General features: G+C 43.9%; 98 protein-coding genes, 1 tRNA gene, 1 pseudogene and 1 other annotated feature (2 of these 101 running past the window's edge). Of the genes and pseudogenes, 74 read left to right on the forward strand and 26 right to left on the reverse strand.

The genetic code is table 11. From position 1 onward, the window contains the following. Together MHB56_RS23940 and MHB56_RS23945 are read left to right on the forward strand one after the other, a co-directional pair. A protein-coding gene (locus MHB56_RS23940) for a rhamnogalacturonan lyase family protein (RefSeq protein WP_341144082.1) crosses the window boundary here: on the forward strand, window positions 1-1,578 show its 3' end. Its footprint begins 4,611 nt before the window's first position; 1,578 of the gene's 6,189 nt are visible here — the last part of the coding sequence; the start codon falls outside the window, past its left edge; the stop codon is at window positions 1,576-1,578. Between the two features lie 149 nt (window positions 1,579-1,727). Further along, window positions 1,728-2,192 carry a DUF2269 family protein gene (locus MHB56_RS23945; RefSeq protein ID WP_248549305.1) on the forward strand — a complete coding sequence of 155 codons (465 nt, stop codon included), beginning with the start codon at window positions 1,728-1,730 and terminating at the stop codon, window positions 2,190-2,192. Here the strand turns inward: MHB56_RS23945 and MHB56_RS23950 are convergent. From MHB56_RS23950 to MHB56_RS23970, 5 genes are all read right to left on the reverse strand, one after another. Continuing rightward, the gene (locus tag MHB56_RS23950) at window positions 2,164-3,324 is read right to left on the reverse strand and encodes a glycosyltransferase family 4 protein (RefSeq protein ID WP_339281898.1); all 1,161 of its coding nucleotides are present in this window, start codon (window positions 3,322-3,324) and stop codon (window positions 2,164-2,166) included. The genes MHB56_RS23945 and MHB56_RS23950 overlap by 29 nt on opposite strands. Before the next feature lie 152 nt (window positions 3,325-3,476). Beyond that, window positions 3,477-4,319: a sugar phosphate isomerase/epimerase family protein gene (locus MHB56_RS23955; RefSeq protein WP_339281899.1), complete on the reverse strand. Its 843-nt coding sequence runs from the start codon at window positions 4,317-4,319 to the stop codon at window positions 3,477-3,479. Between the two features lie 17 nt (window positions 4,320-4,336). Next, the gene (locus MHB56_RS23960) at window positions 4,337-5,440 is read right to left on the reverse strand and encodes a mandelate racemase/muconate lactonizing enzyme family protein (protein WP_339281900.1); all 1,104 of its coding nucleotides are present in this window, start codon (window positions 5,438-5,440) and stop codon (window positions 4,337-4,339) included. Between the two features lie 10 nt (window positions 5,441-5,450). Further along, entirely contained in the window at window positions 5,451-6,905 is a 1,455-nt protein-coding gene (locus tag MHB56_RS23965; protein ID WP_339281901.1) for a GDSL-type esterase/lipase family protein, read from the reverse strand. Window positions 6,906-7,015: 110 nt separating this feature from the next. After that, a complete protein-coding gene (locus MHB56_RS23970; protein ID WP_076278595.1) occupies window positions 7,016-9,361 on the reverse strand; it encodes a helix-turn-helix domain-containing protein in 2,346 nt (781 codons plus the stop codon). Window positions 9,362-9,541: 180 nt separating this feature from the next. Here MHB56_RS23970 and MHB56_RS23975 point away from each other — a divergent pair, with 180 nt between their 5' ends. The 8 genes from MHB56_RS23975 (at window position 9,542) to MHB56_RS24010 (ending at window position 19,607) form a co-directional block, all read left to right on the forward strand. Continuing rightward, the gene (locus MHB56_RS23975) at window positions 9,542-11,059 is read left to right on the forward strand and encodes an extracellular solute-binding protein (RefSeq protein WP_081383134.1); all 1,518 of its coding nucleotides are present in this window, start codon (window positions 9,542-9,544) and stop codon (window positions 11,057-11,059) included. A 189-nt stretch (window positions 11,060-11,248) separates the two neighbouring features. Further along, window positions 11,249-12,805 (forward strand): extracellular solute-binding protein, encoded by a 1,557-nt coding sequence (locus tag MHB56_RS23980; protein WP_076301278.1) that lies wholly within the window; start codon window positions 11,249-11,251, stop codon window positions 12,803-12,805. Between the two features lie 133 nt (window positions 12,806-12,938). Beyond that, the gene (locus tag MHB56_RS23985) at window positions 12,939-13,913 is read left to right on the forward strand and encodes an ABC transporter permease (protein WP_036679252.1); all 975 of its coding nucleotides are present in this window, start codon (window positions 12,939-12,941) and stop codon (window positions 13,911-13,913) included. A gap of 21 nt (window positions 13,914-13,934) precedes the next feature. Beyond that, complete coding sequence (locus MHB56_RS23990; protein WP_036679255.1) at window positions 13,935-14,810, forward strand: carbohydrate ABC transporter permease; 876 nt, start codon at window positions 13,935-13,937, stop codon at window positions 14,808-14,810. Window positions 14,811-14,850: 40 nt separating this feature from the next. Next, on the forward strand, window positions 14,851-15,954 hold the full coding sequence (locus MHB56_RS23995) for a glycoside hydrolase family 88/105 protein (protein WP_076301277.1): 1,104 nt from the start codon (window positions 14,851-14,853) through the stop codon (window positions 15,952-15,954). Window positions 15,955-16,105: 151 nt separating this feature from the next. After that, window positions 16,106-17,227 carry a glycoside hydrolase family 88/105 protein gene (locus tag MHB56_RS24000; protein ID WP_341144083.1) on the forward strand — a complete coding sequence of 374 codons (1,122 nt, stop codon included), beginning with the start codon at window positions 16,106-16,108 and terminating at the stop codon, window positions 17,225-17,227. A 22-nt stretch (window positions 17,228-17,249) separates the two neighbouring features. After that, the gene (locus MHB56_RS24005) at window positions 17,250-18,611 is read left to right on the forward strand and encodes a glycoside hydrolase family 28 protein (protein WP_339281903.1); all 1,362 of its coding nucleotides are present in this window, start codon (window positions 17,250-17,252) and stop codon (window positions 18,609-18,611) included. A 39-nt stretch (window positions 18,612-18,650) separates the two neighbouring features. Continuing rightward, a complete protein-coding gene (locus MHB56_RS24010) occupies window positions 18,651-19,607 on the forward strand; it encodes a pectinesterase family protein (protein WP_341144084.1) in 957 nt (318 codons plus the stop codon). Window positions 19,608-19,695: 88 nt separating this feature from the next. On the opposite strand, the gene MHB56_RS24015 is transcribed toward MHB56_RS24010, so the two are convergent. Both MHB56_RS24015 and MHB56_RS24020 read right to left on the reverse strand, forming a co-directional pair. Then, on the reverse strand, window positions 19,696-20,694 hold the full coding sequence (locus MHB56_RS24015; RefSeq protein ID WP_076191243.1) for an NADP-dependent oxidoreductase: 999 nt from the start codon (window positions 20,692-20,694) through the stop codon (window positions 19,696-19,698). Between the two features lie 18 nt (window positions 20,695-20,712). After that, on the reverse strand, window positions 20,713-21,177 hold the full coding sequence (locus MHB56_RS24020) for a MerR family transcriptional regulator (RefSeq protein ID WP_076124989.1): 465 nt from the start codon (window positions 21,175-21,177) through the stop codon (window positions 20,713-20,715). 176 nt (window positions 21,178-21,353) lie between these two features. On the opposite strand from MHB56_RS24020, the gene MHB56_RS24025 reads away from it, so the two are divergent. From MHB56_RS24025 to MHB56_RS24045, 5 genes are all read left to right on the forward strand, one after another. After that, complete coding sequence (locus tag MHB56_RS24025; protein ID WP_339281905.1) at window positions 21,354-22,205, forward strand: SDR family NAD(P)-dependent oxidoreductase; 852 nt, start codon at window positions 21,354-21,356, stop codon at window positions 22,203-22,205. Window positions 22,206-22,379: 174 nt separating this feature from the next. Next, window positions 22,380-24,284, forward strand: a complete 1,905-nt coding sequence (locus MHB56_RS24030) for an ATP-dependent DNA helicase (RefSeq protein WP_370510779.1) — start codon at window positions 22,380-22,382, stop codon at window positions 24,282-24,284. A 219-nt stretch (window positions 24,285-24,503) separates the two neighbouring features. Further along, window positions 24,504-25,547, forward strand: coding sequence for a YeiH family protein (locus tag MHB56_RS24035; RefSeq protein WP_076308269.1), 1,044 nt, complete (start codon window positions 24,504-24,506; stop codon window positions 25,545-25,547). A 110-nt stretch (window positions 25,548-25,657) separates the two neighbouring features. Beyond that, window positions 25,658-26,467, forward strand: coding sequence for a MerR family transcriptional regulator (locus tag MHB56_RS24040; protein ID WP_076124994.1), 810 nt, complete (start codon window positions 25,658-25,660; stop codon window positions 26,465-26,467). A gap of 200 nt (window positions 26,468-26,667) precedes the next feature. Continuing rightward, the gene (locus MHB56_RS24045) at window positions 26,668-28,605 is read left to right on the forward strand and encodes an FAD-dependent oxidoreductase (protein ID WP_076304407.1); all 1,938 of its coding nucleotides are present in this window, start codon (window positions 26,668-26,670) and stop codon (window positions 28,603-28,605) included. Between the two features lie 77 nt (window positions 28,606-28,682). Here the strand turns inward: MHB56_RS24045 and MHB56_RS24050 are convergent, their stop codons facing one another. Then, entirely contained in the window at window positions 28,683-29,099 is a 417-nt protein-coding gene (locus MHB56_RS24050) for a MarR family winged helix-turn-helix transcriptional regulator (RefSeq protein WP_038569750.1), read from the reverse strand. Between the two features lie 135 nt (window positions 29,100-29,234). On the opposite strand from MHB56_RS24050, the gene MHB56_RS24055 reads away from it, so the two are divergent. Beyond that, window positions 29,235-29,696 carry a DUF2798 domain-containing protein gene (locus MHB56_RS24055; RefSeq protein ID WP_076124997.1) on the forward strand — a complete coding sequence of 154 codons (462 nt, stop codon included), beginning with the start codon at window positions 29,235-29,237 and terminating at the stop codon, window positions 29,694-29,696. A gap of 107 nt (window positions 29,697-29,803) precedes the next feature. Here the strand turns inward: MHB56_RS24055 and MHB56_RS24060 are convergent, their stop codons facing one another. Then, window positions 29,804-30,745: a MerR family transcriptional regulator gene (locus tag MHB56_RS24060; protein WP_341144085.1), complete on the reverse strand. Its 942-nt coding sequence runs from the start codon at window positions 30,743-30,745 to the stop codon at window positions 29,804-29,806. A gap of 345 nt (window positions 30,746-31,090) precedes the next feature. On the opposite strand from MHB56_RS24060, the gene MHB56_RS24065 reads away from it, so the two are divergent. Further along, window positions 31,091-32,887: a methyl-accepting chemotaxis protein gene (locus MHB56_RS24065; protein ID WP_341144086.1), complete on the forward strand. Its 1,797-nt coding sequence runs from the start codon at window positions 31,091-31,093 to the stop codon at window positions 32,885-32,887. Between the two features lie 460 nt (window positions 32,888-33,347). Here MHB56_RS24065 and MHB56_RS24070 read toward each other — a convergent pair whose 3' ends face one another. The 3 genes and pseudogenes from MHB56_RS24070 to MHB56_RS29895 all read right to left on the reverse strand — a co-directional run. Further along, window positions 33,348-34,235, reverse strand: a complete 888-nt coding sequence (locus tag MHB56_RS24070; protein WP_341086113.1) for an NAD-dependent epimerase/dehydratase family protein — start codon at window positions 34,233-34,235, stop codon at window positions 33,348-33,350. A gap of 467 nt (window positions 34,236-34,702) precedes the next feature. Continuing rightward, a complete protein-coding gene (locus tag MHB56_RS24075) occupies window positions 34,703-35,596 on the reverse strand; it encodes a sigma factor-like helix-turn-helix DNA-binding protein (RefSeq protein ID WP_445667763.1) in 894 nt (297 codons plus the stop codon). After that, window positions 35,591-35,695: pseudogene (locus tag MHB56_RS29895) on the reverse strand (sigma factor); the annotation flags it as partial. The pseudogene MHB56_RS29895 and the gene MHB56_RS24075, both read right to left, overlap by 6 nt. A 243-nt stretch (window positions 35,696-35,938) precedes the next feature. Between MHB56_RS29895 and clpP the strand changes: the two are divergent. Together clpP and MHB56_RS24085 are read left to right on the forward strand one after the other, a co-directional pair. Beyond that, window positions 35,939-36,520: an ATP-dependent Clp endopeptidase proteolytic subunit ClpP gene (gene clpP, locus MHB56_RS24080; protein ID WP_036679301.1), complete on the forward strand. Its 582-nt coding sequence runs from the start codon at window positions 35,939-35,941 to the stop codon at window positions 36,518-36,520. A 21-nt stretch (window positions 36,521-36,541) separates the two neighbouring features. Continuing rightward, complete coding sequence (locus MHB56_RS24085; protein WP_076125006.1) at window positions 36,542-36,748, forward strand: hypothetical protein; 207 nt, start codon at window positions 36,542-36,544, stop codon at window positions 36,746-36,748. Window positions 36,749-36,796: 48 nt separating this feature from the next. On the opposite strand, the gene MHB56_RS24090 is transcribed toward MHB56_RS24085, so the two are convergent. Then, window positions 36,797-37,792 carry a LacI family DNA-binding transcriptional regulator gene (locus MHB56_RS24090; RefSeq protein ID WP_340395369.1) on the reverse strand — a complete coding sequence of 332 codons (996 nt, stop codon included), beginning with the start codon at window positions 37,790-37,792 and terminating at the stop codon, window positions 36,797-36,799. A gap of 274 nt (window positions 37,793-38,066) precedes the next feature. Here MHB56_RS24090 and MHB56_RS24095 point away from each other — a divergent pair, with 274 nt between their 5' ends. Next, window positions 38,067-39,815, forward strand: a complete 1,749-nt coding sequence (locus MHB56_RS24095) for a glycoside hydrolase family 13 protein (RefSeq protein WP_081383157.1) — start codon at window positions 38,067-38,069, stop codon at window positions 39,813-39,815. 239 nt (window positions 39,816-40,054) lie between these two features. Further along, on the forward strand, window positions 40,055-43,663 hold the full coding sequence (locus tag MHB56_RS24100) for a M14 family metallopeptidase (RefSeq protein ID WP_341144088.1): 3,609 nt from the start codon (window positions 40,055-40,057) through the stop codon (window positions 43,661-43,663). Between the two features lie 69 nt (window positions 43,664-43,732). Here the strand turns inward: MHB56_RS24100 and MHB56_RS24105 are convergent, their stop codons facing one another. Next, window positions 43,733-45,610, reverse strand: a complete 1,878-nt coding sequence (locus MHB56_RS24105) for an LTA synthase family protein (RefSeq protein WP_076220704.1) — start codon at window positions 45,608-45,610, stop codon at window positions 43,733-43,735. Window positions 45,611-45,914: 304 nt separating this feature from the next. Here MHB56_RS24105 and MHB56_RS24110 point away from each other — a divergent pair, with 304 nt between their 5' ends. The 16 genes from MHB56_RS24110 to MHB56_RS24185 all read left to right on the forward strand — a co-directional run bounded on the left by MHB56_RS24110 (window position 45,915) and on the right by MHB56_RS24185 (window position 65,909). Next, the gene (locus MHB56_RS24110; RefSeq protein WP_339172863.1) at window positions 45,915-46,916 is read left to right on the forward strand and encodes a DUF4830 domain-containing protein; all 1,002 of its coding nucleotides are present in this window, start codon (window positions 45,915-45,917) and stop codon (window positions 46,914-46,916) included. 42 nt (window positions 46,917-46,958) lie between these two features. Next, window positions 46,959-48,449 carry a stalk domain-containing protein gene (locus MHB56_RS24115; protein ID WP_076125015.1) on the forward strand — a complete coding sequence of 497 codons (1,491 nt, stop codon included), beginning with the start codon at window positions 46,959-46,961 and terminating at the stop codon, window positions 48,447-48,449. A 659-nt stretch (window positions 48,450-49,108) separates the two neighbouring features. Continuing rightward, complete coding sequence (locus MHB56_RS24120; protein WP_036679313.1) at window positions 49,109-50,308, forward strand: saccharopine dehydrogenase family protein; 1,200 nt, start codon at window positions 49,109-49,111, stop codon at window positions 50,306-50,308. A 10-nt stretch (window positions 50,309-50,318) separates the two neighbouring features. Further along, complete coding sequence (gene nspC / locus MHB56_RS24125) at window positions 50,319-51,455, forward strand: carboxynorspermidine decarboxylase (RefSeq protein WP_076125019.1); 1,137 nt, start codon at window positions 50,319-50,321, stop codon at window positions 51,453-51,455. Between the two features lie 499 nt (window positions 51,456-51,954). Continuing rightward, window positions 51,955-52,578, forward strand: a complete 624-nt coding sequence (locus MHB56_RS24130; RefSeq protein WP_076304418.1) for a deoxynucleoside kinase — start codon at window positions 51,955-51,957, stop codon at window positions 52,576-52,578. Continuing rightward, a complete protein-coding gene (locus tag MHB56_RS24135) occupies window positions 52,575-53,228 on the forward strand; it encodes a deoxynucleoside kinase (protein WP_076125023.1) in 654 nt (217 codons plus the stop codon). The genes MHB56_RS24130 and MHB56_RS24135 overlap by 4 nt, the downstream gene beginning before the upstream one ends. Window positions 53,229-53,519: 291 nt before the next feature. Continuing rightward, window positions 53,520-54,731 carry a collagen-like protein gene (locus MHB56_RS24140; protein WP_445667751.1) on the forward strand — a complete coding sequence of 404 codons (1,212 nt, stop codon included), beginning with the start codon at window positions 53,520-53,522 and terminating at the stop codon, window positions 54,729-54,731. A 259-nt stretch (window positions 54,732-54,990) separates the two neighbouring features. Next, window positions 54,991-56,172, forward strand: a complete 1,182-nt coding sequence (locus MHB56_RS24145) for a MalY/PatB family protein (RefSeq protein ID WP_076278615.1) — start codon at window positions 54,991-54,993, stop codon at window positions 56,170-56,172. Between the two features lie 117 nt (window positions 56,173-56,289). After that, window positions 56,290-56,580: a hypothetical protein gene (locus MHB56_RS24150; RefSeq protein WP_036679330.1), complete on the forward strand. Its 291-nt coding sequence runs from the start codon at window positions 56,290-56,292 to the stop codon at window positions 56,578-56,580. A 63-nt stretch (window positions 56,581-56,643) separates the two neighbouring features. After that, window positions 56,644-57,594, forward strand: a complete 951-nt coding sequence (locus tag MHB56_RS24155) for a nucleoside hydrolase (RefSeq protein WP_341144090.1) — start codon at window positions 56,644-56,646, stop codon at window positions 57,592-57,594. Window positions 57,595-57,750: 156 nt separating this feature from the next. Next, on the forward strand, window positions 57,751-59,004 hold the full coding sequence (locus tag MHB56_RS24160; RefSeq protein ID WP_445667752.1) for a stalk domain-containing protein: 1,254 nt from the start codon (window positions 57,751-57,753) through the stop codon (window positions 59,002-59,004). 62 nt (window positions 59,005-59,066) lie between these two features. After that, window positions 59,067-59,298, forward strand: a binding site (T-box leader). 64 nt (window positions 59,299-59,362) lie between these two features. Next, window positions 59,363-60,169, forward strand: a complete 807-nt coding sequence (locus MHB56_RS24165; RefSeq protein ID WP_341144091.1) for a class I SAM-dependent methyltransferase — start codon at window positions 59,363-59,365, stop codon at window positions 60,167-60,169. A 45-nt stretch (window positions 60,170-60,214) separates the two neighbouring features. After that, the gene (locus MHB56_RS24170; protein ID WP_341144092.1) at window positions 60,215-61,156 is read left to right on the forward strand and encodes an AraC family transcriptional regulator; all 942 of its coding nucleotides are present in this window, start codon (window positions 60,215-60,217) and stop codon (window positions 61,154-61,156) included. A gap of 402 nt (window positions 61,157-61,558) precedes the next feature. After that, window positions 61,559-62,512: a radical SAM protein gene (locus MHB56_RS24175; RefSeq protein ID WP_038569765.1), complete on the forward strand. Its 954-nt coding sequence runs from the start codon at window positions 61,559-61,561 to the stop codon at window positions 62,510-62,512. Between the two features lie 120 nt (window positions 62,513-62,632). Next, entirely contained in the window at window positions 62,633-63,679 is a 1,047-nt protein-coding gene (locus tag MHB56_RS24180) for a bile acid:sodium symporter family protein (RefSeq protein ID WP_076125035.1), read from the forward strand. Window positions 63,680-63,875: 196 nt separating this feature from the next. Continuing rightward, window positions 63,876-65,909, forward strand: a complete 2,034-nt coding sequence (locus MHB56_RS24185; RefSeq protein ID WP_076301241.1) for a methyl-accepting chemotaxis protein — start codon at window positions 63,876-63,878, stop codon at window positions 65,907-65,909. A 165-nt stretch (window positions 65,910-66,074) separates the two neighbouring features. On the opposite strand, the gene MHB56_RS24190 is transcribed toward MHB56_RS24185, so the two are convergent. After that, window positions 66,075-67,352, reverse strand: a complete 1,278-nt coding sequence (locus tag MHB56_RS24190; protein WP_341144093.1) for a histidine--tRNA ligase — start codon at window positions 67,350-67,352, stop codon at window positions 66,075-66,077. 354 nt (window positions 67,353-67,706) lie between these two features. Between MHB56_RS24190 and MHB56_RS24195 the strand changes: the two genes are divergently transcribed. Then, a complete protein-coding gene (locus MHB56_RS24195; protein WP_036679342.1) occupies window positions 67,707-68,360 on the forward strand; it encodes an HD domain-containing protein in 654 nt (217 codons plus the stop codon). A gap of 86 nt (window positions 68,361-68,446) precedes the next feature. Continuing rightward, a complete protein-coding gene (locus MHB56_RS24200; RefSeq protein WP_339172882.1) occupies window positions 68,447-69,892 on the forward strand; it encodes a DEAD/DEAH box helicase in 1,446 nt (481 codons plus the stop codon). 98 nt (window positions 69,893-69,990) lie between these two features. Here MHB56_RS24200 and MHB56_RS24205 read toward each other — a convergent pair whose 3' ends face one another. Further along, on the reverse strand, window positions 69,991-70,437 hold the full coding sequence (locus tag MHB56_RS24205; protein ID WP_341144094.1) for a hypothetical protein: 447 nt from the start codon (window positions 70,435-70,437) through the stop codon (window positions 69,991-69,993). Between the two features lie 307 nt (window positions 70,438-70,744). Between MHB56_RS24205 and MHB56_RS24210 the strand changes: the two genes are divergently transcribed. Then, window positions 70,745-73,060 carry an endo-1,4-beta-xylanase gene (locus MHB56_RS24210; RefSeq protein WP_341144095.1) on the forward strand — a complete coding sequence of 772 codons (2,316 nt, stop codon included), beginning with the start codon at window positions 70,745-70,747 and terminating at the stop codon, window positions 73,058-73,060. A 288-nt stretch (window positions 73,061-73,348) separates the two neighbouring features. Here the strand turns inward: MHB56_RS24210 and MHB56_RS24215 are convergent, their stop codons facing one another. Next, the gene (locus tag MHB56_RS24215) at window positions 73,349-75,064 is read right to left on the reverse strand and encodes an ABC transporter ATP-binding protein (protein ID WP_076125049.1); all 1,716 of its coding nucleotides are present in this window, start codon (window positions 75,062-75,064) and stop codon (window positions 73,349-73,351) included. Window positions 75,065-75,350: 286 nt separating this feature from the next. Between MHB56_RS24215 and MHB56_RS24220 the strand changes: the two genes are divergently transcribed. Then, on the forward strand, window positions 75,351-76,529 hold the full coding sequence (locus tag MHB56_RS24220; RefSeq protein WP_248549329.1) for a CynX/NimT family MFS transporter: 1,179 nt from the start codon (window positions 75,351-75,353) through the stop codon (window positions 76,527-76,529). Window positions 76,530-76,621: 92 nt separating this feature from the next. On the opposite strand, the gene MHB56_RS24225 is transcribed toward MHB56_RS24220, so the two are convergent. Further along, the gene (locus MHB56_RS24225; protein WP_076184332.1) at window positions 76,622-77,383 is read right to left on the reverse strand and encodes a methyltransferase domain-containing protein; all 762 of its coding nucleotides are present in this window, start codon (window positions 77,381-77,383) and stop codon (window positions 76,622-76,624) included. A gap of 237 nt (window positions 77,384-77,620) precedes the next feature. On the opposite strand from MHB56_RS24225, the gene MHB56_RS24230 reads away from it, so the two are divergent. The 8 genes from MHB56_RS24230 (at window position 77,621) to MHB56_RS24265 (ending at window position 85,870) form a co-directional block, all read left to right on the forward strand. Further along, window positions 77,621-77,704 (forward strand) — tRNA-Leu (locus MHB56_RS24230). Between the two features lie 172 nt (window positions 77,705-77,876). After that, the gene (locus MHB56_RS24235) at window positions 77,877-78,317 is read left to right on the forward strand and encodes an OsmC family protein (RefSeq protein ID WP_076125055.1); all 441 of its coding nucleotides are present in this window, start codon (window positions 77,877-77,879) and stop codon (window positions 78,315-78,317) included. 57 nt (window positions 78,318-78,374) lie between these two features. Continuing rightward, window positions 78,375-80,063 carry a dihydrolipoyl dehydrogenase gene (lpdA, locus tag MHB56_RS24240; protein WP_341144096.1) on the forward strand — a complete coding sequence of 563 codons (1,689 nt, stop codon included), beginning with the start codon at window positions 78,375-78,377 and terminating at the stop codon, window positions 80,061-80,063. A gap of 167 nt (window positions 80,064-80,230) precedes the next feature. Continuing rightward, on the forward strand, window positions 80,231-80,665 hold the full coding sequence (locus MHB56_RS24245; RefSeq protein ID WP_076133667.1) for a MarR family winged helix-turn-helix transcriptional regulator: 435 nt from the start codon (window positions 80,231-80,233) through the stop codon (window positions 80,663-80,665). Window positions 80,666-81,194: 529 nt separating this feature from the next. Next, window positions 81,195-81,524: a PadR family transcriptional regulator gene (locus MHB56_RS24250; RefSeq protein ID WP_341144097.1), complete on the forward strand. Its 330-nt coding sequence runs from the start codon at window positions 81,195-81,197 to the stop codon at window positions 81,522-81,524. Beyond that, complete coding sequence (locus MHB56_RS24255) at window positions 81,521-82,078, forward strand: DUF2812 domain-containing protein (protein ID WP_076278624.1); 558 nt, start codon at window positions 81,521-81,523, stop codon at window positions 82,076-82,078. The genes MHB56_RS24250 and MHB56_RS24255 overlap by 4 nt, the downstream gene beginning before the upstream one ends. 205 nt (window positions 82,079-82,283) lie before the next feature. Further along, window positions 82,284-85,388 (forward strand): PAS domain-containing hybrid sensor histidine kinase/response regulator, encoded by a 3,105-nt coding sequence (locus MHB56_RS24260; RefSeq protein WP_076278625.1) that lies wholly within the window; start codon window positions 82,284-82,286, stop codon window positions 85,386-85,388. Between the two features lie 86 nt (window positions 85,389-85,474). Further along, window positions 85,475-85,870 carry a NusG domain II-containing protein gene (locus tag MHB56_RS24265; RefSeq protein WP_036679457.1) on the forward strand — a complete coding sequence of 132 codons (396 nt, stop codon included), beginning with the start codon at window positions 85,475-85,477 and terminating at the stop codon, window positions 85,868-85,870. On the opposite strand, the gene MHB56_RS24270 is transcribed toward MHB56_RS24265, so the two are convergent. Genes MHB56_RS24270 through MHB56_RS24280 form a run of 3 tightly spaced genes read right to left on the reverse strand, consistent with a single transcriptional unit; the run spans window position 85,863 to window position 88,803 of the window. Next, window positions 85,863-86,738 carry a TIGR03943 family putative permease subunit gene (locus MHB56_RS24270; RefSeq protein ID WP_076191309.1) on the reverse strand — a complete coding sequence of 292 codons (876 nt, stop codon included), beginning with the start codon at window positions 86,736-86,738 and terminating at the stop codon, window positions 85,863-85,865. The two genes, MHB56_RS24265 and MHB56_RS24270, sit on opposite strands and share 8 nt — an antisense overlap. 50 nt (window positions 86,739-86,788) lie before the next feature. Further along, window positions 86,789-87,778 (reverse strand): permease, encoded by a 990-nt coding sequence (locus MHB56_RS24275; protein WP_076278626.1) that lies wholly within the window; start codon window positions 87,776-87,778, stop codon window positions 86,789-86,791. Further along, a complete protein-coding gene (locus tag MHB56_RS24280; protein WP_036679372.1) occupies window positions 87,775-88,803 on the reverse strand; it encodes a CobW family GTP-binding protein in 1,029 nt (342 codons plus the stop codon). The genes MHB56_RS24275 and MHB56_RS24280 overlap by 4 nt, the downstream gene beginning before the upstream one ends. Before the next feature lie 203 nt (window positions 88,804-89,006). Between MHB56_RS24280 and rpmG the strand changes: the two genes are divergently transcribed. The 10 genes from rpmG (at window position 89,007) to MHB56_RS24330 (ending at window position 95,848) form a co-directional block, all read left to right on the forward strand. Continuing rightward, on the forward strand, window positions 89,007-89,156 hold the full coding sequence (gene rpmG / locus MHB56_RS24285; protein WP_076098468.1) for a 50S ribosomal protein L33: 150 nt from the start codon (window positions 89,007-89,009) through the stop codon (window positions 89,154-89,156). Window positions 89,157-89,204: 48 nt separating this feature from the next. Beyond that, entirely contained in the window at window positions 89,205-90,413 is a 1,209-nt protein-coding gene (locus tag MHB56_RS24290; RefSeq protein WP_076125069.1) for a GTP-binding protein, read from the forward strand. A 218-nt stretch (window positions 90,414-90,631) separates the two neighbouring features. Continuing rightward, complete coding sequence (locus MHB56_RS24295) at window positions 90,632-91,339, forward strand: metal ABC transporter ATP-binding protein (RefSeq protein WP_076125071.1); 708 nt, start codon at window positions 90,632-90,634, stop codon at window positions 91,337-91,339. Continuing rightward, window positions 91,285-92,151: a metal ABC transporter permease gene (locus tag MHB56_RS24300; protein WP_076184340.1), complete on the forward strand. Its 867-nt coding sequence runs from the start codon at window positions 91,285-91,287 to the stop codon at window positions 92,149-92,151. Before MHB56_RS24295 ends, MHB56_RS24300 begins: the two co-directional genes overlap by 55 nt. Then, window positions 92,141-93,199: a metal ABC transporter substrate-binding protein gene (locus MHB56_RS24305; RefSeq protein ID WP_341144098.1), complete on the forward strand. Its 1,059-nt coding sequence runs from the start codon at window positions 92,141-92,143 to the stop codon at window positions 93,197-93,199. The genes MHB56_RS24300 and MHB56_RS24305 overlap by 11 nt, the downstream gene beginning before the upstream one ends. 26 nt (window positions 93,200-93,225) lie before the next feature. After that, window positions 93,226-93,495 (forward strand): 30S ribosomal protein S14, encoded by a 270-nt coding sequence (rpsN, locus tag MHB56_RS24310; RefSeq protein WP_038569786.1) that lies wholly within the window; start codon window positions 93,226-93,228, stop codon window positions 93,493-93,495. 149 nt (window positions 93,496-93,644) lie between these two features. Further along, the gene (locus MHB56_RS24315) at window positions 93,645-94,079 is read left to right on the forward strand and encodes a DUF6157 family protein (protein ID WP_081383129.1); all 435 of its coding nucleotides are present in this window, start codon (window positions 93,645-93,647) and stop codon (window positions 94,077-94,079) included. Further along, window positions 94,057-94,827 carry a GNAT family N-acetyltransferase gene (locus tag MHB56_RS24320; protein WP_341144099.1) on the forward strand — a complete coding sequence of 257 codons (771 nt, stop codon included), beginning with the start codon at window positions 94,057-94,059 and terminating at the stop codon, window positions 94,825-94,827. Before MHB56_RS24315 ends, MHB56_RS24320 begins: the two co-directional genes overlap by 23 nt. A 16-nt stretch (window positions 94,828-94,843) precedes the next feature. After that, on the forward strand, window positions 94,844-95,209 hold the full coding sequence (locus MHB56_RS24325; RefSeq protein WP_076125079.1) for a hypothetical protein: 366 nt from the start codon (window positions 94,844-94,846) through the stop codon (window positions 95,207-95,209). Between the two features lie 3 nt (window positions 95,210-95,212). After that, the gene (locus tag MHB56_RS24330) at window positions 95,213-95,848 is read left to right on the forward strand and encodes a class I SAM-dependent methyltransferase (RefSeq protein WP_076125081.1); all 636 of its coding nucleotides are present in this window, start codon (window positions 95,213-95,215) and stop codon (window positions 95,846-95,848) included. A gap of 112 nt (window positions 95,849-95,960) precedes the next feature. Here MHB56_RS24330 and MHB56_RS24335 read toward each other — a convergent pair whose 3' ends face one another. Together MHB56_RS24335 and MHB56_RS24340 are read right to left on the reverse strand one after the other, a co-directional pair. Continuing rightward, window positions 95,961-96,764, reverse strand: coding sequence for an MBL fold metallo-hydrolase (locus MHB56_RS24335; protein ID WP_341144100.1), 804 nt, complete (start codon window positions 96,762-96,764; stop codon window positions 95,961-95,963). A 151-nt stretch (window positions 96,765-96,915) separates the two neighbouring features. Beyond that, on the reverse strand, window positions 96,916-97,500 hold the full coding sequence (locus MHB56_RS24340) for a helix-turn-helix domain-containing protein (protein WP_036679391.1): 585 nt from the start codon (window positions 97,498-97,500) through the stop codon (window positions 96,916-96,918). 164 nt (window positions 97,501-97,664) lie between these two features. Between MHB56_RS24340 and MHB56_RS24345 the strand changes: the two genes are divergently transcribed. From MHB56_RS24345 to MHB56_RS24385, 9 genes are all read left to right on the forward strand, one after another. Then, window positions 97,665-97,952: a Dabb family protein gene (locus MHB56_RS24345; RefSeq protein WP_036689213.1), complete on the forward strand. Its 288-nt coding sequence runs from the start codon at window positions 97,665-97,667 to the stop codon at window positions 97,950-97,952. A gap of 207 nt (window positions 97,953-98,159) precedes the next feature. Next, complete coding sequence (locus tag MHB56_RS24350; protein WP_076125085.1) at window positions 98,160-98,600, forward strand: DUF86 domain-containing protein; 441 nt, start codon at window positions 98,160-98,162, stop codon at window positions 98,598-98,600. Window positions 98,601-98,658: 58 nt separating this feature from the next. After that, window positions 98,659-99,324, forward strand: coding sequence for a helix-turn-helix transcriptional regulator (locus MHB56_RS24355; protein ID WP_038569796.1), 666 nt, complete (start codon window positions 98,659-98,661; stop codon window positions 99,322-99,324). Window positions 99,325-99,424: 100 nt separating this feature from the next. Next, complete coding sequence (locus tag MHB56_RS24360) at window positions 99,425-99,904, forward strand: YtxH domain-containing protein (protein ID WP_076125087.1); 480 nt, start codon at window positions 99,425-99,427, stop codon at window positions 99,902-99,904. 254 nt (window positions 99,905-100,158) lie between these two features. Further along, window positions 100,159-100,965 (forward strand): glutamate racemase, encoded by an 807-nt coding sequence (racE, locus tag MHB56_RS24365; protein WP_036689641.1) that lies wholly within the window; start codon window positions 100,159-100,161, stop codon window positions 100,963-100,965. A 306-nt stretch (window positions 100,966-101,271) separates the two neighbouring features. Continuing rightward, window positions 101,272-102,480 carry a M14 family metallopeptidase gene (locus tag MHB56_RS24370; RefSeq protein WP_076219389.1) on the forward strand — a complete coding sequence of 403 codons (1,209 nt, stop codon included), beginning with the start codon at window positions 101,272-101,274 and terminating at the stop codon, window positions 102,478-102,480. A 110-nt stretch (window positions 102,481-102,590) separates the two neighbouring features. After that, window positions 102,591-102,845: a hypothetical protein gene (locus tag MHB56_RS24375; RefSeq protein WP_076125091.1), complete on the forward strand. Its 255-nt coding sequence runs from the start codon at window positions 102,591-102,593 to the stop codon at window positions 102,843-102,845. Between the two features lie 121 nt (window positions 102,846-102,966). Further along, complete coding sequence (locus tag MHB56_RS24380) at window positions 102,967-103,269, forward strand: HesB/IscA family protein (protein WP_036689223.1); 303 nt, start codon at window positions 102,967-102,969, stop codon at window positions 103,267-103,269. A 41-nt stretch (window positions 103,270-103,310) separates the two neighbouring features. Next, complete coding sequence (locus MHB56_RS24385; protein ID WP_036689224.1) at window positions 103,311-103,550, forward strand: DUF1450 domain-containing protein; 240 nt, start codon at window positions 103,311-103,313, stop codon at window positions 103,548-103,550. A 570-nt stretch (window positions 103,551-104,120) separates the two neighbouring features. On the opposite strand, the gene MHB56_RS24390 is transcribed toward MHB56_RS24385, so the two are convergent. Both MHB56_RS24390 and MHB56_RS24395 read right to left on the reverse strand, forming a co-directional pair. Further along, a complete protein-coding gene (locus tag MHB56_RS24390; protein WP_341144101.1) occupies window positions 104,121-106,160 on the reverse strand; it encodes an LTA synthase family protein in 2,040 nt (679 codons plus the stop codon). 205 nt (window positions 106,161-106,365) lie between these two features. Next, window positions 106,366-107,505 carry a THUMP domain-containing class I SAM-dependent RNA methyltransferase gene (locus MHB56_RS24395; RefSeq protein ID WP_036689227.1) on the reverse strand — a complete coding sequence of 380 codons (1,140 nt, stop codon included), beginning with the start codon at window positions 107,503-107,505 and terminating at the stop codon, window positions 106,366-106,368. A 202-nt stretch (window positions 107,506-107,707) separates the two neighbouring features. On the opposite strand from MHB56_RS24395, the gene MHB56_RS24400 reads away from it, so the two are divergent. After that, entirely contained in the window at window positions 107,708-108,337 is a 630-nt protein-coding gene (locus MHB56_RS24400) for an O-methyltransferase (RefSeq protein WP_076191324.1), read from the forward strand. Window positions 108,338-108,341: 4 nt separating this feature from the next. Here MHB56_RS24400 and MHB56_RS24405 read toward each other — a convergent pair whose 3' ends face one another. Next, on the reverse strand, window positions 108,342-109,562 hold the full coding sequence (locus MHB56_RS24405) for an MFS transporter (RefSeq protein ID WP_038569803.1): 1,221 nt from the start codon (window positions 109,560-109,562) through the stop codon (window positions 108,342-108,344). 231 nt (window positions 109,563-109,793) lie between these two features. Here MHB56_RS24405 and hemE point away from each other — a divergent pair, with 231 nt between their 5' ends. From hemE to MHB56_RS24430, 5 genes are all read left to right on the forward strand, one after another. Next, complete coding sequence (gene hemE, locus MHB56_RS24410; protein ID WP_076191327.1) at window positions 109,794-110,855, forward strand: uroporphyrinogen decarboxylase; 1,062 nt, start codon at window positions 109,794-109,796, stop codon at window positions 110,853-110,855. Between the two features lie 54 nt (window positions 110,856-110,909). After that, entirely contained in the window at window positions 110,910-111,866 is a 957-nt protein-coding gene (gene hemH / locus MHB56_RS24415; RefSeq protein ID WP_341144102.1) for a ferrochelatase, read from the forward strand. Beyond that, entirely contained in the window at window positions 111,863-113,287 is a 1,425-nt protein-coding gene (hemG, locus tag MHB56_RS24420) for a protoporphyrinogen oxidase (protein ID WP_076191332.1), read from the forward strand. The genes hemH and hemG overlap by 4 nt, the downstream gene beginning before the upstream one ends. A 162-nt stretch (window positions 113,288-113,449) precedes the next feature. Beyond that, window positions 113,450-114,847, forward strand: coding sequence for a CapA family protein (locus MHB56_RS24425; RefSeq protein WP_341144103.1), 1,398 nt, complete (start codon window positions 113,450-113,452; stop codon window positions 114,845-114,847). Between the two features lie 21 nt (window positions 114,848-114,868). Continuing rightward, window positions 114,869-115,343, forward strand: the 5' portion of a protein-coding gene (locus tag MHB56_RS24430) for a glycerophosphodiester phosphodiesterase (protein WP_076125104.1). It continues 257 nt past the right edge of the window; the window shows 475 of its 732 coding nt (coding positions 1-475); its start codon is at window positions 114,869-114,871; its stop codon lies off the right edge, out of view.

The following is a 115,343-nucleotide window of genomic DNA, read 5'->3' on the forward strand; positions in this document are numbered from 1 at the left end:
AATACAAAGCTTGGCCATGGTGATGCAATTCATTTCGGGGACCTTGATCCTACCAGACCCGGGCTGGAAGTCTTTGATGTTCATGAGCATACCGATTCGAAGTATGGGATTGAAATGCGTGATGCAGCTACAGGAGAAATATTATGGGGTGTATTCACGGGAATTGATACTGGACGGGGAATGTCAGCAGATATTGATCCGCGATATGCTGGCGAAGAGGTATGGGCTGCAACGATCACCAACGAGGAGCATATACCTGTTACGGGCCTATACAGTGCGCAAGGGGAACTAATCACTAAAAAACTGCCTTCCTCCACGAATTTTGGTATTTGGTGGGATAGTGATCTTTTACGTGAATTACTGGATGCGAATCGAGTGGATAAGTGGGACTATACCAACCAGACAACGGTTAACTTATTGACGGCTGTAGGTGCTTCTTCAAATAATGGCACCAAGGCGAATCCAAGCTTGCAGGCAGATCTGTTCGGGGATTGGCGTGAAGAAGTGATCTGGCGGGCAACGGACAGTTCTGAACTACGGATCTACACAACAACGGATATGACAGATTATCGTATTCGCACATTGATGCATGATCCGATCTACCGCCTGGCAGTAGCTTGGCAAAATGTAGGCTATAATCAACCTCCGCACCCTGGATTCTTTCTTGGTGAAGGGATGGAACAACCAGCGGCTCCAAAAATTCAATATGTAGGCTCACCGGGAGAAACTGAAGATACTACACCACCTACGATTTCTGGTTTACCTTCTGCTCAAATGAGTGAAACGGATGTATTGAAGGTGCAGGTCGTAGCGGAAGATCCAGAGTCTGGCATTCGCAGTCTGGATATTACCTTTGATGGTAAACCTGTCGTTTATGGAGATGAGATTCTACTCACAGGGCTTGCGGGAGCGCATACGTTCATCGCAACAGCCATTAATAACGCTGGACTTTCGACGACAGAACAAGTGATTGTGTTCGTAAGTGGACCTCAGAAGGCTACAGGTGTTCCGGGGCAATGGGTTCTATCCAATAATAATGGGCAGGATACAGGACTTTTGGACGGGGATTACCAAATCACAATGAATATGTGGTGGGGCAATAATGGTACGGTCTACAAGCTATATGAGAATGGTGCCTTAATCGACACGCAAACCTTACGTGATGATTCCCCAGCTGCACAGACTGCAGTGACTAATATTACCGGAAAAGAAAACGGATCCTACACCTATACGGCTGAGCTGACCAATTCTTTTGGCACAACGGTGTCTGCTGCTCATGTGGTTATCGTGAAGGATGCTGCACCAGCTAAGCCGGTGTTGTCCAATGACAACTGGGATGGTGATGGAGAGTATAAAGTGACTATGAATTTATGGTGGGGGATGAACGGCAAAGAGTATCGCTTGTATGAGAACGGAATACTGATCGATACTCAGACTTTAACAGCGGGTACCCCAAACGCACAAACGGCTTCTACTTCTATCACTAACCGTTCTCCAGGCGTCTATGAATACCGGGCTGAGCTGTTGAATGATCAAGGAGTAAATGAGAGTGCGATCATGAAAGTTACGGTAAAATAACTGAATATTTGTTAAAAAAGCGCCTAAGTCGGTAATATCCGGCTAGGCGCTTTTTTAAGATTATCTAAGATTTAAAGGATTCTGCAAGACTAATTCTCCTATCAGCCTCATATGAATCTAAACAACGAATGATAGGGGGGATTGTAAATATGGATTTGACGCATATGATCTCAAAGCTTGTGGTAGTTATACATGTTATAGCATCCATAGTGGGAATTGGACCAGCTTTTGTGCTGCCAATACTGACAAGCTCAGCCAAGACAGGCAGTCAGCTTCGTTTTGTATTTGGTCTTATGAAGAAAATAAACAGATTCCCTAAGACAGGTGGGATCACCCTGATCGTTACAGGTATTTTGTTAATGATCATAGATAAAATGGGCTTGTCGGTGTTGTGGTTAAATCTGTCGTTATTATTTTTTATCGTGATCGAAGTGATTATTATTGGAATGGTTGAGCCCCGATTGAAAAAGCTAACCCAGCTCGTAATGAGCAGCGAAGGGGAGGAAATTCCTGATGGTTACACTACCGCTATGAACAAAATCGCTCCGCTAGAAGCGGCGGTTCATGTACTTACTATCGTCATTATTATATTAATGGTAGTAAAGCCGGTATAAGATCATAACGTCTATTCTCAATGATCTCTTCATAATCGCGGATGAGTCCATCAAAAATATTCTCCCAAGAGCGGCCGAGTGCGAGCTTTCGACCTTCATGCCCCATAGCAGCCAGCTTTTGAGGGTGCTCTACACATGCACAAATCTCACGAATAAAAGCATCCGGGCAGCGGGGCTCGACAATCATTCCTGTGCGGCCGGGTGTGACCAGATCCTTCACCCCACCTTCATTTACTGCGAGGACAGGCAGTCCCGAGGCCATCGCCTCAAGGACAACATTACCGAAGGTTTCTGTACTGGAAGGGAAGACGAATAGATCTGCTGAGGCATATAATTGGGCAAGCTCGTCACCATGTTTATAGCCTGTAAACGTGACATTATGCGGCGCCTGTGCCCGCATTTCCGGCAGAAGGGGACCGTCTCCAACGACCAGCCAATGAACCTGAGATTGCGTAGATTCGGGCAATTGCTGCATGGCGAGAGCAAGGGTCTGTATATCTTTTTCAGGAGCGATCCTTCCCACATATAGAAGCAGTAACGGTGCGGTAATTCCGTAGCGCTCACGGACCTCATGGCTGCGTTTTTTGGGGGTATACAGCTGGCAGTCGATGCCTCTGGACCATAGCTTCAGGCGATGAAAGCCTTGAGCTTGGAGGGAATTGAGGGTTTCGTAGGATGGTGCAAAGGTGGCATCACAGGAGCGGTGAAACCACTTCATGTATTTCCAATAGAGCGGAGCGATTTTTTTCATCCGGTAATATTCAAGATAGCGGTCAAAATGGGTATGATAGGAGGCGACATGGGGCAGATCATGTTTTCGCGCATAACGAAGGCCGCAGAGACCGATATTGAACGGAGTTGCCATATGAAGCAGATCGGGACGAAAAGCTTTCAGCTCTGATTGGATAGAGGACATATTGGGCAGTGCGAGTCTACATTCAGGGTATAAGAAAAAGGGGATGCTGGTAATGGGTCGTATGGGATCGGCATAACTGTCTTCAGGAGCAGATTTTGGTGAGAAAAGTAGATGTTCAATACCGCGCTCTTTCAAATGGGTGGTTAATCGTTGAAGCGTACGTGAAACTCCGTTGGTTTGCGGAAGAAATGTGTCCGTGAATAAAGCAAGACGCATGGAACCCCTCCCAGGTACTCTTGATGCCCTGATCATAACAGGCGATTATTTGATGGAGGTCAAACGGATGTTAAACAGAATATAAAAATCCACTGCACCAGGTAAGATAAAGAGGTGTGCAGTGGATTTATTCATTTTAATGGGATGAAGCCCTACAAGGATTCGTATATCTGTTGCAAAAAGGTAATGCTTTCTCCTAAATGTGACTCAGGAGTGCTTTCCAGGATTCCTTGAATATGAGGACGTTCATATTTCATATAACGAAGAATCGGCTCAAACTCTAGCCACCCTTGACCTACAGGGACTATTTTTATGGCTCCATCTTGGACGATAAAGTCTTTTAAATGAATGATAGCAATTCGATTTCCTAAAAGCTTCAAAGCCTCCGTAATAATAGCTTCTTGATGCAAGTAATTTGTAGGTGACATTAGATTTGCGCAATCTAATATGACCTGAAGATTGTTAGAAGGGACTTCATCCAGAAGTCGGCGGGTTAAGGGCGCGGTGTAAAGCGGATGATGAAGTCCTGCTTCGATTCCTACCGTCACACCAAAACGTTCGGCCTCCGCCACCATGGCCTTAACTGATGTCACCACCTCTTGGAAGGCTTCTTCTGTAAAATTATCTGTGGTATACCCAAGTCCCACACTTCCGGTTTCCGTACCTACCAGACTAGCGCCGAAATCCCTGGCCAAGCGCAGATGGGTATTAAACGCAGCTAACGCTTCTGCCCGTTTGTGAGGATCGGTGTCTACAATATTTACATAGCAGCCCAGAACCGCAATCTGAATACCTGCCTGTCTAAAGGCATTGCCATAATAGCTGGCTGTTCCAGAGCTTATAGCCGTCAGGCTAGGGGCACTATCAGGAAAAGATTTCTTAAGTGCAAACTGGATATGAGTGAAATGATAGGACTTAATCTTCTCAATTAACTCTTGCAATGGAACTTGTGTGAAATCATGTGCTCGAACACCTAGTTGAAGGGGAATGCTCATATGACCGATCGCTCCTATTAGTATTGTTGTTTGTGAGGTGCTAATTTGTCCCAGTCAAAGGTAACACCAGTGCCCGTTACTTCTGGCGCAACTGCCATCCCATTGTCTTTATTAATCACTAGCGGACGTGTAGTGTATTGATCGATAGGGAAGCTATGCATTTCGAGATAACCTGCATTTGGCATAGCTGCTAACAAACTAACGTGTAATTCCTGCATCCCATGTGTTGAAACGGAAAGGTTATAGGCTTGTGTTAAGTGAGCTACCTTTAACCAGCCCGTTATTCCGCCTATATTGGAAGCATCAGGTTGAGGAAAATCAACATGACCATATTGCAGCATGTGATGGAATTCGGTTAATGTGCGCAAGTTCTCTCCGCCTGCAACGGCCATTCCTGTTTCTTCAGCAATCCGTGCATAGCCGGCATAATCCTCCGGAATCGTTGGTTCTTCTAAGAAGAGAATGTCGTATTTCAAAAATTCGCGTGCGGCTTTTATCGCTTTTTCCACACTCCAGCTCATATTGGCATCGACCATAAAGGCTACATCCGGGCCGACCAATTGGCGTACCGCAGCCACTCGTTCCACATCTTCAGCTAATGTTTTTTGGCCAAGTTTAATTTTGACAGCCTGGAGGCCCATATCTAAGTATTTTTGATTGTTGCGCAGGAGCTTTTCTAATGGGAAGTTTAAATCAATCGCTCCACCATAACATTTGACCTCATTGCTTGCGCCACCAAGAAGTTTGTAGAGAGGTTCATCTGCTTTCTTCGCACGTAAATCCCATAACGCAATGTCACATGCCGCAATGGCGAAGCTAGCCAAGCCCCCGCGAGCAACATAATGTATTCCCCAGTTCATCTGCTCCCAGATACTTTCCACACAGCTGGCGTCTTTGCCAACTAAGATATGTGTTAATTCATTAGCAATTAGTGAGCAGATCGCTTTGCCGCCAAATCCGCCAGTATAGGTATAACCTACACCTTCACGACCGTCGTCCGTTCTAATTTTGACAATGGGAACTTCAAAATGAGTATGCAAGCCGTGTTTAGCATCCTCCATGATTTCTGGCAAAGGGATACGATAGTACTCCGTAATAACTTCTTTAATTAGAGACATCATTGATCACTCCTTATAAAAGTTGTTGTAAGTTTGATAGAGATGAGGCTGGATTTTGTTTAAGAGCTTGAACCACAAGTTTAGCAATTTGCCGGGCACCTTCATCTGAGAAATGAGTATCATCCTTAACCCCATTTGGGTAATTGGGATGTGTTTTCGCTGGCAAATGCATGAATAACTTCTTGGATTCCTCTTCGCCTAATGAACGATAGAGCGCTTGCGAGGCTGCGAAAATATCAAGTAGCGGAGTGTGCGTTTCTTCAGCCACTTGTCTCATTACCTCGGGATAAGCACCTACAGCAAACGGGTCCAGCTCTCCATCGGCGTTAAAGCGGCGGCGACTTACAGAGGTTAACAGAACCGGAGTCCCCCCTAGCTGCCTAGCAGCATCTATATATTGAATTAGATTATGGCGATATTCGGTTTCAGGATCGGTGTAACGTAATGGATCCTCTTTTTTCTCATCGTTATGTCCAAATTGAATAAACAGGTAGTCGCCGGGTTGGAAGTCTTTTCTTATAGCATCGAGGCGGCCGTCTGTTATGAACGATTTGGTGCTTCGACCATTAATTGCACGATTCTGGATTTGAATAGAAGTCCGAAAATAACTTTGCAGGTACTCTCCCCAACCGGTCATAGGTTTTTCTCCAGCGCCTTTAATGGCCGCAGTGGAATCGCCTGCAATAAATAGTTGTTGTCTCATAAGGTCTTCTTCTCCTTTAACGTATTGGCGTTCCCTTAACCAATTCTCAGCAAGGGAAAGCCATTGCTGGCAATGAGGGTGTTCTTTAGCAAGCCCTAAACCATGCCGCCCTTCTTCAAAGATATGTAATTCAAAAGGAATTCCCTGATTAGACAGGGCAGAGGCGAACAACAGACTATTCTCCACGGGAACGCTGGCATCGTTCGCTGTTGTCCAGATAAAGGTTGGAGGTGTGAGTGAATCCACCTGGGCTTCTGAGGAAAAGGAGTCAAGCTCCGTTTGTGATGGGTCGTCTCCAAGAAAATGTAGCCGGCTTCCCTTGTGCGAATGGGGCTCTTGGAAAGTGATTACAGGGTAACCTAACAGAAGAAGGTTTGGTTTCTCTGCTCTAGTGGTAGAAGAGATGGAAGCTAAGTGTCCTCCTGCCGAGAATCCAATCATCCCTACTTTGTCTGAGATCACATTCCAAGCTTTGGGTGCTTCCCTAATCCATTTGAGAGCTTCCTCAACATCATTTAACAAAGAAGAGACGTTGAAATCTCCGACCTGATAATCTAGTACACCTGCATGAATACCTAGACTGTTTAGCCATTGAGCCACAGGTTCTCCTTCATGTTTGGCTAAGTGCTGATAACCTCCACCAGGTAATACCAATATAAAAGGACGGGGGTGATCCGTCTCGAGCGGATAGAGGGTGAGTAGTGAGGTTTCCTGAGAAATCGCATCTTGTTCTACACGGTTAGTATTTAGACGAAAGTTCAACATTGCGTTCAAATTCCTCCCTAAATGGTTATATGCACACGTTAACATATTTTCCGAAAAAAAGAGAGACTCTTTTTTTTTAGATTCGGCCTTGAACGATTTTTTTGTGATTTTTACATAGATTCGTCAAATGTTGGTTTGGATTTAGTGCCTGTATTGTTATCCCGGTACTGTCCAGGGGTCATCCCTTCCTGTTTACGGAAAGATCGAATGAAATTCTGAGAATTGTTGTATCTTAATTTGGCTGCGATATCTTTGATCGGCATATCGGTTTCCTGCAGCCATTTTTTCGCCATTTTAAATCGGTACATCGTTAAATATTCGCTGAAATAGTATTGGGTCTCCTTACGGAAGACACTGCTGATATAGTTGGCGTTGTAATGCAGTCGAGAAGCGCATTCTTCCAAGGTTAGATCCGTATCATATTCATGTTGGATCAGATCAATGATTTTCTCAGAGATGTTTTGGTATTGGGCATTTTGCCTGCTGATAAAAATTTTGATCATCGGGTAAATGACCATGCTCCAGAACCAATCCTCAATCTCAGCCACGGTATGAAGGTCATGTAATTCCTCAAAAATAGAGCCATTAGCATGATAGATCTGATTTAAGCTAATGCCCGATTCCTGCATCATAATGAGCAAGTTATTGAGTAAGCGGGTCAACGGGATTTGATATTCCTGTGGTGAAAGCTCAAGGGCAAAGATAGATTTAAAAAGCAAATGAATCAGTTCCTTGGCTTTATCCGTTTCAGCCAGCTTGATCGCATCCATTAGATCGTTTTCTTTATGCGTAGGGTAGTTCAAGTTCAGATAATGTTTGCCGGAGTTAATGTTCTCATATTGAATAATAACGCCTTTGCCAAGCTTAATGCGATGCTTCAGTGCTTCAAGACCTTCTCTGTAGGCGATGGCTAGTTTATCGAAGGCGTTGAAGGGCAGGCTCAGCCCAATACTCACCTGCACCTTTAGATAATTATTTATTTCTTGCTGCAGCTTCTCCGTTAACGAATACAGTGTCTTATGAAAAGACTGGGTATCGCAGTCTGGACTGCCCAATAATACGACTACCGCATGGTCCATGATCACTGGAGCCAGCCGTTGTTCAGGACAGATTAACTCTTCGATCATATTGTGGGCAGCGAACAATAAGAGGCTGAGATCTTTTTTCTCATAGCTGGAATCCTCGGCATAATCAATAGACAACGTAATTACTGCCATGGTTTTCCATTCTTCAAGCTGGGTTTGGTAACCGAATTGCCCTAATTCTTCGAGTAAATCACGTTTCTTAACATTGCCGTGGAAGGCATTGATCAGAAAAAACGTACGAACCTGCTGAAAGTGTTGCCGGACTTCTTTTTCCAGCTGTGATTTGGATTGGAACAAAGAATGAACTTGTTCTCCTATAATCTGAAATTCATTGCGATGTCTCGATTTAATATCCGGTTTGCGTTGGCCCATCTGATTAAGCAGTCTTTCGATAGGGGTGTACATACGCCTGGAGCCGATCCAGGCCAGAAGAATGGAGAACAAGAGCATAAAGGTACACACGATTATCGTAAACATACCAATTTTATTGGACTCCTTCGTCAAGCTTTCCATGGAAGTAACCGATAGATAAACCCAGCCATTTAACTGAGAACGCATGAAAGTGACGGAGTAATTCTTTTTGTTGATCACAGTCTTGAACTGTCCGGATTGTTTAGAAGGATCAGAGATTAAAGGGACTTCTTTAAATCCGCCTTGCTCTTTAGGTTTTCCGATTAAGCTGGTATCCGGATGGAGCAGGAAGCGGCCAGCTTGATCCAGAACGATAATGTCATCGAGTGGCTGCACATCTGAATTAATGAAATCCTGAAGACTGCAGACCGGAATATTAGCTAGGGCAAGCCCATATTTTTGCAGCTTATTGGTGGGAAGCTTTTTGATAAGACTGATGCTGTAATTGCAGCCAGTGACGTTAATGCTCTCCTCGCTATAAAATAAGGACGATGGATTCAAAATCCATGAAGTATCGTCAGCTATATTCATTAGATTAGAGAGTTGCGCGTGGTTTTTGTATTCATTCAGACGGTAGACGCCTGAATTTTTGATCATCCAGTTCTGCTGCTGATTGAGCAGGATGACATCCTCAAGTTTCGTATCGAAGGATTGCATATTGCGGATTTCGTTTCTTAAATCATTATATAAAATGAAATCGGTTTCATTTAAAGGGTTATTTAGTGCTTTTTTTAATACACTAGAGTTGATTACTTGGTTTAATGTTTGATTGACAGTTGTTAACTTATGTTCTACATTTGAGGTGATTTGTAATATAAGTTCCATTTTACTGTTGTTTACGTTCTTTTGGATCTCATTAGATGATGTGAAATAGGAAAAAGAACCGATGAATATCACCGGCAACGTGCTAATTACAAAGGCAAAAATCGTTAATTTACTTAAAAAGCTTAATGGTCTCACGGGACTCAGCACCTTTACTTATGTAGAAGTAGACACTTGTTCTTAGTGTATGAAACCTGGTGGAAAATAACAATAATCATCTCGTTCTGCAATAATCATTAACCCTAATTATGACTACAAAATGGAAAATCTTCAAGCTGTAGGGTGAAAATCCTTACAATACCTTAGGAGGCTGTAGAAATGTTTAGACAATTTTTGTGTAGAAGGGCAACGTTATGTTGCTGCTTATTTTTCATGCTTGTTTTCCCTATGTTAAGCGCTTGCAGTGATGGAAAGTCAGCTGGTTCTGTACTGCAAGAAGCTCGCCCGAGCATTTCCATCTTGGCACCTCTTCATTTTCCACAGCAGCCTTCAAAAAAGATTATAGCTGAGATTGAAAGATTAACAGGGGTGGAGCTTGATATCACGTGGGTGCCTGAGGGTGTTTATACCGATAAAATGAACACGGCGTTGACCACTAATTCCTTGGGAAAAGTCACCTTTGTGAAGTTCTCAGACTATAATCTGGTGAAAAACGCCATCCGTTCTGAAGCATTTTGGGAGATCGGCCCATATCTTCAGGAGTTCCCCAATCTTAAAGCACTGGACCCCGCTATTCTTAAGCAGACAGCTGTTGATGGTAAGATCTACGGCCTGTATACAGAACGCCCTTCCTCCAGACAGGGTGTCATAATACGTAAGGATTGGCTGGACAATCTTCATTTAAGCAATCCACAGACCTTAGATGACCTATATGAAGTAATGAGGCAATTTACATATAACGATCCGGATCAGAATGGCAAACAAGATACCCTTGGATTAGTCGATCGTAATGATCTTGTTTATGGTGTATTTAAGACACTAAGCTCTTATTTTGGCACACCAAATAATTGGAAGCTAGAGAATCATCAATTTGTTCCGGAATTCGTAACAGCGGAGTATATGAACACAATGAATTTTATGAAGAAATTATATGATGAAAAAATCATAAATCAGGACTTTGCTCTTACCAGTAAAGAGGTTCAACGCGATAAATTCATTAACGGTATCGCTGGTGTGTTTATTGGCAGCATGACTGATGTGCAGCGGTTGTCAATTGAAGCTCAAGCATACAATCCAAAGGCTGAACTTACGCTGATCAATCGTATCGAGGGGCCTGATGGATATAAAGTGTGGTCTATCCCCAATTACAACGGACTGTATCTCTTTTCCAAAAAGTCCATTGCCACAGAGGAGGAGCTTCGGCAGGTGCTTGGATTTTTTGATCGGACCATGGATAAAGATGTATCCAATATAATGATGTATGGCTTTGAGGGGCGGCATTATAAGCTTGAAGGCGGAAAAATTATCCTTCCCGAGGAAACCTCACAACTGCGGGTACAGGAAGTGAATCCGCTATATGCTTTAATGATTGCGGACATTAGTAATAAAAACATTATGGAAGTGGCTCAGAAGGAGCAATTAACCTCTCTAGCAGATCAGCTGAGTAAAGATAATGAATCTTTTCTGGTTGATGACCCGACAGTTTCTCTTAGCTCATCTACTTTTGATGAGAAGAATATGGAGTTATCTACAATCATTGTGGATGCTACATATAACTATATATTAGGTAACATTACCGTCGAGGGATTCCAGCAAGAGGTTGAGAAATGGAGAGCTCGTGGAGGCAATCTTATTATTAAGGAATATGCTGAGGCTGAGTTTGAGACAGAAAAGTAAATAGGTTAAAAAGGTTTTGATCCACTGCGGATAATGCGGTGGATTTTTTTTGTGCTGCGATATCCCGATAATCATTTGCTCAGATCCCTTTCAGAACGCGCCGTTATGGGGAAATGATTGTTTTCGTAACCTTGCCGACGATGTAACGTGGAACTCGTAACCAATACAAATTATGGAGGTCAAAATGGTATGAAGAAGAAATCCTTCACCATGTTGTTAACAGCACTGTTAACATTCAGCACATTGTTAGCTGGATGCGGTGGTAACAACAATAACAAAGAAGAAGCAGCAGCCCCAACTACAAGTGCACAGAACACTACGAAGGTGGAAGAGACTGAAGCACCTAAAGAGGAACCTACAGAAATCAAAATCATGCTTCCATTGAATACATCAGAGACTCCGCCTGATACGATTAAGAATGAACTTGAGAAATTGACCAACACGAAGCTGACTTATCAATTTTTTCCGGCTGATACTTATGAAGAAAAACTGAATTCATCTTTTGCAACGGGTTCATTGCCGCAAGTAACATATTTGAAGAATCAGACAACCTTCATTCAGATGAAAGAAGCGATAAAAGACGGACAATTCTGGGAAATCGGTCCACTATTAAGCGAATTTCCGAATTTGAGCAAATTGAAACCAGAAATTCTTAATAACACGAAAGTAGATGGCAAGCTTTATACCCTATATATCGGGCGTCCACTTGCACGCCAAGGGATCATTTACCGCAAAGACTGGGCAGATAAATTAGGACTTGCTGCACCAGCTAATGTAGATGAATTATTTGAAATGGCTAAAGCCTTCACAGAACAAGATCCAGACGGTAATGGAAAGAAAGATACTACCGGTATTATTGACCGTAATGAGTTGACCTATGGAGCTTTCAAAACTGTTTCGTCTTGGTTCGGAACACCGAATACCTGGGGTGAGAAGGATGGCAAATTAGCGCCTGAATTTACCTTCGATGAATATTTCGACACAATGGATTTTTTCAAAAAAGCTCGTGATGGCGGATACATTAATCAAGATTTCGCTGCCACCAGTAAAACGGATGCTGTAAATATGTTTAAGGCTGGAAAGGGTGGACTCTATATTGGGGGCTCCATGCAAGATATTGATGCCATCAATAAAGATACTATTAAGAATAACCCTGACGCTGTTTTGGATGCGCATAGTATGGTTGCAAGTCCAGATGGAAAATATGCTCAATGGATGATTCCAGGCTATAACAATGTTGTCTTGTTCCCGAAATCTGCTGTCAAGGATGAGGCAGAGCTGAAGAAGATTCTTGCTTTCTTTGATCAAATGATGACCCCAGAAGTAGCTAATTTGATGTATTGGGGAATTGAAGGTACTCACTATACCGTTGAAGACGGTAAAGCGAAAGCTGCAGACGACAAAGAATTGATTGAACGTGAAGTAAAGGGATATAAGGACAGCGTTATCGGCGAAGCTGAAACCAATGGAATGTACGAGAACTATAACACGCTGCCAGGAAGAATTCATGCAGATCAATTGGTTCTTGAGAATGTCAAAGTTGGTGTAGCGGATCCAACAGCTGCTATGGATTCGGCTACCTATACAGAAAAAGGCGTAGAGCTTCAACAGATTATTACAGATGCAACCTATAAATATATTTATGGTCAGATTGACAAGGCTGGATTTGAGAAGGAAGTAGAGAACTGGAAGAGCCGTGGTGGAGATAAGATTATTGAAGAATACAACGCGTTATACAAAAAATAGTAACCCGTACTCGAATAGTTAAGCGACAAATTGTAGCTGAAAAGGTTGTTGATCTTGTTTCAACAACCTTTTCTATTCCTCACTGGGTTCAGAAATATCGTGTTTGAATAAAGAAGGAGAAAGGAAGAATATCATGCAGGAAGTCACCGCACAGCCCAGCTCAGCTCCTCAAATGAATCCTAAGCCTGAAATTTATAAAAGCAGCAGCGAACTGAAAAAGCGGCTGTGGAGAAATAAATGGCTCTACGTCATGCTAACTCCGGGAGTACTGTATTTTTTGATTTTTAAATATCTTCCAATGTACGGATTAATTATCTCATTTCAGGATTACAAACCCTATCAAGGGATCAACGGTAGTGACTGGGTAGGGATGAAGCATTTCAGCAGGTTGTTCACAGAGCCGGATTTCTTAAATATATTAGTGAACACACTTATTCTTTTCGGATTAAATATTCTTATCTATTTCCCGATGCCGATTATTCTTGCCCTGATGTTAAATGAACTTCAAGGCAGCTTTTTCAAAAGAACCTTTCAGACGATCTTCTATTTGCCCCATTTTCTGTCATTGGTTATCATCGTCTCCATTTCTTATGTAATGGTCACGATGGATGGAGGGATTATCAACGAGCTGCTTGTCTATTTTGGTTTTGAACCAATCAATTTCCTGCTTAATCCAGGGTGGTTCAGGCCCATGTATATTATTCAGGTGATTTGGAGAGAAGCAGGTTGGGGAACGATTATTTATCTAGCTTCCATAGCTGCGATTGACCCAGGGCTTTATGAAGCATCGCGTATGGACGGAGCTGGAAGACTTAGACAAGTCTGGCATATCACTCTTCCAGCGATTAGAGGCGTAATTATTACATTATTTATTCTGAAAATTGGTTCCGTTCTTGATCTTGGATTTGAACATGTATATCTGCTACTTAACTCCATGAATCGAGAAGTTGCGGAAATTATCGATACGTATGTATATACTGCTGGTTTGAGACAGGGGCAGTTTAGTTACAGTACAGCTATTGGATTCTTTAAATCGATTGTAGGCTTTGTAATGGTGATGATGGTGAATAAATTATCCAAGAAAATGGGAGAAGAAGGCGTTTATTGATATTTTGTGGGAGGAATCGAAATGGTAGAAGATAAAACAATCAGTGGTAGAATCTTTTCTGCTATAAACTTTACGCTGCTTGCGATCATTGCTTTAATTACTGTGCTTCCCCTTGTTCACGTTGTAGCAGGCTCTTTCACAACGAGTGCAGAACTAGCTTCTAGCAAATTTGTACTGATTCCAAAGGTATGGAGTCTGGAAGCGTACAAGTTCATCTTTTCGACGAATACAATATTTAAAGCCATGGGTGTTTCCATTGGTGTCACGGCAATTGGTTCTATTTTTAGTTTGTTTATAACTTCTTTGATGGCCTACGCTCTTACCAGAAAAGATCTGGATGGTCGTAAAGTGGTTAACTTCATGGTTGTGTTCACCATGCTTTTTCATGGTGGGATGATTCCAACGTTCCTCGTGGTGAAGGAATTAGGACTAATTGACACGTACGCATCACTGATTCTACCGTCAGCGATTAGTGCCTTTAATATGATCATTTTGAGAAACTTTTTCCAAAATATACCTGAAGGTTTGGAGGAATCGGCCAAAATTGATGGTTGTAACGATTTTGGAATATTATTTCGGATTGTATTGCCACTATCCTTACCTGCATTAGCGACGATCGGATTGTTCTATGCGGTAACGTATTGGAATACCTACATGAATGCGATTCTGTATTTGAATGATAGTGCGAAATGGCCAATACAGGTTCTGCTCAGACAAATTGTCGTCCTTGCCAGCGGTATGGATCACAGCGCTACACTGGATGCTGCTGTTCCACCGCCAGATCAATCAATTAAAATGGCTGTTATTGTTGTAGCTACCTTACCAATAGTTTGTGTGTATCCGTTCCTGCAAAAGCATTTTGCCAAAGGTGCCATGTTGGGTTCTATGAAGGGCTAGCAAGAAAGAGAGAGACTATACTTAGGGGAGGAGCTTCGAGATGACTGTACAGATACCTACAACGCCGATAGAGTGGGCAAAAAAAGCTTGCGATTCACTAATAGATACTTACAGGGCGGGAGAGCTTCCCCCTGCGCATCGATGGCACTATCATCAGGGTGTATTTCTGTGTGGCATGGAGCTTTTGTGGAATGCTTATCAAGAAGACCGTTATATCAACTATATTCAGGAATATGTAGATGATTTGGTGGATGAATACGGGAACTTTTATTTTGCACGTGATGAGCTGGATGCGGTTCAAGCAGGACAGCTACTATTCACTCTTTATGAACGGACAGGCAAACTTAAGTATCGTATTGCAGCAGAGAAGCTAAGAAATTTACTGCTCACACTAAATAAAACCTCTGAGGGCGGGTATTGGCACAAGGATAAGTACGCCAACCAAATGTGGTTGGATGGACTTTATATGGCAGGCGTATTCTCCTTGAAATATGCTAATGTCTACGATGAACCAAGCTTGCGTGAAACGGTCCTTCATCAGGAAATGTTAATGCGCAAGCATATGAAGGATGAGACAACGGGTTTGTTATACCATGCCTGGGATGAGAGCCGGCGGATGCCTTGGTCGAATCCGGAGACGGGTTGTTCACCGGAGTTCTGGAGCCGATCATTAGGATGGTATGGTCTCGCCTTATCGCAATTTCTGGATCTGTTACCTTCCCATGATTCAGCCCGGACAGAGCTTTCTACTACGCTGAGAGATTTTGTGGATGCACTTATTCGTTACCAAGATCAAAAAAGTGGACTTTGGTATCAAGTCGTAGATAAGGGACATGAGCCAGATAATTGGCTGGAGACTTCAGGGTCATGTTTGTTCGTCTATACGATTGCCAAAGCCGTGAAGCATGGCGTTGTAAGTGATGTGACTATCGCTACAGCTGCCGCTAAAAAAGGATATGAAGGGTTAACCAAAGTAATCCAGTGGGATGAGCATAACCGATTAGTTCTGCCGGACATTTGTATCGGTACCTCAGCTGGAGATTACGAGAGTTACGTGACTCGGCCTAAGGTTAAAAATGATCTGCATGGTGTGGGCGCATTGGTGATGGCTTGTGTTGAAATACAGTCAATGCTCCAAGACTGAATCGCTCCGTATCCTTACTAAACAATGACTTGATTCTCTGAGATTTCAGAGAATCAAGTCGTATTATTTTATGTACAAAGTAATCCTTAAATCGGGTGAACCTATTTTTAGTTTTTGAGCTCTTAAATTTATAAATATTTTGGGGGTTGGGATGAAGAAATCACAGTGGGCAATTCAAACGGCAGACTCTATTATGGCGCGGACACCGAAGCTTTATGAAGATAAAGGCTACAAAGGAAGCTGGACCTACGATTATGGCGTGGTATTGAACGGTTTTGAATGGCTTTGGAAGCAGACCGGTGATTCGAAGTATCTGCAGTTCATTCAAGATAATATGGACTACTTTATTCAGGAAGATGGCAGTGTCAAGGGCTACCACCTAGAGGAGTATAATATCGATCATATTAACAACGGAAAATTATTATTGACTCTATATAAAGAAACGAAGCAGGAAAAATACAAAAAAGCGGCTGCTTTACTTAGAAAGCAACTTGAGACCCATCCGCAAACCTCGGAAGGTGCTTTTTGGCATAAAAATATATATCCCTATCAGATTTGGTTAGATGGACTTTATATGGGCGCTCCTTTTTATTTAGCCTACTTGCTAGCTTTTGAAGAAGGGCAGGGACTTGAGGATGTAACCAAACAATTTATCTTGTGTGAGAAGCATACGAAAGATCCGGTAACAGGTCTGCTATATCATGCATGGGATGAACAGCGTATTCAACCTTGGTGCGACCCTGAAACAGGACTTTCGCCTAACTTTTGGGCCCGTTCACTTGGCTGGTATCTCATGGCTTTAGTTGATGTTCTGGAATTGCTGCCTAGTGAGCACTCAGATTATCCAGAGCTGGTACGAATACTAAATGATACCTTAACTGCGGTGAAGAAATATCAGGATAAGGAATCCGGGGTCTGGTATCAAGTGATTAATCTAGGGGAACGCAAAGGAAATTATCTTGAGGCCTCTGCTTCAAGCATGATCGTGTATGCCATGGCTAAAGGTATCCGATTAGGCGTGTTAAACGCTGGATGGTACGAAACATTAGATCTGGCTCAACAAGGACTTATCTCGGAGTTTGTACTAGAAACCAAAGAAGAATGGGTCAATTTAAATAAGAATTGCCAAGTAGCCGGATTAGGTGGAGTGGACCAACGTGACGGTACTTTCGCTTATTACATTAGCGAGCCTATTGTCACTAACGACCAAAAAGGTGTGGGTGCTTTCCTACAGGCTTGTGTGGAATATGAACAATTAAAAGGCTGGATCTGATATAGAACAGGGGGGCTTATGAATGTTGATCTACAATATTGAGGATTTTGGAGCGCTTAAGAATAGTAAAAAGTTAGCGACTGAAGCGATAACGCGTGCGATTGAAGCGGCAAATAAAGCCGGTGGAGGAACCGTTTATGTACCGGCTGGTACGTTCTTAACCGGTGCAATTCATATGAAAAGCAATATCGAATTGAATTTAAATCCTGGTGCCATTCTTTCATTCAGTACGAACCCGGAGGATTACCCTGCAGTGGAATGCAGATGGGAAGGAGTGAAGCAGCAGGTTCATTCACCTTGTATTTATGGAAGAGAGTTAGTTAATGTATCGATCACTGGCAGCGGAATGATTAACGGAAATGGTGAACTCTGGTGGGATAAGTTTCGGAACCGCCGGGAAGAGCTGCAGTATCCCCGGCCGACTCTAATCGGCTTGGACAGATGTCAGCGGGTAACCCTTAAAGATATCGCGCTGGTCAATTCTCCAAGCTGGACCGTTAATCCGATAGGCTGTTACAATGTGACTATTGATAATATTTCCATTCTGAACCCGGCCGACTCTCCGAATACAGATGGCATTAATCCAGAGTCTTGCACCAATGTGCGAATTAGCAATTGCAATATTGATGTCGGTGATGACTGCATTGCGATCAAGGCAGGAACTGAGGACACCAAAGAACGAGTTCCTTGTGAGAATATTACGATCACCAACTGCACTATGGTACATGGACACGGGGGTGTCGTACTCGGTAGTGAAATGAGTGGAGATATTCGTAATGTCACGATTAGTAATTGTGTGTTTAAACAAACCGATCGTGGAATCCGGATGAAATCAAGACGGGGACGCGGGGGAACGATTGAAGATATTCGGATCAGCAATATTGTAATGGAGGACGTTATTTGTCCGTTTACTCTAAATCTATATTATTTCTGTGGACCACGCGGGAAAGAAAAATATGTGTGGGATAAAAATCCTTATCCGATTACAGAGGAAACGCCGTGTTTTAGACGCATTCATTTTGCCAATATTACCGCACGTAATGTTCATGCCGCAGCGGGTTTCTTATACGGGCTTGCGGAGCAGTATGTATCCGAGATTACGTTTACCAATGTGGACATCTCCATGGCGACGAATGCAATTCCCGGCCATCCAGACATGATGACAGGGATCGAAAACATGAATAATCGGGGGTTTTTCCTCGGGAATGCAAGAGATGTTCAATTTCATCAGGTGACGATTGAGAACCATGAAGGGCCTGCTTTTTACATTGAAAATGGAGAAGCTGTAGAGATCATAGATTGTCGATCAAAAAACACGAAGAAGCCGGAAAAATTAGTAGAACAAGCTACAGTGTCACCTGAAGCACAGAATGTCTGTCCATAAGAGAAAGTCATCAATTTATTGAAAGGAAAAGAATCCACTATGCTTGTTGTAGGAAAAGAATCCTTTTGCGCTTATCACACGATTCAAGAGGCGATAGATTCACTAGAGCAGGGGCCATCCGGTCAAGCGGATACGCTTTATATTTTGTCAGGGGTCTATAAAGAGGCAGTGCGGATTTATCGTTCTAATCTTACGATCATAGGGATTGGCTACGTGGAGATTGTTATGAATCGTTACGCGAAAGAGCGTGATGAAGCGGGCGAAGAAATCAATACATTCTCTACACCAACGTTATTTCTGGGCGGGAGCCATCTGGTCTTGGAAAATCTGGTGATTACCAATAATGCAGGGCAGGGTGAAAATATCGGGCAGGCCGTAGCTGTGTATGCTAATTGTGATCAAACCGTATTCAGAAATTGTACTTTAAAAGGGTATCAGGACACGTTGTTCACGGGACCTTTGCCACCTGCACCCAAAGAGCGATCTACGTTTGGAGGTATACCACTGAGAGAACACCATGCCCAATATCGGCAGTTGTATCAGCATTGCTATATAGAGGGAACAGTGGACTTTATATTTGGTGGGGCTACAGCATATTTTGACAGATGTGAAATTCGCAGCTTGCGTCATAGTGAGAATCAAGCAGGTTATATTACGGCTGCCTCCACACCTGAGGGACAATCGTATGGTTATATTTTTAAAAATTGCTTTTTAACAGCTGCTCCTGATATTGCTCCGGTGTTTCTGGGCCGTCCTTGGCGTGAGTATGCTAAAACCGTATTTGTAGATTGCCAGTTGGGTGCACATATACATCCACTTGGCTGGGATAACTGGAACAACACCGCTAATGAACAAACCGTTAGTTATAAGGAATATGGCGTGAAGGATGCAATTCCCCTGAGTAAGCAACGTGTGTCTTGGGCAGATTGCTTTGAAGATGGGGACGAGACACTGGATAAAGAGTTTGTTTTTGCTGGAACGGATTTTTGGAAATAGATACTTTAATTAATGCGTACACAAATAAAAAACGGTAGTCTAGACAGAAGCCTAAAGTCTTAGACTGCCGTTTTATTTATATGTTGTATCACTTTATTTTTAATATGATCTTTCCTTTAGCTCTGCCCGATTCGGAATACTCCATCGCTTTCTGCGCTTCTACAAAAGGAAACACTTGATCAATAACAGGTTTTATTTGTCCGGATTCAATAAGCTCTGAAATGATTTCTAATTGACTGCCACTTGGTTTCATGAACAGAAAGCTGTATTTAACCTTGTACTTTGCCTCTAATTTGCTCAGCTTCCGGGTAATCAAGCGAAAAATATTAGTTTTTATGAACCCAGCTCCATACTCTTTTCCGAAGCGTGCATTAGGCAACCCTGAAACCGATACAATTTGTCCTCCCTGTTTGACTGTTTTAAAAGCTTTTTCTAATGTTTCACCGCCAATGGTATCGAATACTCCATCATAATTTTGTGAAATCTTATCAAATGCTTCGGTTTTATAATTGATAATTTGATCGGCTCCAAGTGACTTGACCAATTCTGCTCCAGCATCGCTTGTAGTAGTAGCCACGTATATCCCCATCGCTTTGGCAAGTTGGATAGCAAAGGTGCCAACACCGCCCGCTCCCGCTTGAATCAATACCTTTTGTCCTGCCGTTAGCTGTAATATATCATGTAAAGCTTGATAAGAAGTAAGCCCGACTAATGGGATGGATGCAGCTTCCTCAAAGGAAAGATTGTGAGGTTTGAGAGCTATATCCTCTTCATGTACGGAGATATATTCTGCGAAGGTTCCGATTCTATCTTTTCTGGGCCGTCCGTAAATCTCATCACCTATCTTGAATTTTTTAACATTCTTTCCTACTTGGATGACAATCCCTGAAAAATCATTTCCTAAAACTAGGGGCATGTTGTATTTCAACAGCGTACGTACTTTGCCATCCCGCACTTTGAAATCGATAGGATTAATACTTGCTGCGTGGATCTCTGCCAATACATCGTAATCACCCACTGCGGGTGTTGGGATATCGGCTAGTTGAAGAGGGGAATTCCCGTATTTTTTTATGATCATTGCTTTCATCCTAAAAACTCCAATTCATTAATTATTCATTTTTGCTGATCCAGAAAAATAACTCATCTCAACAGGGGAGATGTTTTTTGATTTCGATTTGTCCTCGCTTTTATCTGAGCAGTCTCGGCGATATTTCCCTTGTTCCAGCTTCATATCAATAAAATCGACAACCTGCTGCAGCGAGGAGATTTGGCTGACGATGTTTTCTCGATGGTTTCTTAAATGCTCCACCAGTTCAGGATAATCCGCGGGATCAGCGTCGGCGGAGACCGCCAAAAATGGCTGCATTTCCTGCAAGGGCATGCCTGTTTTTTTGAGGCAGGATAGCAGCAGGATTGTATCTATGTCTTCCTGCCGGTAAACGCGGTGCCCGTTGTCCTTCCGGTCCGCCCGGGGAAGCAGCGCGATCTTTTCGTAATAGCGGATTGTATCCTCGGATATTCCGGTTTGCACGGCGGTTTCTTTTATCGTAAACGTTTGCTCTGCCTTCATACTGTACCTCCTGGAGATTGCTTTGTGTGTGCATTATACAACTTGGAGCTGACTCCAAGTCAAGACCTTATCTCTGGGACAAAATCTTTTTATTACGCCTTGACTTGGAGTCGACTCCAATTAATAAAATGTGCGTTATAAGAAGAAGATATCCCGAATTCAGGAGGAGATTTACAATGAGCACACAGCAACGTGAAAATATCGCATTGATTACAGGCGCTAACGCCGGGATTGGATTGGAATTAACTCGAAAATTGCTAGCGGAGGATTGGCAGGTGGTTGCTTTGAACCGTTCCGGTTTTCCAGCCGATGATGAGAACATCCAAAAAGCCATCAAAAACGGCTGGCTTCGTATTTATAAAACAACCGATCTCGCGGATTTTCCCAGCTTGAGAGGGACACTGGAAGAGATCAAAGGCAAGGAGCAGCGGATCGATATTTTGTTCAACAATGCCGGCGGGAGCTTCCCTGAACTGAGCTATTCGACACAGGGGCGCGAAAAGCACTATGAGTTGATGACCGTTGTGCCGTATATTATTTTAATGGAATTGAAGGATATCCTACAAAAAGGACGCTTAAAAACGGTGATCAACACCTCATCCTCCGCGCTTAAGTTTACGAAAGAGTTTACGATTGAAATCCTGGAGCGTCCCACCACCTTCCGCAAGCTGCTTGGTCCTTACGCCACCTCAAAGCTGGCATTATCGTTATGGACACAGGCCGCTGCGCCGCAGCTTGCTAACGAGGGCATCATGATTCGCAGTGTTGATCCGGGTAGCAATAACACGCTGCGAAAAGGAAAAAATTCTGGACTGCCTCTAATAGTTAAACCGTTGATGAAGCTGTTTTTCTCTCCGCCTACCCACGGCGCCGACCAATTGTATGAGGGTGCTCTGGGAGAACACCGTGGGGAGACGGGGGTATTTCTTCGGAAAGGCCAGGTTGCGGATTTGAAATTTAAGGATCAAGCCAGGAATGTTTTGGAAAGGATTAATGATATTTACGAAAAAGAGTATCTTCGTTATTAATCAGATCTTTAGTTGTCTCTAATTATTTTTTGTAATTCCTCCAAACGTATGAGATAATAGAGTTTTTCCGTTGATTCTATTTTTCATGGCATGGTAGAGATGCCTGATCAAATATTGGAGGTAGGCTTGTTGGCGAAACAGTATCCTTTTGAATATGATCGGACCAAACCTTTTATGGAGCAAGTAGGGGAATGGGTCGGAGATGTATTCTATGAAATTCTTCCTGAGGCTGGATTTGAAGTACGTGATGAACAGATATATATGGCCTTTCAGGTAGAGCGGGCTTTTGCCGAGAAAAAGACGATTTTTGCTGAAGCAGGGGTCGGAACAGGCAAGACATTAGTGTATTTGTTGTATAGCATTTGTTATGCGCGTTATATGGGCAAACCTGCGATTATTGCATGTGCGGACGAGTCCTTGATTGAGCAGCTTGTGAAACCGGAAGGCGATATCGCCAAGCTTGCGAAGCATCTGAACATGAATATTGATGCCAGACTAGCGAAATCTCCGGATAAATATATGTGTCTGAAAAAGCTGGATCAGGCTCGGAACCATGATGATGAAAGCTTACCACTGGAGAGCTTGTACAGTACATTACCTGATTTTGTACATTCACATGCACCGATGCAGCAATTCCATGCTTATGGAGACCGCAGAGATTACCCTGATCTGAATGACGAACAATGGAACAAGATTAACTGGGATACGTTTCAGGACTGCTTTACTTGCGATATGCGTCACCGCTGCGGGCAGACCTTGTCCCGTGATCATTACCGGAAATCAAGTGATCTGATCATTTGTTCCCACGATTATTACATGGAGCATATTTGGACCTATGAAGCGCGTAAGCGGGAAGGGCAAATCCCTTTGCTTCCGGATCACTGTGCGGTTGTATTCGATGAAGGACATTTATTAGAATCAGCGGCCATGAAGGCGCTTGGCTATAAGATGAAGCATGTCGTCTTTGAAGAATTGATTTCTCGCCTGCTACAGAATGAAATCCGTGAAACGCTGGCGGTTCTGATTGATGAAGCGATCATGCAAAGTGAGCAAATGTTCAAAGCGATTCGCCGTCAATGCCGAAACATACCGGGATCAGATCGGAAAAGCATTGCGCTGAATGCTTCATTGATTCGTGAGGTACACCGGATGCGGAGTGTAATTGCTGCTATCGAAGAAGAATTAGTATTCGAGAGCGGACTCTACACGATTGATGAATACCAACTGCGAATTGTGGAGGAACGTTTGGAGACCATAGAGATCGCTTTGCGATTGTTTGAGGATTCGGGAGCTCTAATCTGCTGGGCGACAGAAGAAAGTGATGGTCTAACGCTGTCGGTCATGCCACGAAATGTCAAAGAGGTACTTCAAGACAGCCTGTTCACGCAAAAAATGCCAATCGTATTCTCATCGGCTACATTGTCTGTGGATAAATCATTCCAATACTTGAAGGACAGTCTTGGGATACAAGATTTTTTATCCTTCTCTGTAGACTCACCTTATGACTATGAGCACCAGATGAATGTCTATGTGCCAGAGCTTCAGAGTGGGGATTTTGCTGAGAAAATGGAAATTTCCCTGAAGCTTATTCAGCGGACTGAAGGTAGAGCGCTGCTACTGTTCCGTACTCGTGAAGAGCTTCTGCAGTTCAAGCAGCTTAACTCGTTACGACCGGAAAGCAGTTCATATTCATTTTTATATGAAGGGGATCAAGAAATCAGCTATTTAATTTCGGCGTTCCAACGGGATGAGCATAGCGTGTTATGTGCGGTCACCTTATGGGAGGGGCTAGACATTCCTGGACCTTCATTATCTAATGTGATCATATGGTCGCTGCCGTATCCTCCGCTTGATCCAGTGTTTATGGCAAAACGGGCGGAAACCTCCACTCCCTTTGAAGATGTGGATTTGCCTTACATGCTGTTAAGACTCAAACAAGGGATGGGGCGGCTGATTCGAACCGGTACAGATCAAGGAATTGTAACTGTACTTGCGGAAGAGGAAGGGCAACATCCGGTACACGAATATATAACTTCTGTACTTCCAAAAGGGACTCGACTACAGAAGCTGGAAGCTTAAATATCACTAACGATTATAATTGCTCCTTTGGTGAGGCAGATGCTACGGCATTTATGTTTCACTCGAAGGAGCTTTTTTTGTCTAAAATTAAGCATAAGTATTCCTAATCTTACGGATAGGATATTGGTATTTAACTTCCGAGCGGTGTCGTATTATTGTTGAGTCATGGGATGTATTTATACAGCATCATCTAGAGATTCATCAAGGAGTGTATACGACATGGGTCAATCAGAAGGTTTGTATCAACCAGATCACAACAAAAAGGTTGGGTTTGCATTTGGGATAGGGCTAACCTTAGTTATCGCATTATTGGCGAAATTTTTAGCGGGTTTTCCATTCCTATCTATTATGGGGCAATTGGTCATTGCCATCTTAATCGGGATTATTTGGCGAGCTACGATAGGAGTGCCAAATAGCATCACACATGGCACCGATTTTTCCAGTAAAAAACTGCTTCGTCTTGGGATTATCTTGCTCGGTATGCGGCTTAATCTAAAGGATATCGTTGCTGCAGGACCCCGGGTATTTCTTTTGGCAGTCATCGTCATTATATTTGCGATCTCCGTTGTATACGGGCTGGCACGACTGTTCAAAGTAGATAAGCGCCTCAGTATCTTAACTGCCTGCGGAACTGCGATTTGCGGTGCGGCAGCGGTGGTTGCCATCGCTCCACAGATAAAAGCCAAAGATGACGAAACTGCCATTGGTGCAGCTATAGTAGCTATATTAGGCACAATATTTACACTGCTGTACACATTTTTATATCCTTTTCTCGGCTTATCAGATTTAGGTTATGGGGTATTCTCAGGAGCGACTTTACATGAAATTGCTCACGTTATCGCGGCTGCGGATGCTGGTGGAAATGCTGCCGTTGATATGGCGGTCATCGTTAAATTAACCCGGGTGGCTTTACTTGTGCCGGTGGCTATTTTAATTGGGATTTGGTCCAATCGTGAAGAAAGAAAAGTGCAAGGTGGAGCGGCAAAAGCTTCGTGGAAAAGCATTCCAATCCCTTGGTTTATTCTAGGATTTCTAGTTGTCAGTGGTGTGAATTCGTTAGGAATCGTCTCCGCATCAGTAGCCAATGGGATCGTTACGATTGCTTATATGTTAATCGCTATGGCGATGGCAGGGCTTGGATTAAACGTTGATTTGGCGGCATTTAGACGGCTTGGAATGAAGTCTTTTGCAGCGGGACTTATAGGTTCGGTCATGTTATCTTTAGTTGGATTTATGTTAGTTCACTTACTTGCGCTAGCGTAGTTAGCATGTACACCCTGAGTATGAAATGAGTTACTTCATATCCAAACAGCATCCTTCTCTTTATCATTTAGTGTGGTAGGATATGCATGAAATGAATGGAGGGACTTCAAGTGAAGTATTGCATAGGTGAATTTGCTTCCATTCTCGGGGTAACTGCGGATACGCTGAGATTATACGAGAAACATGATATTGTTAGGCCTACAAAAGATAACAGCAATAATTATAGATATTTTAATGATTTAGATGCAAGGGATCTGTTAATGAGCAGATGGTATCGCAGTATGGAAATTCCATTGCCCGAAGTGGCACTTCTGATGAAGGATTCCTCTATTGAGCAAGTTATGGGATTGATGCAGCAGTCTCAGCAGAGTTTAGAAGAAGAGATTAAGCAAAAGACGATGCTGCTAAACAAGATGAATGAAATTCATAAAGAGCTTAAGGAAATAGAGTCCTCATTATATATATGTAAACTTAAACAACTGCCAGGCATGTACAGGCTTAAGCAAACGGATAAAAATGCATTATTAAAAAATGATATCGTAAAAAGCCTCGTCAACACTTGGATGGATAGGCTTCCTTATGCGTTTTATTCTTTTAAGATTGAGGACGCGGGGGTGTTATCCGGTGATAATAACTTTGACTATAGCTGGGGGCTTACCTTACCCGAGGAGGAAGTGCAGAAATTTGCAATGGATATCGATGAATATGTAGAGTACATTAGCCCGAGTACCTGTATTTCTGCTATCATGTTATCTACGGATGGACATTATATCACGAAGAAATCTTTGCAGTTTATGATAGATTACATCGAAGCAAATGGTTATACCATAGCGGGTGATGTGGTGGGTAAATTAATGCTTACTGAAAAAATAGAAGGCAATAACCGCTCATATTTGGAAGTGAATATTCCAATTGTATAAGTTTATTTTTATAAACACCTGCTCTAAGAGCGGGTGTTTTTTCTTTTTGGACAAGAATTGGACATTGACCTTGGTGCTGCACCAATGTTTATACTTCGGTATATAGCTTGGCAACGTTCGGTAGATATGTATAGATATGAATGTGAAAAATATCACGTTCTTGGCGAGCTATAAGATATTAGATACTGGGGGAGAAGAGAATGCGCAACAGAAATTTCACCAAGAAAATGCTCATGTTAACTTTTTGTATGGTGCTGATCGTTTCCATGCTGAGCGGATGCAAAGGAAATGGGGAGTCGGCAAATTCGTCATCATCATCTTTTAAAGCCGGTACATTCGCAGGGGAAGCGGAAGGCAAAGAGGGCGTGATTAAAGTAGAAGTCACTATGGATGAGCCAGATAAAATTAAAGATATTAAGATCGTAAGCCAGTCAGAAACGGGTGGTCTAGGCGATAATGCACTTGAAAAAATAAAAGATCAAATTCTGGAAGGACAAACCTTGGCAGTAGATGCTGTTAGTGGTGCGAGTCTTTCCAGTGAAGCAATGCTCGCGGCAGTTGAAGATGCCGTAACCAAAGGTGGAGGAAATCTGGAAGTCCTTAAAGCCGGTGGCGTGCAAAAAGCAGGTGAAGGTAAAACGGAAAAGCTTGAATCAGACGTAGTGGTAGTAGGCGCCGGTGCATCTGGTGTGTCCGCAGCGGTAACCGCTGCTGATAAAGGTGCCAAGGTTATTATTATCGAAAAGACAGGAGTTATCGGGGGAGCAAGTAATCTATCCTGGGCCGGTAAGTTCTATAATTCTTCCGCAGCTACTGACAATAATCTTAAAGTAAATGTGGAAAAAGAAATTGCCGATTGGATTGTCAACAATCACTGGAGAGTTGACGCTGCAGCGATTAGACAATACGTAACGAAATCCGGCGAAACTTATGATTGGTTAGCAGAAAAAGGGTATAAAACCAGCTTCCTAAACTTCTTCGGAGAGCAGCTGCATGTACTGCCAGCTTATGAAACCCGAGAAGAGACCCTTCGGAAAATGTTGGCTGAATCGGTTGAACAAAAAGGTGGACAAGTGATCACCGAAACCACTGCCAAAAAGCTGATTACCAATGAAGCAGGAGAAGTTACAGGTATTGTGGCTGAGAAATCGGACGGGACTACTCTTGAAATCACAGCCAAAAGTGTCGTAATGGCAACAGGCGGTTATGCCGCAAATTCGGAAATGGTTAAAGAAGCTTTTGGTTTTGAAGGGGTTAACGGAGGACTAGGTCAGAATGTTGGGGAAGGTCTGAAGATGGCTTGGGAAGCAGGAGCCAAGGTTCCTGATAACTTCGGTGGACAAATGCTGCACCAAACATTAGCCAGAGCAACACAAGGACTAAAAACACAATATGAGCCTTTTGAAGCAAGTTATCCGCTGATGTTGACGTATCTGCCTAACTTCATGAATGTCGGTTCTTCCGGAGCACGTTTCAGAGATGAAGCAGCTACATTAACATCGGTCGCAGCAGCTAATACGAGTGCATTTAATGGTGCTTATCATATGGTTATCGTATCAAAATCTCAATTGGCTGCTCTTCAGTCCAAGGGGATGAAAGGTGTTAACGCACCAAGCCTGCCAGGAATGCCACCAGAATTTTATGCCGAATTTGCAGATCAATTCACGTTAGAGAATCCATGGGTAAATGCAGAAAAGGTGTTTGATTCTATGGTAGAAAACGGAGATGGCTTCAAAGGAAATACAATCGAAGAATTAGCAACAAATGCAGGTATGGATGTAGATGTGTTTGTAGAAAATTACAATAGTTATAAAGAAGCTACAAAAACTGGTGTGGATACTGAATTTGGTAAAGCTGCTGATTATTTAGAGCCAATGGGCGAAGAAGGACCGTATTATGCCATCGTCGCTGAAATCAACAACTTGGGTTCTGTGGGTGGCTTGCTGGTAAACACTAAGTTCCAAGTGCTAAATGATAAACGTACACCAGTAAAAGGATTGTTTGCTGTAGGGCTTGAATCGGAAGGCGTATTATTCAATGATACCTATGTGGGCAATGGGGTCGGAATTGGTTATTCCTTTACCTCAGGTCGTCTAGGTGGAGAGAGCGCGGCAAACAGTGCTTTGAAAGCTAATTAACGACAATTTCCCGGAAAATAATTCAATCTTTTTAAAGCCGCAGAGTAGACAACTCTGCGGCTTTTTTTTGCTGGAGATTAGAGCCAATCTTCTTTTAGCAAAGATTTAAGAAGCTCTACATTTGTTACTCCCAGCTTGGCAGCGATCTGCTGCTCTAATTCAATTTTGGTGATCATCATTCTGTTATTGCATTCTATACCCTTTGGAGTGAGGACAATATTTTTGTCACGCTGATTTCCTTCGACTTCAACGGCTTCAACATAACCACGGGATAACATGCCTTGAATGCTTTTATGCGTGCCCTGTCTTGAAATATGAATTATTCTACTGATTTCTGAGATCGATAACATTTCTCGGGCCTCAAGAACTGCAAGAATGTGGGATTCGGTCTTATTGATTTGATCCGGGTCTTTGTCTGTCACTATTTTACGTAAAGCTAGATGCTTCTCACTGAGTAAATCAATCAGGTTCATTTTTTGCAGCTGCTTATTCATTAGAACACTCCTAAATGATGGCTCGTTTATCCCAGTATAAGTCATTTGCGATTATTGTCAACTTGGTTGACTTGATTTGAGAATTTGTGTTATTGTAATCCAAGTTGACAATATAGAGATAAAAGGAGCTTGAAGATGGGAAGAAACAAAAAAGAAGCATTTTTATTTACGTTCATCATGTGTTTTTTGATGGTACTGGGGATGAGTATTTACAATGTAGCACTAATGGAGGGTTGGTCAGGCACGTTAGTTAAGGATGTGATTGTCGGCTACTTGCCTGCATTTATAGTTGCACTCATTCTAGATGTATTTGTTGTAGGCAAGGTTGCGAAGGGGATCGCGCATAAGCTGGTTAAAGAGAATGAGCCGATGATCAAAAAAATCATGTTTATATCCTTTTTTATGGTGACCGGAATGGTATTGTTCATGTCCTTCTATGGCGCAGTTCTCCATGTTGGATTTTCTGCTGAGCTACCAAGAGCTTATCTGTCTGCCATAGGTAAAAATTTTATTTTTGCACTTCCACTGCAAATCATTTTAGTTGGGCCGCTTACACGATTTATTTTTGTGAAAATTACTCCAGCTGTGTCTGCGTAGGGAATAAATCAATAGAAGCAATGTACAACAAAACGCTCTCCGTCTGCCCGAATAAGCAGAAGAGAGCGTTTTTTTAGATGAAAAACGTTTATCTATGGCTCGCTCGTTTACGCAAGCGCGTGAACTCTCTTTTTTACAGGTTCGAGTAGATTTAGGGCATACTCATTTCCGCTACCTTTGAGACTATCGTTACGGATATGCTCCTCCAGACATAATCTGGAATTATGATCCGCTTGATAATCAGGATGATTATCCAGATACCCCATTAGGGCTTGCCATGAGCCGTAGATATCATCAGTGCTTTCTGTCAGAGCATAGAGGCCGCCGTCGAGGCGCATTTCCTTTAGGTGAGCTGGTATCTTCACATTTTCCGGAATTGAGGCACAGAATCCATATCCGTAAGGTTTATTCTCACCACTTGGGTGCGGGTTCGTGTTGCCGCCAAACAGCCGTGCTGTGCCTAATAGTTGACTAGCTTCCAGCCATTCATTAACTGGGATCATAGCTTCATCTTCTGGTGAGGTACTAACCGCAACATTGTAGGCAAATCTCATAGCTGGAAGAGTAATGAATCTTACATGAATAGGGGTAGAGTGATTAATAGTTGGCATAGATATAACCTCCTCAGTTTCAGTCATACCATCCCATGGACTGCATGACTTTTCGTTTAGTTCAGATAATAATTGATTTGTAATGGGTTCCTCGAGATGGGCGGATATCCACTGTAAAAAGAGATGGATTTCACCTTCTCTATTTGTTAGTTCTGTTTTTTGATTGTGAATAGAAGCCGCTTGCTGGCTGAGCGCTTCGTACATGGACTGAACGGACATATTTTTAAGCACGGTTCCAATATCCTTGATGCTAATATCCAGCTTTCTTAATAATGAGGTAACCCGAATGGCGAGTATTGCTTTCTCATCATAAATCCGCCAGCCAGAGCTGCTGTCCCGCTTACTTTCAAACAATCCTTGAGCTTCCCAGTGACGCAGAGTCCGACTCGTCAGTCCGAATTGCGCAGAAAGCTTATCAATGGTAACAAATCCGCTCATAGACAACTCCCATTTCATAGTTTGATAAGGCGCCTTATGTGGATTATTTTAGCATTTAACGTTACGTCAATTGCAAGGAGAATTAATGATTGGGTATTCGAGATAATTTACATTTCTCATACAAAACATTGTCCAGTATTTAACGTCCAGCTTCTACAATCAAGATATTGGTAGAATGTACCTATTGCAATATGAGGCTTTATACGGAGGATGATATTGTTGAAAGCTAGATCTATGCATCTAACTATGAAATGGAAGTTGATTTTGAGTTTTTCCGCCGTTGTTCTTTTCTTTTTGGGAGTAGCGTTTTATCAAAATCATAAAATCAGCCAAGTGGAGATTTCTATGGAAACGCAAAAAGCTGAGATGGAAAAACGAATTACCGTGTCTATAATTACGCAACTGCTGCAGGAAATGAATGCGGTAGAATCTTCATTAGCGGGTTCGAGTGATTTGGAATTCGTCCAACCTTTTAAGGACAAGCAAACAAAGCTGACTAAAGAGTTGGCGACGGTGAATTTTGCGGCAGATTCGCCGGCATTTAAAGAGTTAGAACAATTACATAGTCAGATTGGGGAATATACGGGATATTTTGACGAATTGGTAAAGACCATAGAAGACGAGCAGCTTGATCCCATGAGTGTGCTGGAACAAATCGATGAATTACATACGAAAGCTACAGCGTTGAGTGAAGTCATGCTAGTGACTAATGAACAATTGTATACGGCAGCAGCAGAGAATGCAGAAAAAGCACAGGATTATTCTTTTGATCTGCTTAATCTGACCACCTCTATAGTTGCTTACGCAGCTGTGCTAGTGTTTATTTTCACATTAGTGATTGCGGTTATGCTCATACGTTCCTTCCTGAATCCTATTCATAAACTGCAAGTGGCTCTGCGAAAAATTGCCGAAGGAGATTTGCGTCAGCAGATTAATTCACCTTACAACGATGAGTTGGGCAGTTTGAGTCATCATTTTGATCATATGGTGGAGCGGGTCCGGGAAATGCTTCAGCATACCCAGTCAGTAGCCTCTTCGCTGGCAACTTATTCGCATTCTTTTCAAGAATCTTCATCTATAACGGCGCATACGAATCAAGATATCGTAAGCACTATACAGGAAATCTCGGTAGGCGCAGAACAGCAGGCAGGACAATCTGAGCAGAGCGCTGGCCTGATTCAGGAGCTGGAACGTGAAGTGAATGAGATCACGGAGTATACCGAGGTTATGCTGGCTACCAGTCAAACGGCTAATCACAATACTCGTAAAGGATCTGAATCCGTCATCGCCCTCCGGGAGGTGTCTGAGCATTCGCGAGAATCTGTTAATAAAGTATATCTGGCTTTAACCAAACTGAGTGATCAATCAAAGGACATCTCGCGCATCACTAAATCCATAACAGATATTTCTAATCAGACCAATATCCTCTCACTTAACGCAGCAATTGAAGCAGCCCGGGCAGGTGCCTACGGAAAAGGGTTCGCTGTCATCGCTGATGAAGTAAGACAATTATCTGTGCAAACCAAAGAGTCCTCCGTACATATCAGTCAGATTATTAGCGAGCTGCAATCCGGTATGGATGAATTCCAGCAATATATGCTGGTGACCAAAGGAAATCTTGAGGAACAGGATCATAAAGTGGCCGAAACGTTGTCCTCTTTTGTAGCGATTGATCAATCTATTGTGGAGATTAGTAAACAGATTGGGCAAATTCACGACAAAGTGGATATGACTCAGACTATGAACCGTAGACTCGCAGAGTCTGTGCATGCCGTCGCGGCCATCGCCGAGGAAACTGCGGCCGGGGTGCAAGAGGTGAACGCCTCCAGCGTACAGCAGGATCATGCTATCCGTGATATAGCCCGTCAAGCCATTGAGATTAACGAAATTTCGCAGAATTTATTCAAAGAAATCAACATTTTTAAGATTAATTCGGATGGGGACGATGGGGTCAGCGATGAAGGTGGTAGGGATACAAAGCATGCTGGCAATCCAGAAGCTGGGGACACATTAGGAGACGCATTAGGAGATGATACATTAGGTGCTGGTGATCCTCCAGATGATGGCGGTACTCCAAATGATGGTAGTACACCAAATGCAGACGGTTCTAAAGAGGGGGCTTATCTGACAATCTCTGCTTAGCTCAGCGGGAAATGGCATTCTAAGCGTAAGGTGGAGTAGAGAGTAGAGAAAAGAGTAGGGAGTAGGGAGTAGTGAGTAGAGTCTAGAGATTAGAGTTTATAGAATAGAGTTTAGAGATGAGAGATGAGAGGCTAAAGTTTAGCGCTTAGTGAGGTTCTACCTGCCGTTTTGATTTTAAGTGTATTTTATACAACTAAAAAAGTTTGTATTTAGCTTGATTAGGGTTTAGCTGTATTTAGTGCAGTTATTTCGAGGCGAAATGACGATAACGGTGGTTTAGTGGGGATATAATTGCATGAAATACAACTAAAACCAGGTGGGAGTGCACATACCTGAAAATAGTTGTATAGAGTGCAATTAACTCAACGCATAATTGTGTTTTGTTGCATGAAGAAGCTGGCTCATTCGTGGGAGTATCCACGAATGAGCCAGCTTTTTATCGTAGAAATATAATTAGTAATTAGTCCTCGTAAGTTTGATTTAGGGTGCTAACTAACTCTGGGAGCCAGTCGCTTAGAGTGAGAAACTTGTATCCCTCCGATTGAGCTTTAGCTGTATCCATAAACCAGGATTGTGTGATCCCGAATGGAGAATTATGCGCATCCGCTGTTTCGCTTTGAATGACGGCTTGTTTTCCGGTCTCTTTTTCAATCAGCGAGATAAGGTCTTTAATACTAACCTTACCGTCTGAGCAAGCGTTGAGAGGACCCGTCACCGTCGAGTTGCCGAGCCAATACAGAAAATCAGCAGCTTCGTCCGAACGGATAAAACAGATATTTGCATCTGGATTCGGAATCCCGATGGGCAGTTCGTTACGTACATGTTCAATATGAAAATGGAGTCTTCGTGTATAATCGTCAGTTCCCAGAACAATAGGAAAGCGGACAGCGGCTACCGGGAACGTAGCTTGTTGGATAAGGACAGCTTCCGCAAGTCTTTTCCCCTCCTGATAGGTGAAATCCTTTCGTCCTCCATAACGAATTGGGTACGTTTCAGGATCGAATATCTCTTCCGTCAGCGCTTGCTCACTGAAATCATAGACAGATAAACTTGAAGTCAGTATGTAACGCGTGGTTTTGCCGTCAAAAATACGGCGCGCCTGATCCGCTTCATCAGGTGAAAAACAAATATTATCGTAAACCACATCCCAACTCGTATCACCTAATGCTTGAGCGAAGGCCTCCGGTTGAGACCGATCTACCTGTATCCGGTGAACGAGATCGCCAAAAGGATCGCTTGTTTCCCCGCGCGTTAATATGGTGACTTCGTTCTTAGAATCCTCAAGCAGACGCTCGACCAAACGTTTCCCAAAAAAGCGTGTGCCGCCTAAAATAAGAATCTTCCTCATCAACCTCACTCCTTGATTGCTATTAATGGTTATTAAAACGATTGTTTTTTGGTTTGTATAAAGCTTCTGACTCATTGTAGCAGCGGGATCAGCCAGATCAGCAGCAATGTATTGAGTTTTGAGTGATACAAATTGGACTAAAGGGAAAGAGTTAGTTTGATTGTACCTCGTGCAATAGAATTCGTATTAGAGTGGAGAAAATTAGATCCTATTGCACTCTCTACAATCAATGGATGAGCAAGTGGCATTAAACTAACTTTTCACCAGAATCTATTGCAGAAAGTGCTGCAGATTCAATTTTTGCTGCCAGGACGGCGGATTCTGTTGCACAATATGCAACGTTTGTAGCTAGTTACCACAAACAGCCCAAATGTTAATTACACATTAAGCGCACTAATCACAATCATATCTGTTCGTTTTTAACGTAACGAGACACTTAGCTGCCCGAGATCCAGCTTAACGAAAAACTACGCCACCATACACATTCCTGGCGTGGTATAGTTCCAGCTGTTTGAACTGAATCCACCAGTTTGGAAGGTCTGGAAGCCTTGCAAGCTTTGGCTCGATACCGCCATTACAGGTTCCTGACTTTCGTCCGCAAATACAAGCTCGATCAGCTCGGCAATTTCCCCATGTTCATACGCGGCTGCAAGGCGGCTCAAGACGATCTGCATGGCTGTGTCCTGTGGTAAGGAAGGACCATCGGCCTGAAGAAGCTCTTGTCTTACGAGAGGGAGGGCTTGCCGGGCTCGGTGCAGAGCGGCTTTTATTGCCCCTTCTGTGGTATCGAGAATGTCGGCAGCTTCCATTGCAGAGTGTCCCAATACTTCTCGAAGCAGGAACACCGCCTGTTGCAGCGGAGACAAATGACCCTGTAGTGCTTGAAAAGCAGCTTCAATCTCAAATGAACCATACTCCGCAGAGGCCTCAGTGGGGGACTGATCCAGCTCCAATACTCGTGACAAGGTGGCTTTTCGCCGCATGATATCAATCCATGTGTTTCGGGCAATCCGAAAAAGCAATGCCTCAGGATTTGGGTGATTTGTAGAACGGGTATGATGAGTAGAATTTGTAGGAATCGTAGAATGCATTGCAGATTTTGTAGACGGTGCAGTCTTAGATGGCGTTACAGCCTTGGCTGACATTGCAGTATTAGCAGCCGTTGCAGCCGTAGAAAACGTATAGTTCATTTTATTAGTTTTATTAGTTTTATTAGTTTGATTAGTTTCAAGTTTTTGATTAGCTCCATTAGCTCTATTAGCTTCATTAGCTTTATCATTTTCAATGGTTTCTTTATTTTGTTTAACTTCATTCATTGGACTGTTCCTATTATTTGCGCTCGTTGAGTCCGAAGTCTTCATATAACCTAGGGCCTTGACCCATGTATCCTGAGCTAAATCATCGGCATCCCACGGGGATTGTGTCAATGCAAGACAATATCGCTTCAGAGCTTTCTGCAAAGACCTGGTGTTACTTTCATCCGGCGCATCTCCGGTGCTAAGCTTCTCAAGGATGATCACTCTGCATAACTCCTTTTCCAGTAAGGTGATTTCGATTACTTCTAATAATAAACGAATGAGCAGGAAATTAAGATACGCAATTTAAAAAAATAAAAATTCTCACGCCTAACGTATCCTATCCCCATACTAATCCGTTTACAGGGTAGATTTCAAAACTCTAAAACAGATGGAGGTCGAATACAGATGGCGTACGTTCCTTATGTAGTCGAACAAACGAATCAAGGTGAAAGATCTTACGATATTTATTCGCGGCTGTTGAAGGACCGGATAGTGTTCGTAGGTGCGGAAATTGAGGATCAGCTGGCTAACAGTATTGTTGCCCAGTTATTGTTTTTATCAGCAGAAGATCCGGATAAAGATATACACATGTATATTAATTGTCCAGGTGGCTCTATCACCGCAGGCTTCAGTATTTATGACACGATGCAGCTTATTAAACCGCCGGTGAATACCATTTGTACAGGAATGGCGGCTTCTTTTGGTTCTTTGTTGTTATTGGCTGGGGCCAAAGGGAAACGTTATGCCTTGCCGAATAGCGAGATTATGATTCATCAGCCGCATGGTGGGGCGCAGGGGCAAGCTAGTGACATTGCGATCAGTGCCAAACGTATTTTGAAGGCAAGGGAAGTGCTTGTGCAAATTACAGCGGACCGAACTGGGCAGACGGTAGAGAAGGTACTGCAAGATATGGATCGAGATTATTTCATGTCAGCCGATGAGGCGGTTGAATACGGAATTATCGATAAGGTCATCACAAATCTCTAAGACGAAGGAGTGAAGAAGGCTATGCTGGAGGTTTTGCAGGGAAAAGAGGTAACAATCTATTTTGTGGATGGCTCCAACGCTACAAAAGGAGTGCTGGAAACGGTAAGTGAAAAGTTCGTCAAATATCGGACGGATTTTGAAGAGTTTTATATTCCAATCAGCTCGATCTGTTCTATCTCTCTAGATACCAAAACGCGTGAACGAGCCAAAGTAGGATTCACACAATAACATCAATAACATCATCTGTATAAAAATGGGCTAGGAGCTCCTCAGCTCCTAACCCGTACTTTCCCGAATAGCCAAATAATGAGCCACATTTGCATGATGCGGCACAACGGTCTCCCCTTTAATCAGCTTGATTAAGGTTCGAGTGGCGGTCATCCCAATCTCCGTTCCTGAGTATTCAACCGAGGAAAGCTTAGGTCGAACGATAGAGGCAATGAAGCTGTTATCAAATCCGAACACGGCAACATCAGCTGGCACCCGTAGACCGTTATCGATTAAATGATTCATGGCTCCAACTGCCATCCAATCTGTAGAGCAAAACACCGCAGTAGGTAACTCCCCGCTATCCATAAGTCGGCGCATGGCGTCGCTCCCATCTTCGACGGCCATCGCACTTTCTACTACCCATTCTTTCCTTAAGGTTATGCCTGCATCCATAAGGGCTTGTAGATAGCCTTTATACCGATCCCCGCCCACTGCATTATCTCCCGAGCCACGAATCATAGCGATTTTGCGATGACCTTTTTGAATCAGATAAGTAACAGCTTCATAAGAGGCAGTTATATTGTCCAGATGAACGGAAGGAATCGTATCCACCTGCGATTGTTGCCCGACAAGCACGCAAGGTGTATTTGAGTTGCGGATGATCTCCAAATGTTCATGGTTTGGAATAGAACCCACAAATATATTTCCTTCTGTCCCCATCCGCTGGAACATCTTCAAATAATGTTGTTCACTTTCTGCACTGCCGTCCGTTAATCCGACCATAATGTCGTATCCATACAAATCCGCGAGATCGCGAATGCCAACATTGAAGTCATCCAGTACAGTGTTGCTATTCTGCGGAATGATCACACCGATCAGCTGTGTATTAGCTTTGTCCGTTTCAAGGCCGATGACATTCGAACGGTAGTTGGTTTGTTTAATAGCTTCCAGTACTCGTTTACGGACATCATCGTTAACTGGTTTGCTGTTATTGATTACCCTGGACACCGTAGAGATCGAAACGTTTGCCAATTGGGCTATATCTTTTATCTTTACCTTCAAGAAGATCACCATAACTTTCCATATGATTCACTTGGTGTTTCAACTCTCGCAAGCATATCACGGATAGCTTCAAGAATCCAAAAGATTGTTGTTGACCTAGGAAATAAAAGGTCCTATAATGATCGCTGAAGGAAAATTATTTCCTTGAAAAAAGCTTGTTTTGAACGATAAAGTTGAATTTTTGCTAAAAACAATAACTGAATTATTAATTCTAATGAATTTCGGGAAAATATTTTCCTGTGAAGGGTATATGAATACGAAGGAGCTGCATGCATTGAACAGAACATGGTGGAAAGAAGCCACAGCGTATCAAATTTACCCACGGAGCTTTATGGACAGCAATGGTGATGGTGTAGGCGATCTGCAGGGAGTCATTTCTAAACTTGATTATTTGCAGGAGCTTGGCATCAATGTCATTTGGATCTGTCCTATTTATAAATCCCCAAATGATGATAATGGTTATGATATTTCGGATTATCAGGATATTATGGCGGAGTTCGGCAGCATGGCCGACTTTGATCAGCTGCTGCACGAGGTTCATGCACGAGGCATGAAGCTGATTCTGGATCTAGTGATTAATCATACTTCGGACGAACATCCATGGTTTGTTGAAGCACGTTCAAGCAAGGATAATCCGAAGCGGGATTATTATATTTGGAGTGATCCCAAGGACGGGAAGGAGCCGAATAACTGGGAGAGTATTTTCAGCGGTTCGATTTGGGAGCTTGATCCCGCCACAGAGCAATATTTTATGCATGTATTTTCCAAAAGACAGCCAGACCTCAACTGGGAGAATCCTGAGGTGCGCCGTGAATTGTATAGCATGGTCAACTGGTGGCTGGACAAAGGAATCGACGGCTTCCGGGTGGATGCCATTTCACATATTAAAAAAATCACCGGACATCCCGATCTGCCGAATCCACAGAATCTTCCGTATGTTCCGTCTGGCGATGGGCACATGAACCGTGAAGGGATTCACGATTTCTTGCAGGAGCTCAAGCAGGAGACGTTTGACCGATATGACATCATGACAGTTGGCGAAGCGAGTGGTGTAAATGTTGATCAGGCGGAGTCGTGGGTGGGTGAAGAGCAAGGCAAATTTAATATGATTTTTCAATTCGAGCATTTAGCTCTTTGGAATAAGAGTGTGACAGGTGGATTGGATGTTCTGCAGTTAAAATCAGCGCTCTCCCGTTGGCAAAAAGGTCTTGAGGGCAGAGGCTGGAACGCATTGTTCATCGAAAATCACGACCAGCCGCGTTCAGTTTCTACTTGGGGAAATGATGGCCAGTATTGGAAAGAGTCAGCTAAATCGTTGGCTACGATGTATTTCCTGATGCAGGGAACACCATTTATTTATCAAGGTCAAGAAATTGGGATGACCAATGTAAGATTTGAATCAATGGATGATTACGATGATGTGGCGATGAAGAACTTGTATCGTTTGGAGACTGAAGCCGGTAAATCACATGAAGAAGTCATGGAGGTAATCTGGAAGAACGGTCGGGACAACTCTAGAACACCAATGCAATGGAGCGACTCTGAAAACGCTGGTTTCAGCAGCGGCAAGCCATGGATGAAGGTGAATCCGAATTATACGGAAATCAATGTGGAGCGGGCGAAGCAGGACCCTTATTCCATCTATCATCATTACAAAAAGCTTATCGCTCTTCGGGCTGCTAATCCCGTTACTGTTTACGGGACATATGATCTCATTTTGCCTGAAGATGAACGTATTTATGCTTATACGCGGACGCTTGGAAATAAAAAACTGCTGGTCATGTCTAACCTGACAGCAGAGGAAGCACTGTTTGACCTTCCATTTGATTTGGAGTTTGATACTAGTGAATTGCTCTTGCATAACTATGAGGTTGATCCTGCGGAGCCGATTGAGACTGTCGCATTACGGCCTTACGAGTCCCGTGTGTATATGCTGGTTAACGCACCTGTAGAGCAAGAGGGTAGCAGTGAACTTGTACCTGTACAAGAGGTAAGTGAAGCTTCTTTTCCAGAAACCGTTTAATATATTCATTGTAATTCAAAGCGTCCGGTTATCCGGGCGCTTTTTTTGTTGCGGTAGTGTAGGGCTCTTGCACAAAATGAATGCGCTTACTTAGGCGAGTCGTATAAAAATATTATTTTTTCTATTATTTTTGTTCCCAAAATTAATAGAATACTATATTATGTTATGAATACAGATTCATATAAGTGTATATTCATTCAATTTGGGGTGAAAGTAGACAAAATTATAGGAGGTAAAAAATGTCCAAGAGAATACTATCTTTATTACTAGCTTTTACACTTATGATGTCGGGTCTGCTTCCAGCTGCATATGCAGGTGAAGTTGCAACCGAAATTAACCCGCAGGCGGTTGTTGCTCCGGTTTCTACGGAGAACACAGCTGATCCAGCGGTGCTTTCTTCAGAACAAACTACGGTAGCGACTGCTGTCTATGAACAAATAGCGGCGACAGTTTCCACAGAAGTATACAAAGCTTCTATGACGGAAGCTAGAACATTAGAATTGACTTTAGATCTTCCTGATGGGGCATCGCCTCAAGATATCATCTGGAATTTTGGCAGAACGGCGGAAGAGATGAAGCCGCTGGCAGAGTGGAAGAAATGGAATAAAGATGCGAAAGATTATTCAGGTAATCCTTTCGTAACAGTGACCTATGAGCCGATCTCAGGTTCAAAAGTAAAAGCTTTAATTCATTTTGATTTGCTGTACGGAGAGAATCTCTCACTAACGGGTATACGTGCAGAGTACGTTAAACGAGTGGGAATTTATAATCTAATCGGGACATTACCTGCTGGAGATGTGCTGGTAGAGCAGCAAGTCAAACTAAATCCATATGAAACCTATCATACATATGATGAGATTAAACCGGCGATCGATAGGATTACTGCTGAAAGCAATAATAAATATGATCGATATGTAGAGTATCAGCAAATTGGGACCTCAACTCAAGGTCGTGCCATTCATTTCTCTATTGTTGCTAAGGATAAGTCCTCAGTAGATCAATATTTGAACGAGACCTTACCGCTTATGATGAATGATCCTGAAGCCCTGCAAAAGAAAATTAACGACGGGGAACTGCAGGATTATAAGGTACCTATCTGGTTGAATAACATTCATGCCGATGAAGCCAATGGTGTTGATGTAATCATTAAGTTTTTGGATACGCTGATGACACAGCAAATTGTCACCTATGATACCACTGATGAGAATGGAAATCCGAAAAAGGTAGTTCTGAACATCGACGAAGCGCTTGACCATGTGATTTTCCTGCTTGATTATGTAGAGAATCCTGACGGTCGCGCGTTAAACACGCGTCAAACTTCAACACTGCTTGATCCAAATCGGGACAACTCTTACCAGACCCAGCCTGAGACACAAGCGGTAACTGCACAAATTGCTAAGTGGACGCCGCTTACCTTTTTGGACATGCATGGATTTGTAAGTGGCTTCTTGATTGAGCCTTGCACACCACCTCATGATCCTAACATTGAATATGATCTTGTAATGCCAAGTATGCTTGAGCAAGCAAATGCCATGGGGAAGGCGGGAATTGCTAATACTAAATATGATTCCTACCATATCCCTTATGAAGAATACGAAAAAACACAACAGGATCCGAACTATAAAGGAACGAATGCAACAGGTTGGGATGATGCTTCACCAGCCTACACAGCTGTATATGCCATGCATCAAGGAGCACTTGGGCATACGATTGAAGTGCCTGAATTGAATGAAGATTCACTGGATGCCTTTTATTATGCGGCTTTGGGGGCAACCGATTATGTGATCAACAACAAGCAGGAACTGTTCCTGAATCAATTGGAAATCTTCAAACGGGGTATCCAAAATGAGAATACTAATGCTGCTGTTAAAGATTATCTAATCAATGCACAGAATGAGTCCATTGGACGTCCAGGGGTAGATGAGAATACGAATTTCTTCCCTGAGTATTACATTCTTCCGGTTGCAAAAGATTTGCAAAAAAATGATCTGGAAACCTACAAAATGGTTCAGTACCTACTGCGTAACAATGTGAAAGTAGAACGGACAACAGCCAGTGTAACTGTAGATTCTGTAGTCTATCCGGCTGGAACCTATGTGGTGAATATGCATCAAGCCAAAAGAGGTTATGCGAATCTTGTCTTGTATGATGGACTAGATGTCTCGGATTTTAATGAGATGTATTCAGATACGGTACAGAATTTCTCGGCTATGCGTGGTTTTGACCGATATATTAGCCGTTCTGTTGGAGCATTCACTGGGAAAACAGAACAGGTTAGCAGTGTAACGATCCCTAGTACGAATCTGGATCAATCTCCGTTCGAGCAAAATTATGTGATTAAAAACAGCAACAATGATGCGATAAAAGCTGTGAATGAGCTGCTAGCCAACCATAAGGCAGTGACACTGCTGGAGAATGGGGGGACGGGTTACGAGAAGGGAAGTTTCCTTGTTTCCAGATCCAACCTTAGAACGGTATCGTCTAAATATCTGCTGGATATTGTGCCGTTTAGTGCTTCAGAGAACAGAACGGGTAAATTGCTTAAGGCTCCTGAGGTAGCTATTGCAGGAGCGACTGCATTTATGCTGAAGGATCTTGGATTTAACGTAACTACGGATACAGTGGCAGCAGATGTTCTAATCAATTCGGGAACGAATCTGATTGCTACAGGTAAACCATTTATCGGTTATGGAAGAACGATGCTGAAAACTGTTAAAGGGCTTAAGGTCCTCCCTGGACTGGACTATTCAACTCCGGTCAATAAGGAGGGCAAAGAAGATGCTCATGAGGGATTGTTTAAGGCTGAGGTCTCTCAGGACAATGTAATTACAGCGCCTTATGCCGATAGCGAATACCTCTACACGGTTTCCGCGGCTTATATTACAAAAGTGCCTGAAGGCGCAGAGATCTTGGCGAAATACGGATCAGGCGCTGACTTTTTCAAAGCAGGCTGGTGGCCGAATAACGAGGCTGCACAAGACCAAGTATTGGCGCTTACTTACAATACAGACAACATTCATGTGACGTTATTTGCGAATGATCTGATGAATAAATATCATCCGCAAAATCAATTCAGATTGCTTGCCAATTCAATCTATGCTGCCGCTCCAGCGGCGACTGAAGAGGATGGTATGGATAACGGGGTGAATGAACAAGAGCCAACAATACCTTCGACACCGTGGCAGCCATCTGTAACATCAACACCTGCACCGACCGTGCAGCCGTCTGCAACACCAACGCCAGCTCCAGCTCCAACTCCAACTGTGCAGCCGTCTGCGACACCAGCCCCAATAGGTTCTAACTTCACGGATCTAGGTAAGGTGGCGTGGGCAGCATCGGCGATTAAAGAGCTGGCGGCAAAAGGGATTCTGCAAGGGGTGAGCGATAATACCTTTGCTCCGCTTAAAGAGGTGACGCGTGCCGAGTTTATTACCATGATCGTGCGAGCTTTTGATCTGCTTGATGTGAAATCATCCGCTGCCTTCAGTGACGTGAAAGCTACTGACTGGTCTTACGGATACATTGCATCCGGGGTCAAGAACGGATTGATTAACGGTGTAGGCAATGGAAAGTTTGATCCTAACCGTGCGATTACACGCGAGGAAATGGCAATCATTGTATCCAATGCACTTAAGAAATTTAAAGGCAAGTCGGTAAGTGATACAAATGCCGCTTTGGCTAACTTTAAAGATCAGGCTACAATCGCTGCTTACGGTAAAGAAGCGGTGGCATTACTAACTCAGGAAGGTATTGTGCAAGGTCTGACTGCGGATACCTTCGGTCCTAAAAACATTGCCAACCGTGCTCAAGCAGCAGTGATTATCGATAGGATGTTGAAGCTTAATTAAGTTTTAGATTCTTATAAAAAATGCAAAAATGCCCCTCAGCTATTTGGCTGAGGGGCATTCTTTTTATAGTTACTTTGCATCATCCGTAGAGGGTAAATCCGGCAGTTGTTGAATGTAGCTGTTTGACATATTTAGAAGCCGCTGAACGGCGTCAAATTGTTCTTTTGTCGAACCGCCCTCTGTTTCTGAGCCATCGATTAGATTAAAGTTGTCTCCATCGTCGTAATCGACACCAGTTAAATACATGCTTGTGTCATTAATGAAAGAGCCGGTAGGCAAAAAGTGTCTGACAGGCAGCATGTTGGTCTGTTGGTTCATCAGGTCTTCTCCGAAGTGGAGCTGGTCTTTCATTGAAATCCCTAACAGGTTAGCTACAGTTGGCATAATGTCGATTTGGCCGCCAGTTTGGCTGTACACGGCAGGTTCACCTACACCAGGGGCATGAACGATGAAAGGAACATTGAACATATCGGTATAACCATATTCGTGGCCGACCATTTCTTCCATTAACGATTTCTCGTTGCCATCAAGGGAATATAGCGATACACCCTGATGGTCACCGTAAAAGACAATGACGCTATCATCCCATAGACCACTGGACTTTAATTGATCCAGGAATTGTCCCATTGCATAATCTGCGTAATTTTGAGCTAGAATATAGTTGCCAACTAGGGTGCCTTCATACCGTTTAGGCAGTGTCATTTTATTTTTTAACTCTGGCATTTTATAAGGGTGATGAGCACTCATAGAAATGACCATCGCGTAAAAAGGATCATCTTTAGCATCCATTTTGACTAATTCAGGAACAGTCTTGGCATAGAGTACCTCATCTGAAGCACCGAATGCGATATGATCGTCATCCCCATAGAACGCTTGATCATAATACTTATCAAAGTCTAGTACTTTGTATAGGGTTTTGCGGTTCCAGAATTCTACGCTATTGGTGTGAAAGGTTGCTGTGTTATATCCATTAGCTTTCATCAACTTAGGCAGGCTCGGAAGCGCCTTATCCATATAATTGGATGAAGTGGCTACCTCGTGGTGGGGAACGTACAACGAAGTATTCACTACAAATTCAGCATCCGAAGTTGTTCCTTGCCCGGCATTAGTATAGAAGTTATTGAAATAATGTTCGCTTTTCAAAAGCTTATTTAGATTGGGTGTTACTTCCTGCCCGTCAATGCTCAGGCCCAGCAAAAAGTTCTGAAAAGATTCCATTTGTACCACGATTAGATTCTTACCTTGAGCTGCCGCCCAGTACTTCGGTGAGACAGGCTCTGTAATCCCTTTGGTCTCGTTAATGGATGGTTGCGTGATTTCTTTGCTGTCGATTATTTCTTCTGTTTCCCTTGTATCGGCAAAAATAGTATAGACCTCGTAATTAAGAATCCCCATACTCTCCGCTTTTTTGTTCTCGTTCATACTGGCATGATTTGGCCAAACATTAAAGACACAGACCGCCAAAGAAACACTGATGATTCCAAACAAAGCAGTCCGGTTCATGCGGCGGTTCATACCTCTTTCTTTCCAGATCGCAATATATTTCGGACGGAACATAAAAAACATGAAAACTACAATATCCACAAAAATGAACAAGTAGTAAGGGTCCAGCAATGAGTATGTGCTTTCTCCCACCTTAGTTACTTTATCTGCTTGTTCCAAGGCATGATAAGTAGCAATTACACCGTAATATTTGTAATACATTAGCACGGCAAAATATATGACTGAAATCAATAGGTTGGCTATCATGTAATACAGAAACTTTCGTTTGGAAGCCATCCATTCTATGAGTCCAAATACGATAAAGAAAAATGGGATCTCTGTCAGCAGCATGCTCCAGTTAGGACCGTCGCTAAAAACTACGAACCAGGCCACTGCGCATTTTAGCAGCAGGACGAAGCTAAAGACTAGGAAGGGTTTATTTTTTATATCAAAATCTTTTTTCACTCGTTATCATCCTCTCTGATGCAATTACACCAAGGTCCTGCATATACCTGTATTTCATGGAAATCCGTTGCAATATGCCGAAGCTTATTATGCTCTCGAAGTTAACAAGTGTCAAAAGGTGGACGAGAGCCCTAGAGCGAAGCAACAGGCGATTTATGCCGCATAAGCAGGTAAAATCAACGCCAATCCCAAACTACAGGGTCCTATGCGTATAAAATGATTTTAATAATTTCCAGTATCCCGCAACTTTGTATAATATTCCTCAGTCTAAATATAGAGGAGTGATTAGAGAGGCGGGAATCAGATGACTAAGCGGCAGTTTGTAACGATGGTAACGATTTGTTTTTTTGTACTCTTAAACTCTGGATGTAATCAAGGGGAGAACTCCATAGGTGTGGAACCTACTGCCTCTATAGCTTCAACGTCTGTACCACAGGTAACGCCAACATCTGCTCAAGTAACTATGATTCCCGAAGACTTTTTGCAAACACTGGATTATAAAGTTCAGAGCCATCCGGAGGCATTTGCAGTTGAGGTACCGCAGAACTGGGAGGTTAAGCTGGGGGAGTATCCAGTGGGACTTTACTGGCAATTAGCGAATGAGTTCTCTAAAGATGCAGGATTGGATTTGACACTGCTGAAGGGGACCACGGTAGAGGTGCAGCGGTATTCCTTAGTCGATGGTTTACCTGGTTCTGGCGAACAAAAAGAATTTTCTTATCCCTCCAACCTCGTTTTGCTTGTGCAATCAGGGAATACCGTTGGTGCGTGGCTGGAATTTAATATTCAAAGTATCGGCCCGTCTATTAAGAAGCGTAGCTTGACTGACATTACAGGACTTACATTTGAGGAGTGGACGGAGAGAGAAGGTTTGTTTGCTGAGGAAGGAGAGAATAGTGACTTAGCCTCATTAGACCATTTCGAGCTGCTGGATGCTTTTTTTCAGGCTATTCAGGATGGTAATCATACCCGTGCCCGCGCATGTTTGAATCCTAATGCCTTACTCACTGCATTGACGGTTAACCGTCAAGCGCATCAACTCTATAACCCGGGTTTTGGTGGTGAAAATGCTCTCAGTGAAAGTATTGTTGAGGCTAAGCCTACCTCTTATAAAGTGATGGATTATGATACTGGCTCAGAAATTAAAGACATCGGTGACCGCACAACGTTAAATATTGTGGTCGATCTGTATATGAAATCACTAAATCCCGTCTTCAATACCCCAGATGGCCGGGAGACTCGCTTCGCAGTGTTGACCAAACACGCTAACGGCTGGAAGATTGGAGGTTTTGGAACGGGACCGTGAGTTGTTGCGTTATCTATTTTTTAATAAAAGGAGTGATCTCAAGTGTTTAAACAAAGCTTGATGTCAAAAGTGCAGGTAAGTCGGATTTGTAGAGTTGTTGTCGGGACTGTTCTTTGCCTGACTATGGTCTCACCTTTAGTGGCAGCAGCAGATAATGTGAATTCACTTGAAGAAAAGAAATTATTGTCTGGCATCACCCAACTGGACGCTGGTGACAGAAGTGCGTATGCCGTCACTGCGGATGGAACAGCCTGGGCGTGGGGTGGTGGGTATGGCTCTATTGGTAATGGGGCGACCACACCAGCGTATACTCCCGTCAAAATGCATATCGATCATGTAAAGCAAATCTCAGGTGGTTATCGCCATAACTTGATGTTGAAGGACGATGGTACAGTGTGGGCGGTAGGGGGGAACGAGCATGGACAACTTGGCATTGGAACACAGTCTTCTAAGATTCTTGTAGAGCCTGTTCAAGTGCAAGGGCTAACAGATGTGAAAGCTGTTTCTGCGGGGGGCACCTTTAGCTTAGCTCTTCTTAAAGATGGAACGGTCTGGGCGTGGGGAGGCAATGAACAAGGAGAACTCGGTGACGATTCGCGGAAAAACAAGCTAACCCCGGTGCAGGTGAAGGGACTACCCACCGTCCTGTCTATAGCAGCGGGATCGAATAATTCAGTGGCTCTTGGTAACGGCGGAGAGGTATGGGTGTGGGGATCACAGCAACCACTGGGAACTCAGAAGGGCGTAATCTTGAAGCCTACGCTTATTAAAGGAAGCGGAGAATATAGAGCGGTTGATATGGATGGAGCCTATGGACTTTATGGGGCGGCATTGAGATGGGATGGCACAGTATGGATTTGGAATAATTACATAGATCCATATCTGGGAGAAGCTCTAAAGCCTGTTCAGGTTCCAGGACTTACAGACGTCATTTCGCTGACAACAGATTCCGCAGTGAAGGCGGATGGGACCGTGTGGCAGTGGACGGTTGGTGATAAGAACAAGATTAATGTTACACAGTCTAAAGGCATCCAGAATGCAGTTTCCGTTTCTAAAGGGAGCAGAAATCATTATGTACTCTTAAAAGATGGTCATGTCCTTGCCTGGGGGGCAAATGAATTTGGACAGACGGGTCTGGGGGTCAGAGAGATCGAGGTGAGTACGCCTCAGCTGGTGAAAAAATCTATTCAAGTGTTGTTGAATGGGAATGAAATGGAACTGACTATGCCGCCGTTACTAATCAATAATTCGACATATGTTCCTTTAAGAGGAGTCTTCGAGCAGATGGGAGTTAATGTTCGTTGGGATGTTCCATCGAGAGCTGTGGTTGCTGTGAAGGGATCTACAACGCTGATCTTGAATTCGGTAACTGGACAAACGACTGTTAATGGAAAGATTATCGCAACAGATCAAAAACCGGTCTTCATTAATGATAGCGTTTATGTACCCCTCAGATTGATAAGTGAAATGTTGGGGGCGCAGGTAGAATGGGATGCAGATGCTTATGCCGTTCGAATAAATTCTAATAAATAAGTTGACTATATATTAGAAGCTTTAGGCTGAACTCTCCTTCAGGGGAGCTCAGCTTTTTTGCGTGGAAGGCAGAAGATTTAGGGGGATATGCAATGACCGTAAACAAAGCGTACGCGATTTTGAAGAATGTGTGCGGGAATCTTTTCGAGGATTCTTTATACGGATGATGATGAATATTGGAAAAATGGGACAACTTATAATTATCCCAATGATCGTTCAATTATGGGCGCGAAACGGATGGGCATAGCAACAACGATTAATATTGGGACAAAAACGGGTAAGAGTATATATTACGGCCTCTTTGTATTTGCTGCAGTGCTGTTGATTGGAATGTGTGGAAACCGAACTTCTTTAGGCGGAGTTGAAAGGGTGGTGAGATTTTTCATTGATTTTAAAATAAATCGTATGAAGTATAACCCTCTTGTGATAGAATAATCTAGTTGCCCTAGTTTCTGAAAATTCACTCTGTTCCAACTAAACACCTGATCTATAAACGTGGATAATCGAGGAAATATGAGCATTTAAGAGTATTAACAAGATTTCTTAGAGATTTTACACAAAACACATCATTTTTTGTCGGTTTTTATTGATTTATTCAAAAATATTATGTATAATCAGCCTTGTTGATTTTGCAAATGGAATTTTAGGAGGTTTTTATTTTGGGAAAAGCGTTAATTATTGGCGCTGGCGGCGTAGCAAGTGTTGTTGTTCATAAATGCTGCCAGAACCCGGATGTATTTGAAGAGATCTGCATTGCTAGCAGAACTGTCGCGAAATGTGACGCTCTGAAAGATAAATTAGCCGGAGGCCGCACGAAGATTTCTACTGCTCAGCTCGATGCAGATAACACGGACGAAGTCATTGAACTGATCAAGAGCTTTGAGCCGGATGTCGTTATTAATGTCGCTCTCCCATATCAGGACCTGACGATCATGGATGCGTGCCTGGCAACAGGAGTGCACTATGTGGATACTGCCAATTATGAACCACAAGATACAGCGAAATTCGAATATTCCTGGCAGTGGGCTTACAAAGAAAGATTTGAGAAAGCTGGCCTTACCGCTTTGCTCGGCAGTGGATTTGACCCAGGAGTAACTGGCGTATTCACGGCTTACGCGCAAAAGCACTATTTTGACGAGATCCATACCATTGATATTGTTGACGCCAACGCTGGCGATCATGGATATCCATTCGCTACAAACTTTAATCCTGAAATCAATATTCGTGAAATTACAGCTAATGGCCGTTATTTCGAGAATGGCGAGTGGATTGAAACTGCACCACTTTCTGAGAAGAAAGTTTACGATCTTCCGGAAATTGGACCTAAAGATATTTATCTTTTGTACCATGAAGAGCTGGAATCCTTGGCTGTTAACATCAAGGGCGTGAAAAAGATCCGTTTCTGGATGACTTTCTCACAGAACTACCTGACTCACTTGAAAGTGCTTGAGAATGTGGGTATGACTTCTATCGAGCCTATCATGTACGAAGGTAAAGAGATCGTTCCTTTGCAATTCTTGAAGGCAATGCTGCCTGACCCAGCTTCCCTGGGACCAAGAACAAAAGGTAAAACTAACATTGGATGTATCATCCAAGGTACTAAAGACGGTAAGCCAAAAACTTATTATGTATACAACGTTTGCGATCATGAAGAATGTTATGCAGAGGTTGGCTCCCAAGCCATTTCCTATACTACAGGCGTTCCTGCAATGATCGGAGCAATGTTAATTATAAAAGGAATCTGGAAGAAACCAGGCGTGTACAACGTAGAAGAGTTCGATCCAGATCCATTCATGGAAGCTTTGAATAAACATGGTCTGCCTTGGCAAGAAGATTTCTCGCCAACGCTGCTAGACTAAGGCGCGATTGATGGATATTGATATCAGCGTTGTCCCGTCACCATGTTACCTTGTAGATGAAAGATTGCTTACCCGCAATCTTGAGATTATGAATTCTGTACAAGAACGTACAGGAGCTAAGATTTTGCTCGCGCAAAAAGGCTTCTCTATGCACTCCTTGTATCCGCTAGTTGGCAAGTACTTGCATGGCGTAACTTCCAGCTCCTTATTCGAAGCCAGACTTGGCTATGAAAAAATGGGCAAAGAGGTTCATGTCTACGCACCAGCTTATGTGGACAGTGAATTCGATGAGCTTCTTGAATACTCCGATCACATTGTGTTCAATTCTTTTGACCAGTGGAATCGATTCAAGGATCGTGTGAAAAATGCACCGAAGCACATCAGCTGCGGCATTCGAGTGAATCCGGAGTATTCCGAGATCGAAGTTCCGCTGTATGATCCATGCTACAATTATTCCAGAATGGGAGTAACTCTCCCTAACTTTAGACCTGAAGAGCTTGAGGGGATTGATGGATTACACTTCCATACCATGTGCGAACAAAATTCTGACACACTGGAGCGTACGCTCAAGGTAGTCGAAGAGAAGTTCGGACCTTATCTCAAAGGGATGAAATGGCTTAATTTTGGTGGCGGTCATCATATTACACGTCCCGATTATGATCTGGAGACCCTTGTCCGCTGCATTTTGCATATGAAAGAGACTTACGGTGTGGAAATCTATCTGGAGCCAGGTGAGGCCGTTGCGCTTAATACTGGATATTTGGTAGCTACCGTTCTGGATGTTATGCATAACGGAATGGACATTGCGATTCTCGATACTTCGGCTGAATGCCACATGCCAGATGTACTGGCTATGCCATACCGTCCGAACATTATCGATGCTGGACAACCTGGGGAATATCCTTATACGTACAGATTAGGTGGAATGACTTGCCTAGCCGGAGATGTGATTGGAGATTATTCCTTCAAGGAGCCTTTGAAATACGGCGATAGACTCGTATTCCTAGATATGGCGCATTATTCCATGGTGAAGAACCATATGTTTAACGGCGTGAATCTGCCAGCTATCGTCAGCTACAATGACGAAGAAGGAATTAAAGTAATCAAACAGTTCGCTTTCGAAGATTTCAGCGGACGTTTATCTTAATAGAATGATCTAAAAAGGTGTCCCTTCAGGGACACCTTTTTTGCTATGGTTCCAGTCCTTTGAATGCGCGATTACATCTAGGAAAAGAGAAGTGAAGCTAAGGACCGTATAGCAGCTATTGGTATTTATTAGCTTATTTAGCTAAGGTTATGGACAGTATAGCTCTTATTGGCCGGATAGTGACTATTATTAGGGCGCATTTGGTAGAATTGCTGCAACTGAGTCCGATTGTATGCTGATACAGCCGATTTTTCGGAAATAGAGTCTCCTCGGTCCGCTTCATGCTCGTGGGGATGGGGAGAAGATAGATATCGAACCGTTTTTTCATAGGGATCCTTCTCTTGTTATTGGGTCTAGCTTACAGTTGTATACTTGTATTGCTGGAAAAGTTTCTTCATAATTAGCCGCTCACAAGTAAGGTCTCATGTGATACAATAATTTAGTCTGTTTTTAAAAATAGTTATTGAAGGGTCCGTATCTGAGGAGGAAGTCAGCATCAATGAAACATGCACCGTTTATTGCAGTGGAAGGCCCGATCGGGGCTGGAAAAACAACATTAGCTTCGATGCTTGCAGAGGAATTAAACTTACCGATTATTAAGGAGATTGTTGATGAGAATCCGTTTCTGGCTAAATTTTATCAGAACATGGATGACTGGAGCTTTCAACTGGAGATGTTTTTTCTCTGTAATCGGTACAAGCAGCTTGAAGATACAGTAACTCAATACATAGATAAAGGTAAACCGGTGATCTCGGATTATCATATTTATAAGAACCTTATCTTTGGGGAACGAACGCTGAAGGGAACGAAACGAGAAAAGTATCGACAAATCTATCATGTGCTGACGGATGACCTGCCGAAGCCAAATATTATTCTCTATATAAAAGCGGATCTCGATACCTTGTTAAAAAGAATCGCCAAACGCGGACGCCCTTTTGAAGGGGACATGGATACTGCGTATTTGCAGCAATTGATAGAAGATTATGATGATGCGATGGCCTCTCTAGCGATTCAAGAGCCGTCTACCGCTATTATTACCATAGATGGAAATGCAGTCGATTTCGTGGAGAACCCAGAACACTTCGTCGAAATTGCCTCTCACCTAAAGGAGCTAATGAAATGAATCCATATAACATCCCAGATAACGCCATAATTACCGTGGCAGGAACCGTGGGGGTAGGAAAATCCACTTTAACAGGTGCTTTGGCTAAAAGGTTGAATTTTCAAACCTCGCTGGAGCAAGTTGATCATAATCCTTATCTTGAAAAGTTTTATCATGATTTTGAGAGATGGAGTTTTCATCTACAGATCTATTTCCTAGCCGAACGTTTTAAAGAACAGAAGAAAATGTTCGAAATGGGCGGTGGTTTTGTTCAAGATCGCTCGATTTATGAAGACACTGGTATTTTTGCTAAAATGCATGCGGATCAAGGCACGATGTCCAAGACAGACTATGAAACCTATACAAGCTTGTATGAAGCTATGGTTATGACACCTTATTTCCCGCACCCTGATGTGCTGATTTATATTGAAGGCAGTCTTCCTTCTATTTTAGCGCGAATTAATGAACGTGGCCGTGAAATGGAAATACAAACGGACGTGTCCTACTGGGAACATATGCATGGCAGATATTCGAAATGGATCAATGAGTTTACAGCTTGCCCAGTGCTCCGACTGAACATTGATGATTATGACGTGAATGATTCGGCATCAATGGCGGATATTCTTACGAAGGTAGGCAACACCATTCGTAAGCCTGTTGATACAATATAATAGTTGATGATTAGCAGCTCCCGTGGTTTGGGGGTTGTTTTTTTATGTGCTCAAAAAAAGACCCAAATCTATGATTTGGGCCTAATAGGGAAGTGTCAGTTGTCCTAATCATAAAATACGAAAAGTAAATTAAAATGGTGTGGACATTGTAATGTGCTTAAGGGCCACCTCCTATTTTATTAGCCCTTTTTTATAAAAATAGGTTCCAGTCTAATAGAAACTAGTTATTGGTCCATGTCTAAAATTAATAAGATGCGTACACTGAACTATCTTTATAGGGAGGTGTACGCATTGAGTTGTCCAGACGATAAAAAGTGTCATAAGAAAAAAGTCGCCACTGTATTTCCTTCGAAAAGAAAAAGAAAAGAACATCGCCGAAAGGTTATTAAGAAGATTGTAAAAGTAACCTGTCCTCCACCAGAAGTGAATGTTACTACTCCGACAGTTGTTGGTGCTACAGGACCGCAAGGGCCGCAAGGAGCACAAGGACTCCAAGGAATACAAGGGGCCCAAGGCATTCCCGGAGCTCAAGGAGCACGAGGATTCCAAGGAGCTGAAGGACCTCAAGGACCTGCCGGCGGACCTCCGGGACCCCAAGGACCTCAAGGTGAACCCGGGCCAGCGGGAGCGATTGGTCCTCAGGGTGTAGCGGGCCCCGTTGGTCCTCAGGGTGCGCAAGGCGTGCCGGGTGCCCAAGGAGTTGTAGGTCCTCAGGGATCGCAAGGTTTACCGGGTCCTGCAGGAGCTATAGGACCACAAGGTTTTGTAGGAGCAACCGGAGCGCCGGGAGCGCCGGGAGCACCAGGAGCACCGGGAGCAACCGGAGCAACAGGAGCACCGGGAGCGCCGGGAGCGCCGGGAGCGCCGGGAGCGCCGGGAGTAGCTGGAGCACCGGGAGCAGCAGGAGCAACGGGAGCAACCGGGGCGCCGGGAGCAGCAGGAGCACCGGGGGCAGCAGGAGCAACGGGAGCAACCGGGGCGCCGGGAGCAGCAGGAGCACCGGGGGCAGCAGGAGCCGCGGGAGCAACCGGAGCACCGGGAGCAGCAGGAGCAACGGGCGCAACCGGGGCAACAGGAGGCGTATTAGGTTTTGCTGATTTTTTTGCCCTAATGCCTCCTGATAATGCAGCAACTGTAGCACCGGGCACAGACGTAAGTTTTCCTCAAAACGGACCTACTAGCGGGACAACAATTGCACGAACAGGTCCTAGTTCTTTTAATTTAGCGGCAATAGGGACTTATCAGGTGTTGTTTCAGGTTAGTGTAACCGAAGCGGGACAACTCATCTTGACTCTTAATGGCGCAGATCTCGCTTATACCGTAGTTGGACGCGCAACAGGTACATCGCAAATCGTAGAAATGGCTATAGTGCAAACAACGGTCATTAACACCATCCTGACCGTTCGCAATCCTGCTGGTAACTCTACTGCACTTACTATTACTCCTCTCGCTGGAGGAACAAGATCTGTTTCAGCACATCTCGTTATTACACAATTAGCGTAACAAGGTGTATTTCGTATAGATAAGTTGGTCACCTTAATATTGGTGATTTTACTTATGATAATTGTAAAGAGGAGGACGAACGAAGGTCCTCCTCTTTATTCAGAGTATTTACTATTAACATTCTATTGTTTTTCTATCGTCTAACGACTTGAAATTAATCATCTATTTATGTGAATTCTTTTGATTCTATCTTAAGATGCCATATCGGTTTCCTCATGATACAATAAAAGATAAGTTTATAAGGATGAGGTGACTTTAGTTGAAGTATGATTTCGATCGCGTAATTGACCGCCGTAATACTAGCTCTTACAAATGGGACCAATCCGAGAAGTTGTTTGGTGAGAAGGATATTATGCCGCTTTGGGTGGCAGACATGGATTTTGAAAGTCCTCCCGCAGTGAAGGAAGCCATTCTGCGCCGCGCAGAACAAGGAGTTTACGGTTACAGTGTACCTAGTGATACTTATAAAGAAGCCATCACGTCATGGTTTAAAAGACGGCATGATTGGCAGATCAAACCGGAGTGGATTTCAGATTCTCCCGGAATTGTAACTTCCTTAAGCCTCTCTGTTGAACTGTTTACTGAGCCTGGGGACGGGGTTATTTTACAATCGCCAGTTTATTATCCCTTTTATGATGTCATCCAGATGAATGACCGGAAGGTTGCCAAGAATCCGCTTATCGTCCGTAATGGGCGCTTTGAGATGGATTATGAGCAATTGGAAGGGTTGATGTTGGGTGGAGCGAAGCTGCTGCTGTTATGCAGTCCGCATAATCCAGGCGGTAGAGTATGGGAAAGAGAAGAGCTGTTGAAGCTCGGTGAACTGTGCTTGCGTCACGGAGTGACAGTTATCTCTGATGAGATCCATTGTGATTTGGCGCTTCCAGGTTATGAGCATATTCCTTTTGCATCCTTGTCTGAGGAAATTGCCAATATTACGTTAACCACCCTTGCCGCGACCAAAACCTTCAATCTTCCGGGGCTTCAATCCTCTTTTATCGTGTCCTCGAATCCGGAATTGAAACGTAAATTTGATCAAAAAATGAAAGCCTTGAGCTTACATATGGCTAGTTTCTTCGCGCAAGGAGCGGTACAAGCCGCTTACAATGACGGAGAAGAATGGCTGGATGAGCTGTTACAATATGTATCAGATAATGTGGATTATACGGTCAGCTATTTGGCGGAGCATTTACCACAGGTTCATGTGATGCAGCCGCAAGGAACCTACCTGCTCTGGGTGGATTGCCGCGAACTAAACTTGGAAATAGACGGTCTGAAGCAGCTGATGTACAAAGAGGCTAAAGTGGCTTTTAATGAAGGTTCTGTTTTTGGAACAGAAGGCAAAGGCCATCTACGAATTAATCTGGCTTGTCCGAGATCCACATTAGTTGAGGCATTGGAACGCTTTTGCAAGGCAGCCGCAGCTTATACAACGAAATAAACGGTGATTACTGAAGCTTGATGATTCCGCTAATGGGATCGTTAAGCTTCTTTATTTTGCAATAGGGTAAAAAGAATAATAAAATGGAGTCCATTACGACAAGCAGGAGGACTGCAAATGAAATGGGTAGCTCAGCTTCCGTATTATAAGATACAACGAGAAATTAGGGATGGAGAACAACGAAGTGTTGCTTCCAATCGGCTAATGTATCTGTATCAAGATAGAATTGTAACACGTCATCGGGAATTCCCGCTAAAAGATATTTTCGATATGTCTTATCGCTCAATGGGGGATATGGGCGGCATGTTCTATCTCCACACGAGTAAGGGCGTGTATGCTTATTTGATAGAGTGCGATCCTGAGCGGTTTATTGAAGCCTTTAAAGAACAGGAATTGAATAAAAATTGAGCGACCCTCGTTGGCCGTGATATGATAGCTTTTATGAAAAAAACATAATGGGAGAGAACATAAATGAGCAAAACACGAATTATTATTGATGCAGATACAGGTATTGACGATGCACTGGCGATTCTATACGCCTTACGTGCTCCAAACGTAATTGTAGAAGGAATTACAACCGTTTTTGGAAATATTGAGGTCGAAAAGGCGGCGGACAATTCACTGCGGCTAATCGAGCTTGCTAAGCCCGGTTATGAGATTCCTGTAGCGATCGGAGCATCCAAGGCACTTGTTCGTGAGCACTCAGGCTACGCCACTCATGTGCATGGTGAGAACGGTATTGGCAATGTGGAAATTGCTCCATCCAGCCAGCGTCCCATTAACGAAACTGCATCTGAGTTTATTGTTCGGATGGCTAATGAGAATCCCGGAGAGATTGTATTAGTCACACTGGCACATCTAACCAACCTTTCAATGGCGCTTGATATGGACCCTGGTATTAAGAATACTTTGAAAAAAGTAGTGGTGATGGGCGGTACGATCTTCTGTCCCGGCAATAGAACACCGGTTGCGGAAGCGAATATTGCCGGGGATCCGGAAGCTGCTGATCATGTATTTACATCTGGGCTTCCTGTTATGATGGTGGGCCTAGACGTTACGCTTAAGACGCGGATTACACTAGAGCATATCGATTTATTAAACCGTTTTGGACGTGAAGAAAATAAAGCGATCATTTCGTTTATGGAACAATCGCTTACTCATTATTTTAATTTCTATCGTGAAGCGAACTTTTTGATCAACGGCGCACCGCTGCATGATCCACTCGCACTTATGGTTGCGCTGCAACCAGATCTAGTAACCTACAAAGAGATGAATGTTCGTGTGGAGCACAAAGGTGAGTTTACATCGGGAATGGTCGTAGCGGACTTGCGGGCTCAGCCAAAAGTGGGTAAACCCATACAAGTTGCAGTGGATGTAGATGTTGAACGAGCAGTGGGAACCTTTTTGAGCGTGTTTATGTAATTTTGCCGACCTCTTCTAATATGACAAATAATTTCGCAACTCATAGATGACAATCTATTAATTTTACAATTGGATAATCTTTGGTAAAATGGTAGAGGACATATAAGAGTTTACAAGATTAGACTGCATATCATAGAAGAGGGAGACTTAACATTCATGAATAAGCGAATCGGTAAATTAGTATTATGTATGGCTATTTCGCTAGGAGGCACCACGGCGTTATTCCAAAATACTACACAGGCAGCCACTGCTGGTGGAGTTAGTATTGTGCTGGATGGTTATCCACTACCATTTCCAGTAGAACCTGTTGTGATGAGCGGAACAACGATGGTGCCATTCCGAGCTATATCTGAAGCTTTGGGAATTAATGTCGAGTGGAATCAAGCGCAGAAGAAAATTACGGCTACCAAAACAGATACTGCAGGGACCAAAATGGTAACCCTGACCCTTGGCAGCAAAAATGCAGGTGTTAACGGCGCGGTTGTGAAGTTAGGAGTTGCTCCGCAGACGATCCGGGATACAACGATGATTCCCCTTAGCTTCTTCGGCCAGCAGTTTGGTGCGGGTGTAGCTTGGAATCAATCCACGAAGACCGTATCTATTACTTCGCCGAAGACTGAGCTGTACACTCTTGGTTTCTATGCGCTGAGTTCTTATAGTGAGATTTCCTTACTTCCTAATTTTGATGCTGTGGCCTTCGGTTGGAGTGGGATTGATAAAAGCGGGCAATTCACCACAACGGGGACTGATTTCAAATGGCCTCAGGCGGCTGGTGACGTAACACCAGAATCAATTGTCACGAATGCAGCGGCAGGTGGAACAGCTCCTTATCTGATGGTCTTCTCTGGAGACACCGCATCAGAGTTAACTAAGAACCTGGAAGATAAGCAGCTTCAAGAACAGACGATTACTGGAATCGTAGATCTTGCAACGCAAAAAGGATTCCAAGGCATTACCCTGGATCTGGAGGGCCTAGGTCTAACCGGTGATAAGGCGAAGGTGCAAGCAGATTACAATGCTTTTGTGAAAAACCTATCACAAAAAGCACATGCAGCAGGACTTAAACTTACCGTTATTCTTCATCCATTAAATAGTTCTTATAAAGGTTATGATTACAAAACTTTAGGAACACTTGCAGATGATTTGGTCATTATGGCGTACGATTATTTACAAGAGAAAAAAGTTCCAGAGCCGATGAGTTTAGTTGATGAAGGCATCCGGCTTGCGCTTCAGCAAGTGAGTAAGGATAAGCTGATTCTCGGGATCTCTGTGTATAGCGAAAACGAATCTTCAGTGAATTCGAAGGTAGGACTTGCTAAACGTTATGGCCTTAAAGGAATTGCGATCTGGCGTTTAGGTCTGATCGGACAGCCTGTCTGGAACGAGATGGGGAAGTCAGTAGAGCTGTAAGTGGAATTTGTATTGACAGGGAATAATTACTAAATATATACTAGGTCAAAATACAATACGGAATAAACGTGATGATTTGGAGTATTAAGGAATAACTACTGCCCAGAGAGCTGCCGGTTGGTGCAAGACAGCGGAGTAGGTTCCCCAACTCACCCATGAGCGGTAAGATCGAACCTCAGTAGATCTTAACGGCTAACCCTCCGTAATCGGGTTCTAAGATTCGTTGTTTATTATAAGCAATATGCAACGATCAAAAAGAGTGGTACCGCGAAGGTTAAACCTATCGCCTCTTTGGAGGCGATAGGTTTTTTCTGTTCTCTACAGTAAAAAAATACAATTAAAGGTCGGTGTTTTGGCAATGGGCAATATTATTGATTATTACTCCCAATTTGATGAGTGGGGAAGATTGGATAGGGAGCCGCTGGAGTTCATCATTAATCTGCATTATATAAAACAGTATTTAACCAACGCACAATCTATACTGGATAATGGTGCTGGGCCCGGTAAATATGCCATGGAGCTGGCGAAGCTCGGCTATAACGTAACGTTATCGGATCTTACCCCTAAGTTAGTTGAAATAGCTCAGCAGAAGGTTAATGAATTAGGATTAACTGAGCAATTTAAAGGTTTTCATGTGCTGAATGCAACTAGTTTAGAGGGAATATCAGACGAGAGCTTTGATGCTTCTCTGATGTTAGGCCCTTTATATCATTTGCAAGAAGAAGAGGATCAGATTTTAGCAGTTAAGGAATTGTTTCGTGTGACAAAGAAGAATGGCATCGTATTTGTAGCCTTTCAAAGTCGGATGAGAATGACTCTTACATCCTTACAGTTCCCACAACATTGGAAGCCTAATGACAACATGGATTCAATACAAGAATTTTATGATAGCGGGATTTTTAATCATAAAGATGATGGTAGGTTTACGGGAGCTTATTACTTCAATATTGAGGACATAAAATCTTTCATGGAGGAGAATGGATTTCAAACCATTGATTTAATTGGTTCTTCTAGCCTCGGAGCATTACTGACAAATGAGCAGAAACAATACTGGACTGACCGGGGTGAACATGAGGAGCTCTTAGAATTTCTCATTAATGCAGCAAAGGATCCATCCATTTTGGGGATTTCATCTCATCTGTTGTATATAGGGCGAAGAAAATAAATAAGAAAAAAATCATTTAATCATCACGGGATTGAGGTAGGTCTAGTGAACAATGATTACAGGGTGCGTATTCAGACGGTTCTTCATTTTATTGAGGACAACTTAGATCAAGAAATAAATCTAGAAACGCTAGCTGAAGTTTCTAATTTTTCTAAGTATCATTTTTCTAGAGTTTTTTCTGCAATTACAAATAAAACACCAATGACCTATCTGACGGAAAGACGCCTACATCACGCGGTAACCTATCTTGAGACAACAAATAGAACGATGCTGGATATCTCAACTCTATGCGGTTTTAATTCCATCTCAAGTTTTAATTCATCCTTTAAAAAACTGTTTAAGACAACCCCAAGCGAGATGAGAAGGTCAAGGCAAGAACATAGCAATTATCAGTTAATGTCCAGCAATAATCAGGAAGAATTGTCTCCTTCTAAAAATTATGATGTGAGTATCAACATAAATAATTTTTTAAGGAGAGTATGGGAAATGAACATTGAGGTAAAAGAACTTCCAAGTTATCAAGTGGCATACGTAAGGCATGTTGGCAGCTATCTTGAAACGTATAAGGCATGGGGAACACTCAGCAAGTGGGTTGAGAAAAATGATTTACCTTCAACAGAATACTTCATTGGTATTTCTTTAGATGATCCCAGCGTGACTGACGAATACTCTTGTAGATATGATGCCTGCATAACCATTTCAGAAGAGTTTGTTAAAGAGGGTGATTCGGGCGTAGAGTTCAAAACTTTATCTGGTGGTCTTTATGCCTTATATTCGTTTTATGATACGATCGACAAATTGGCTATTGCCTATCAAAGTGTGTACGGTCAATGGCTACCTAACAGTGATTATGAACCGGATGATCGGTATGCGCTCGAATTTTGTATGAATGATCCATATACAGACCCTGAAGGTAAAGCAAAAGTTGATCTTTATATCCCTATAAAAAGTGTCGGTGGACATCACCAGTTTGAAGATAACCTGTAATATACATGCCTGAATGCGTATCGGTTTATCCATCACTCCACGAGGCTTTCGGACTCGGATGACGTTATTTGTATGTTATCAGCTATCAAAACATGATTTCGGACTCCGCTGACGCTATTCATTGGCAAAAGGCTCATATTGGGCGTTTTTCCGGTCAATAGGTGCACTGGAGTCCGTTGGCATTCTTAAAATAGGATAATTTTAGGTTTAGGGTCAGCTGAGTCCGTTACAGGTTACTATGCGTATCTGAAAGTGATTACGCATGCGCTTCCGACTAATTCGTTAATCAAACCGTACACTCGAATGTTATAAAACTCACATTAACCTAAGCCATAAACCTATATAATCTCTAAGGTTGAACTTTTGAACTAAATTCATTATTTTTCAGGAGGACTTTAGAGTATGAGATATAAAGCATTAGAGCTCGACAAACCGCTTACTTATGAGCTGGAAGGGTTAGAAATAGGGGTAACTTCGAACTGTAATTTCCGCTGCGATTATTGCTGTGCATATAATAGAAATGATGGACAAAGCATCAAAGCCAAAGAGGTCATCCGCATTCTGGACGAACTTCCAGGCCTTAAAAGAGTACGCTTATCAGGTGGAGAAGTGACGCTGAAATTCGATGACTGTGTGGAAATTGTAACCTACTGCGCATCCAGAGGGATTCAGACACAGTTAAATTCCAACGGCAGTCTTTTAAATGCTGAACGAATTGGCCAATTGGTCTCCGCAGGATTAACGACTATACATATTTCCTTCAATTTTACTACTGCGGAAGCTTTCTCAAAATATTATAATATTCATCCAAGCATCTATGAAAAAATAAGAGAAAATATTACCCTATTCGCCGCAACAAGTGTGGATACCGTACTGGAGACGCTGCTGTTCAGTGAAACCCAGGATAATATGAAGGAGATCAGCGATCATGTCTACGCAATGGGCGTGCGCACACATGAAATTCAGAACAGTATTATCATGGATCATACGGGTTGGAAGTCTATAGCTGCACGGGAACAATTAAAGAATGCAGTGAGTGAGCTGATCGCACGGAAGAAAGAAGATACGATTCTGTATTTCACCTGTATGGACCGCTTTATGGACGCCCTTGGGTTCGAAGAGCAGCCGGGTGTGTATTTTCCTCACTGTATCGAGGGGAAGAAGCAGCTTCATCTGCATGGAAATGGCGACATTTTGATTTCAGAGCTTTGCCATCCGGTGATTATCGGCAACATTTATCAAGGAACTTCACTAAAAGATTTATACAATAATATGCCAGCGCCATTGGCACAGTTTTTGGATAAGCAACCCTGCCCAGCACTGGATGCATTGTTTCCACAAGGCATAGAAGTTTAACACTCTATATAGATTACTTCGAGGGACCAATTTAAGAATTGGTTCCTATTTTTTATGGTAGACTGAATAAAAAACATAGATAAGGGATGTATGAGCTTCATACATAAGGTGTACTGCCAAGTGTTTGCTAATATAAGAAATGGACTCATCAAATCTAATGTTGTTCTAGAAAAGATTATGCCGTTATTAACACCCACGGCCATCGTGGTCGGCGTACTTAACGAAAGCAGACTGCTGCCGTTCACAGGTCTCGTGCCCTGGATTTTTGCTGTAATGACGCTGATCGGTAGCTTGAAGTCCAACCTAAAGGATCTGTTGGGGGTACTCCTGAAACCTCAGAAGCTGATTATTCTAATGGTAATTTTACATATTGTAATGCCGCTGATCGGCTGGCTTGCAGCCATGGCTTTTTTTCCGGGAGATCCATATACAGTAACTGGTTATGTATTGTTGTTCGCGATTCCTACAGGTGTTGTAAGTGTGGTATGGGTGTCGATGTACGGAGGGAATATTGCGCTGACATTGGCGCTTATTCTGATTGATACGCTCTTGTCGCCCATTGTTGTCCCGGGTACCTTATATTTGCTGATGGGAGCGAGTGTTGAAATTCAGCTAGGCGATATGATGAAAGGGCTGCTATGGATGGTAGTCATTCCTTCTGTAGTTGGGATGCTGCTGAATCAATGGACAAAAGGGAAAGTAAATACGGTATGTGGACCGCCGCTTGCTCCGTTTGTTAAAGTCGGATTGTTTGTAGTTGTTTCTATTAATGGGGCCAGCATTGCCCGTTATCTGAAACATCCGGATGGCAAATTAGCGATCATAATTGGAGTGACCTTCATAACCGTTGTGCTTGGCTATGTAATCGGAGCTTTGGTGTCACGCCGCTTCCGCTTTAGTTATGAAGATTCCGTGGCTGTACAGTTTAATTCGGGTATGCGGAATTTAAGTGCGGGAGCTGTATTAGCGGTGAAATATTTTCCTCCTGCTGTCGCGCTTCCAGTAATTTCGGGGATGTTGTTCCAACAAATACTCGCTGCGATGTCTGGTCTATTTTTACGTAGTAGAACTAAACGACTGTTAAGTGAGGGTGCATTAATGCAAGCGAATACGGTCTCTCAGCTAGAACCACATAGTTCATCTAGGACAGATGACAGGCCTTGTTAAACATCTTGTGAAGGATATATGACCTAAAAGCTGTGATATTTTATTCATTTACATGAAAATTTTCGACATTTTATGATATATTTCTTATTTTTGCGCGATTTATATTCACTATTCAACTTTGCCACCCGATAGTAATTGTATTATTTACAATTTCATTGTTCGCAAATGAACAAGCAGTCGGAAGGATGAAAAGAATATGAAGATTCGCCTAAAGTTATCACTTGTTATGATAGGTGTGACCCTTTTATGTATTTCTGTAATGGGGATATTTACGTATTTGAAATCAACTCAGGCGATTGTGAATCTTACTGAGAATTCTATGAAGCAGGTCAATACGAACAAAGCTCAGACTATATCAGCCATGATAGCAAAAGAGCAGAGAAGTACAGAGCTTATTGCGAGCCGTTCGGAAATTGTTGATCTACTGCTGCAAGCTGGGAATGGTGGAGTTAACAAAGGAGATAAGCTTCAGAATGAGGTGAACGCCAGTCTACAAAGCATTGTGGAGGAAGCAGGAAACCTTGAGCACATTCTAGTCAGTGATATGAAAGGTATTAGTGTGGCTGACAGTGATACTAAGCTTATAGGGACAGATTTTAGTGAAAGAGATTATACGAAAAGAGTAATGGAGACGGCTGAGCCTGTGATCAGTGAAACGCTGAAATCAAAATCTACAGGAGCTTATGTAGTGGCTTTTGTACAGCCCGTAAAGAGTAATGGAAAGATGATTGGATTTATTGCGTCAGCTGTTTCCGCAGATAGTATGATTAAGTATTTGGCCGATACCAAAGTGGTAAACACGACGAGCTCCTACGCTTATTTACTGGATGAGAACGGCAATAAATTATATTATCCGGATAAAACACAAATTGGTCAGCCTATTGAGAATACGCAGATCGCAGCTGTTATGGAGCGTGTGAAATCTGGTGAGAAGGTAGCGGATGGCCTGCTCAATAATACATATAATGGTGTGGAAAAAAAATCAACCTATACAGTTTTACCTGAGACGCACTGGTTGCTTGTATTAACCGCAGACCTCGATGAAATCGTGAAACCTGTCACTGATATGAGAAATTTCAACTTATTTCTTGGTGTGGGAAGTTTGATTATTGCCTTGCTGATTGCTCTTTATTTTGCTAAAAAAATCTCTTCTCCGATTGTTAAACTAACGGACATGATTAATAAAACGGCAGAATTGAATTTGACGCATGACTCAGAGTATGAGTATTTGACTAAAAACAAAGATGAGACAGGGACGATCGCCAAAGCGATGTTCAGCACTCGGGCTACACTTCGTGAGATGGCTGGAAGCTTAATTACGATCTCGTCCAAAGTGCTTGAAAATGCAGAAACGCTGGAGAAGCTGTCTATAGATGTGCGGGAAAATGCCCACGATAATTCAGCGACTACGCAGCAGCTATCGGCAGGTATGGAAGAGACCGCAGCCTCCACAGAGGAAATGACAGCAGCAATTACTGAAATTGATAACAATGTATCCGGGATCACCAATAATGTGAAGGAAGGCGCTGCCGTTTCTAGACAAATTAGTGAGCGGGCGCTGACTCTCCAAGATGAGGCAACAGAATCTACGACGAATGCTAAACAAATTTATGAATCCGTGCGAATCGATATGGAAAAAGCGATTGAGCAGTCGAGCGCGATTGCAGAGATTAATGTACTGACGGATACGATTCTATCCATTGCCAGTCAGACCAATCTGCTGGCCCTGAATGCAGCTATAGAAGCGGCAAGAGCGGGTGAGGCAGGCAAAGGTTTCGCGGTTGTAGCTGGTGAGATTCGGAAGTTGGCTGAGAAGTCGTCTAAGATTGCGGCTGGAATTCAAGGTGTGGTAACAGGTGTATATTCCTCTGTTGAATCCATGAAGGAGAATTCTGAGGCATTACTTTCTTTTATTGATCAGAATGTTCTAGCAGATTATGAACGATTAACTGAGGTAAGTCAGCAATACAACAGTGATGCTGCTACTGTAAATACGCTGTTAAAACAATTCGAGAGCGCAGCCGATCATTTGAGTATGGCCATATCGAGTATTAATATTGCCGTTAATGAGGTAGCTGCTACAGTAAACGAAGGAGCTATAGGGATTCAGGATATCGCGGTGAAAACGGCGGATATCGTGGAAAAAACATTCCTGGAGGTTACTATGGCCGATGAAAATACTCAAAGTGCCAAAGAGCTTCAGGGGTTAGTAGATAAGTTTAAGATCTAAGGGTTTGAAATGAATTAAGGGAATCCTTATCTCTTTTTCATAAAATATTAAGCTTGCAGGGTTATAGTACATGTATAACCTCCCTTATATATAGACTTTACCCCGCCGGTCGCCGGCGGGGTCTTTTTTTATGCAGATCTTTTTAGGAGGATATCAGGCAGCAGTTTAGCCAGTAATAAGGTAGATAGCTTCATCTAATGGAACTATAACTTCTGTTTGTTCCTTCATATCCTTCAGACGCAACTTATCCACACTGGATTCGCTCTCGCCGATCAGAATAACGTAACGTATTTTTTGGGATGAGGCTGTGGCGAGTTGCTTTTTAAGTTTTCTTTTACCAGATACCAGAGAGGTTCGGATAGAACAGGCACGGAGCTCGGCGGCTGCAATTAAAGCCTGTGGGAGCGTCTCGCCAATCGGAATGACCATAACCTCTGCTGTCTTGCGCTCTTGGATAGGACGTTCTGCAAGGAGCGCCATGATAGACTCCATACCAAAAGATAAGCCAACCGTAGGATATTGAATATCCTCTCTGCCCACTAGCTGTCCGATGATAGCGTCATATCTGCCTCCACCACCCAAGCTTGAGGTAAAGGAACCGGATGCATCAAAGATCTCGTAGACGGTTCCAGTGTAGAAAGAAAGCCCGCGGGACAAGAAGGGATCGAAACGGCAAGTCTGCTGCAGCTGAATGTCTTGGAGTAGCTTTTGCAGGACAAGAACCTCCATTGCTCCCGGTTGTCCGGTAAGACTATATTTTTCGCATAACTGCTCAAAGCTTGGATTGTCCATTTCAATAAGCTCTAGAATAGCAGCGATGGTTGTAGGATCTATTTCCTTGCTGATCAATTCATTTTTCACGCCGCTGAGGTTGATTTTTTCTAATTTATCCAAGGTTAGCATAACGGACAGTTGGTTCTCGGCAGGTACACCCAGCGATTCCAGAATCTCACCGAGAAAACGTCTGTTGTTCCATTTTAGGATGATCGGGATGTCCAGCTTGCGAAAAGCTTCTGTGGCCAGCTGCATCAATTCAGCTTCCGCCTCAGGTCCTGAAATACCAACAACATCCACATCGCATTGCAAAAATTCACGCAGGCGCCCACGTTTCACGGGACCATCACGGAATACTTTTCCGATCTCATAACGCTTGAAGGGGAACTCTATTCCGGGATTTAAAGCGATCACTTTGGCAAAAGGGATGGTCAGATCATATCGTAAGCCCAGCTTGCGGTTACCTTGATCGGTTAGTTGGTACATCTCCTTGAGAATTTCATCCCCACCTGCATATTTCGAGGTTAATAACTCCAGTTCATTTAATAATGTGGTGTCCATGGATTCAAAATCATAGAGTTCGAACAAATCCTGCAGCGTATTTTGAATGTTCTTTCTGAGCGCCTGCTCTTTTCCGAAGTAATCATAAGTTCCTTTAATGTTTTGCATCGTTAGTAGCTCCTTTGAATTGGCATAGTTTAGAAATAAAAAAACGCGCAGGACCTCATGGTCCTGCGCGTGATCTATGCCGCAGGGAGGCCAACGCGAGTAGCGTTAGCCTCCCTGAGAATTTCAGGGTTGCTAACGCTGTTTGTGATAATAATGAAGTTGATTCAGCATGATTGTTATGGTGTTCATCAGAATCAATTCCCTTCGACATTTTGATTACTGCCGATTATAGCGGATCATTTGGAGTCGTGCAAGTAAGAATTTGTTATAACGAAGATTTTTAGTAGGCGAATGGACAGGCAATCAGCTATAATAGGGCTTCGATATTTCATAGGCGAGGGGAGCTTGTTGACGATGAATCAACCTTTAATAATAGCCCGGGCGGAAGAATTTGTGAAAGAACAACTGGGACAAGATACTACGGGGCATGACTGGTGGCACACCCATCGGGTCCGCAGCACAGCATGTGAAATTGCTGAGATCGAGCGTGCGGATGTTTTTATCTGTACGATGGCAGCCTTGCTGCATGATGTTGCAGACGAGAAGCTTAATCCGTCAAAAGAAGCAGGTCTGCTTAAAGTCCATACTTGGCTCACGGCAAACCTTACAGAGGAAGAGCAAATTCGTCATATCATGCTGATCGTTGAAACAATGTCCTTTAGTGGTGGTGGAGGAGAACCTATGCAGACTCTGGAAGGTCAAGTGGTGCAGGATGCAGATCGACTAGATGCACTTGGCGCGATTGGCATTGCCAGAACCTTTATTTTCTCAGGCGCAAAGGGACGTCCGGCTTATGATCCAGAAGTGGCTCCACGCGAGGAGTCGCTGCAAAAGGAATACAGGGATTATAGCAAGGGGACGGCTGTGAATCATTTTTATGAGAAGCTGTTGAAACTAAAATTCTTAATGAATACGGCTTATGGACGCAAGTTAGCGGAAGAACGGCATGATTTCATGTTGAATTTTCTGGACCAGTTCTATAAGGAATGGAATCAAGGACGCCAATAACTGTTATAATGATAAGTATGCACAAGATGGAAGGATCGCGGAGTTTCCGCTTTAACCAGAACAATCGGCATAGAAGAGGTTGAACGATGAGTGAATTGCAATTTAGAGATTATGAGTTAGACGAAGAGATAATTAAAGCACTGGATGTTCTGAAATTTATGACACCTACGGAGGTACAGAGCAAGGTAATTCCTGTGGCTTTGCAGCAAAAGGATCTGATTGTGAAATCGCAAACAGGCAGTGGCAAGACGGGAGCTTATGGTATTCCGCTTTGCGATCTGGTGGATTGGGTGGAGAATAAGCCGCAGGCTTTGATTCTTACGCCAACTCGGGAGCTTGCGATGCAGGTGAAAGAGGATATTACGAACATCGGACGTTTTAAACGGATTAAAGCAGTTGCTCTTTTCGGCAAGCAGCCCTTTGCCCCTCAAAAGATAGAGCTTACGCAAAAAACACATGTTGTCGTAGGTACGCCTGGACGCGTATTTGACCATATTGAAAGAGGCACACTTCCGCTAAATCGAATCAAATATTTGATCATCGATGAAGCTGACGAAATGCTGAGCATGGGCTTTATTGAGCAGATCGAGAAGATCATTAAGCAGCTGCCCAAAGAGCGAGTAACGATGTTATTCTCAGCTACCTTACCCGAAGTCATTAAGAATTTGTGCCTAAAATATATGAGCGATCCAACGGATATCGAGATTCAGGCAAGTGGAATTACGACGGCTACGATTGAACATGCGTTGATTGAAGTGAGACAAGCTGCCAAATTCTCTTTGCTAAGCGATATCATAACGGTGGAGAATCCGGATAGCTGTATTGTTTTTTGCCGTACGCAAGAGCAGGTGAATGCTGTATTCAGAGGACTGGCGGATCTGGAATATCCTTGTGATAAGATCCACGGGGGTATGGAGCAGGATGAGCGCTTTGAGGTCATGAATGCTTTTAAAAGAGGGCAATTCCGCTATTTAATCGCTACCGATGTGGCGGCTAGAGGGATTGATATCGAGAATATCACCCATGTGATTAATTACGATATTCCACTGGAAAAAGAAAGCTACGTGCATCGTACAGGCAGAACCGCGCGTGCAGGCAAGACAGGTAAAGCGATCACTTTTGTCACTCCGAATGAGCAGAAGTGGGTAACTGAAATCGAAAGCTATATTGGCTTCAGCATTCCGCATATGAAAGCACCTTCGGACGACGCAGTGGCCTACGCAAAGGAAGCGTTCGAGCAGAAGATTAATAAGCAGCCTGTCCGCAAAAAGGACAAAAGCGAAAGCTTAAACAAAGAGATTATGAAGCTATACTTCAACGGCGGCAAGAAAAAGAAGCTAAGAGCCGTGGATTTTGTCGGCACAATAGCAAAGCTTGAAGGTATGTCCGCCGAAGATATCGGGATTATCTCGATTCAGGACAATGTGACCTACGTGGATATTTTGAACGGTAAAGGCGCAATGGTGCTGCAAGCGATGAGAGAGACCACCGTGAAGGGCAAGCAGCTGAAGGTTCATATTGCGAAAAAATAAATCAAGGATGACAGCTTATTGCTAAGCTCCTTGCAAATATGCCGCTACTGATGCGGTTTATATGAAGAGGGAGTCGTGTTCACAACACGGCTCTTTTTTTATTTGTTGTTGTATCTCAGTATCTCCAAGGAATGCCGAAATGAACGGTATAACTCCCGTACAATTGGTCGATTCAGCTGGAAGTGGCGAAATGAACGGTAGAACTCCCGTACATTGTGCGGATCCTGCTGGAAACGCCGAAATGAACGGTAAAAATCCCGTACAATGCGTTGATCCAGCTGAAAGTGCCGAATTGTACGGTAGAAATCCCGTACAATGTGCTGATCCAGCTGGAAGTTGCGAAATGAACGGTAGAAATCCCGTACATTGTGCTGATTCAGCTGGAAGTGGCGAAATGAACGGTATAACTCCCGTACATTGTGCGGATCCCGCTGGAAACGCCGAAATGAACGGTAGAACTCCCGTACATTGTGCTGATCCAGCTGGAAGTGGCGAAATGAACGGTAGAACTCCCGTACATTCAGCCAGCATGTTATGTAACCCAAGAGACAACACCTTAATAGTGTCGTCTCTTGGGTTTTTTCGGCGCTAAATGGATCTGATAATGCAGATCCGTTCAGCTTAAGTAAAATAAGATCGAAAATAATTAATTTTAGTTCCATAAATGGAAACATATGTGATATTATGGCGATATAGAGCCCATACTTCACGGATGACCTGCCTAGCTTGGTTCCTCCTGAGGATAGGCTCTGATTTTTTTATGAGGAAGGTGGTGTGGCCCGAGCGGTATCGGGGACAGGAAGAAACGAAGCCATAAGGTTCGAACCTAACTCAGAAGGGAGAATCGAAGCGATGAAAAAAGGAACTTTTTTGAAAGCGCTTAATTTTGTTTTGGTTTTATGTTTGCTTGTACCTGCGTATTGGGCTGCACCCGCACATGCGGAGAACACGCTTATTCAGCAAAGCGATTTTGAAGATGGCACTGTTCAGGGTTGGAGTGGACGTGGGGAAGTTGAGGTGCTTACAGCCAAAACAGATGCGGCACGCAGCGGCACATATGGCCTGGAGGTAAGCGGCCGAACAAAAACGTGGCATGGACCTTCACTGGATGTGACTAGCCAGCTGGAAGTGGGACAAACTTATGTGTTTATTGGATGGGTGAAGCTGCCTGCCGGATCATCCAACGCGAATATCTATATGTCACTGCAGCGGACATTACCTTCTACCATTCATTATGACAATTTGACCTTTGGAGCAGTGACAGCGAACGGTTGGGTGAAGCTTCAGGCGCAGTACAAGCTATTGGAGCCGGCAGATCAACTTTCTATTTATTTTGAAGTGCCGGCTAGCGCGACAACTTCTTTTTATTTGGATGATTTTCGATTGGAAAAGCTACCGGATCTCGGTCCAATTGTCATCGAGGATGCGATTCCTTCGCTGAAGGATGTGTTTGCAAACAAATTTCTGATCGGCTCGGCGTTTACGAATAGTGAGCTGCTGACAGCTCCGGATCGGCAATTGTTGGCCAAGCATTTTGATAGTGTAACGCCAGGAAATATTCTGAAATGGGATAGCACGGAGCCGCAGGAAGGTGTGTTTAATTTCGCTGAAGCTGACACGGCAGTAGCTTTTGCTACCGCAAATGGGCAGCAGGTACGTGGACATACCCTGGTCTGGCATTCGCAGACACCGGATTGGGTGTTCCGTGACGCCAGCGGTAATTTGGTCTCCAAAACGGTGTTATATGAGCGGATGAAGAGTCATATTAAGACTGTTATGGAACGTTATAAAGGTGAAATCTATGCTTGGGATGTCGTCAACGAAGTGATTGACACTTCGCAATCTGATGGCATGCGCCGCAGCCTGTGGTACCAGATCGCGGGTGAAGAGTATATTGAGAAGGCGTTCCAGTTCGCTCATGAAGCTGATCCTAACGCAAAACTGTTCATCAATGACTACAATACCCATGAGCCAGCCAAAAGCCAAGCGCTATACAATCTGATTGTACGACTTCAGGCTAAAGGGGTTCCTATTGACGGAGTAGGGCATCAAACGCACATTAGTTTGTATTATCCTTCGCTCTCTGAAATCGAAAATTCGATTATCAAGTTCAAGGCTTTAGGGCTGGAAACTCATATTACTGAGCTGGATATTAGTGTGTATTCTGATAATTCTCAAGCCTATGAGATCTTCCCTGATAATTTGAAGCAGCGCCAAGCGGCTTTATACAAATCATTATTTGAGATCTTCCTGCGGCACACGGATACGGTCACGAATGTCACTCTCTGGGGGAAGGATGACAGTAATACTTGGTTGCGCACTTATCCGGTAGCCCGTAACAATTGGCCTTTATTATTTGATGAGCGCCTCCAATCTAAGCCGGCCTACTGGTCTGTATTGGAGACAGTGGCAGCTCCCGTAGTTCCAGCAGCTCCTGCTAACTTGAATGCAGCTGCAGGCAATGGGCTCGTGAATCTTAGCTGGAGCACCTCGGCGGGCGCAACTTCCTACACGGTGAAACGGTCACTTACGAGTGGTGGCCCTTATACCACTCTGACTACGGCTACCGGGACGAGCTATAGCGATGCGGCGGTTAGCAACGGAACGACTTATTATTATGTTGTGAATGCTGTCAATAGTGCGGGTACGAGCAGCAATTCTGTACAAGCGATGGCTACACCGCAAGGCTCGGGGCCTGTCGAACCGGTCACCGGGCTTGCAGTGGCGTATCGGACAGCGGATACTAACCCAAATGACAACCAGATGAAGCCCTATTTTAATATTAAAAATAACGGCACAACTGCAGTCGATCTTAGCGAGCTGAGCATCCGTTACTGGTATACGATCGATGGAGACAAGCCGCAATCCTTTTTCTGCGATTATGCCCAGATCGGCAACAGCAAGGTAGCAGGCAGCTTTGTAAAGCTGGACACGCCTCGAACGGGAGCAGATTACTATTTGGAAGTGAAATTCAACGCAGGTGCGGGCATGCTTGCCGCTGGAGGAACTTCCGGGGATATTCAGACCCGGATACACAAGACAGATTGGAGCAATTTTAACGAGGCCAATGATTATTCGTTTAATTCACTTCAGACCGCTTATGCGGATTGGAACAAGGTGACCCTTTATCGGAACGGAGTGCTGGTATGGGGAACAGAGCCGCAATAGCGAAACTAGGGGAACTGAGCTTTAATTGTGCCGTTTTTAATTTTTAGGGAAAACCTCCCTAAATATTGCCTGAATTCCACTATTATGAGCAAATTGGGGTGAATTTGCGGGAGGTTTTCCCTGATTGCAAGGATTAGAGCAATAAACCAAAGAAAATCAGGGAGGAATTCCTTAATCAAGCATCACGTTTGCTGCAAATAGAGGAGTTACGTGAAAAAGCAAGCCTAGTCGCCAAAAACATGGTGACTAGGCTTGCTTCATTTTTGCCCAGCTGTGGCAAATTACTTTTTAAAAGTTATATTGTGCCTGATGCAGACGGCTGTAAATTCCACCAGCATGGACTAATTCCTCATGTCTGCCTTGTTCAGCGATTCCTTCTTCATTCACGACCATAATCCGGTCGGCATTTTTGATCGTCGTCAAACGGTGAGCGATGACGAGTGTGGTTCTGCCTACGGACAGATCAGCCAGGGATTGCTGAATCGCGGCTTCGGTCTCTGTGTCCAGCGCGGAAGTAGCTTCATCCAGAATCAGAATCGGCGGATTCTTGAGGAACATGCGAGCGATAGCCAGGCGCTGCTTTTGTCCACCGGACAATTTCACACCGCGCTCCCCGATGACTGTCTCCATTCCATCTGGCAGATTCTGAATGAGCTCCTCCAGATGAGCACGTCGCGCAGCTTCCCAGATTTCAGGCAGCTTTGCATCCAGTTTCCCATAGGCGATATTCTCGCGAATTGTCCCGGAGAACAGGAAAACATCCTGCTGCACGATCCCGATTTGTTTGCGCAGCGATTCCAGCTTCATGTCACGGATATCGATGCCATCAATCGTGATGGCCCCGGCTGTGACATCATAGAAGCGCGGAAGCAGGCTGCAGATTGTTGTTTTGCCTGCGCCGGACGGCCCAACAAAGGCAATGGTTTCGCCAGCCTTTACGTTAAGGCTTATATTTTGCAGAACCGGACGATTCTCTTCGTATCCAAAAGATACATCCTGGAATGTAATATCACCGCGCAAAGCGTTGATCTCCACGGCATCCGGTTTGTCACTGATGTCAGGTTCCGTGTCAATGATCTCCAGATAACGTCTGAAGCCGGCAATTCCTTTAGGATAACTTTCGATCACGGCATTGATTTTCTCGATAGGGCGGAAGAAGATATTAGACAACAAGATAAACGCCACAAATTCACCGATTTGCAGCTCGCCATTGATAAAGAACCATGCGCCGCAGATCATCACCAGGATAGTAATGAGGCGGGTCATCATATAGCTGACGGACAAGCTTCTAGCCATGATTTTATAAGCCATAAGTTTTGTTTTGCGGAACATTTGATTATCTACTGCGAATAGTTCTTGTTCATGCTGCTCATTGGCAAAAGATTGCACGACCCGAATCCCGCCGACATTGTCTTCGATACGGGCATTGAAACTGCCTACATTTCCAAATAGCTGGCGATAAGTTGAAGTCATATTGCGGCCGAAGTAGATGATTACCCAAGCCATAATTGGAACGATAATAAAAGTAATAATCGCCAGCTTCAGATTAATATCAGCCATTAGGAGAAAGGCTCCGACAAGGGTCATGATTGCAATAAATACATCCTCAGGACCGTGATGCGCCACTTCGCCGATATCATTTAAGTCATTGGTGATTCTTCCGATTAGATGGCCTGTTTTATTATTATCAAAGAATCGGAACGAGAGTTTCTGAATATGGTCAAACATTTTTTTGCGCATATCAGTTTCGATATTTATGCCCAGCATATGACCCCAGTAGGTGACAATATACTGCATCACCGTATTTAAGGCGTAAATCGCCAGCAGCGCAACACAAGCGATAAGAATAAGCGGCCAATCTTGACCAGGAAGCAAATCATCAATAAATTTATTGACGGCTACCGGAAAAGCCAGTTCTAGCAGTCCCGCAAAAACAGCGCAGGAGAAATCCAATATAAATAATTTTCTATACGGACGATAGTAGGAAAAAAACCTTCGAAGCATTCTGTTCACTCTTTTCTGTGGTTTAAATATGAGTTCAAATGAAATTGATTCTCAACTACCCGATGATATGGATACTAAAGATGGTCAGCGGTTTTGTCAATAATTCGGGTATAAAATTACTTAAGGGTTGTAACTTCTAATAGAATAGTAGATGATGGTTCATAGTGTTTAAAATATTTCAAATCCTTGACAAGCTCTGTGCTTGGCGGGGTTATTTGTTTGTAATTTAGGAGGATACACGATGAAAGCTTCACAAAGCGAAGGACACATTCAGAATAATAGCTTAATGGACAGCAAATATGATCGCTGGCTACTTGTGCTGGGAATTATTTTTATCGCTGCAGCGCTGCGGGCTCCATTTACTTCTGTGGGTCCATTAATACAATTGATTCAGGATGACCTCGGCTTATCCAATACTCTAGCAGGAGCTATTACTACTTTACCATTATTGGCTTTTGCCATCTTGTCCCCGTTTGCTCCAAAGCTGGCCCGCCGTTTTGGTTTAGCTAATGTGTTATTAGTTGCCATGGTCATGCTGGCTATGGGAATTCTAATTCGCTCGGGATCTGGAGCAGGTCTGTTGTTCACAGGTACTGCTATACTTGGATTATCCATTGCCGTGTGTAATGTACTACTTCCAGGTCTTATTAAAGGGAAGTTTCCTCACAAAATCGGGCTAATGACAGGTATCTACACGGTTTCTATGAATTTATGCGCAGCTATTGCCTCAGGAATTAGTGTACCGCTGGCAACGAATGCTGGATTCGGTTGGAGAGGAACCTTGGCCATCTGGTTTATGATCGCAGCTCTAGCAACAGTGTTCTGGATTCCGCAAATGCGTAAGCTTAATCAAGGAACCGGCTCTAAGAGTGCAGCCTCAAGCAAAAATATGTGGCGTTCATCTCTTGCTTGGAAAGTCACGATCTTTATGGGCTTACAGTCACTGCTTTATTACGTCTTTATTGCCTGGTTTTCGGTTCTCCTCGGTGAACGGGGAATGTCGTCGAGTAATGCGGGTTGGTTTCTCTCGCTCATGCAATTGGCACAGCTACCCTTTACTTTCTTCGTACCGCTGTGGGCAGGCCGGATGAAGAACCAACGTATTCTAGTTATAATCACTGCTGTTCTTTATTTCATCGCATTAGGTGGCATCTGGCAAGGCAGCGGCGCTTTAATGGCTGTCTGGGCGGTATGCTTTGGTATTGCCGGAGGATTTGCCTTCGGTCTTGCGATGATGTTCTTCAGTCTAAGAACAAGAAGCACGCAAGAAGCGGCGGAGCTGTCAGGAATGGCCCAATCTGTGGGTTATGTACTGGCAGCAATGGGACCGGCATTATTCGGCTGGCTGCATGATGTAACGAACAGCTGGACGGTGCCATTGATTTTACTGCTGGGTGCAAGTGTACTGTTGATGGTTGTCGGGCTTGGCGCTGGCAGTGATCGGTATGTTGGAGACAGAAAATAGGATCCCGTGTAAAAAAGAGTGTACTAGCGCGTATTAAGCGCCAGTGCACTCTTTTTTTGACTATTGAACATGAGAAGTATTTCTTATCTATTCTAGCTTCGTTTGTAAGCAACAATCCGGATTCTGCGATAATCCATTACCCAGCGGCCGTCCTGATATAGCTTGGATTTCAATTTCTGTTCCATAGAAGAGAGAACTTCTGCGCGTTCGGTCGGTGTGAGCACACTTAAGATTCCATCGGCAAAAGTATTCAGCCACCGCTGAAATCCTTGCTCCAAGCCTTCCAGTGGTGTTGGCCGGTCAAAACAAAGGGCGAGGTCCACGGTCAGTCCGTGCTTCTCTAGTAGAGTTGCATACTCGCCAACGCTTGGGAAGTACCAGGGCAAATGCAGCTTATGACTACAGCCAATGGCTGCAAAAGCTTGTGGAAGGCCAGCGACGATGGAAGCAATATTGCCCAGTCCACCGAACTCGGCCACGAAACGGCCGCCTACCCGCAGGCTGGCAACAATGGACGCCGCCGCTCCGTTTGCGTCTGTTAGCCAGTGAAGGGCAGCGTTGCTGAACACAGCATCGACTGGCTGTTCCGCGACATAAGTTTGCCCATCAGCTAAGACAAAGCTTAGATGGGGATGCTTGTCACGGGCTGTCTGAATCATTTCGGCAGAGGCATCAATACCTGTCACAGTGGCGCCCTTAGCAGCAATGGCTGCCGCCAAATCCCCGGTTCCACAGCCCCAATCGATAATCTGTTCGCCTGGCTGTGGGTGAAGCAGCTCAATCAATGATTCTCCAAACTGAGACACAAAGGCCATATCAGTATCATAGGTTTGGGTATTCCACTGTTGGTTCATAAGTATTCATCCTTTCTATTGATCGATTATTCCGACATCTCCGTCATAGCGCCTTACTTTATCTATGTTGTACCATATGAGGCTTTATAATAGAAATATATAAACTGAATAATATTGATTGGTTATACCTATGAGTCTATATGAAGCCTATTTCAATAACACAAAAACCTTGCGTTTTAAATGCAGAGGGAGTATAGTATTATGTACAGGCGGTTTTGGTCGCCAGTTACATAATATGCGGTCATGGCGGAATTGGCAGACGCGCTGGCTTCAGGTGCCAGTGGTAGCAATATCGTGGAGGTTCGAGTCCTCTTGACCGCATCCTATCAACAAAAACAGGTTTCTGATTTACCTATTCAGGTAGATTGGAAACCTGTTTTTTTATTGAATCAGGTTCGAGTTCTTCTTCGAAAAAATACTTACTTAGCTAAGTATTGATATTCATCGATTACTATGTTATTATTTTCACAATCTTAAGGAGGAGGTAATACATATGTTAACTACTTTTAAAGCGACAGCTAAAAAACTGCCTAATGGAATGCAAGTTGAAACCAATTCTAGAGGTTTTAAGATTATTATGGACGAACCAGAGGATTTGGGGGGGACCGATGTTGGTTTGAATCCCGTCGAGGCGTTATTGTGTGCCTTTGGTGCATGTCAGTCCATTGTCGCTAGTGCCTTTGCAGACGCTAACGATTTTAGCTTCGAAGAATTTTATGTTGAACTTGAAGGAGACTTAGATCCGGATGGTTTCATGGGTCTTGCAGATGTGAGAAATGGTTTCCAAGAAATTCGTTTTGTTATGCATTTTAAAACCAACGAAAGCCAAGAAAAGGCAGATGCTTTTGCAGACTTTATCGAGAAGACATGTCCTGTTGGAGATTGTCTTGCTAACGGTGTGAAGCTGGTAAAAGCAGGCGTAGTCATTCACTAATACATTCGCTTAAGGGGGCTCTTTATGAGTCCCCTCAAGGATATGAGGAGCTTAACGATGGAAATAAAAATGTCTATGATTCCAGGTGGCAAAAAGGGGAAAGCAGGCAAGATAAATGTAAATATCGGTGACAAGATATCTGCAGGAGATACCTTGGTACAGATTGAAACTGGAAAAGGCAACAGATCGATTGAAGCGGCAGAAGAGGGTATTATTATCAATATATTATTTGAAGAGGGGAGCGAGATTGCCTCAAATCAAGTCTTATTTGAAGTAAATCCGATCCAGGTGGAGGCTTCGGTCCAATCATCTGTCCCACAACCTGCAGTCGCCGTGCAACAAACTCATGCTATAAACCCTGACTTGCTTATCATTGGAGCAGGACCAGGAGGTTACGTTGCCGCTATTTATGCAGCAAAAAAAGGACTTCAGGTAGCGATGATTGAGAAAGAAGAATTAGGAGGTACCTGCTTAAATGTTGGCTGTATCCCTACAAAATCTTTAGTCAAATCATCTGAAATCTGTCATGAAATAAAAAACTCCTCTTTGTTTGGTATAACAACAGGATCTGATCTTCAAGTGGATATGAAGCAGGTTATTCGTCGTAAAAATGAAGTCAAAGAGAAATTGGTCTCCGGCGTTGGTTATTTAATGAAAAAAAACGGTGTTCAGGTTGTTCGCGGCCACGCTTCGTTCCTATCGGCGCATGAAGTGAAGGTAACCGGCGAAAATAGTTACCATATTTCAGTAAAAAATATCATTGTGGCAACAGGCTCGAGGATTTCCAAGGTGAACATCCCAGGAATTGATCTGCCATTTGTAATGAACAGTACTGAAGCGCTCGCCTGCGAAGAGTTACCAAAGGTAATAACTATCATCGGAGGCGGGGTTATCGGCATGGAATTCGCCTTCATTTACCGTAACCTAGGAGTTGAAGTTCATGTTGTAGAATTTATGGACCGTCTGCTAACGATGCTGGACAGTGATATTTCGGTAGAAATTATGTGTTTAGCTCAGCGGGCTGGGATTCATATTCATACCAACTCCAAAGTTTCCAAAATCCAACGTGCGGATGATGGTCAGGCGATTGTAACCTATGAGAATAGTGAGGGTGAGCATCTGCTAGTTAGTGAAAAAGTATTGGTCGCTATTGGACGCGAGCCTAACCTAGAGGGTCTGGATATCGAAAAAGCAGGTATTCAACTAAATGAACGTGGTAAAGGTATTGCCGTTGATAAACAAATGCGTACGAATGTAGAGAATGTGTATGCGATTGGCGATGTAACTAACATTATTCAGCTTGCTCATGTTGCTTCACATCAGGGCATTACGGCTGTAAACACCTTACTCGGCGAATCCCAAGATATGCATTATTCCGCGGTACCGAATGTAATTTTCACCTCTCCAGAGATTGCCAGCGTCGGGCTGTTGGAAGATGAATGTAAGGAGAATGGGCTGGACTATCGCGTGAGTAAGGCATCTTTTGCAAGTAACGGAAAATCATTGACTATGAATGAACCGGAAGGTTATATCAAATTAATCAAAGATAATGGCTCCGGAAAGATTGTGGGAGGGTCTATCATTGGTCCCGATGCGTCTTCTCTGATTAGTAGCCTTACACTTGCGATTGCCAATGGGCTTACGGAACAACAGATTACACAGACAATCTTTGCCCATCCAACTACTGGGGAAGTAATTCATGAAGCTGCATTCGGTTTAGGAATTGGGGCGTTGCATCAAGGATAAGTTGTTCTATGTATCTCGGGAGACGGATCCCCTACTGCAGCCTAAATAAATGAACTATTTGATCACTTGAAAAGTATGTTCAGCTTCCTTAATATATTTTGCTATAATAAATTAGAAAAGAGTTGATTATTTTAAGATAAAACAGTTGGGATTGGTTGGTGTAAACATTGTTTAATTTAGATGACTGTATGGCCTTTATTGCAAACCGTAGTGCAAAAATATTCGCGGAAGCCTTGGAAAAGGAATTTCGGCCGTATAATATGACCCGGAGCCAATGGATTGCGATGTATTACATCTATACCAGTGAATCCATTACCCAGAGAGAACTAGCAGATAAAATGTCTATAAAAGAGCCCAGCGTAGTCAGGCTGCTTCAAAAATTAGAATCTGAGGGGTTCTTGCATCGCTCTGGCACCCATGCGGATAAGCGAGTCAAGCAGTTGGAATTGTCAGATAAGGGAGTACAGATCTATCTCGATTTACTGCCGGTTGCCGAAAAGTTTAAAGATGATACGATCACCAATATTTCTGAACAGGATCTTCAAACGTTTAAAAATGTATTAGGTGTCATGGTTGAAAATGCCTCAAAAGAGAGACCATAAAAAACTATGCAGAACAAAATAAAGAATAGGTCAGGTTGGGTATGTTCCTTTTTTACATATCTTATCTGGCCTATTTTTTGTATAGACTTTTGTAGTTTTAGTATATGTACGAACAGTGTCTGCTAACGGACCGTATGGCCGCTATTATTGATTTTTGGCACATTTTACAGAGGTTTCGGACTGCATAGCGCTTATTGCTAAGGAATCGTGTGAAAAGCGAGTGTTTGGAGACGAATAGCTGCATCTGAGTCCGAACGTAAGCTGAAACACGCTATTTTTCGGAAATAGCGGCATCTCAGTCCGATACTTCATAATGAGGAAGGAATAGGTGCCACGGTGGGAGTATCTAGCTGCTGAGTAGCCCCCCAACTATCCGTCCTAGCTAAGTGCTAGGCGTTTTTTTTGTTGCGCTCATAATCGCTGCGATGAAAAAATGGGTGTTTTTGTATTGACAATTATATCGGCTTCCGTAATAATGGTATTACGGAAGCCGATATATCGACAACAGTAATAGAATGGGGATGAAATAATGCCTGAAAGCACAGAAAGAGGCGCATTAACTGAAGCTGTATTTTATATCTTATTGTCTCTATATACAGCAATGCACGGATACGCAATTATGCAGAATGTGAAGGACTTAAGTAACGGTCGGGTTGATCTGGGCGCGGGCACTTTATACGGAGCACTTAACACTTTACTGGAAAAAGGCTGGATAAAAGCAGTGGAAGGGGAGCAAGGTTCTCGTAGAAAAGAATACGAAATTACCGGCTTAGGAAAGTCAGTGATTCAGGGAGAGATCATCCGTCTGGAAGAATTGATAGCCAATGGTAAGAGAATAACTGGAGGTGAGTCCAAATGAAACATGTGGTTCGCAAGCTGATTTGGGATTATGAGAAGGAAGAACAGTGGCTTAATGAAATGTCTGCGAAGGGGATGGCTCTATCAGAATTATCTTGGTGCAAATATGTGTTTACAGAGACCCCCAATAATGAGTACACGTATAGAATTGAGCTTTTAGATAACTTGCCGGATCATCCGGATAGCATCAAATATATCAAGTTTTTAGAGGAAAACGGTATAGATTGTGTGAGTACTTACATGCGCTGGGTTTACCTTAGAAAGAAGTCAGTGGAAGGTCCGTTTGATATTTACACAGATCTGGAATCCAGAATAAAACACTATAAGCGAATCAACAGGTTATGGAAATCTGTAATGTGGTTAGAGTTGATTTTAGGCCTATTTAATGTGATGATTGGTGTAATAAATTATTCTTTTTCATCACAGAATCTCAGCATGGTAAACGTAATAATGGGCGGAATGTTGATTTTGTTAGGTCTTGTTTTTTTAATTATTGGTGCACCTATCCGTAAGAAAATTAAGAAGCTTCAGCTGGAAAATTTGATAATAGAATAGGACTTTAGAGTTGTAACATGCACACACGGCAAGTTTCCTTTTCAGAGGGAGACTTGCTGTTTATTTTTGCGGAGTTTTACTGCGAAAGTTACCAGTCTATCATTTAGGACTCAACTATCAAGCTTATTTACCGAAAAAAAGGTATACTGAAATTATTACAAGTTTGTTAATATAGTCCCCCATTTTCAAAAGAGGAGGCTTACAGGTGTCTGATTTTCTTTTTAAACAGCTATACTTACGGTCTTCTATCGGGATTGCGGTAGTCTCTCCAAAGGATGGGACGTTATTACAATCGAATCCTGCGCTATGCCAAATGTTTGGTTATGCAGAAGAAGATCTTTTGAATATAAATTATCTGGATCTTGTGTATCCGGAAGATAAAACTAATAACGATCATTCCGTTATCCTGAACGATTTGTTAGCTGAGCCTGGGACTGCATTAGAGAAAGAACGGCGGTTCTTGCGTAAGGATGGAGAAATCATCTGGGTAGCCCAACATATATTTTTAATCTATCAGGAGAATTCCAGTGAACCCTATGTCCTGATTTCTGAGTTAACGGATATCACTGACCGAAAACTTGCTGAACAAAAGATTCATGAAGATGAGCAGTTATATAATTTGATTACGAAAAATACACCGGATATGATTTCTTTTGGCGATCCTGACGGGACACTGCACTACGTATCTCCCTCAGTGGAGCTGCTATTAGGTTATTCCGCACAAGAAATGATAGGTACCAAAAGACCCGAGTATTATCACGTAGATGATGCTCTAGAGATGATTGAACAAGGTAAGATATATTCCGATACGGACGTATTTACTCGTAGAGCCCGTCATAAAGATGGACATTATTTGTGGATCGAGAGTTCTTCCCAAGTGGTACGTGATGAGCAGGGGAACGTTAAACAGATATTAACCATTGGTCGCGATATTACTCAGCGCAAGAAATACGAGGATATGCTGGCTAAAGCGCAACACCTTGCGAAGATGGGATCCTGGGAATGGGACATGACAAAATCACGGCTGACGGTTTCCAGAGAGATGCGTAATATTTTTGGCTTTTTGGAAGATGAGAGCAATCATTCTTATTTTGATTACAGACGTGTTTTTGCTTGCATTGATCCTGACGATTTCATCAGACTTGAACGGTTAGTACATCAATCCATGGAGAATGGGACTAATGGCGAAGTAACGGTCCGTATTCATAGTGCGGATGGAGAGCTGAAATATCTGGATGCGCACTGGGAAGTGATTACGGATGAAGAAGGAAGACTGCTGCAGATCAGCGGGATAGCCCAGGATGTCACCGAACGTCAACGAATGGAAGAACAACTGCGGGAAAGTGAGCAGAACTATCGTCTGATCTCAGAAAATTCTATGGACTTCATTTCACGTAATGCAGCGGACGGGAGCTTTACCTATCTGTATGCCTCACCCATCTGCCAGACTATGTTTGGCTATGCACCAGAAGAAATGTGCGGAACTAGAGGGATTGATTACATACATCCGGAGGACAGAATCAAATTAACTTCATATCTCAGCAATTGTATGGAGGGGAAGAAGCTTGAGCCTGTTATTCTCCGGTTTATTTGCAAAGACGGAACCTGTATTTGGACAGAAACGACACTGCGGTATATTTACTCTGAGACCTGCGGGAATCAGGAGCTTGTCTGTGTAACCCGCGACATTGGGGAACGTACGCGTCATTTTGAAGAAATACAGAAATTAAGTAACGAGTATGCGCTGATCTTGAATTCGGTCTCTGAGGGCATATTTGGGATGAACCTTGAAGGCAACACGATGTTCATTAATCCAGCAGCCATTACTATGTTGGGTTTCGATCCTACTGAGTGGGGAAACAGCAAATTTCATGCGATTCACCAAACCTGGCTGGATAACGAGTCTTTTACAGGAATTCAGAAGACGCTGCTTCCTTCGCGCTCCAATAATCTCACTATTGAAGATAGGGAGGGTGTGTTTTGGAGGCAGGATGGTTCAAGCTTTTTAGTCAGATATCGAATGACCCCACTGTTTGATGGTGATGAACGGATTGGGGCGGTTGTCGTCTTTCGTGATATCACGGAGGAGAAGGAGATTGTGCGGGCGAAGGAGTCTGCCGAGGAAGCGGACCGGGCAAAATCGGAGTTCCTAGCGATCATGAGCCATGAGCTGCGTACGCCTATGAACGGTATTATTGGGATGGCTGATCTTTTATCTGGGACGGAGCTGGATGAAGAGCAAAGCTACTACACACAGATCATTAACAAAAGCGGAGAGGCATTGCTTCATATTCTGAATGAAGTGCTGGATTTCAGCAAAATTGAAGCAGGCATGATGACGCTTGAACTGCAAATGGTGGATTTGCATGAAGTGATACAGAACGTTTGTGAACTGTTTTATCCGAAGGTTAAGGAAAAAGGGCTTTTACTTACTAGCGAGTTATCTCCTGAGCTTCCAGCCGTCATCATGACTGATGGGGCGAGATTGCGTCAAATTCTCGTAAATCTGGTTGGGAACGCAGTGAAATTTACGGAGACAGGTGAAATCAGTATCTCTGTTATGCTAGAAGCCTCAGAGGCATCCGGAAATCTTATCGTGAAATTTGTCGTAAAAGATACTGGGTTGGGGATTCCAGTTTCCAGCCAAGGTCTATTATTTCAATCCTTCTCGCAATTGCATCCGTCGATCAATCGTAAATATGGCGGAACAGGGCTTGGCCTTGCCATTAGTAAAAAGCTGGCCGAGCTTCTTGGCGGATCTATCGGTGTAAATAGCTGTGAGAATGAAGGCTCGGAGTTTTATTTTACAGTGGAGGTTTCTCTACCCAAAGAGGAATGGGATCAGAAATTGACCGTCAACGCCTCAACGGATTTGGTCAGAAATGATAAATCCACTGTTAAAGAGTTAACTACCGGTGAATATGGACCGATGTCCATTCTTATTGCTGAAGATCATCCTGTGAATCAGCAGCTTATGCAGGCGTATCTGAAAAAGAGGGGATATGTTCCTGACATCGCCTTAAATGGTGAGGAAGCAGTTCGGGCTGTGCTTTCCAATCATTATGATCTGGTATTTATGGATATTCAGATGCCTATTATGGATGGAATAGAAGCAACAGGAATCATACGTGAGAAGCTTGGGCTGAATCCAATCATCATTGCGGCTACAGCCTTTGCCAGAGATGAAGATAAGATGATGTGTCTTAGTGCTGGAATGCAGGATTTCATTTCTAAACCCATCTCGATAAAAGAGCTCGACCGGGTATTAAGAGAGTGGTCTGCCCAAATTCGTTTAGGTGAGCATCATTGACAAATAAGGTTATGATTAATATATTGATATTAATCGTAATCATTACGTATATTATTTGTCATGAAAGGATTCTTATCTTGCTAACAATGAAGCGCGGGGATATTTTAATTATTGTGATAGCCTTGTTAGCTGCGGGCTTGATTTATGGCATGAAGTGGTGGGACAGCAGCAATGAGCAGTATCAGCAAGGGGATTTGAAAGCTATAATTACGGTGGACGGTAAAGAGTACAAAACCGTTTCTTTGACTAAAGAAGAACAAATTATAGATATTCAAACGAAATTCGGTCACAATACGCTAAAGGTGTTTGATTATGGAATCCAAATGACCTATTCTGATGCTCCCTTAAGAATCGCTTTGGAAATGGGGTTCATCTCAAGACCCAAACAGCAAATTATCTGTATTCCAGCTCGTATTATGGTAGAAGTATTTAATCCTAATAAGTCTGAGAATGATGAGGATGAGCTAGATGCGATTATTTAGTAATCTTAGTTGAGCCTTCTAGCTCCTTCCATGCGGTGATAGAGTCAGGACTGGTGTAGATGTAAGGTGTTACGGGTTGTTTGATAGGTGTAATAGACTCTGCACTAATTTGCATAATTTCTTGACCTTTATAGGGAACAACTTGAAGCTTGCCCCGGACCTCTATCCAGGTATCGGTAGGCAGGCTTTTTAGCTTGCCGGAATCCACTAATATCCCAAAAGGTGTAGCATCGGCAGTACAGCATTGGACCAGAAATCTACCTATGGCAAAAGAATTCTCTGAATGTTCACCTTGATCACGATATAAAAAGCCGGAAATAGTAATTTCTTTGCCTGCAAATTGTTGTTTGTACAGCTCAAGCGCACCTAAAGTTTCGGAGAAAATCGCCGAATAAACTGGGACCACAGGTTGTGCATAAAGGATCTTGGCCAGCTCAGTAAGCTCTTCATGGTAAGGATCAATGGACTCGAATCTCGCGGAATTTTTAGCTTCAGTGGGCAAGGAGGATAGGGAGATTCCTTTTTTAGCAGCAGCCATACTTCCCAATGCGCGATCAGGAAGAAGAAATCCGAGCAGCAGTGGAAAAAGGAATAATCCATATAGCGCTGTACTTTTGAAAAAAGAATGTGGGAGCCGATGCTCGCAGTCACAGAGAACACTACCTTTGCCAAATAAAGCCTGTATGGTCAGACTGAGCGCCATAAGTGTCAGCGGGATTGGGCATAATTGAACCCAGCGTGCCAGTTTAGGAGCTACATAATAATGCAAAGCGTCCTGCTGTACCAGATGCCCGATATAGAGGGCGAAAGCGAGCAGAATGACCGCCCTTAACAAATAGTGAAACCGGATGCTACGAGAGTCATTCATGCTCTATCCTCCTACCCATGTTGTAAGCAACAGCTTACCACCTCTATGAATTACAGCCACAAGGACATGAATACCGCCCCAACAAACACGCTTGCGAAGATCAGAAAGAACAAATAAAGAGCGAATTTGGTCTTAAACAGTGAGAGCAACATCAATGAATTTTTGAAATCCAGCATGGGTCCGAATACCATAAAAGCGAGCAGAGCCCCAGATGGAAAAGAATGTACGAAGGTGGAAGCTACAAAGGCATCTGAGGTGGAGCAGAGCGAGAGCACAAATGCCAGTCCCATCATGAAGAAATATGACCCCAGCGGCTTAGCTCCGATCGCGGCCAGACTGTCTTGAACCATAAATGTCTGAATACCAGCGGTTAACAAGCAGCCGATCATTAAATATTTCCCCATCTCAAAAAACTCATCTGAGGTATGGACGAAGACAGCGGCTATTTTTCCCCCGCGAGAATTATTCTGATGAGCTTCCCCCGTTTCACGCTGAACATTTAGGCGGATGGGAGATTTTTTGACCGTTGCGTAGATTATCAAGCCTATGAGACAGGCTACAACAAACGCCAGACCCATACGGGCATAGGCCAGCTCCGAGTGGCTGCGAAATGCTGTCATGGTTGCCCCATAGACGACAGGATTTAGGATCGGTCCGGACAAAATAAAGACGATAGCCACGTAAACAGGCATACCTTTATGGATAAGCCGGCGGACGAGTGGGATCATTCCACATTCGCAGACCGGGAAAATAATTCCGAGCAGACATGCGAACAGAATGGCCGGAAGAGGTCGCCGCGGAATCCACCGGGAAATCATTTCATCCGGGATAAAGACGCGAAGCAGTGAAGATAACAATGCTCCTGCTAATACAAACGGCAAGGCTTCCAGCAATATGCCGATAAAAGCGGTTTTGAAGGTGTCGATGTACGCATTATCCAACAGTTCCAGATGATACGGCAGCCATACAAAACCAATGATAATCAGGAACGAGATCGGGAGGAGCAACGGCAGTGTTTTTAATGGTGAAAAGGTAGTCAAAACTCGAATAAGGCGGACCACCGATCTGCCAGCTGTTCTTCATCTATATTCATCCCGATGAACACTACATAAGGCATACCAGGATAACGAGAGGCTTCCCAGGTAGTACGCATCCCCGCATATTGAACAAGCTGAACCGGCTCCTGTTCGGACAAAAGAATATGCCCCTTGGCACGTAATAGGTTGTCACCCCATTCTTGAAAGAAAGCCTCTAGGCGTTCTTTAGAAGGCATTGTTGTCCTTACCTGCGGAATGGTTAACGTGATGGCTGTTACCTGCGAGAAAGAAGCATGCTGCTCCTCATGCAGCTCTTTTACAGCGGTTCCCCCATGCTCTGAATGCATTTGTTTCAATGATGCTCCTTTGAAGGTTTGAGGCGCTCGCTGCGGAGCCGGAGCTATGATTTTACGTGGGATAATTCCTGACAATATCGGAGACAGGTTGATTTCACTGTAATGGGTGTACACAATTTCAGCCTCCGTATTTTGTTTACGAACTCCCTTTTCAATTCGCCATAAGGTTTCCGGTTCTACGAGATCACTTTTATTAACGACAATAAGATCAGCTGTGGAAAGCTGCTTACGCAGGGTCCGAACGAGCTGTTTGTCAGAGGAGAGTCTGCTGTTATATTCCAGAGCATTTTCCGCATCTAACAGAGTGATGGTATAGTGCAGCTCCACCAGATCCTGTAGAGGAGTTTCCTGCAACGTTTTGGCGATTTCTTCAGGATCGGCGACGCCGGTCAACTCCATATAAATGGCATCTGGACGTCCTCTCAGCAGCACCATCAGGCTATCTGCCAAATCCTCTTTACGGCTACAACATACGCATCCGTCCAGCAGTTTAGTTACAGCTGTACCGGTATGCTCCTGCAAAATATACCCGTCCACATCTCGTTTGCCCAGTTCATTCATTACTACTCCTGGATTCAGCCCTCTTACCTTGCTCTCTTTCAGCAGGGACAACAGCAGAGTTGTCTTCCCGCTCCCCAGAAACCCGCTCAAAATAATTACTGGTATCTTCATGATCTCCACTCCTGCCTGATTCTCTAGGAATTACAAGAATCATATTTTTTATAATTCCATCTATACGTAATTTGTCCACCAGAAAGACCACAAAATTAAGAGAGTTGAAATTTTTACAAGATCATAGTTGACAGATTGTGAATAAACCGTGTACGATGTGTTAATCGTAATAATTACGATTTAATCAAAAGGAGATGGAAATGATGAGAGTAATCATTACTCTGGCATGTACGGAGACAGGAGATCGCAACTATACCACTACCAAGAATAAACGAAATCATCCAGGGCGTATGGAAATGAAAAAATATTGTCCACGCCTAAAGAGAGTAACCTTACATCGCGAAACCCGTTAAGGGCGGATGTTTTTAATCTTGATTTTATAAACGATAGGAGTGGTATAGTTGAAAAAGCTCCCTGTTACCGTGCTCAGTGGATATTTGGGCTCTGGGAAAACAACATTGTTGAATCATATTCTGCACAACCGTGACGGTCTTAAAGTAGCTGTTATTGTAAATGACATGAGTGAAGTGAATGTGGATGCGAATCTGGTGAAGTCCGGAAATACGCTTTCCAGGACTGAAGAGAAATTGGTTGAGATGTCCAATGGTTGCATCTGTTGTACACTTCGTGATGATTTGATTGTCGAAGTACAAAAACTGGCTGCGGAAGGGCGATTTGATTACATCCTGATTGAATCCTCAGGCATTAGCGAACCTGTACCAGTAGCACAGACCTTTACCTATGCCAATCCCGAGTTGGATATTGATCTGACTTCTCTTGCTCAATTAGACACGATGGTGACTGTTGTGGATGCTGGGCGTTTCTGGCATGACTTCTCCTCAGGTGATAGTCTGATGGACCGCAACCAAACGGCTGGAGAAGGGGATTTCCGCGATATTGTGGATCTGCTTATTGATCAGATCGAAACTTGTGATGTCTTGCTGCTTAATAAGTGCGATCTGTTGAAAGAAGATGAACTCAATAAGCTTGAAGCTGTGCTGCGTAAGCTTCAGCCGTCTGCTAAGCTGATCCGTACAATTAACGGCGTAGTAGATCCAAAGGAAATTCTAAATACCGGATTGTTTGATTTTGAGAAAACAAGCTTATCCTCTGGTTGGATCGCCGAGCTGAATAAAGAGACCCATACCCCTGAGACGGAGGAATACGGGATTTCTTCTTTCGTCTATCGCCGGAGAACACCGTTCCACCCGCAAAGATTAAGTTTTTTCTTTAGCAACTGGCCGGAAGAGGTCGTTCGGGCAAAAGGGGTGGCATGGGTAGCGGCAAAAGGTGATCTTGCAGCTACTGTAAGTCAGGCAGGACCTTCCATTCAGTTCGGACCTGCTGGTTACTGGTTGGCTACAATGCCTAAGGATCAGCAGCTGGAGGTGCTGGAAAGCGAACCTGAGCTGCGGGCAAAATGGGACGAGCAGTGGGGCGATAGAATAAATGAAATCGTATTTATCGGTGTAAATATAGATCAGGCACAACTCGAAGCCAGATTGGACAGATGTCTGCTGACAGCGGAGGAGCTGAAGCAGGATTGGACAAAGTTCAACAATCCACTTCCGTGGCCTGTTGAAGAACTCCTTGCGGCTGCTGAGGAATAGATACTTAGTAAATTAACGGTGGAAATCCGGAATCCAGAAGGTGGGATTCCGGATTTTTGTTGTATTCGAAAAAGGACTAATAGTTATTATTACGATTAATTTTCAGTTTTGGGTTTACAAATCGTAATGATTACGATATTATCAAATTTGTTAAATCGTAAAACTTACGATTTAATCTGGGTTGGACATAATATCAGTCAGAAGGGAGGCGAGGCATGATGATCCTATCATCCATGCGGAATGTAGTGTTCGGGTATGGGGATGAACCTGTTCTTGATGATATCTCATTAGATATTCATACCGGACAGTTTATTGGTATAACGGGACCCAATGGTGCTGCTAAAACCACCCTGCTGAAGCTAATGCTCGGCCTGCTTCGTCCATGGAGTGGAACGGTTCAGTTGAATAAAGAGTTATCAGATAACGGAAAGATGGTTATCGGCTACGTTCCACAGCAGGTAGCTTCTTTTAACGCAGGGTTCCCAAGTAAGGTGATCGAACTGGTTCGCTCGGGTTGTTATCCAAGGCTTGGATTATTTAGACGCTTTACACCTGAGCAGGACGAGATCGTTGAGCGAAGTTTAAAGCAGGTGGAGATGTGGCATTTGCGAGACCGGAAGATAGGAGAACTGTCAGGCGGCCAGAAGCAGCGGATTTGCATCGCTCGAGCATTGGCACAACAGCCGCAGATATTGGTTCTCGATGAACCTACTACGGGGATGGATCTGGACAGTCGTATTGGGTTCTATAAGCTGATGCGCCATGATGTCAGTGAACACGGCCGGACCGTAATCATGGTGACGCATGGCCTGGAAGAGACCAGCTCCTATCTGGATACGTTGATCAGCCTGGAACGAAAGGAGAATGAGGGTTGGCAATGTTTAGTTACGAATTCATGCAACGTGCATTTTGGGCCGGTGGATTAATTGGCATTATCGGTCCGCTACTCGGGGTATATCTCATGCTTCGCCGTCAGGTCCTAATGGCGGATACCCTCTCTCATGTTTCGCTTGCAGGAGTAGCACTAGGCTCAATACTACAGCTTAATCCGGCACTAAGTGGCTTCATGGTAGCGATTCTCGGTGGTATTGTCATCGAACAGCTTCGACGTTCTTATCGTACATATAGCGAGCTTCCGGTAGCGATTATTATGACCTCTGGATTAGCATTGGCAGTTGTACTTATGAGCTTAAAGCAGAATTTAAGTAAAAGCTTCAGTTCCTATCTGTTTGGTTCCATCGTTGCGGTCAGCGACACTCAGCTAAAGATTATCGCTGTGGTTGCTGTAATCGGTCTGATCTATTTTATTGTGTTACGCAGATCCTTATATAATCTGACCTTTGATGAAGAGACCGCTAGTATCAGTGGAGTTCATGTGGGCTGGTTATCATTTTCGTTTGCTGTACTAACTGGAATGACAGTCGCTGCTGCGATGCCAGTTGTTGGAGTGCTGTTAGTCTCAGCGCTTATTGTTTTGCCAGCTTCGATTGCTTTGCGTATAGCGTCTGGTTTTACGACAGCTATATTGATCTCAATCGGCGTAGGATTACTCGGCGTTTTTAGTGGCCTAAGTGCCTCGTATTACATCAATACACCGCCTGGTGGGACGATTGCTCTTATACTGCTATCGTTCTTATTAATCGCAATTTTGGTACAGAAGCTGATCCGACTAAGAAATCGTCGGCGAATTCATAAAACTATTTCCAGTAAAGGAGTTACACCTCTCCATGAAATTTAGAATCCATCATTTAGCCATTTTGTCCCTGTCCGCGTTACTTATTGCCGCCGGTTGCGGTAATAATGCTGTTAATTCTTCTACTACTACGAATGCTTCTGGAGCCGCAGAAGCTACAGCCCTTCCGGAGTCATCTAAATTAAATATTAAAGTCAGTTTCTATCCTATTTACGAGTTTACCAAAAATGTGGCAGGAGATCTGGCGGACGTGGAAGCACTCATACCAGCAGGAATCGAACCCCATGATTGGGAACCGACAGCAAAAGATATGGCAGAAATCTCAGATGCGGATATGCTGATCTATAATGGCGCAGGAATGGAAGGCTGGGTAGATCAGGTGCTGGAAAGTGTATCTGGCACTCCGTTAATTACTGTAGAAGCGAGCAAGGGTCTGGACATCATGGAAGGCACGGAAGAGGAAGAAGCTGACCACCACCATGAAGAAGGAGAGCATGCTCATGAAGAAGAGGAGCATGCTCATGAAGAAGGAGAACATGCTCATGAAGAGCATTCGCATGATCACGGTGGATTAGATCCGCATGTGTGGCTCAATCCTACATTAGCCATTCAAGAAGTGCGTAACATTGAAGCAGCTTTAGCTGCTGCCGCACCTGAACATGCCGAGGATTTTAAGACAAATGCAGATGCTTATGTAGCTAAGCTGGAGCAACTGGATCAAGAATTTAAGGACGGTCTTAAGGATACTAAACGCAAGGATTTTATTACTCAGCATGCGGCTTTCGGATACCTTGCCAAGCAGTATGGATTAACTCAGGTCCCGATTGCCGGACTATCTCCGGAGCAGGAGCCTTCTGCCGCAAATATGAGTAAGATTGTGGAGTTTGCGAAAGAGCATAAAGTGAAGACGATTTTCTTCGAGACACTTGTATCCTCCAGTGTGGCAGACACAATAGCAAAAGAGATTGGTGCCAAAGCAGCCGTTCTAAACCCAATTGAAGGATTAACAGAGGAAGATCGCAGTAAAAACCTGGATTATTTAGGAATCATGCGTCAGAACCTGGAAGCCTTGAAGAGTGCATTGAACGAGTAGATTTAAAGGATGGAAGGAGAACGAACATGGCCAAGAAATCTAAAGTTGTGAAAGAATTGAAGAGACAAGCACTAGTCGCCAAATACGCTGTTAAAAGAAAAGAACTAAAGGAACAGGGGGACTATATGGCTTTGCAAAAGCTGCCACGTGATTCCTCCGCAACTCGTCAAAAAAATAGATGCCAAGTGTCTGGCAGACCTCGAGGCTATTTGCGGAAATTTAATGTTTCCCGAATTGTATTCCGCGAATTGGCGCATAAAGGTCAGATTCCGGGCATTACCAAGTCGAGTTGGTAAATGAGAACGGCTAATCCTCCGTAGTTTAGAGGATTGGCCGTTTTTTCTGTTCATCCATCATGGGCTTTAGAAAATTCGGCTATGCTTAGAATAGGAAAATGATTTATCATAGAAGGAATATATTTCTATTTAAGATGGAGGTGATGCAAATGAGCTATACCGATACTTTTATTCGTGTAGCAGAGGACTGTCCTGAGGAAATAGGAGTTCCTCCGATGTCTTGCCGAACGCTCCCGCCTGCACATGTGATTCAATATGAACTGTTAATCAATGAGCCCTACAAATACAATCATGAAGAACTTCTGTACGAGGTTCATGTGCGCCATAAACAAATTCCACAGGAAGAACGTTTGGCCCGTAAGGAAGAAATATGGAACGAACTATTTTCCAAAAATCATCCTTGTCTAAGGGCTTCACTGTTGCCGAAGCGTTTTGGTTGGGGTGTTCATTATAACGGTGAGGGGAAAATAGCTCTCTATGGCAAAGAGTCTCCCGAATATGACTATTTCACCTCCCAAGGGGAGGGAGCTGTGAAATTACTGCCTGCGATGCGTAACAAACGTGCTTCAAAAGGAGCGGATTAAGCTGTATAAATTCATAGAAGAAATCACACTTAATACTTGGCCGGCGGAGCAAAGCGTTCTCCTGCAGGGCTGGATTCTACGTTCGGCAGCTGGTTATACAAAAAGGGCCAATTCGGTCAATCCATTATACGGGGCTGACAGCTCTCAGGTTGAACTCACAGAACAAATCAAGCTTGCGGAGCGGTATTATGAGCATGCTGGACTACAGTCTGTGTTCAAAATAACCCCCTACATCCTGCCGCCAAAGCTTGATGAGATTCTTGCAGAGCGTGGCTATACAATTGCCGAGCCTTCATCTGTAAGGCTTCTTGATCTGGGGGACTTAGCGAGCCCCGATCTGCGTTATACGGTTCAGATACAGGAGAGCTTGACTGAAGAGTGGCTGCACACCTTCAGTGAGCTTACCGGCTTGTCTGATAAGAACCGGGAAACCTTAACTAGAATGTTGTCTGCATCACATTTGCAGCAGGGTTATGTCCTGTTGTTTAATCATGGTGTTCCTGTCGCCTGCGGTCTTGGTGTGATTCAGAACGGGTACTTGGGTCTGTATGATATTGTCACTTCCCCTGCTCATCGTAGAAAGAGAATGGCGGAACAACTGCTGCTAGCGTTGCTTAATTGGGGGAGAGTAAAGGGAGCAACGACTTCCTTTCTGCAAGTTGTGCAAGCGAATACGGGGGCTTCAGCCTTGTATGACAAGCTGGGTTTTAAGGAGATCTATCAGTATTGGTATAGAGTGAAAAACTAGCTGAGGAGGGGATGCGGTGAGAAAATTAGGATTGAATCTCCTGATCATTATTGTGTACTGTTTTCCATTTGTATATTTCGCGATGGATAAAGATTTCAATAATGGTTCAATGGTTGGTTATTTAATGATGATCGTCATAACATCACTAATAGCTTTTTTGGGAAAATGGTCTAATAATATAATTGCTATAGTCATTGGGAATATTGCTTCTGCATTTGTCTCTTATTATTTTATTAGCAACTTGTCAGGGGAAGGCGGTTGGGACGGGACGTTTTTCAAACCACTTGGACCTACAGGATCGTTTATATTTTTTAGTATGCTAAACCTGATCCCTCAGTTCCTTGCGATGAAATTAGCGAATAAATTTAAAAAGAAGGTCTAATCTATGTCCGAATACTGGAGTCGAAGATTTGCTCAGGAAGGCATGATCTGGGGGAGTGAACCTAGTCCTACAGCTCAGGCAGCAAGGGATATATTCCGGCAACATAACGTGAAATCAGTTTTAGTCCCGGGTGCGGGATACGGAAGAAATACGAAGGTGTTCTCAGATGAGTTTAAGACCTTAGGCATTGAGTTGAGCGAGGACGCGTTAAAGATGGCGGCAGAATGGGATCCCAAGAGCCATTTTATCTCAGGTTCCGTATTAGATCCTATTTCTGAAGTACAGGTTGATGCTGTCTACTGCTATGACGTATTGCATTTATTTCTCGAAGAGGATCGCCGTAGGCTCGTAGCTAATTGTCTGGAACAGCTGCGGCCGGATGGCTTGCTCTATTTTACCAGTTTTTCCGATGAGGATGCGAACAACGGCTGTGGAACACTTTTGGAACCGGGAACCTACGAATACAAAGAGGGAAAATACGCCCATTTTTTTAGTGAAGAAGATTTAAGACAACATTTTGCAGGTACGAAAATAATTACGACCGGCTCATGTGTGGAGACTTTATGTGGGCCGCTTGGAAAAAAACATCAATACATACTGAGATATATCGTCGCACGTAAATCTGCACTAAGCAAGTAATTTAGGGAGGAACTCCCTATAATTTCGTTGAATATCCGTAGAATCGGCTATATCAAATGAATTATAGGGACTTTTTCCCTAGACCTCTGTGCGCTGACCAGGAGTACCTTTTTTACACAAATTTACCTTGACCCGGTAGCGCCATTTCTTTGAAATTTTTGCACAAATGAGCAAGCTGAGTAGACAGCTCCTCACCTTCCATGGGTACTCCATGTCCCGAAAGAACAAGATGTGGATTCAGCAAGGCAAGGGTACGGACTGATTTCTCAGCAGCTTCCCAGTCTGTCGTGAAATAAGAGGGAGGGCCATGCACCACCTGATGCTGCGTAGCCACTGCAAATACGGATTCCTGTTTGACCGTAAGGAACGTATCACCAGCGATCAGAACTCTATCCTCAGGCCTGAACAGGGAGATATGTCCGGGACTATGTCCAGGGGTATGGATCCATTCCCAGCCCTTCGCATCAGGAACAGTCCTGTCTTCCGGCAAGGGATGAACGGCTGAACCAAGGTCAATGCCATGATGTGAAAATAAAGGGGAAATCATGCTCATAAGCCCGCCGCCTACGGCCGGATCGGCTGGAGGGTAGTCTTCTTTACCTGTCAGAAAAGGTAGTTCTAGCGGATGAGCATATACAGGCACATTCCATTCCTCAACAAGCCTTTTTACACCCCCAATATGGTCAAAATGCCCATGCGTCAGGATAATTGCCACCGGAGGTTTATCATAATGCTCCGTAGCAAAATCAATAATATTGCCTGTATATGAGCTAAGACCAGTATCTACAAGAACCCAATCCGAAGAGGGCTGGCCAATTAATGCGACATTTACAAACATAGTGCGAAGTCCAATGACACCAGGGGCCACTTTCCAAGTATCGGTATAGCCCTTTGACAGAATTCCGTTAAGTTTCATCTTGCGCCTCCTGACCCGTTCTTTAGTACTACACAATATATTTACACACAGTAGTATGACCTCTTTTTAAGAAAAAAAGGTATGGCAAATAACCCTTCTCATGATTTCTTGAAGAAGGGCTGTGTTAGACGTGTTTTGTGAGAGGATTGTATTAGAGCGTTCCGCAGTCTGCAAATAGAATATGGCGTGGAATCCGAAAGAAAGCCTCGGCTTTTTCCTGCAGAGCAGGGGTCGGCAGATGGCTGTTGTGGAGCCATTTTCGAAATGTTCCAGGATGGACGCCTATCCAGATACTTACATCCGTTACTGAGAAATCGTAAACCATACAAAGTCCGGTCAGGATAACATTGCTGCGCGGTGAACTGGTAATACTTCTTTTCATAAAACGTGAAGGTGTAGGCTGACATACAATGGGGCTTTGACGAATCAATGCTTCATTGAACAGAATGTGGGGTGGGTACCCCAATAGGCGGCAGGTCTTGTCAATGTTATTGTTGGAAGGGATACGACCTTCGTATACCCAAGCGCTTACACTGCGTGAGGATATACCAAGCTCTTCTGCGAGTCGTGACAGCTTGATATCCTTAGCCATCAATACAGCAAGCAGCACACGGTTTCTAATCTGGCTGCGCTTTGGACGGCGAAATCTTTTGACTCGAACGCCTTGTCCAAGGTATTTGCGATTGATCAGAGACCACGCCTGGATATTATGAGTTTCTTGTTGGTTATTAGGCATAATTCCTCCGATTTTTTAAAAATATACTACAACACTTTCTGGTATATCGGCAATGGTTAATGCTGCTATTTCTGACAACACCGTTTAAGTTTCTTTCAGAACAGCTACGCTTATGATATATTTTTAATATCTAATTACAATATTACATTAGGGAGCGATATAGAATGATCAAACATATTGTGTTTTTCAAATTAAAAGATCGGTCCGAAGAAAGCGTAGCGGCAACGGTAGCAGTACTGCGTAATATGGAAGGCAAGATCCCGCAGCTTCTCTCCATCGAGGTGGGTGCTGACATCATTCATTCCGATCGTTCCTTTGATATTGCTCTAGTCACAGAAGTGGCTTCTCTAGAGGATTTACAGGCGTATCAGGTTCATCCGGCGCATAAAGAAGTTATTGCTCACATTAATGAAGTCAAAGAGCTCTCGATTGCTGTAGATTACGAAATTTAAGCTGCTGCTTGAATATAGTATCATCATTTTATACCGGAAGCGGTGACAGGAATGCGTGAGCTTGAGTATCCAATGGAAGCGTTAACTTATTTAGTCGTTTTTCTCGGAGCATGTTTCGTAATGTTCTTCTGGCTGAAACGCCGTGGCAAACGCGGTAAGTAGAGATTAGGACGGTTCTCTAACAATTATAGACATGGGGGTATTGCTGTGTATTATGTCAACCGCAATCAAATCGAAACCATTCTTGCTCAAATCCCTGATATTACCGCTGGTCTTCGGACTGTAGCAGCTTCCTGGGATGGTACAACATTAACCGGACTAATACAGGAACGCTGCCTCCATCTGGCAATAGAGGTTGTAACAGACGTTGGTAGCTGTCTCATTGACGGGTTTATTATGCGTGATGCTGGAAGTTATGAGGATATAATTTCTATTATTCATGAAGAGAAAGTGCTAGGTCAAAGTGTGATTTATGAGAGATTGATAGAATTAGTTGCTCTGCGTAAGCCACTCGTTCAGGATTATTATGCTTGGGAGAGAGGTGATCTGCATCCACTTACCCCCATTCTTTCGGAAGTACTTGAGCAGTTTGCCGTTGAGGTACGGAAATATTTGGACCAGGAGCTTGGAGCCAGCGTACCGCTATAATAGCATAGGATAGAATCACATAGAATAGGCGATAGCCGTGAAAGAGAGGGGTTCCTTTATGATGAAGATGGGGCAGGAAAACGGATCGACAAGACAAATGATTATGACGCTCCTGAAGACGAAAGGAACACTGACCATCGGCGCGCTGGCAGAAGAATTGGGAATTACAGAGATGGGTGTCCGTCGTCATGTGCTTCAGCTGGAGCAAGAAGGGCTTGCAAAGACAAAAGTGGTCCGGCAAGCGATGGGGCGGCCTTTACATATGTACTCATTAACGGAGAGAGCCGAAGAATATTTCCCAAAAAGTTATCACAACTTGGCTTTGGAGCTTCTGCGTGAATTGGATTACGGCAGTGGACTGGATGCTGTTAATACATTATTTGAAGGACGCCGCCGCCGAATGCTCGCTCAGTATGCTCCGATGATGGAACGGCGGAATTTGGAAGAACGCGTCGCCGAATTATCTTCCATCCAAAATGCCGGTGGATATATGGCAGAATGGAACCGCGAAGAGGATGGCTCATATGTCATAAGGGAGTACAATTGCCCGATTCGCCAAGTGGCTACCCAGTATCGTAAGGCTTGCCAATGTGAGCATAGTCTTTTCGAAGAACTGCTGGATGCTAAGGTCACACGTAATGAATGTATGGCAGAGGGCGGCCATTGCTGCCGCTACGCTATCGTACCCAAAAATGTTACAGACAAAACTTCTGAAAAGTTATAATAATTAGTCACAAGACAATCCCCTGCTGCTTATGATATAGCAGATATAGGCATTAGCCCGGTAGAGCGGGGAGCAATGAATTTAAAGGAGAGATGAAACGATGAAAAAGGACACCAAAGGCTTATTATGGGGCGCTTTAGTCGGCAGTGTGGTTGGATCGGTGACAGCATTGCTGTTCGCACCTAAACCAGGTAAAGAGCTGCGCAAGGATATTGCGGAAGGAACTGCCGCTGGTATTGAGAAGGTTCAAGAAATTGCTGTTCAAGCCGGAGACAAGAGCATTGAGATTTATGACAAAGCAAAAGATTCGATTGGGCATGTAGTGCATGAAGTTCGGGAATGGAGCAAATCATGTGCGAATGCTGTTGATGAAGAAGAAAAAATCACAGTAACTGTAAGCGGTATTGCTACAGAAGATGCTGTAGAAGCAGTTGACGCTGTAGAAGCTGTTGAAGAGGCTGCTGCTACTTTGGAAATGGAAACTGAGTGGGTTGAGGCCACTATAAGTGAAGATGTAAGCGAAGAAGTTAGCCTTGAAGAAGTCGTTCAAGATGACAAGGTTGATAAAGAAATTCTATAATGGGACCGTGGTTTAAATCCTCTGTTTCAGTGGTAAAAGAGTACTCATTCTCTTATAATAGAGCCGCTTTTCGCATTGGGCGGAGGGTGGCTTTTTTAATTAGTTTGCCCCCGCTTGTTAAATGATGGAAGAAGACTAGTCTTGAACTAAGAGGGCAAAAGGAGTAATATCTGCAATTGGGGCTGAAAGCCAGGTACATTTTGTTTTCACCTTACATAAGCTACACAAAACAAGTAGAAGGAAGCGGTGTGTTCGTGCAGCAAGCTATAGCAATATTAGACTCAGGTGTGGGAGGGTTAACAGTTGTCAAAGAAGTGATGAGGCAACTCCCGCGGGAGAAGATCATTTATTTCGGAGATACTGCCCGAGCTCCGTACGGACCCCGTTCGACCGAGGAAGTACAACTGTTTACTGAACAAATTGTAGATTATTTGATCCAGTTTAATCCTAAAATGATCGTTATCGCTTGTAATACCGCAACAGCTGCGGCACTCGATTATATCTCAGCCAAGGTCTCCATCCCTGTAATTGGGGTGATTCATCCCGGAGCCCGCGCAGCAATTAGCGCAACCAAAAGCGGACATGTCGGCGTGATCGGTACGGTAGGAACCATCAACAGCGGAGCTTATACTAACGCATTAAAGCAGTTGTCCCCTTTTGTTGAGGTTGTAAGTCAAGCCTGTCCAGCGCTTGTCCCACTTGTCGAGCAAGGCAAGTTCCGCTCAGAGAAAAGTTACGATATCGTAGAAGAGGCACTCGAAGGCATTAAAGACACTAACATCGATACTTTAATTTTAGGATGCACTCATTATCCATTTCTTGTAGAACCCATTGGTGAGACTATGGGATCAGGAGTCAAGCTGATCAGTTCTGCAGATGAGACCGCTCGTGAGATCAGCACAATTTTATATGACAAAGGCAAGCTGTCCATCGGCGATGAAAGTCCAATTCATCAGTTCTTCTGCAGCGGTGATGCTGAGATGTTTCAAAGCATCGCGCGAGACTGGCTTGGAGAACAAATTAGACGTACTCCAGTAGTGTGGCAAGTATCCACGTTATAAGCAGGAGCAATGTTGAATTGAATGGGGACAAACTCCATGGGAGTGTAAAAAGAAAAACAGACTGGGAAAGCACATTTCCCAGTCTGTTTTTTTGAAATATAAGCATTTATACGCTGCGGATCTGTAATATCCTTATTTTCATGAGAAATGGTTGCCATCTATAAAGGGCGATGACGTTGTTTTTTCTTGTGATTCATTTCTCCTTCATGCCGGGTAGTGGCGCTTGCATACAATAGAGTTAAGTGCTGTATGCCGCTGTTTTTGTATTGCTGTATCAGCAATTTAAGGCCGAGAGGATGAGACCTAATGCGACAATATATTGCAAACAGGGGAGATACCGTAAGCCGAATTGCCGCTCTACATGGATTAACTCCTGAGCATGTTATTCAAGGTAATCCATGGGTTGGGAGGCAGTCTTATTTATACCCAGGCCAGGTTTTATTTCTGCCATCTTCGCCGCGTAAAAGGTATGCTGTGCAGGAAGGGGACACTCCAGAACGGATAACCTCATTATTTAATGTGAATTTAGAGGATTTGGAGAAGCTTAATCCTGGTGTGACCTCAGGGCGCTGCTGTACACCTGGAAAAATACTTGTCATTCCACCCCCGATTCCAGACCGCGTGGTGTTTCTGCGCGGGGAGTACGGTCCGGCAGATGTTGAGAGTGACATTGACAGCTTGCTTGTCCAATACCCGTTTATACAAGCAGCCACAATAGGCACGAGCGTACTCGGCAAGCCACTCCATGTACTCAAGATCGGGAACGGCACTCGTCATCTGCATGTTAACGCCGCTTTGCATGCCAATGAATGGCTGACTTCGCCATGCTTGATGTCCTTCATAGAGGAGTATGCAGCAGCTTATGCTGAAGGCTTGGAATGGAATGGACATAACCCTGAGGTTTGGTTCCAAAACTGGACATTATGGGTCGTGCCTATGGCTAATCCAGATGGTGTGGAGCTGGTTCAGGAAGGGGTTTTGCCTGACCATCCGTTTTATGATGACCTCATGAGATGGAATGGTGGACGAAGCAGCTTCCGGCATTGGAAAGCTAACATCCGCGGTGTGGATCTTGGGGATCAATTTCCCGCTCATTGGGAAGAGGAGCGGGAACGTCGGGGAGTAAGGCAGCCCTCACCTCGGGATTACAGCGGCCCTGAGCCGCTGAGTGAGCCTGAAGCAGCTGCTCTGGCAGCCCTGGCTGAGGAAGCGCCTGGCGAAGCTGCAGTGTCTCTGCATAGCCAAGGAGGAGAGATTTATTGGAACTACCGCGGGTATGAGCCTCCCGAGAGCCGTGAATTAGCCGCGCAGCTGGCAGTTGCGAGCAGTTACCGGGCAGTGGAGCTGACGGGAAGTGATGCCGGATATAAGGATTGGTTTATTCAGACCTTCCGCAAACCTGGATTTACTGTGGAGCTTGGGATTGGCAAAAATCCGCTGCCACTAGCAGATTTTGAAGATATGGCCCTGGAAACAGGACTTATATTAGCAACGCTCCTTTCCAATGTGAAATAATTATGAAACATTTGCAGTAAACTTGCGTAAAATAAACCATAGGGTATGGCCGCTGTCGTCACTACACGTTATCCGCGGCTGTATCCTTTTTACTTGGGAGGAGGGTCACCATGAAACTGAAAAAAATACTGTCACTAAAACAATGGTCCCATATCTTCAGTAGCTCCTGGCAATACATCCGCTCCCCTAAAGTAGCAATGGGGGACAAGCTGTTATTTACAATTCCAGTATTGCTCTATTGGGTCTTGCCGGACTTCATGCCATTTATTCCGATCGATGATATTGGAGTGACCATGCTGCTAATGGGCTGGTTCGTGTCACGAATGGGCCGGAAATATCCTACCCTTCAGCAGGGTGAAGGATAGCACCGCACATTTTCGACAAGAACTTCAGAGCTAATTAGCCAATATAGTTGCTTTTAGATGTCATTTACCTTTAAAATAAGTAATTGAGTATTTAATTTTCGGACTAGGAGATGGAATATAGATGAAGGTCAAAATTACCCGTAATGCGGCTAAAGTGATAAAGAAACAAATGGAGCTGGAAGGAAACAGTGAGTTGAAGCTGCGCGTAGCAATTACACATGCACACGGTGATCATGCTCACTACGGACTGGACTTGGACACGCCTAAAGAGAACGATGTTGTAGTATCGACAGATAAGGAAATCGATGTTATTCTTGATCCGAGCCAACCACTCCTTGATGGCGTGGTCGTTGATTATTTGTATCTTCCACAAGAAGGTTTTGTCATTACGAATCCCTCTAAAGGTAATCACGGCGATCACTAAACATTCGCCTGTAAATTTCGAACACAAAGAAGGGTTGCTCCATGGCTAACGAAATACAAGTGTGCGATGAATGTAATTTCATGAAGTTGAAAAGTATTATCCCTAAGCTGCAAAAAATGGCACCTGATGCCGAGATCAAGGTCGGCTGCAAGTCGTACTGCGGTCCATGTGGCAAACGGGCTTTTGTTTATGTGAATGGTCGTTATGTGAGTGCTCCAACGGAGGATGAAGTGTTGAAGAAAGCGGAAGCTTTTATCAAACAGCCCTCCGTTCAGAAATAATACTGAGTTCTTATCAACTAAGATAATAGGGTCGATCCCTCTTTATTCTCAGAATAAGTAAAAGTAAACAGAGCAGCGATTCTCCTGTTATTTGGAGGATCGCTGCTCTGCGTTTTCTGGCCATTGACGGCTTACTTCAATCGTGTCCATCATCCCATCATTTCTCCGTCTCATCATCTCATCGTCCCACTATCTCACCGTCTCATCGAGCCCACCATCCTATCATTCCACCATCCCACAGGGGTTACGGACTCAGATGACGTTATTTGCCTGTTTTTAGCCTTTAAAGCAAGATTTCGGACCCCAGTGACGCTATTCCCTAAAAAGAGGCTCATATCGGCGTTTTCTAGGCTAATAGCTGCTCTGGAGTCCGTTAGCATTCCAAATCTCGGATAATGCTGCGTTTAGGGTCAGCTGTGTCCGTTAGTGAGATACTTCGCGGATCCAAGTCGGAAAACCAAACGTGCTTCCAACAACGATCAAGTGGTAAATGTCCAACATAGAGAGGATATCGCAGCAGCCCTTTTCGATAGTTTTTTGGACAGTCTCTTCGTTTACCCGGATGTAAGCTTAAGGTGCAGATTGTGTGTTCTTGAGCTTCTTGATTCCATCATATTTCATGATATCGTCGGAGATCTGTAGGCGGAGCTTACTGGTCTCATACCCGATGCTGCACTCCCCTACGTCAACGGCTTCGCGGCTTTCGAGACTATAACAGGTTCCGCTGGCAAATTGCCCATTTTCGCTGGGGAGATAAGAAAGCTTTGCATCGGCATAGGCGCCGGATCGCAGCGTTACAAGACGCTCATGCCCGCTAAACAGATTATTGCCCATGAGATAATAAGGATCACGTGAGATCCCCAGCAAATGGAGCAAGGAAGGTGTAAGATCCAACTGACCAGCTGGAGCTGAATCTAGGACAGAGGCGTTAGAGCCTGGCAGATGAATGAGCAAGGGTACCTGATGCATTATTTGCTGCATATCGAGTGCGCTAAGGCTTTTGCCGAGAAATTGTTCGTAATAAGAGGTCTCCTGAATCGAATTATCATGATCTCCATAGAATGCAACAATGGTATTATCCCACAGCCCACGCTGCTTCATCTCTTTGACCATTTCCCCTAAAGCTTCATCCGTATAGTGAACAGCCTGCAAATAATCTCCGAAGATCGTGCCCTTGAACTCTCCAGTATCAAGCCCTTGTTTATCTGCAGGGAGAGAATAAGGATGATGGCTGGATAGTGTAGTCAAAAATGAATAAAAAGGCTGCTTTATCGTTTCTGAAGTGTCCATAATATCGAGGGATTGCCGCAAAAAGGATTTGTCACCCAGAGACCAGCCTAGAGGTTCGTCTATTGTATAGTCTTTTTTGTTATAAAAATGGTCATAACCCATCGCGTTATACATAATCTGCCGATTCCAGAAGCTGCCTTCGTACGCATGAAAAGCATTGGTACTGTAGCCCTTTGATTTCAAAATAGCAGGCAGCGTGTCAAACTGATGATCCGGGTAACGGACAAATACCGAGCCGGAGACCAGCGGGTACAGGGAAGCGTTGGACGTGAAATCCGCATCGGAAGTTCGTCCTTGTGAGGTCTGATGGTAGTAATTGCTGAAATAGGTGTTTTCTTTGATTAGAGCGTTCAGATTAGGCGTGATCTCCTGGCCGGATATTGAGCGTCCAACTACAAAGTTCATAAAAGCTTCAGCTTGAATAACAACGATGTTGCTTCCGCTGTATTTTCCAAAGCTGTCATTATTGGCATTTTGCTCAGTGTTTTGTTTATTGAACCAGAGCTGCATTGAGGTGGCTTCTTCTTGCGAAAGCTCGGGCTGCGGACCTAGATGATCTTTAGCATATAAGTAAATATCATAACCGTGAAAACCGATTAGTCCGGTTACGTTATACATCGCCAGACTCCACCAGTTGCCAGTGAATAGATCTTTAGCCCAGGTAGTAGCGTAGGTGTGGATAGGGCCAAAGGTCAGCACGCAACCTAGCGCCAGAGCAACGATGCCATTCACGCTTCTTTTTAGCATCCTGCTCAGGCGTGAAGAGCGGCGGGAATAACCGGTTTGAGAATAAGAGTGAGATTGCCCATAACGGCGAGGGGCGGCATTAGACAAGTATGTATGGGTTTTCTGGTGGTAGAACCCTATTCCGATTCCATAGGCAATAAGCAGAAGCCAGTCAGCGAACAAATAAAGATCGGAAGGACGCAGTAGGGCGAAGATACTTCCACCAAGCGCATCCATCTGTCCAGCCTGAAACAATACGGGTACCGTGATAAAATCCTGAAAATAACGATAGTAGACGATATCCGAATAAATAAGCAGTGTCAGAAGCAAGTTTATACTTAACAACGCTATCGTCTGTCCCCGGCGGGGAAGCCACAGGGTCCAAAAAGACAATAACATGACTGAACCTACAGCAATCCATTTGTCCTGCCGGTTCATATCTATATTGGGAGCATGCAGCCCACTATGCAGAAATAATAACTTGGCCAGCATGATGCCAAGAAAAAGGAGATAACCGATATATCGGGAGCGAATCACAGCAGCTATTGTACTTGTTACGGTTCTGTTGCTCCGAATTGATGGAAAGTCAGACATTATAAAACCTCCTAACACAGAAAATAATTAAAACCAGAATAAACAATGTTGTTGTCTTTTTCAGATGATAAACGTTTCTCATAGAAATATATGAGCGAAAAGTTATAGGCGCTAAACTAAAACAGTCTTATACTCGGAGAAAAACGGACACCCTCCTCATACGAGGTAGATGTCCGTTCTGCATTCAAAGCAATGGTGATCCTAATTATTTCGGATTTCTAGGTGGAAGTGGACCCAAGTATTGATAATATTGACACTCGATACGTCCGTTATACAGTTTGCGGCGTTTGTCTGCCTTACGACCGTAAAATTGTTCGAATTCCTTGTATGGGCTGATCGCAAAAAATGACCATGTTGGCAGATATATCATCATTTCACCAAACTGGCGGGTCAGCTTTTCCACTTCTTTGTCATTACTGATTCGTTCCCCATAGGGAGGGTTGGTAATGATACAACCATATTCTCCTTCAGGTCTTGCTTTGGCGGCAGCCATCACTTTGAAGGTGATTTCTCCGGACAGTCCAGCACTCTTGGCGGCAGCTTCAGCAATTTCGATCGCTTCTGGATCAATGTCCGTACCTGTTAATTGCAAAGGATAATCGTCGCGCACCGCATCGAAAGCTTCTTCGCGCGCCTCTTCCCAAAGATGTTTGGGGATGACTGGCCAATGTTCAGATGGAAATGAGCGGCGTAGTCCTGGAGCAATATTCCAAGCGATCATGGCAGCTTCAATTAACAGTGTTCCCGAACCACAACATGGATCGAACAGGGGCCGATGGCCATTCCAGCGGCTAAGCTGGATTAGTGCAGCAGCCATTGTTTCCTTCAGTGGAGCCTCTGTTGCATGTCTGCGGTAACCCCGTTTGTGAAGCGCGGGTCCTGTGGTATCTAATGTGATCAAAGCGATGTCATTTAATAAAATCACTTCGATCACATATCGAGGACCGTTCTCCGGGAACCAGTCTGTATGATACGAAAGCTTCAGCTTCTCGACGATGGCTTTTTTGACAATCCCTTGGCAAGCGGGTACACTCGTTAGTTGTGATTTATGGGACCGTCCTTCAACCGGGAATTCTCCATTCTCTGGAATCCAGTCTTCCCAAGGCAACGCTTTAACCCCTTCGAATAACTCGTCAAAGGTTTTAGCAGGGAATTGGCCCATTTTAACCAATACGCGGTCAGATGTACGCAGCCACAAGTTACAGCGACAGATATCGATGTAATCACCGCTGAATAATACTCGTCCGTTCTCGACCTTGGTCTCATAACCCAGTTCGTTTAATTCGCGCGCTACCACAGCTTCTAAACCCATAGGGGCAGTAGCGATTAATTGTAATTTGCTCAAATACTCTCAACTCCGTTTAACTTGTAGATAAATACAAAAAGCCAGTACAATAAGAAGAGACGGCATTGTCGTCCTTTAAAGCATCCATACAAGTATAGGGGAATGTGGGACACTTCACAATGCCCGGCATTCCATAAATCATAAAATGTTCCCCGTCATCCCTTACTATGAGCAAACGGGGGATCCTCAAAGGAGAATCTTTATGCTTACGCAAGAAGAATACAGTGAACAACTTTATACAGAGGACGAAATTCTGCTTCGAGTAAAAGAAGCAATCGTTCAAGCAGGCATGCCGCCGGTGTCTGTCGAGCCGGGGTACGGAAGACTGCTCACCATGCTAGTTAGACTGTCTCGCTCTAAGCGTATTTTGGAAATTGGCGCACTTGGCGGTTACAGCGGAATTTGCTTATCCCGCGGTTTCTCTGAAAGTGGCACACTGACTTCGCTAGAGCTGAGAGCCGACTATGCCGAGCTTGCCCGCCGTAATTTAGAGCTGGCAGGCTTCGGGGATACTACGGAGTATAGAATAGGACCCGCAATGGACAGCCTGAAGGCACTGGAAGCAGAGGGCGCTAGGTTCGATTTCTTTTTCATTGACGCAGATAAGTTGAACTACACTAACTACTTGGAATATGCCATCAAGCTGGCCAATCCAGGAGCGATCATTGCGGGTGATAATATTTTTCTCCGTGGACGGACCTTAAATACAGATAGAAATGGTCCTGCCATCCTGGCTGTGCGCCACTTCAATGAGATGATCGCTACGGATGAACGTCTTATCAGTACATGTCTGCCTGCCTATGATGGACTGGCACTAGCGATGGTCAAATAGCTGATTAGCGAAATAACCGCGGTGTTGTTACTTTGTACAGCTTCAATCGAACCCAAATCGTATTAACGAGCAGCAAGCAGCCGGATATAATGAAAAGCCCCTCAATTCCGATGTAACCTGATAGAAAGCCGCCCAAGATAGCTCCCAGCATATTGCCTAGCGCCAATGTACTGCTGTTGAAGCCGAATGCGCGGCTTTCTTTTCCGTCAGGGGTATAGGAGCGGATAAGCGCATTAACGCTGGGCAACAGTCCGCCCATGAAGACTCCCATTAGGAAACGGACTATAATCAGCTGCCAGACACTAGTTACGAATGCCTGCGGAATTAGGAAGAGTGAAGCGCCAATTAACGCATAGGTCAGAATACGATGTGCGCCGACTTTGTCACTTAGCTTCCCAAGCAAGGGAGAAGCCAGCATATTGGAGATCCCTGTAACGGCACTGACCATCCCGGCCAAGAAGGCTATATTCTCAGCGGGTCCATTTAATTTTTCTACATAAAGTGGCAACAAGGCCATAGGACTAATCATTGCAAATTGCAGCAGAAAGGTTACACCGAATAGAGCTGGAAGCTGAGGGATTTTGATTAATTCCTTCAAGCCTGCGAGTACAGAAACCTGTGGCTCTTGTGCGGCTTCGGCGCGGTCGAATTTTTCTTTAACAAGAAATAATGCCAGCAGAGAGGCGATAAAGAGCAAGGCTCCAACGACATAAAAAATCGGCCGAAATCCGATTAAATCGGCAAGTAAGCCACCAATCAGTGGCCCTAGAATTGTTCCTGCTACAGATCCTGATTGCATCAATCCCATGGAGAAGCCCATACGTTCTTTGGGGGTAGTACCTGACACCAGTGCGATGGAGGCGGGATTGAAGCCAGAGATCGTACCGTTTAAGAGACGGAGCAGGAGCAGCTGTAAAGGGGATTGTGCGAAGCCCATTAATACCATGACAATAGCCATGCCAAAGCTGGAACGCAGCAACATGATTTTACGTCCATATTTGTCTGCAAGCTTGCCCCATAATGGCTGGAATATGAAAGAGGTTAAGAAGTTTGCGGCAAAAATAAGTCCCGCCCAGATTCCAATTTCATGTTCACCCTGGACACCAAGATCCTTCGCAAGGTACAAGGTCAGGAAGGGTGTAATCATTGTCATTCCAGCATTCACCAAAAATTGCCCGAACCAAAGCACTAAGAGGTTGACCTTCCAGGTCTCCCATTTCTTCATAGTGCTTTCACATCCTTTCAAAGAATTTCAGAGAATATATGATTCACGGAAAAAATGCCATTTTATCAGTATATCATTTTTTGCAGCTTCATGTGTGCAACACATGTCATAGTAATGTCATAGGATTGTCATTCCAAACTCTTCGTATTAGTTGTTACAAGCTTTTAAAAAGGGCATAATAGTAGATATGCCGATTAAAAAAATCTAATAAAATATAATGGAGATCTTATCATGACCTACAATGACACTTTTATCCGCGCCTGCAGAAAGCAGGACACGGAGCACGTTCCCGTATGGTACATGCGGCAGGCCGGCCGTTATGATCCCGAGTACCGTAAAATTAAGGAAAAGTATTCGTTGCTTGAAATCTGCAAGCAGCCTGAGCTGGCGGCAGAAGTAACCATGATGCCCGTTCGCAAGCTGGGTGTGGATGCGGCCATTTTGTATTCCGACATTATGAATCCAGTTGCTTCAATCGGAGTGAAATTCGATATCGTTAAGGATATCGGTCCAGTGATTGAGAATCCGATCCGTAGTGCAGCTGATGTGGAGAGACTAAAACCCATTGATGTGGAGGGTGATCTGAGCCACATTTTGGAAACGATTGCTATTCTGGATAAGGAACTGGACGTTCCTTTGATCACTTTTGCAGGCGCGCCGTTTACAATTGCCAGCTATTTGATCGAAGGTAGACCTTCCAAAGGATATATCCGTACGAAAGAGCTAATGTACAGTGAACCCCGTGTCTGGGAAATGCTGATGGACAAGCTGGGCGATATGATTATCACTTACCTCCGAAGTCATGTGCGGAGTGGAGGCAAAGCCTTCCAATTGTTCGACAGTTGGGTTGGTGCGCTTGCTCCACGCGATTTTGAAACATACGTGCTGCCGACGGTTTCTCGTATTTTTTCCGAATTATCTGATCTTGATGTACCTAAAATATACTTTCCTGGCGTAAGCTCTGGAGAATTGCTGCCAAGTCTTACGAAGCTTCAAGCAGACGTAATCGGGCTGGATTGGCGAGTTAGCTTGACTGAAGGCCGACGCAGAATAGGCAATGAATTTGCGATTCAAGGAAATCTTGATCCATATTTGCTTACAGCTCCGATGGACCTCTTGAAAGAACGCGCGAAAGCACTGATCGATGAAGGTGTGCTTGAGCCAGGTTATATCTTCAATCTGGGCCATGGATTATTCCCGGAGGCCTCATTAGACAAACTTAGAGAATTGACGGAGTATATTCACACTTATTCTCAGGAAGTATTACAAGAAACGGCTAAGCAACGTTCGTAAAAATATAAGAATTTATATGTTCCACGCTATTAAATTGTAAAGGGGACGGAATCCGTGACAGTAAAAACAGGTGTTCTCGTCATGTCGTATGGCACTCCTAAGAGCCTAGAAGATGTTAAAGCTTATTACACGCATATTAGACGGGGGAATCCGCCAACAGCGGAGCAGCTTAAAGAGTTAACCGACCGTTATGAAGCAATCGTCGGGGGGGTATTCCCACTGCGGGAGAATACAGACCGGCAAGTAGAAGCTTTACAAGCAGCATTAAATGCGGATAAAGCGGGAGCGGATGTTGAATTTGTCTGCTATCAAGGCTTGAAGCATGCCAGTCCCTTTATTGAGGACGGCGTGGAGGCTATGGCGAAGGATGGCATTACTCAAGCAGTGGGTATTGTTTTGGCGCCACACTATTCCAGTATGAGTGTAGGGAGCTACATCAAGCGTGCGCAGGAAAAGGCTGATGCATGCAAGATTGACATGGGTTTTGTGGAGAGTTACCATATGCATCCTGAATTGATCGATGTGTTAAGCCAAAGAGTGTCGGCGAAGCTGGATCAATATATTGAAGCAGGTGCGACCCGTGATGAGATTCGCGTATTATTCAGCGCTCATAGTCTTCCAGAACGTATTCTGGCTATGGGTGATCCATATCGGGATCAGCTGCTGGAAACTTCGCAGGCAATTGCAGCTCAAGCAGGCATAACCAACTGGCAGTTTACTTGGCAAAGTGCTGGCCGCACAGCTGAACCGTGGCTTGGTCCAGATATTCTGGACACGCTGCAACAGCTTAGTAAAGAACAGGTGGAATACGTATTGGTGGCCCCTATCGGATTCGTATCCGATCATTTAGAGGTACTGTACGATCTCGATATTGAGGCAACAGCCGTAGCTGCAGAGCTTGATATGCGTCTTATGCGGATTGACTCACTGAATAGTGATCCCGCATATATGTCTGTATTGAGCGATGTAATTCGTAAACGACTGGAGCAGATGAAGGCCGCTCAATCATGATTGGCCCCACAAGAAAAATTGTTATCATAGGCGGAGGGCTGAGCGGACTCAGCGCCGCCTTTTATATTCGTAAATTTTATAAAGAAGCGGGTATTAAGCCTGATATTGTCTTGCTTGAGAAAGAGAAAAACCTCGGTGGAAAGATTGAAACCTTACATCGCGATGGTTTTGTGATTGAAAAGGGACCGGATTCATTTCTGGCGGAAAAGGCGGAGATGTGCGAGCTGGCTAAGGAATTGGAATTGGATCACGAGCTGGTATCCACTAACCCTCTTGCTAAGAAGCGATATATCTTGCAGCGGGACAAGCTTAATCCTTTGCCAAACGGTCTTGTACTCGGTATCCCTACCGAACTGAAACCTTTTTTATCAAGTGGGTTAGTTTCGTTTGGGGGCAAAATACGTGCGATGATGGATTTTATTCTTCCTCCGCGGCGTAATGATGAAGACGAATCGCTTGGTGAGCTTATTGAGCGCCGTCTAGGGTCTGAAGTGCTGGAGAACTTAACCGAGCCACTCCTCTCTGGCATGTACGCCGGAGATATACAAAAAATTAGCCTGCATGCTACTTTTCCGCAATTTGGACAATTAGAACAACAGTACGGCAGCCTTATTCGTGGAATGCGCACAGGGCGAAAGAATAAAAAGGCACAGGAAGGTACTACACAGAGTACCTTCTTGACGTTCCGCAAAGGGCTGCAAAGTCTCGTGCATAGTCTGATTTATGAGCTGCATGATGTAGAACAACGGACGGAATCTAACGTAGTTTCTATTCAGGCTGTTGGGAGTCCTTCTATTTATGAGGTAGAGCTGGAGAATGGCGAACGGTTGCTTGCGGATGATGTATATATCACTACGCCTAACTTTTCGGCTGCTGACTTACTTCGTCCCCATATGGAGGTTACGGCGCTGGAAGCGGTGGATTATGTTTCAGTAGCGAATCTAGTCATGGCTTTTAACAAAAAGGATATTGTTAACGAATATGATGGATCAGGTTTTTTTGTGCCTCGTAAAGAAGGGCGAAATATTACTGCCTGCACATGGACATCTACGAAATGGCCGCATACGGCTCCTGATGATAAGGTGCTTTTGCGCTGTTATGTGGGTCGTTCTGGTGATGAACAGAATGTTCAGCTGCCTGATGAGGCTTTGACGGAGCTTGTGCTTAAAGATTTGCGAGAGATCATGGGCATTACTGCGAATCCAATATTTACGGAAATCACCCGCTTAGAGCATTCCATGCCTCAGTATCCTATAGGACATCTTGATAATATTACCGAATTCCGCAAAGAATTAGCGGCTTCGCTTCCTGGTGTGTATGTCATTGGCGCCGGATTTAATGGCATAGCAATGCCGGATTGCATCAAGCAGTCCAAGCTTATTGCGGAAAGCGTTGCTAAACAGCTAATGAATGAAATGTGAGTACGATGACTAAATAAAACAGTGAAGCGAAGCATGAGGCGCTTCACTGTTTTTCTTTAGTTAGTAAAATTTTCTATTTCTATCGACTCTCTTATTTGTAGGGTGCTGTGATAGATATGCTATAATAAAAACAATTTGAGAGTAGAGGAGATCACAGAAACCATGTATCCGCCGCGATCGCGTTCTAGACAAAAGAACAAACATAAGAGCAAACGCAAGCGCAGAACGGCCTGGGCTTGGATCAATGCAGGTCTTCTTTTGATGATTACCGTGTTATTGACTTATAGCTTTACGAATGACCCTGACAAGAAAAGCGCCTCACCGCCTCCGGTAGCAGAAGCGACAGCTACGCCTATACCAGAGAGTAGTGATCAGCCTCAGACAGCACCTCCGGTGGTTGCAGTTGCAACGCCTGAAGCTACAGAGACGCCAAGCCCTTCTCCTACAGCAACTCCAGAGCCAACGCCTACACCGCAGGAGGAGCCCGAAGAGATTATTGAAACACAAGCTCCTGAAGCGACAGCGACCCCTGCGAAGGATGAGGACAGCTCGGAAGCAGCAAATAATGATGCAGTGTCTGGTCTGCCGTCAGATGATAACGCGTCTGGTAAGACGGTAACTTTGAATTTTGGTGGAGATGTTATATTTTCCGGGAAAGCTGGAGAACTGCTGGAGAAGAAAGGTTATGATTATTCGTATGCCGCATTGGAGGGTCTGTTCAAGAAAGATGATCTTACGATCTTGAATCTGGAAACTCCAGTGACCACAGGTGGCGTAAGTGCCACTAATAAGCAATTTGTATTCAAAGGATCACCACTCGCTCTGGATGCGCTTAAGTCAGCTGGTGTGGACGCAGTAAATATGGCGAATAATCACACGCTTGATCAAGGAGAGCAAGGCTTGCGGGATACCCTTAACCACCTTGCTGAAAGAGGAATTCCTTATGTGGGTGCGGGGCTTAACAGTAAAGAAGCATATTCGGCGCAATATTTTGAACGTAAAGGCATTAAGATCGCTTTGCTGGGATTCACCCGGGTGATTCCTGCGTCGGATTGGATGGCAGGAAAAAATAAGCCGGGTCTTGCCTCCGTATACGATAGTGCAGAGGGATTGAAGGCAATTGCTGCAGCCAAAAAGAAAGCCGATTTGGTGGTCGTAGTTGTCCATTGGGGTAAAGAACGGGTAGAACAATATGATAAAACGCAACAGTCGCTGGGCCATAGCTTTATCGATGCAGGAGCCGATCTTGTCATTGGCGGCCATCCACACGTGCTGCAAGGCGTGGAGCCATACAAGGGCAAATGGATTGCCTACAGCACCGGGAATTTTATTTTTACGAGATCTACAGTGCCTGCCACTTGGGAAACTGCGGTTTTTCAGGCGGAATGTAGTGTAAAAGGTCAATGCTCCTTAAAGCTGAAGCCTATGAAAGCCGAGCTAGCACAGCCTGTGCCGATGAACGAAGTGGATGGAAAGCTTTTGTTAAAAAGAGTAGAAGCTCTATCCGCAGGACAGGTAAAGATCGGCAGCGACGGTAAAGTCACTCAAGTTACCAAATAGGGTTCCTGGGAGGTCCTTATGATGAACAATTTGTGTGTAGCCCATCGAGGGTTTTCCGGTAAAGCTCCAGAGAATACATTGGCAGCCATTCGGATGGCGATTGCCATGCCCTTTGTGCACTGGATGGAAATTGATGTCCAGCTCTCCAAAGACGGCGTTCCTGTTGTCATTCATGATTATACGTTGGACCGGACGACCAATGGTCATGGCAAGGTGAAGAACATGGACTGGGAATATATCCGGCGTCTGGATGCGGGGAGCTGGAAAGGGCGTGTTTTTCAGGGCGAGCGGGTGCCTTCTTTGGAAGAGGTGCTGTCACTAGCCTCTGGAAGATTGCGTCTGAATATTGAACTGAAAACAGTGGGAGATATGTATCCTGGCATTGAGAAGACGGTGACGGATCTTATTTCTGCAAAAGGTATGCGGGACGACGTGATCTTGACCTCTTTTGATACTGGAGCATTAAAAAAAGTCAAGGAAATTGATCCCCGTTTTC

Source organism: Paenibacillus sp. FSL H8-0315, assembly GCF_038005365.1.
GTDB lineage: Bacteria > Bacillota > Bacilli > Paenibacillales > Paenibacillaceae > Paenibacillus_AQ > Paenibacillus_AQ odorifer.

Excerpts from the sequence above, each read along its gene's own strand:
- MHB56_RS23945 (WP_248549305.1), top strand. The coding sequence starts at position 1,728 with ATGGATTTGACGCATATGATCTCAAAGCTTGTGGTAGTTATACATGTT.
- MHB56_RS23950 (WP_339281898.1), bottom strand. The coding sequence starts at position 3,324 with ATGCGTCTTGCTTTATTCACGGACACATTTCTTCCGCAAACCAACGGA.
- MHB56_RS23955 (WP_339281899.1), bottom strand. The coding sequence starts at position 4,319 with ATGAGCATTCCCCTTCAACTAGGTGTTCGAGCACATGATTTCACACAA.
- MHB56_RS23960 (WP_339281900.1), bottom strand. The coding sequence starts at position 5,440 with ATGATGTCTCTAATTAAAGAAGTTATTACGGAGTACTATCGTATCCCT.
- MHB56_RS23965 (WP_339281901.1), bottom strand. The coding sequence starts at position 6,905 with ATGTTGAACTTTCGTCTAAATACTAACCGTGTAGAACAAGATGCGATT.
- MHB56_RS23975 (WP_081383134.1), top strand. The coding sequence starts at position 9,542 with ATGTTTAGACAATTTTTGTGTAGAAGGGCAACGTTATGTTGCTGCTTA.
- MHB56_RS23980 (WP_076301278.1), top strand. The coding sequence starts at position 11,249 with ATGAAGAAGAAATCCTTCACCATGTTGTTAACAGCACTGTTAACATTC.
- MHB56_RS23985 (WP_036679252.1), top strand. The coding sequence starts at position 12,939 with ATGCAGGAAGTCACCGCACAGCCCAGCTCAGCTCCTCAAATGAATCCT.
- MHB56_RS23990 (WP_036679255.1), top strand. The coding sequence starts at position 13,935 with ATGGTAGAAGATAAAACAATCAGTGGTAGAATCTTTTCTGCTATAAAC.
- MHB56_RS23995 (WP_076301277.1), top strand. The coding sequence starts at position 14,851 with ATGACTGTACAGATACCTACAACGCCGATAGAGTGGGCAAAAAAAGCT.
- MHB56_RS24000 (WP_341144083.1), top strand. The coding sequence starts at position 16,106 with ATGAAGAAATCACAGTGGGCAATTCAAACGGCAGACTCTATTATGGCG.
- MHB56_RS24005 (WP_339281903.1), top strand. The coding sequence starts at position 17,250 with ATGTTGATCTACAATATTGAGGATTTTGGAGCGCTTAAGAATAGTAAA.
- MHB56_RS24010 (WP_341144084.1), top strand. The coding sequence starts at position 18,651 with ATGCTTGTTGTAGGAAAAGAATCCTTTTGCGCTTATCACACGATTCAA.
- MHB56_RS24015 (WP_076191243.1), bottom strand. The coding sequence starts at position 20,694 with ATGAAAGCAATGATCATAAAAAAATACGGGAATTCCCCTCTTCAACTA.
- MHB56_RS24020 (WP_076124989.1), bottom strand. The coding sequence starts at position 21,177 with ATGAAGGCAGAGCAAACGTTTACGATAAAAGAAACCGCCGTGCAAACC.
- MHB56_RS24025 (WP_339281905.1), top strand. The coding sequence starts at position 21,354 with ATGAGCACACAGCAACGTGAAAATATCGCATTGATTACAGGCGCTAAC.
- MHB56_RS24030 (WP_370510779.1), top strand. The coding sequence starts at position 22,380 with ATGGAGCAAGTAGGGGAATGGGTCGGAGATGTATTCTATGAAATTCTT.
- MHB56_RS24035 (WP_076308269.1), top strand. The coding sequence starts at position 24,504 with ATGGGTCAATCAGAAGGTTTGTATCAACCAGATCACAACAAAAAGGTT.
- MHB56_RS24045 (WP_076304407.1), top strand. The coding sequence starts at position 26,668 with ATGCGCAACAGAAATTTCACCAAGAAAATGCTCATGTTAACTTTTTGT.
- MHB56_RS24050 (WP_038569750.1), bottom strand. The coding sequence starts at position 29,099 with ATGAATAAGCAGCTGCAAAAAATGAACCTGATTGATTTACTCAGTGAG.
- MHB56_RS24055 (WP_076124997.1), top strand. The coding sequence starts at position 29,235 with ATGGGAAGAAACAAAAAAGAAGCATTTTTATTTACGTTCATCATGTGT.
- MHB56_RS24060 (WP_341144085.1), bottom strand. The coding sequence starts at position 30,745 with ATGAGCGGATTTGTTACCATTGATAAGCTTTCTGCGCAATTCGGACTG.
- MHB56_RS24065 (WP_341144086.1), top strand. The coding sequence starts at position 31,091 with ATGGAAACGCAAAAAGCTGAGATGGAAAAACGAATTACCGTGTCTATA.
- MHB56_RS24070 (WP_341086113.1), bottom strand. The coding sequence starts at position 34,235 with ATGAGGAAGATTCTTATTTTAGGCGGCACACGCTTTTTTGGGAAACGT.
- MHB56_RS24075 (WP_445667763.1), bottom strand. The coding sequence starts at position 35,596 with ATGAAGACTTCGGACTCAACGAGCGCAAATAATAGGAACAGTCCAATG.
- clpP (WP_036679301.1), top strand. The coding sequence starts at position 35,939 with ATGGCGTACGTTCCTTATGTAGTCGAACAAACGAATCAAGGTGAAAGA.
- MHB56_RS24085 (WP_076125006.1), top strand. The coding sequence starts at position 36,542 with ATGCTGGAGGTTTTGCAGGGAAAAGAGGTAACAATCTATTTTGTGGAT.
- MHB56_RS24100 (WP_341144088.1), top strand. The coding sequence starts at position 40,055 with ATGTCCAAGAGAATACTATCTTTATTACTAGCTTTTACACTTATGATG.
- MHB56_RS24110 (WP_339172863.1), top strand. The coding sequence starts at position 45,915 with ATGACTAAGCGGCAGTTTGTAACGATGGTAACGATTTGTTTTTTTGTA.
- nspC (WP_076125019.1), top strand. The coding sequence starts at position 50,319 with ATGGATATTGATATCAGCGTTGTCCCGTCACCATGTTACCTTGTAGAT.
- MHB56_RS24130 (WP_076304418.1), top strand. The coding sequence starts at position 51,955 with ATGAAACATGCACCGTTTATTGCAGTGGAAGGCCCGATCGGGGCTGGA.
- MHB56_RS24135 (WP_076125023.1), top strand. The coding sequence starts at position 52,575 with ATGAATCCATATAACATCCCAGATAACGCCATAATTACCGTGGCAGGA.
- MHB56_RS24150 (WP_036679330.1), top strand. The coding sequence starts at position 56,290 with ATGAAATGGGTAGCTCAGCTTCCGTATTATAAGATACAACGAGAAATT.
- MHB56_RS24155 (WP_341144090.1), top strand. The coding sequence starts at position 56,644 with ATGAGCAAAACACGAATTATTATTGATGCAGATACAGGTATTGACGAT.
- MHB56_RS24160 (WP_445667752.1), top strand. The coding sequence starts at position 57,751 with ATGAATAAGCGAATCGGTAAATTAGTATTATGTATGGCTATTTCGCTA.
- MHB56_RS24165 (WP_341144091.1), top strand. The coding sequence starts at position 59,363 with ATGGGCAATATTATTGATTATTACTCCCAATTTGATGAGTGGGGAAGA.
- MHB56_RS24175 (WP_038569765.1), top strand. The coding sequence starts at position 61,559 with ATGAGATATAAAGCATTAGAGCTCGACAAACCGCTTACTTATGAGCTG.
- MHB56_RS24185 (WP_076301241.1), top strand. The coding sequence starts at position 63,876 with ATGAAGATTCGCCTAAAGTTATCACTTGTTATGATAGGTGTGACCCTT.
- MHB56_RS24190 (WP_341144093.1), bottom strand. The coding sequence starts at position 67,352 with ATGCAAAACATTAAAGGAACTTATGATTACTTCGGAAAAGAGCAGGCG.
- MHB56_RS24195 (WP_036679342.1), top strand. The coding sequence starts at position 67,707 with ATGAATCAACCTTTAATAATAGCCCGGGCGGAAGAATTTGTGAAAGAA.
- MHB56_RS24200 (WP_339172882.1), top strand. The coding sequence starts at position 68,447 with ATGAGTGAATTGCAATTTAGAGATTATGAGTTAGACGAAGAGATAATT.
- MHB56_RS24210 (WP_341144095.1), top strand. The coding sequence starts at position 70,745 with ATGAAAAAAGGAACTTTTTTGAAAGCGCTTAATTTTGTTTTGGTTTTA.
- MHB56_RS24215 (WP_076125049.1), bottom strand. The coding sequence starts at position 75,064 with ATGCTTCGAAGGTTTTTTTCCTACTATCGTCCGTATAGAAAATTATTT.
- MHB56_RS24220 (WP_248549329.1), top strand. The coding sequence starts at position 75,351 with ATGGACAGCAAATATGATCGCTGGCTACTTGTGCTGGGAATTATTTTT.
- MHB56_RS24225 (WP_076184332.1), bottom strand. The coding sequence starts at position 77,383 with ATGAACCAACAGTGGAATACCCAAACCTATGATACTGATATGGCCTTT.
- MHB56_RS24235 (WP_076125055.1), top strand. The coding sequence starts at position 77,877 with ATGTTAACTACTTTTAAAGCGACAGCTAAAAAACTGCCTAATGGAATG.
- lpdA (WP_341144096.1), top strand. The coding sequence starts at position 78,375 with ATGGAAATAAAAATGTCTATGATTCCAGGTGGCAAAAAGGGGAAAGCA.
- MHB56_RS24250 (WP_341144097.1), top strand. The coding sequence starts at position 81,195 with ATGCCTGAAAGCACAGAAAGAGGCGCATTAACTGAAGCTGTATTTTAT.
- MHB56_RS24255 (WP_076278624.1), top strand. The coding sequence starts at position 81,521 with ATGAAACATGTGGTTCGCAAGCTGATTTGGGATTATGAGAAGGAAGAA.
- MHB56_RS24265 (WP_036679457.1), top strand. The coding sequence starts at position 85,475 with ATGAAGCGCGGGGATATTTTAATTATTGTGATAGCCTTGTTAGCTGCG.
- MHB56_RS24270 (WP_076191309.1), bottom strand. The coding sequence starts at position 86,738 with ATGAATGACTCTCGTAGCATCCGGTTTCACTATTTGTTAAGGGCGGTC.
- MHB56_RS24280 (WP_036679372.1), bottom strand. The coding sequence starts at position 88,803 with ATGAAGATACCAGTAATTATTTTGAGCGGGTTTCTGGGGAGCGGGAAG.
- rpmG (WP_076098468.1), top strand. The coding sequence starts at position 89,007 with ATGAGAGTAATCATTACTCTGGCATGTACGGAGACAGGAGATCGCAAC.
- MHB56_RS24295 (WP_076125071.1), top strand. The coding sequence starts at position 90,632 with ATGATCCTATCATCCATGCGGAATGTAGTGTTCGGGTATGGGGATGAA.
- MHB56_RS24305 (WP_341144098.1), top strand. The coding sequence starts at position 92,141 with ATGAAATTTAGAATCCATCATTTAGCCATTTTGTCCCTGTCCGCGTTA.
- rpsN (WP_038569786.1), top strand. The coding sequence starts at position 93,226 with ATGGCCAAGAAATCTAAAGTTGTGAAAGAATTGAAGAGACAAGCACTA.
- MHB56_RS24315 (WP_081383129.1), top strand. The coding sequence starts at position 93,645 with ATGAGCTATACCGATACTTTTATTCGTGTAGCAGAGGACTGTCCTGAG.
- MHB56_RS24330 (WP_076125081.1), top strand. The coding sequence starts at position 95,213 with ATGTCCGAATACTGGAGTCGAAGATTTGCTCAGGAAGGCATGATCTGG.
- MHB56_RS24335 (WP_341144100.1), bottom strand. The coding sequence starts at position 96,764 with ATGAAACTTAACGGAATTCTGTCAAAGGGCTATACCGATACTTGGAAA.
- MHB56_RS24340 (WP_036679391.1), bottom strand. The coding sequence starts at position 97,500 with ATGCCTAATAACCAACAAGAAACTCATAATATCCAGGCGTGGTCTCTG.
- MHB56_RS24345 (WP_036689213.1), top strand. The coding sequence starts at position 97,665 with ATGATCAAACATATTGTGTTTTTCAAATTAAAAGATCGGTCCGAAGAA.
- MHB56_RS24355 (WP_038569796.1), top strand. The coding sequence starts at position 98,659 with ATGATGAAGATGGGGCAGGAAAACGGATCGACAAGACAAATGATTATG.
- MHB56_RS24360 (WP_076125087.1), top strand. The coding sequence starts at position 99,425 with ATGAAAAAGGACACCAAAGGCTTATTATGGGGCGCTTTAGTCGGCAGT.
- MHB56_RS24370 (WP_076219389.1), top strand. The coding sequence starts at position 101,272 with ATGCGACAATATATTGCAAACAGGGGAGATACCGTAAGCCGAATTGCC.
- MHB56_RS24375 (WP_076125091.1), top strand. The coding sequence starts at position 102,591 with ATGAAACTGAAAAAAATACTGTCACTAAAACAATGGTCCCATATCTTC.
- MHB56_RS24380 (WP_036689223.1), top strand. The coding sequence starts at position 102,967 with ATGAAGGTCAAAATTACCCGTAATGCGGCTAAAGTGATAAAGAAACAA.
- MHB56_RS24385 (WP_036689224.1), top strand. The coding sequence starts at position 103,311 with ATGGCTAACGAAATACAAGTGTGCGATGAATGTAATTTCATGAAGTTG.
- MHB56_RS24390 (WP_341144101.1), bottom strand. The coding sequence starts at position 106,160 with ATGTCTGACTTTCCATCAATTCGGAGCAACAGAACCGTAACAAGTACA.
- MHB56_RS24400 (WP_076191324.1), top strand. The coding sequence starts at position 107,708 with ATGCTTACGCAAGAAGAATACAGTGAACAACTTTATACAGAGGACGAA.
- MHB56_RS24405 (WP_038569803.1), bottom strand. The coding sequence starts at position 109,562 with ATGAAGAAATGGGAGACCTGGAAGGTCAACCTCTTAGTGCTTTGGTTC.
- hemE (WP_076191327.1), top strand. The coding sequence starts at position 109,794 with ATGACCTACAATGACACTTTTATCCGCGCCTGCAGAAAGCAGGACACG.
- hemG (WP_076191332.1), top strand. The coding sequence starts at position 111,863 with ATGATTGGCCCCACAAGAAAAATTGTTATCATAGGCGGAGGGCTGAGC.
- MHB56_RS24425 (WP_341144103.1), top strand. The coding sequence starts at position 113,450 with ATGTATCCGCCGCGATCGCGTTCTAGACAAAAGAACAAACATAAGAGC.